Below are 90,678 nucleotides of genomic sequence, written 5' to 3'. Positions count from 1 at the left end.
CACGTGGATGAAGTGGATGTCGACGCCGTCGATCTCGGTCGTGAACTGCGGCAGCGCGTTGATCTTCTCCTCGAATCGGCGCCAGTCGTAGCGGGTGGCCCAGAAGCGGGCGAGCGCTTGCGCGGCCGCCAGTTGGACACCCTGCGTGCGGTCGGCGACGAGTTCCCGTGACGGCCAGCGCGTGGCCGCGATCCGCTCGCGCAGATCGTCGAGCTGCCGGCGAGGGACAGCGACCCGAAACGGATGGATCCCGTCCCGCGACGCGTACGCCGGGAGTTCTCCGAGCGCACTCGTCACCGCGACGCTGAGTCCGGCGGCGATTCCGCCTTGCAGCAGCTGCCGCCTCGTTGGTCCGGACATTGATCTCCCCCTCACTATCGCAGTTCTCGGAACGCGGCTCGGACCTCGGCTGCGAACAGCTCCGGCTCTTCCCAGGCGGCGAAGTGACCGCCCCGTGCGGCGACCCCGAAATAGCTGAGCGTGGGGTACGACAGTTCGGCCCAGCTGCGCGGAGTCCGCCAGATCTCGCCGGGGAACGTGCTGAAGCCGACCGGAACCCGCGGCGCCGGAAGTGGTGGACGGCCCGCGGTGGGAGCATCGGCTCCGTATGCCTCCCAATAGCTTCGGGAGGTGGACGCACCGGTGCCGGTCAGCCAGTAGGCGGTGATGTTGTCGAGAACGTGGTCGCGGGTGAGGTTGCCGGACGGCTTGCCGTCGACGAACGCGCCGGCGATCTTGTAGTAGGCGTCGGTGTCGTGGTCGATCATCCAGGCGGCGAGCGCGGACGGTGAGTCCAGCAGCGCGTACCCGATGGTCTGCGGCCGGGTGGCCATCTCGACGAAGTAGCCGTTGCCGGTGGTCTGGAACTCTTTGATCGCGGCGAGCGCTGCGCGTTCCTCGTCGGTGTCGTTCGGCAGCGACGAGGGGTCGTTGAGCGCGGGCACGAGCAGGTTGGTGTGGATGCCGGCCAGCCCCTGCGGGCCCAGTCGTCCCATCGCATCGGTGACGCCGGCCCCGACATCGCCGCCCTGAGCCACGTAGCGGTCGTAACCGAGCCGGCGCATCAGCTCCGCCCACGCTCGGGCGGTGCGCACGAGGTCCCATCCGACCTCGGCCGGCTCGGCCGAGAAGCCATACCCCGGCAGGGACGGCAGCACGAGGTGGAACGCATCCGCCGCGGCGCCGCCATGTGCGGTCGGGTCCGTCAGCGGGCCGACGGAGTCGAGCATCTCGATGACCGACCCCGGCCAGCCGTGGGTCATGATCAGCGGCAGCGCGTCCGGGTGCTTGGACCTGACGTGCACGAAGTGGATCTTCACGCCGTCGATCTCGGTCGTGAACTGCGGCAGCGCGTTGAGCCGGGACTCGACCCGCCGCAGGTCGTACTCGCCCTCCCAGTAACGGTGCAGGGCCCGCATCGTGGCCAGCTGCACCCCCTGCGAACGGTCGCCGACCAGTTCCCGGGTCGGCCAGCGGGTCGCCTCCAGACGACGGCGCAGCTGGTCCAGCGCCTCCCGGCGGAAGCGCACGGTGAACGGTCGGATCGCGTGGTCGGCGTGCTGCTCGAGCGTGGTCATGTCACGCCCTGCCTTTCATGAGGGAATTCGGACTCCCTTCAGCGTGGCGATGGCCACCTGCGGATCGCGCCCGTGAGAACCCCTGGTCTGCGCATCACCAGGGATCGGCCCAGGGTGTTCGCGGGCTCGAACGAGCCGGCCGTGCTGCCTACTCCCCGCCGGGCGGAACCGACTTCCTGACGTCCACGAGAATGTCGATCACGTCGCACGCCATGGCCACCAGGTCGTCCAGCTGCTCGGCGAGGTCCATGTCGGTGAAGGTGAAGCACGCCGTGCCGTCGACGACATCCACAGCCGGTGGCTGGTACGACTCCAGCTGGGCGAACACCTTCTTCGCGGTGTCTCCCGCCACGAGAGGCGCCAGGCTGCCCAGGACCCCGTACCGCTGGGCGCCCTGGACGGGGTTCAGCTGCAGGTCTCCCGGCAGTTCCGGCGCGTCCACGACCACCACCAGGCCCGGGACGACGGCCCACCTGACCGGAGCGCCCTGCCAGGTTCCCGCGGGCCTCGACGAGGCGAAGACGGCGACCCGCACCGCCCGCCCGTCCCGGGTTCCCGCCAGTGCCACATGCCGCGTCCGTCCGGAAGCTCCCGTCCGTCCCGCGGGCACGTCCTCATCGTCGGGGACCTGCCGCCACCGGGGCTCGCGCGCCTGGCGCCGGAGTACAGCGGTGGCGACCGAGAGGGAGCGGGCCTGGGCGTTCTCCTGCCCGACGTTGACGATCGACACCACGGCGATCGTGATCAACAGGAGAACCCCGATCACCACCAGGACCGGCACCAGACCCATGCGTCCTCCGAGGAGCGTTGTGCGGCACGACTCCCGGTCGCGGGAGCCCCTCATTGGACTACGTGGTCAACACCGTTTCACTCTTCTTCGGCCGGAGTCACCTTCTTGACGTAGAGCCGGCGGAGCACGGCCCGCGGGCGCCACAGCGGCGAACCTCTAATCCTGGCCTCAGGTTGATCCGGGACGATGAGCGGCAAAAGCATCGACGGGAGGGGGCGGGCCGGCGTGCGGATCATGATCGCGGATGACGAGGCGGCCATCCGTGAGTCGCTGGAGCGGGTGCTCCAGGTCGAGGGTTACGACACCAGCACCGTCGCCAACGGTCTCGCCGTGCTCGACGGGGTCGGCGTCGACGAGCCGGATCTGCTGATCCTCGACGTGATGATGCCCCGCCTCGGCGGGGTGGAGACCTGCCGGCGGTTGCGGGCAGCGGGCCGGGATCTGCCGGTGCTGATGCTCACCGCCCGGGACCAGGTCTCCGACCGGGTCGCGGGGCTGGACGCGGGCGCCGACGACTATCTGCCCAAGCCGTTCGCCACCGAGGAGTTGCTGGCCAGGGTCCGGGCCCTGCTGCGCCGCCGCGTGCAGGGCGACGACGAGTCGCAGATCCTGGCGTTCGCCGACGTCCGGGTCGATCCCGACAGGTTCGAGGCGTGGCGGGGCGGGCGGCCGCTCCGTCTGACCCGGACCGAGTTCTTCCTGCTGGAGGTCCTCGTGCGCAACGCGACCAGGGTGTTGACCCGAGGCGCGCTGTTCGAGGCGATCTGGGGCTACGACATGAGCGTCACCTCGAACAACCTCCAGGTGTACGTGAGCTACCTGCGCCGCAAGCTGGAGGCCGAGGGTGAGCCGCGATTGATCTACACGCTGCGCGGCCTGGGATACACGTTGCGCGAGACTCCTCCGTGAGCAGGCCCGCCGACCGGGAACCGCGCCGGCTGACCCGGTGGTGGCGCCGGCGGTCCCTGCGGACCAGGCTGACGGTGATCGCGGCGACGGCCATCGCGGTCAGCGTGTTCCTGGCCTTCCAGGTGGCCATCGAGCTGCTGGACTGGGAGCTGCGGCACACCACCGAGGATCAGCTGCGCGCCGACTCCCGCGTCCTGGCGACGAACGCGGAGCGCACCGGGCTGGCGCAGGTCCAGCTACCGCCGTATTCCGGATCCGGTCGGCTGGTGCGGGTCATCCTGCCCGACGGCTCGACCCGGACGCCGGTCGGCCAACCCGCGCTGCCCCCCGTCAGCGAGCACGCCGGGCGCGTGGCGCAGGGCGCGTCGGCCGACCTGTTGGAGTCGACCGACAGCGACGACGACTTCCTCATCTACACGCTGCGGGCGGGCGACGGCGCGGTCCAGGTGGCCGGCGTCGCCGACGAAAGCCAGACCGACCAGCTCGGGTTGGGCATGCTGCTGATCGGGCTGTTCTGCGTGGTCGGCGGCGCCCTTGTCGGGCGGGCCGTGGCACGGACCGGGCTGGCACCGATCGACCGGCTGGCCGCCGCCGCGGTCCGGGTCGCGCACACCCTGGATCTCGACGCCGACATCCCGGACGAGGGCGGTGGGGAGATCCGGCAACTGATCGGGTCGATCAACGACATGCTCGCCGCGCTCCGGGACTCCCGGCAGGCCCAGCGGCTGCTCGCCGAGGACGCCGCCCACGAGCTCAAGACCCCGCTCACCAGCCTGCGCCTCAACATCGAGCTGCTGATCCGGCTCGATCGGCGCGGCACCCTGGACAGCGGACTGCCTTCGGAGAGCCGGACGCGGCTGCTCAACGACCTCGGCGCCCAGGTGATCGAGTTGAGCACCCTTGCCGCCGAGCTGACCGACCTGGCGCGCGGTGACGTCAGCGACGAGAGCACCGAACTGATCGACCTCGCCGACGTGGTGGTGGCCGCCGCGACCCAGGCGGGTTCCCGGGCGCCCGACATCGAGATCGCACTCGACGTGACCTCCGTGTGGGTGAGCGGGCGTCCCGCCGCGCTCCAGCGGGCGGTGCTCAACCTCATCGACAACGCCGGCAAGTGGTCCCCCGCGGACCAGCCGGTCCAGGTCCGGCTCCGTACCGAAGGCGCGTCGGCGGTGCTCGAGGTCGACGACGCCGGGCCGGGCATCGACGCAGCCGACGTGCCGCGGGTGTTCGACCGGTTCTACCGGGCCGAGAGCGCACGGGCGTTGCCGGGATCCGGTCTGGGGCTGTCGATCGTGCAGCGGGTCGTCGACGCTCACGGCGGCCGGGCCACCGTCGCCCGCTCCCCACGCGGTGGCGCGCTGCTTCGAGTCGACCTTCCGGCCGCCTCGATCGCACGACTCACCGCCGGGGAGGACACCGCGGTGCGCTGATCCGGGACGGGCACGGGGCCCGTCCCGGATCTCGTCCGCGCTCACCGCTGCAGCGCGAGCTCCTCATCGTCGGTGCGCGACCGTTGACCGACCGGCAGCTCTTCCACCGGCTGGGAAAGCCGGCTCGGCCACCACATCCGCCGGCCGATCAGCAGGGTGAGGGCGGGCACCAGGACCGACCGCACCAGCAGCGCGTCGAGCAGCACGCCGAAGGCGACCAGGAACCCGACCTCGATCAGCATCACCAGCGGAAGCGAGACGAGGACACCGAACGTGGCAGCCAGGACCAGGCCCGCCGAGGTGATCACACCACCGGTGGCGGAGAGGGCTTTGAGCATGCCCTTCCGGGTGCCCAGACGCACTGCCTCCTCCCGTGCCCGGCTGGCCAGGAAGATGTTGTAGTCGACGCCGAGCGCCACCAGGAACAGGAACGCCAGCAACGGCACCGAGTAGTCGATGCCCTTGAACCCGAGGATCGTGTCGAAGACGAACACGCTGCCGCCGAAGGCCGCCGCGAACGACACGACCACGGTGGCCATCAGGACCAGCGGGGCCACGATCGCTCGCAGCAGCAGCCCGAGGACGATCAGGACGACGAGGAGCACCAACGGGATCACCAGCTTCTCGTCGCGGCTGGTGGTCTCCTCGGTGTCGAGGTGCTCCGCGCTCGGCCCGCCGACGATCGCCTCCGCCCCGCTCACCGCGTGCACGGCGGTGCGCACCCGCTTGATCGTGTCGTACTCCGCGACGGTGTCCGGCGCGTCCTTCGGGAACACCGAGATGTCGGCCCAGCCACCGCTGGTCTCACCCGGAACCGCCACCGCCACACCGGGAACGCCCTTGACGACGTCGAGCACCCGCTCCTGGTGCGCCGGCCGCGTGAAGATCGTCATCGGCTGGCCGCCGAGCTCCGGGAAGTGCTGGCGCAGAACGGTGAAGCCGGTGACCGACTCCGGCGCGGACACGAACTGGTCCTGCTCCCGCAGGGCGCCGGTGTTGCCCATCAGCCCGAGGGCGAGGACGCCCAGGACGCCGAGCGAGCCGAGCGTCGCCACCCACCGGCGGCGGCTGATGGCGGCGCCGAGCCGCACCCACAGCCCCGGCTTCTCCTCCACGGCCGTGCTGAACCGCGGGACGGCCGGCCAGAAGATCCGCCTGCCGAGCACCACCAACAGCGCCGGGAACAGCGTCAGCATGGCCACCAGCGCGCACAGGATGCCGGCCGCGCCGATCGGGCCCAGCCCGCTGGTGCTGTTGAGGTCCGCGACGAGCAGGCAGAGCAGGCCGGCGATCACAGTGGCGGCGGACGCGACGATGGCCGGCGCCGCGCCGCGCAGCGCGTGGATCATCGCGACCCGGACGTTTTCGTGGTGGTGCAAGGCTTCCCGATATCGGGCGATGAGCAGCAGCGCGTAGTCCGTGCCGACGCCGAACACGAGGATCGTCAGCAGCGCCGAGTTCTGGTCGTTGACCACGATGCCGAAGCCCTTGACGAGCAGGTAGACGGTCGCCATCGCGGTCAGTGCGGCCGCGCCCACGGCCACCAGCGGGATGAGCCACAACACCGGGCTGCGGTAGGTGATGATGAGCAGGAGCGTGACGACGACGATGGTGGTGAGGAGGACCTGCAGGTCGATGCCGTCGAAGACGGCCTCCATGTCGCCGTCGACCGCGGCCGGGCCGGTCACGTCGAGTTCCAGGCCGGTGGGGCGGTCCTTCGCGGCGTCGCGCAACGGGCCGACGATGGCCTCCGGAGCGCCGTAGGTCGTGCTCACGTCGAGGGTGAACATCATCGCCTTGCCGTCGGTGGAAGGTCTCGTCCGCGGGCCCTCGTCGTCCTCGCCGTCCGGTGTCACCACCTTGGCCGGGTACCGCTTGGCAAGGGCGTCGTACTGTCGCTCGACCGTCGCGCGGTCGGCGTCGGTGATGCCGCTGTCACGGTGGTACACGAAGACGAACGTGTTGTCGTTCCCGCCGGGGAGACTGTCCTCCAGCACGGCGACCTTGGTCGACTCGGCGCCGGCCGGCAGGGTGTCCGCGGCTTTGTCGGTGGTGACCGAACTCAGCTTTCCGCTCAACGGTCCCATGATCACCGTCAGCACCAACCACAAGCCGATCACCGACCACGGCACCCACCGGCCTGCCAGCCGACCGGCCGGTGTTTTCCCGTACGGCGCTGCGTTGACTGCCATTCACGAGCCTCCTGCACAAGTGGTACTTCGCCTGTCTGGCGCCGACTTCCTATCGAGCGAATCTGAGAGGACCGTTAATCCGGTGCTCAGGCCCGTCGACAGTCCTAAAAGGACTCAACGGCGTAGTACCGTCGTACCGCCCACCTCCCGAAGTGACGACCGCAGTACGACGAAACGGGGCGGATTTGGCCCTAGCGTTCAGGCCATGACGAAACCTGATAGTCCACTGTGGAGGTTTGGGGCGGCCACCGCGGCGCTGGCGACGGCATTCGCCGTCGTCGCCTGCGGGTCGAACGCCGGCAACGGTGCGGTGCCCATCCCGCCCGGCCCGCACAACGGGCACGCGGGCCAGCCGCCGGCTCCAACGCAGCCGCTGCGCGCCGGCGAGCGGTTCGTCGACCTGAAGATGGCCGAGGCCTACACGCCCGCGCCGCCGGAGGGTGGCGGCACGGACGAGTACCGGTGCCAGGTGATCGATCCGGGCCTGACCAAGGCGGCGTTCGTGACCGGAACTCAGGTCACGCCGGAGAACGTCGCCCTCGCGCACCACGCCATCGTGTACGCGGTGCCACCGGCCGGTGCTGCCGCGGTGCGCGAGCAGGACGCGAAGACCCCCGGCCTCGGCTGGCAGTGTTTCGGCGGGACCGGCGTGCCCGGCGCCGAAGTGGAAGAGGGGGAGGCGGCGTGGGTGGACACCTGGGCGCCCGGCGCCTCGGAGACGCTGTTCACCGAGGACGTCGGCTTCAAGCTGGAGCCGGGCAGCCTGATCGTCCTCCAGATGCACTACAACCTGCTCGCGAGCGACGGCAAGCCGGCCGGATCGGACCGCTCTGCGGTGCGGCTGCGGCTGACGGACGGCACGCCGCAGACCCGGGAGCTCGACACGTTCCCGCTCGACGCGCCGACCGACCTGCCCTGCGCCGCCGACGAGTCGGGTCCGCTCTGCGACCGGGCGGCCTCGATCGCGGACGTGACGAAGCGGTTCGGGCCGGAGGTCGGTGGCACCGCGGACGAGCAACTGGAGGAGTGCGGCCAGAGCGCGCCGAAGCCCGGTAACACCCAGACGTGCGACCAAGAGGTGCCGGCACCGATGACGCTGTTCGCCGGTTTCGGCCACATGCACCTGCTCGGGCGGTCCATCAAGGTCGAACTCAACCCCGGCAAGCCGAACGCCAAGGTCGTGCTGGACGTACCGCAGTTCGACTTCGACAACCAGCGGCTGGTGAAGCTCCCGGAGCCGGTGGAGATCGGTCCGGGGGACACGCTGCGGGTGACGTGCACGCACGACGCGGGGCTGCGCAAAAAGCTGCCGCAGCTGAGCAAGTTGCCGCCCCGCTACGTGGTGTGGGGCGACGGCACCAGCGACGAGATGTGCACGGGCATCATGACCGTCTCCCCCCGCAGGTCCTGACGTGAGGGTCGAACATGCGTGAACTCATTGAGGTATCTCGGTCCACGACGGTGTACTCGGCCACGACATGACCCGGCTGCGTCTGGATTCCCCGAGGCTGTCGCCGGTCTGGGTACTGCTGCCACTGCGTGCTTTTCTCGGTGGCACCTTCTCCTACGCCGGTCTCTCCAAGCTCCTCGACACGCACTACTTGGACGGCACCTCGCCACTCGGTGTCCACGCGCAGATGGTGAACGCCGCCGCGACCTCCCCGATCGGCCCGCTGGTCTCGCTGGCCGCGGACCACGCGACCGTCGCCGGGCTGGCGATCGCTTTCGGGGAGATCGCGGTCGGGCTCGCCACCCTGCTCGGGCTGTTCACCCGGCTCGCCGCACTCGGCGGCGTTCTCCTCTCGCTCAGCTTCTTCCTGACGGTGAGCTGGACGACTCAGCCGTACTACCTCGGGGCCGACATCGTGTTCGCCGTCGCCTGGACCCCGTTGCTGATCGCGGGCGACGCCGGGGTGTTGTCACTGAGCGCCCGGCTGCGTGCGAAGGTGCGACACAGGCTCGGCCTGCCGCCGCACCCCACGCCGGAGGAAGGCGGGACAGTGCAGGACGACGTCGAGCGACGAACCGTGCTGCGGGGCGGCATGATCGCGGCGGCGGCGACCGCTGCCGGAGTCACCGCGGGCAGCGCGCTGGCGCTCGCCCGGCGCCCTGCTCGCTCGCCGGCGGACTCGGCGAGCCACGGCCCGGTGATCGCTGCCGTCGACGACATCGCCGTCGGCTCGTCGAAGAGCTTCACCACGCCGGACGGGAAGCCCGCCCATCTCCTGCGCCCGGCGACGGACACCTTCCTGGCGTACGACGCCACCTGCCGTCATCAGGGCTGCCCGGTCTCCTACGTCGGCCCTGGATTCCGGTGCCCTTGCCACGGCGCCACCTACGACGAGAACGGACAGGTGACCGGAGGGCCCGCACCCGCACCGCTGATCAAAATCCCGGTCAAGGTCGTTGACGGCCAGGTCGTGCTCGCCTGATCTTCGGGGCTGCGGTAGCGGGTGCCGGGTGATCCGCGGCGCGAGCAGCGCGTCGCGGATCACCAGGTGGCGTGCATCCGGCGTCTTCGAGCAGGAAGCCGCTGGCACCGGCCTGAGGAAGCGTCGAACGCATGAGCTCACACCCGTGCGGCGTAGTGGCGGTCGGAGAGGCGGTGAACCGGCCGGGTGAGTCTCAGGTCGTAGGCGAGGATGACGGCCTGGATCCGGTCCCGTGCGCCGATCTTGGCGAGGACCCTCCCGACGTGGGTCTTCACCGTCGACTCCGACAGCGTGAACCGTTGCGCGATCTCGCCGTTGGTGAGGCCTTGGCCGATGGCGACGAGGATCTCGCGCTCGCGGCCGGTCAGGGAGTTCAGCCGTGGCTCCGCCCGCACGGGCCCGCAGAGGTCATCGTCGAGCTGACCGGCGAACGCGTCGAGCAGCCGCCGAGTCAGCGCCGGCGCGATCACCGCGTCCCCGGCGGCGACGGCCCGGATGCCGGCGAGCAGCTCCTCCGGGCGGGTGTCCTTGAGCAGGAAACCGCTGGCCCCGGCCCGCAGCACGGCGAGCGCGTACCGGTCCACGTCGAACGTCGTCAGCACCAAGATCCGCGAACGCCGACCGGCCGCGACGATGCGCCGGATGGCCTCGATCCCGTCGACGCCCGGCATGCGGATGTCCATCAGCACCACGTCGGGATGCAGCTCGGTGATCGACCGAACGGCCTCGGCACCGTTCTCGGCCTCGCCGACGATCTCGGTGTCGGGGGCGCTCTCCAAGAGCATGCGAACGCCGAAACGCTGCAACGGCTGGGCGTCCACCACGAGCACAGAGATCATGAACGGCTGCCTTTCGGAGTCACGTGGACGGTTCAGCCACCGTCCGGTGCGGGGCGCGCTGACCGTTCCGCCCGGCGATGCCTACTTCGTACCGAGCGGACCTGAGACGACCGTTAAAACGGCACTCAAGCCGGTTGGCCGTCCGAGCACACTCGGCCGCACCGGAACCCTCGGCACGCAACGTCTCCGGACCACCAGCACCCCCAACAACTCCAGCGCAAACAGGCGCCGTTGAGTGCCGTTCGACGACGTCACGCTCCTGGTACTGCTCCAGTTCTGCTCCAGCACGAACAGTGTGAGACTCGCCCGAAGTAGCACGAAACACCTGCAATGCAAGGGTTGCAGAGCTTCGACACCGGTCGGTGGACCCTGCGCGCGCCAGCGACGGACGTGGTTCTTGGATCATGGAACCGGGTCGGTCCTCGCAGACGTCAATCAGCCAGAAGACGGCCCTTACCAGCAACAACACGATGGGATGAATGTCAGCCAACGCGTCTTCGTCAAGTGGCGCATCGGGAGCCCTCTGCTTAACTCGAAGGGGTCGTCACTGCGGGCTGGAGGATTCGATGCGGCGTGTCGCCACCGGACTGCTCACCACGGCCGGTGCCGGTCTGATCGCCGCCGCGGTTGCCCTCGCCGCGCACCGCGTAGTTCCCGAAAACATCCGAGGCGCCCTGCAGGACTACAGCGGACTGATCACCGGAATGTCCGGCACCTTGTTCGCGCTCACTGCCAGCCTCATGATCGTGTCGGCCTGGACCACCATCGGCGAAGCCAAGCAGAACGTCGCCAAGGAAGCCAGGGCGGCGCTGGACTTGTACTGGTACGCACGCACTCTCCCAAAGCAGGCGCGCACCACCATCCAAACGCTGATGCGTGAATACCTGTCGTTGGTCATCGACGAGGAGTGGCGGCTGATGGCCACCGAGCGAAGGCTCAGCGAGGGCGTGTGGGGCCGGATCGTGTTGTGGCAGATCGAACTCGAGAACATCGAACCTGGCGGCTCCACCGGAGACGGCATCCGCTACGGCCACGCACTGAACCGCGCTGGTGCGCTCATCGACGCCCGCCGCGTCCGATCGGCGCAGGTCACCTCCTCCATCCCGAAGACCCTGTGGTCCGCGCTGGTCACCGCGGGCATGTTCGGCCTGGTCCTCCCGGTGTTCGTCGGCACGCCCCATTTGATCGTGCATGCGTTGCTCGCCGCCGTCGCGGTCATGATCTTCACCTTCGTACTGGTCTTGATAGCCCAGCTCGATCGCCCCTTCTCCGGCGCGGTCCGGGTGGAGCCGACGCACCTGGAGCGCGCGCTGGAAGACATGGAGGTGGTCGACGTCGCACCGATCGAGGCGATGCCGCCAGGCCAGCGCATCGGAGAGCGCTACGACCGATTCATGGACGCCGCGTGGGAGAGGTTCACCGCGAAGACCGGCACCCAGCGCCGATAGCTGGCGAGGTTTCCGCCGGATCCAGAACTTCAACGGTGCGAGGCAGACGCAGGCCAGGACCGGTGGGGATCCGGCCCTGGCCTGTCGGAGGGGCTTGTCGTCAGCTGCCCTTTGCCGTGTTCAGGATGTAGTTCGCGTACAGCGCGAGCGTCCAGAGGACGTACTGCTGGACACCGCCGTTCTCGTTGCGGGCCCACACGGTCAAGGGGTTCCTGTCGTCCCTGTGCTCCCTGCGCAGCAGGTTGAACCGTTGGCTGAGCGAGTCCCACTGGTTCGGGAGGTCGATGATCTGGTCAGGGAGCACGACGTCCCCGCCCGGCACCACCGCGGTGGCCATGTAGTCCGAGTAGGAGCGGAAGCGGGTCGCCTCCGAGACGAACTGCGCGAGCCGCATCACGGCCAGCGCCTGGTCCCTGGTGTTCTGGCCACGCTGCGCGCTGGATTCCTCGCGGCGGAATTCGTGAGCGTTGAGCAGTGCCCAGACCGAGTCGTTCAAGGCTCCGGGGTTGAAGTGCAGGTCCCTGCGTGCGACGCCCGCCGTGTTCTGAAGGCTGGGGTAGTCACCATGGAACGAGGGGGTGCGCTCACCGGCCGCCTCCCTCAAGGTCTGGTCCTGCCAGCGAGCGGTAGGTGCGCGTGTGTCGTCGACCCGGTTGTAGTAGTTGTCGCTCGACCACCAGCCGACGAGGTAGAGGTCGGCAGCGCGGATCTGGAGGCGGACGTAGTCGTTCGGGTTGCCGTCCCACGCATGGATGTCGACCTGGAAATAGCCCTGTGAGGCAGCGTCGGTGTGGTCGACCGGCGTGCTGGTGCCGGCCACGGACCGGTCCCTGCCCTGGTCCGCGAACGAGCGAATGTGGTTGATGAAGCCCCAGTAGTCGTCGCGCGCCTGCCTCGCGTCGCCACGCCCGATCCAGAAGGTGGGGTTGCCGTCGGCGGCCGACGCGCTCTGCACACCGATCGGGTTGACGAGTGTGGCGATCATGGCCAGCGCGACGGTGCCCAGTACCGACGCCCTGCCCGGTTTGGTGAACTTCGAGAGGAGACCCCGCCGCCGGCGTTCGCCGGTGCTGCTCTGAGTGGCCATTGTGCCCTTCTTCCTGGTTCCTGGCGTTGGCGACATCAGGATGCGGGCGGGAAACCGCTGGTACATGCGTCGTACTACCCATTCCCGAGAAGATGGGTAGAGCTCGCCGCAGATCGGATTCCGAAAAGCGATCACATTTCACTGAGAACGGACATGACGGCGCATGCGACAACCGTTCATGTGTAGTGCTACCCATTCTCGGAAAAATGGGCAGAGCACCAAGAGGTACACATTGCGCAATCTTTGCGCCTCTGTCAGCGTTCGTTTCGGCAGGAGGTGTACTCCTCATTCCTTCTCTTCTTCAAGGTGGTTTCAATGGTGCTTGCGAATTTCCGGGCGTCCCGCGAGGGACAAAGTTCCCAGAGCAGGAGGAGGCGTTGGTGGTCTCCGCTGGCAGCGCTGGCGCTGGTCCCGCTGGCGCTGTTCGCCATGCAAGGGTCGGCCTCGGCGCAGACCTGGTGCTTCGACCAGGGTGGCGGCCACCCGGACCTGAAGGGCGACACCACGTGGGCGGAGGGCACCACACAGGCCCCGAACACCTGGCAGGACTGGGTGTGGCGGGGCGACACGTTCCGGTGTCCCTGGAACTCTCCCGGTTGCCAGTACTCGTGGGGATACTCGAAGACGACGGGCTGGTCGTGGTCCTCGGGCCTCAGCGTGAGCATCCCGTACCTGGGCAGCCTCACTCCCAACTACGGGCGCAACGGCTCCACGTCGACCACGTTCACGTTCACCACCAACCTGAGGCCCGGGCAGTTCGCCCAGCCCATCCATGTGGTGGAGCGCCGTTGGAAGCAGGGCGACTTCGTCGGCGCGTTCCGTTCGAACGGTGACCACTGCGACAGCCGTCACCCCAACGCCGTCACGTACTGGTGGGACGGCAACTACCGGTGGGGCCACTGGGAGAACAACGAACACGTGAGCGACTACGGCACGTACAACATCTGGTCCTGACCGACCGGCCCGGTCCCGGCCACGGGGCCGGGCCGCACCCCAGTGAGGAATCGCCATGCGTCATCTCCGGTTCGCCGCCACGGCGACCTGCGCCGTCCTCTGTGGACTGCTGACCGCCTGTGCCGGCGGCAGTCCGGCCCCGGTCGCCGGACCTGCCATCGCCACCGTGCCCGCACCGGCCGTTTCTTCTTCGACGGAGCCGAGTTCGCCGCCCTCGATGAAAACCGCGCCGACGTCGTCGCTCTGCGAGGCCCTCGACCTCCCCGCTGCCCAGGCGGTGTCGGCATCGCTTCGGGCCGTGCCGCGCGCCGCCGCCAACCAGGGCACCGAGAACGATGCCTGCGGCTACGCCATGGCCGACGGGAGCGCGTTGCTGACGCTCGCTCCGGCAACGCGGCCCTATGACCAAGAACTGGCTCTCGCGCGGACGCTGGTCCGCGACCCGGCGTCGAGCGGCATGCGCGACGTGCGGGTGACGGAGGTCGCGGGCATCGGGCAGGCCGCGTTCAGCGAGAACGGCTTTGTGGTGCAACAGCAGCAGAACGTCGCCTACGTGGTGTGGCGATCGGGTTCGCGCTCGTGGGTGCTGACCCTCTCCGAAACCGCGCACACCGGCAACTCCGACCGGCTCGGCGCCGTCGCAAAGCAGATCGACCCGCGCCTGCCGCGGTGAGTCTTCACGCCGCCCGCTGCTGTTCCCACCACGCTGCGATCTGGGTGCGGCGGCGGAAACCGAGCTTGCTCATGATGTTCTCGACGTGCCGGTCGGCGGTTCTCGGCGACAGGCTGAGCGCCGCGGCGATCTGCCGGTTGGTCAGGCCACCGGCCAGCAGTCCGCACACCTCCCGCTCGCGCCGGGTCAGCGACTCCGCACGGCCGGCGGGGGCGGCTTTGTCCAGGCCCAGCGCGAAGTCGATGGCCTGGGCCGGGCTGTCGTGCCGTCCGCCCTCGGCCAGTGCCCGTTCGTATGCCTTGTGGCCCAGAGCCGCGGCGACCGTGTCGGCACAGCGCGCGTGGTCATCGCTCAACGGAGCGAAGCCGGTGGCCTGGAACAGAGCGTTCACGGCGCCCAGAAGCAGCGCCGACCGTTCGTGCGCGCCACGGGCAGCGGCGTCCCACGCGAGCAGGTCCAGCGCACCCGCGGTCACTATGTAGTCGTTGAAGTCCCGCAGGATCGCCAGTGCCTCGCGGGTCCGTGCCAGGGCCTGTTCCCGATCGCCGTTCATCCACAACGCACGGCCCAGTGCCCACGACGCGTAGGACTGGCACAGCCGTTCGCCGTGCGCCCGCGCGATGGCCACCGCACGGCGGCCGGTGTCGATCGCACGCGGGTCCGCCAGCCGGGCCTGGGTGATGGTCATCTGGAACAGCCAGAACACCTGTTCCGACGTGTCACCGACCGACGTGAGGAGGTCCAGCGCGTTCCGGTAGTGGGCGAGCGCTTCCCGCGGCCTGTCCACGAGCAGCGCCGCGAAACCGCGCAGGCCCTGAACACCGGCCTGGACGCCCAGCCGTTCGGCCTCGTCCAGGAGCGGCAGGGCCACCGTGAGGTCGGACTGCAACAGCGCCAGGTGAGCGGCGGTGCACAGCGCCCTCGCGCGCGCTGGCGTGGGTTCGGGTGCCGCGGCCAGCAAACGGTGCAGGTGCCGGCGGCCTTCGCCGAGGAAACCGTTGGCGAACCAGTGAAAGCGCAACGCCGCCGCCAGCGCGAGGGCGCCCTGCGGGCAGTGCGGTTGCTCCAGCGCGAGCCGCAGGTTGGCGTGCTCGGCGCGCAGCCGGGCCAGTGCCTCGGGCTGGCCGGGGCCGTACCACCGCAGCGCGAGACGTTCGGCGAGGCCCAGGAAGAACTCGCAGTGCCGCCGCAACACCCGCCGCAGTTCCCCGGATTCGGCGAGCCGGATCGCGCCGTACTCGCGCAGGACCTCCGGCAGCCGGTAGCGCGGCAGCCCGTCACGGTCGCAGGTGAACACGACCGACTGAGCGACCAGCCGGTCGAGCAGGTCGAGCACCTCGTGCGTGGCGATGCCCTCGCCCGCCCCGACCTCCTCGGCGGCGTCCAGACCGAACCCGCCGGGGAACACGCTCAACCGGTTCCACAGCAACCGTTCGGCGGCGGTGCACAGCTCGTAGCTCCACTCGACCGTCCCGATCAGGCTGTGCTGACGCGGCGTGGTCCCCCCGGTCAGCAGCGCGAACCGGTCCTCCAGCCGCTCCACCACCTGCTCCAGGGTGAGGCTGCGCAACCGCGCCGCCGCCAGCTCGACGGCCAGCGGCAACCCGTCCAGTTCCACGCACAACCGCACGGCCTGGGCCCGGTTCGCCTCGGTGACGCGAAAACCCGGCCGCACGGCCACGACCCGGTCCCGCAACAACTCGACCGCCTGGCTGTCCGCCGGCAGCGGCCCGAGGGTGTGGACGTGCTCGCCGACCACCCGCAGGATCCGCCGGCTGGTCGCCAGCACCCGCAGCCCGGGACACGCCGCCAGCAGCCGCGCCACCAGCTCGGCACTCGCCTCCGCCAGGTGCTCGCAGTTGTCCAGCACGACCAGTGCCCGGTGCCGGGCCAGGCGCCCGGTGAGCACGTCGAGCACGGGCTTGGTTCCCAGATCAGGCTGCCCGAGCGCTGCCGCTGCCGTCGCCGCCACCAGCCTCGGGTCCCACACGGAGGCCAGGTCGACCAGCCAGACACCATCCGGGAAGAAGTCGCTGGACAGCTCCGCCACGCGCAACGCAAGCCGCGACTTGCCCACCCCGCCCACGCCCGTGACGGTGACCAGCCGCACCGTGCGCACCAGCCGGCGCACCTCGGCCAGGTCGCGTTGCCTGCCGACGAAACTGGTCAGGGTGGCGGGCAGGTTCGTGCTGGTGGCGGGCGTGGTAGTCATGACCACCACGCTGCCTGAACCGGTCAAGTGGAACCAATGGGGAGTGGGGGGAATGGGTATACCCACTTAGTCAGCGGCGTCGACCGGGAGCATGGATCCTCTTCGAGGACGAGACCGGGCAGATCCTGCGTCCGCCGAAGACACGCACCTGGTCGCGCCGCGGACGCACACCGGGTGATCGCGGTGTCGGGCAAGGATCGGTACGGGTGTCGATCGCCCGCCTGCTCTGCTATCGGCGCAGCCACCGCGGGTACCTATACCACCGGGTGCTCGTCCACCGGGGCCGTAAGGGCGAGCGCCGCAGCTTCGCCGAGACCGACTACGCCGCCGCGACCACCGCCGTCCACCAGCTGTTGCGCGCCCCTGATTGTCGTGTGGGACAACCTGAACACGCGTATCAGCGCCGCGATGCGCGCGTTCGTCGTCGCGCACCAGGACTGGTTGACCGTGGTCCAGCTGCCGGCCTGCGCCCCGGAGCTGAACCCGGTCGAGGGTGTGTGGGCTACGCCGCCGACGAACACCTTCATCCCCACCAACCCATCGGCGGCGACACCGCCAGCCTGCTCATCATCATGGCCGCGTGGACCGGATGCCGCTGGGGCGAGCTCACCGGACTACAACGAGACAACGCCGACCTTGACCGCGGCGTCCTAATCATCGATCCACGCACCGGCGCCTTGCACGAGAGTGCGCACACGAGATGGCTCGGCTCACCCAAGGCCCCGTCATCCGCGCGCACCATCACGCTGCCACTTTCCTCATCACCATGCTGCGCAAGCATCTTGAGCGGCACGACAACGAGTTCGTGGGGCACGACGATCACCCAGTCCAGCGACCGCACGACGATCAAGCCGGAGAATCCTTCTCAAACTGAACATGATGGAGCGAAAATGGAGCACGGCAAGGAGTTGAACGTCACCGAACGGCTCGCAACGGCGCTGAACGGCACTCAACGGCTCCTGGTTTCCTGGTGGAATTGGGTTTCCGCAGGTCACAGTCCTTTATGGACCAAACTGGCAGTGTGAGAGTCAGGGGTTGGGTGATCGCCTGTTGATCGTGTTGCGGTGACCCCGTGGAGCACTTCTGGAGCAGGCCGGACCGCCGAAGATCGGAGTCGTCGCCGCCGGCACAACGTGATCGTTCCAACCGTCCAGGTGCGCAACGACTTCACATGCCGGCCCGGCTGGTGGCGGTTCGGAGTCCGCACGCATTTCCGTGAACACGATTCCGGTCAACTGGTCGCAGATCCGCAGTGCGCCGGTGCTGAAGTCTCCTTCACAAGCCGCGAGGTAGCGGCCGTCCGGCGACTGCTGGATGTCCACGCTCTCCGCACCTCCTGGAAGCTCATGAAGCAACTTCCGGTTGGCATTTCCCAAATTCGTACGTCGCCAGTCGCGATCCGCTCTCCGTTGTGACGGGCGGGCCGTCGAGACGGGAACCACGTGCGGCTGATCGGTGCCGGCGGCGAGTACGCGAGGTTGCTCGCCCTGCAACGTCCGCCGTGATCGACCAAGCCTGACTTGGCGCACCGTCACCGCGATCTCCTTTGTGCGGAAAGAGTTTGTCGGGTTGTCCCCGATCGCCAGTCCTACTCAGTCAGCTCACCGCGGATCGCGAGTTCGATCTCGGTCACGTCAGCGAGCGGTGCTCGCGACCGCAGGTTCTCAGCGACGGAATGCGCCCAACGGGTGACCTGGCAGGGGAAGAAGACCAGCACCACGGCAACCCTCTTGACGTACGTCTGACCTTTCCATAGCTTGGTGAAGCGCTTCGACAGTTCGACCTCCAAAAGGTTGAACGTCCGGGGGGACCGGCCGCTTTACCTGCACGAATTGCGACGTCTTCGTTGGCTCACCATCGAAGCGCTTCACCGGCGCATACGAACCTGGGGGGGTTCACAATTTCTGCCGACCTGTTGACCCTGTGTCTGGGTCTGACGCTCGAACGTCCCGCAGCGCCGCCGGAGGCGACGGCGCTGACGGACGGAGCGGCGAGCCTGACCTACGCCGAACTCCACGACCTCGTTCTCGAAGAGGCCGCCACGCTGTGCCGGAACGGCGTGGGGCCTGGTTCTCTCGTACCGCTGCACTTGACGGAGCGGCGCACCGTCCACACCATCGTGTCCCTGCTGGCGATCCTGGCCGCCGGCGCGGCGTTCACCCCGGTGCCGGCGGAAGCGGAGAGCGAGCCGACGATCCGCGCGATCATGGCGGATCGTGCCGCCTGGCCCGGTCACCTCTCGCCGCTTTCCACGCCGGCCTACATCCTGTCCACCTCCGGCAGCACCGGCCCGGCCAAGCACACCGTGGTCACCAGGGAAAGTCTGCGGACGGTCTTCGCCGGCCTGTACGCCCGGCTCCACGACCAGCTACCGCCACTGGCCACCTGGACGCAACTGCATCCGCTGACCTTCGGGTTCAGCATCTGCGAGGTGATCGGGAGCCTGACGTTCGGCGGGACGCTCGTCCTCGTCGAACGCGAGGAGCCGGTGACCTTCAAGGCGCTGTCCCGGCTGCTGTCCGAGGAGAGCGGCCGGCACGTGGTGTGTCTGACCCCGTCGGAACTGTCGGTCCTGGTGAGCGCGGAGGACGCGCGGCTTCCCTCGCATCTGCTCCTCAGTGGAGAACCGGCCCACCGGGCACCACTGCGCGACCTCTTCAGGCTGGCGCGGGGCGCGCCGCCAGTCGTGGTGAACACCTACGCCGCCACGGAGACCTCCGGGCAGGTCACCGCGGACCTCGTCACCGCCGAGCGGCTCGACGCGGTCCTCGCGGGCCATGTCGGTCGCCCGATCCCAGGCGTCGAGGTCGTGCTGCTCGGCCGGGACGACGAACCGATTCCCCCAGGTGACACCTTCACCGAGGGGGAGATCGAGGTGCGGGGCGCCTCGGTGTCGGCGGGGTATCTCGACGTCGCCGCGCACGGGGCGAAGTTCGCCGCCGACGACGCGCGACGGGCGTTCCGCACGGGAGACAGAGGGCGCTGGGCCGTCGACGGCGGGTTGGTGGTCACCGGGCGCAGCGAGCGCAGGGTGAAGCTCGCCGGACGCTGGACGGCCCTCGACGAGATCGAGCGGGCCCTCACCGAGGACGGACTCGTGGCCGAGGCGGTCGCGGCCGTCGAGGAGTATCCCGTCGACGGCAGCGCCTCGGCCGGACGCCTCCTGGTGGCCGTCGTCCCCACGGAGGCAGCGCGGGCCGAAACCGCGGTCCAGGTGCGGCGGCGGGTGCTGCGGCTGCTCGGCGGCCCGGTCACCCTCCGCACCGTCGTGCACGAGTCGATCTCCCGCACTGTCCACGGCAAGACCGACCTGGCCGCGCTGCGCCGGGCGCCGCGAGCGTCGGATCCTGGCACCGGGCTCACGGCCACGGTGATGGGCGTGTGGACGGAGTTGCTGGGAAGCGGGTTCTCCACCGACACGAATCTCTTCGAGAGCGGCGTGGACTCCCTCGGCGTGGTCGCCGCGGCGATCCGGCTCACTCGGGAGCTGGGGCGCGAGATCTCCCCGTCGTTCCTCTTCGACCATCCCCGAATCACCCTCCAGATCAAGGCTCTCTCCGATCAGCCCGCGCAGGCACGGTCACCAGTACGTCAGGCAATCCCGCGTGGCAGCGTCGCCGACCGGCGGCGCGCGGCTCGACGCCTGGACAGTGCCTCTGTGACGCCTGTCCCGACAGAAGGAGCACTGCCGTGAACGACCGTGACGTCGTGGTTCTCGGATACGCGTGCCGGGTTCCCGGCGCTTCAGACGTCTCCGCGCTGTGGAAACTCGTCGCGGAGGGCAGGGACGTGGTCACCCGTGCCGCGACCAACATCGGCGCCACTGCGGGCGGCCGCGTCCACGCCTACGGGCTGGTCGAGGGAACGGAGCAGTTCGACGAGGACTTCTTCGGCTACTCACCGAAGGACGCGGCCGAGATCGATCCCCAGCAGCGCCTCCTCCTGCTGTGCGCCGTGGAAACACTGGAGGCGGCCGGGCTGCGGCCCTCCGTGCTTGACTACGACATCGGGGTGTGGGCCGCTACCGGGCTCAGCTCGTATCTGCTGCAGACGTGGGACCCGGCTCTGAACGGCACCGAGAGCATGTCGGCCCTGATGGGCGGCGACCCGCACTACGCGGCGACCCGCATCGCCTACAAGCTGGGTCTGACGGGACCGGCGATCTCGATCGGTTCCGCCTGTTCCTCCTCGCTGCTGGCGATCCACTCCGCGGCACAGGCCATCAGGGCTGGGGAGTGCGATCTGGCCCTGGCCGGCGGCATGGACATCGAGCATCCGCAGCCCATGAGCTACCTCCACCAGGAGGGCGGCATCCTCGCCGCCGACGGCGTCTGCCGACCCTTCGACCGAGACGCCACCGGCACGGTGTTCGGTTCCGGCGGCGGATTGGTGTTGCTGGCCGATCGGAGCCTGGCTGAGCGCGAGGGCTGGCCGATCAGGGCGGTGCTGCTCGGGTCGGCCGCCAACAACGACGGTGCGGCCAAGGCGTCGTTCACCGCCCCGAAGTCCTCCCGCCAGGCCGATGTGATCCGGCAGGCGCTCGCCGCCGCAGGCGTGGAGCCGAGCGAGGTGACCTATGTGGAGTGCCATGGAACCGGCACCAGACTGGGCGACCGCAACGAGCTCGACGCCATGACCGCCGCCTACGGCCCCAGGTCCCGGATCGCGCTCGGATCGGTCAAGGCGAACGTCGGGCACCTGCGCGTGGGCGCCGGCGTGATGGGTTTCATCAAGGCGTGCGAGATGCTGCGGCACCAGACGCTGCCGCCGGTCGCCAATCTGGTCCAACAGTCCCGGTCGGTGGACGAGGCGGGCTTCGTCGTCCCGGTCGAGGCGGCCCCGATGCCTGACTCCGGCACCGCGGTCATCGGCGTCAGCTCGTTCGGTTTCGGCGGTACGAACGTCCACGCCGTTGTCGGCGGTGTCCCGGCCGCCGCGGGCACGCCCACGGACGGCCCGCATGCCGAAACCGCCGAGAACAGCGAAAGCACCGGCTACACCGACCACGTGGTGCTCCAGGTCTCCGCCGCCACCCCGGACTCCTGCCTCGCCACCTCCGTACGGCTGGCCGATCACCTCCGTGCCGAGCCACGGGTTCGGCTGGGCGCGGTGGCCGCGACCCTGCGCGGGGGCCGGGAGCCCAAGCCGTACCGGCTGGCCGTGGTCGCCCGGGATCGGGAAGCCGCGCTCTCGGGTCTGGAGGGTGACTCCGCCTTCGCCGTCGAGGGCTGGGCCGCCGCGGCCGTGACCCCTGTCGTCCTCGTTCCGGGACAGGGCTCGGATCTCGGCCCACTCGCCCGCGCCCTCTGGGAGTGGGAACCGGTGTTCACAGACGTGTTGCGCCGCCACTGGTCCCGGCTGGGTGAGCTGCGCCCCGGCACCCCGGATGTCGAGACGGCGCTCGCAGGCCCTGAGCGGCTGACCCGAGGGCAGCGCCATGCCTGGCACACCGCGGTCGCGCTGGCGGTCGTCGAGCAGTTGCGGCACCGGGGACTGCCGGACGGCCCCTGCGCCGGATACTCCCTCGGCGAGTACGCCGCGGCGGTCGCTGCCGGTGCCGTCGACGCCGACCATGCCCTGGCCCTGCTGATCGACCGGGGCGAGGAACTCGACCGCACCGCTCCGGCCGGCCGGATGCTGGTGGTCAACGCGGGCCCGGAGCAGGTCGCGGAAGTCCTTCCGGACCTTGCCCCGGCTGCCGTGCTCTCCGACGAGCGCACGGTGTTCGCGGTCGCCGACGACGCGGCCGACGAGCTGCGCGGCCGGCTCGCCGCAGCCGGCCTGGCCTGCCGTGCTGCCGACGTCGACCTTCCTTACCACTCGCCGCTGCTCGGTGAGTCCGCGGCCGCCTTCGCGACTTCGGCCCGGTCGGCCGCGCCACGGGAGGCGAGCAGCTGGATACCCACGCTCGGCTCCGGCGCAGACCTGTCCTCCTACTGGGATCGGCATCTCATCGGGTCGGTGGACCTCCGGGTGATCGCTCGCACGGTGGGCGACCTCGTGCGGGAGACCCGCCCCGCGCTCGTCGATCTGAGCCCCGACGGCTTCCTCGGACGCGCGGTTCTCGCCGGCGTGGCGGATGTCGTCACCGTCCACCCCTGCCGGTCCGCGGACGACCACCGCGGCGCTTATCTGCGCGCGCTAGCCGGGCTGTGGGTGGCCGGGATCGAGCTGGACCTGAGCCGGCCCGGCGAGGCCGCGGCCACGGTCGACCTCCCCTCGCGGGTGTGGGATCTTCGCCCCCATCTGAAACAACGCCGGGATGACAGCGAGCCGGCCGCGGTCCGCAAGGGCAAGCGTGTGGTGGTGCGGGAGCGCTCCCTCGACCGCTGGATGTACCACCCGAGCTGGCGGCTGCGCCGACGCTCACCGCGGCCGGAGGAGGTGGCGGGCCAGCGCTGGCTCGTGTTCGCGGGGCGCGACGGGTTCAGTGATCAGGTCGTCACCGACCTGCGCGCGCTCGGCGTCGAATGCGATGTGCTGCGTCCCTTCGACGACGTCGTCCCAGGCGACGAGGAATCCCTCAGGTCCGCTCTCGCCGGGCTTGACCTGCGCTCCCGGCCCGTGCAGCGGGTCGTGCACCTGTGGTGCGTGGACGCCCTGCCTGACTCCGGAGAGCTCGACGGCCGGCTAGCCGCGCTGGACACCGAACTGGCGCACGGCTTCTACACCCTGCTGTTCGGCTTCCAGGCCCTCACCTCCCACCAGGGCGCTGCTCCGGTGCGGCTCGACATCGTCGCCAACGGGGTGCATCCCCTCGACGGGACCGGTCAGGCCGTGTCACCGGAGCGCTCCCTGCTCGCCGGGCCTGCTCTGGTCATCCCGCAGGACTTTCCCTTCGTCACCGCCCGCTCGATCGACATCAGCGCCGCTCCCGACGTCGCTGAGACGGTGGCGGAACTGTGCGCCCCCGCCGGGGACCACGCGGTCGCGCTCGCCCCTGGTGGACGCTGGGTGCGCGCCTACGAACGCGACCACCTCCCAGAGGTCGGGGAGGGACGGTTGCCGCTGCGGCTGCGGGAGCGCGGCGTCTACCTGATCACCGGTGGGCTCGGCGGGATCGGTATGACCCTGGCTGACTACCTGGTCCGCACCTGCCGTGCCCGCCTGGTCCTCACCGGACTGGACGCGGTGCCGTCCACCGAGTCCGGTGTGGTGCCGCCGACCGGCGATCCGGCGCTCGCGGAACGAGCCGAGCGGATCCGCAAGCTGGAGGCACTCGGCGGCGAGGTGCTCACCATGCGCTGTGACGCGGCCGACCGAGACCAGACCGCTGCCCTGTTCGAGGAGATCGACCGCCGCTTCGGCGGACTCGACGGCGTCGTCCACGCCGCCGGCGTCTTCGAGATCCGGCGCGCCTTCCGCAGCCTGGCCGAGACCGGCCGGGAGGACTGCGAACGACGGCTGCGCCCCAAAGTGCAGGGCACCCTGATGCTGGCCGAGTTCCTGCGCGGCCGCCGACTGGACTTCGTCCTCATGCAGTCCTCGCTCTCCGCGCACCTCGGCGGCCTCGGCTTCTACGCATACACCGCGGGCAATGCCTACATGGACGCGTTCGCCGAACGGCACCGCGGCGAGGACATCCCGTGGATGACGGTCAACTGGGACGGCTGGATCTTCCGGGAACGCGACGACGACGCGCCCCACGAGTCGGTGGTCTCACCGTCCTTCGCCTCTCCCGACTTCGGTGTCGTCGCCGAGATCGCGATCCGGCCCAGCGAAGGCGCCGAGATCTACGCCCGGTTGATGAACCTGACCAAGCCCCATCAGGTTCTCGTCTCCACCGCCGACTTCGACGCCCGGATCGAGCAGTGGGTGCGTGGTGCCGAGACCGGTCCCTCGACCGAGCCGGTCCCCGGGCCTGCCGACACCGCCTGGGCCGACCCGGTCGCGGCGCAGGTGGCCCGAGCCTGGACCGACCTCCTCGGCGCCGCCGACCTGCGGCCGGACTCCAACTTCTTCGCGCTCGGTGGCGACTCACTGCTCGGCGTGTCACTCGCCCACCGGCTCAGCCAGGAGTTCGACACGGTTCTCAGCGCCATCACGCTGTTCGAGAACCCCACCATCACGCAGATGGCGAAAGAGATCACCTGGGCCACCGCGCACGGCCTGGACCACGAGGGGGAAGCATGACCGACCACGCCGTACGACCGGACACCGGAAGCGACGACCTCGGCCCGCTTCACCACCCGCCGGCCCGGTTCTCCGTCACCAAGCTCTTCGACGATCTGCCCTGCACCCACCGCTCCTGGGCGCACTACGGAAAGTGCGCGTTCCTGCACGGTTACGAGCGGAGCTTCGAGATCGAATTCGGGTGCGGCGAACTCGAACCGAAGACCGGCTTCGTCGTCGACTTCGGTGACCTGAAGGAGGTCCGGGCGCTGCTCCAGGAGCAGTTCGACCACACCACCTTGATCGCCGTCGACGATCCGCACCGGGAGTTGTTCGAGGAGCTCAGGCGCGCGGGGGTGATCGACCTCCGGATCATGGACCACACCGGCATGGAAGGAGCCGCCGAGTGGGTGCACGAGCGGGTCGACCGCCTGGTCCGTGAACGCACCTCCGGACGGGTGCGGGTGCTGCGCGTCGTCGCCCGCGAATCACGCAAGAACGCGGTGGTCTTCCGGGGACCGATGTGAGCGATCGGGGTGGCCGTTTCGACGACGAGGCCACGACCGGCGCACTGACCACGGCGGTCGTGCCGCTGCCGGGTGGAACCCCCTGGCTGTTGCTGCCCGGATGGCAGCAGTCGGGCGCGCACTGGACACCGGTCGCCCGGTGGCTGACGGCCTCGCGGATCACGCTCCTCGCCGCCGACCTGGCCGTTGCCGCGGCCGCCTGCGCCGCCCCGCGTGGTTCCCTGGCACGCACCGAGGAGCTGGTGGACCGGCTGCTCGCCGAACCGGTGAGTGCCAAGGCGGCGGTCGTGGTCGGTCACTCGGCCGGGGCTCCGCTGGCTGTGCTGATGGCCGCGGCCCTGCCGGGCGTTCGAGGCGTGGTCGTGGTCGAACCTGTTGCCTCCCACTTCGGCGTCACCGAGCCGCGCGTTCGTGTCCCTGGCCCGGCCGGTGTCACGAGTGGTCCGCGCAGCCTGCGCGACCAGTACCCCATGGCGGCTGAGACCACGCTGCGCAGCATTGACGCCGCTGCACGCAGGCTGCCGCACGGTGAACCAGGATCCCCTGGGCGGACACCGCCGGATGCCGATGCCGAACGGGCTGCGCGCGCGGGCCGAGCGCTGGCCACGACTCGTGTCCCCGTCCTGGTGCTGCGCGGTCAGGCCTCGGCACTGTTCACCGCCGAGGACGCCCGGACCCTCGCTGCCACGGCGCCCTCCGGGTCGTGCGTCACCCTCCCGGAGACCGGCCACTCACCCCACATCGACCAGCCACGGACCACCGCGGCGCAACTGACCGCCTTTGCCGACGAGTTGACCGACCGCTTCCCGACCCGTGCAGGAGCATCCCGTGAATGATCACAAGGACCTGGTGGCCGCCCGGTTGCTGAGCAGCCGGGACACGGAGGTGCGCACGACGGGCACGGTCGATCTGGCCCGTATCGAGGATGCCGTTCGCGACATCCTGGTGGCGGTGGGGGAAGACCCCGACCGACACGGGCTGAAGGAGACCCCGAAGCGGGTGGCCCATGCCTACGCGGAGCTCTTCGCCGGACTGCGCGTCGACCCGATCGACGCGCTCGGCACCACTTTCGAAGAGGGCCACCAAGAGCTGGTCATGGTGTGCGACATAGAGGTGCAGTCCTTCTGCGAGCACCATCTGCTGCCTTTCATCGGCAAGGCCCACATCGGCTATGTGCCGGGACTGAGCGGCTGTGTCGCCGGACTGTCCAAACTCGCCAGGCTGGTGGACATCTACGCCCGCCGGCCACAGGTCCAGGAGCGGCTGACCACGCAGATCGCGGACTGCCTGCACGCGGCCCTCGATGCCGCCGGGGTCATCGTGGTGATCGAGTGCGAGCACACCTGCATGACGATGCGCGGGATCCGCAAGGCGGGCGCGCGAACCATCACCTCGGCGGTCAGGGGCACGCTGCAAAGCGACCCCCGCACTCGGAACGAGGCCATGGAACTGCTTCGGCGCGGCGCGGCATGAGGATGAGTGCGGTGCGCATTCCAGGCCACGATTCGGCGGACCTGTCGGCCGCCACGACGCCCTGGGGGCTGATCGGCCGGGTGCTGCGCCCAGGTGCCGGACGCATGGTCGTGGCAGTCGTCGCCCTGGGCGTGGCGGCGGTCGTCCACATGGTGCTGCCCTGGTTCCTCGCCCGGATCGTCGACGACGGGCTGGTCGCCGGGAACCGGGGCGACCTGCTCGCCTGGTCGCTTGGCATGTTCGCGGTGTCCCTGATCAACCCTGTCGCCTACGTCATCGGCTACCGGCAGATGGCGCTGGCCGAGGCCGAGGCACAGCGACACACCGCCGACCGCCTGACCGAACGGCTCTGCGAGCGGGCGGGCCGCGACGGGCGGAGGGTCCCGGCCGGCGACATCGTCAACCTGGTCACGGGGGACAACCACGCCACCGCGTCGACGTACTCCACGGTCGGGCACGGTGCGATGAACCTGATCGCGTTCGTGCTCGGCACCGTCCTCGTCTGGCGCATCCACCCCTGGCTCGGTGTCACCATCGGCCTGGGCGTGCTGGCCACGACGCTGATCGCCGGGCCGTTGCTGGGGCTGCTGCAGCGACGGCAGCGGGACTACCGCGACGAGCTGGCCGGCCTCACCGGCCAGGCCGCCGACGTGACGGCCGGGCTGCGGGTCCTGCGCGGAATCGGTGGCGAGGAGCGGTTCCTCCAGCGCTACCGCCGGCAGTCGCGGCAGTTGCGGGATTCCGCCTATCGGGTCACCGACCCCAGCTCGTGGACACAGGCCCTGCAACAGGCGGTGCCGCTCGCCTACCTCGCCGCGGTCACCTGGCTCGGCGCCCGGCTGGCGCTGTCCGGTGCGATCAGCGTCGGAGAACTCAGCGCAGCCTTCGGCTACGCCACGGGACTGATCATGTACTCCGGCTCCCTCCTGGGCAACGCGCACGCCGTGGTCGCCGCACACGTCGGCGCAGGTCGGCTGGTGGCGGCGCTCGCATCGCCGGACGGCACCGCGCCGGGGAGCAGCGAAGCGGCCCCGTACGGCGATCTGCGCGACGACCGCACGGGGCTGGTGATCCCGGCGGGGAAGCTCACCGTCGTCGTGGCCGACCGGACCGCGCAGGCCGCCGCGGCACTGGAGCGGCTGGCCGGTTACGGCGCTCCGGACGCCGACGTCACCTGGAGCGGGCGGGCGCTCAGCGGGATGGAGCCGGAGGAGATGCGCCGGCAGGTGATGCTGGTCGCCGACGACGACTACCTGTTCGCCGGCGCGCTCCGTGACGTGCTCAACGCCCCCGACGACGAGACGGCCCTGGCGGCCCTCCACACCGCCTCCGCCGACGACGTCCTGGCTCAGCTCGGCGACGCCCTGCAGGGCACGGTCGCCGACCGCGGACGCAACCTCTCCGGCGGACAACGCCAACGGCTCGCCCTGGCCAGAGCGATCGCCGCCCGTCCCCCGGTCCTGCTTGCCGTGGAGCCCACCTCGGCCGTCGACGCCACCACGGAGTCACGGATCGCCGAGCGTCTCGCGGTGGCGCGGCGGCACCACACCACGGTCGTGGTCAGCTCGTCGCGGCTTTGGCTTGCCAGGGCTGATCACGTCGTGCGGATCACCAGCGGTGAGCACACCGGCGGTGATGGTCGCGCGGCCGCTCGGCCTGGCGGTCTCGTCGCCGCCCAGACGAGGAAGGTCGCACCGTGAGCACCACGGAGTCGTTCCGGTTGCCCGTCGCCGAACCGCGCGACGTCCGCCGTGCCGTCTACCGGCTGCTCGGCCACGAGAAGGGCACGGTCGCGGCGATCGGCCTGCTCTACCTGGCCGCCGCCGGGGCGGGCGCTGCCCTGCCCGTCATGCTCGGCGGCGTCGTCGACGGCATCCGGGACGACTGGGACGCCACCCGTGTGGACATCGTCTGCGCGGCGCTGTTCGGTTGTGTCGTCGCACAGATGATGCTGACCCGGCTCGGCCGGCGTCTCGGCCACCGCTTCGGAGCCCGCTCCTCCGCCCGCATCAGGGAGCAGGCCCTCGAACGGGTCCTGCGGCTGCCCCTGCGCACCGTCGAACGCGCGGGGACCGGCGATCTGTCCACGCGGACCACCGGGGACGTCGACACCGTCGCCGGTCTGCTGCGCTACACCGGGCCCGAGGTGCTCGCGGCCGTCATCGAGGTGCTGGTCGTCGTCACCGCGGCGTTCTTCGTCGACCCGTTGCTCGCGCTCATGCTGGCCGTCGTGCTGCCACCGCTGCTGCTGGCCTCGCGGGCGTACGTGCACCAGGCGCGGCCGGCTTTCCTCGCGGAACGCGCGGCGCAGGGCGACCTCACCGAGGCACTCGCCGCGTCGGCCGTCGGCGCACGCACCGTCGCCGCCCACGGGCTTCGGGACGTGCGCACGGCCATCGGACACCGGCTGGCGGACGTCCGGTTCCGGCAGCAACGGCGCATCATCCGGATGCAGAGCTGGTTCCTGCCCACCCTCGACCTTGCCTACACCCTGCCGGTGTCCTTGATCCTCTGCGCGGGAGGACTCATGGCGCTCGGCGGCGGGATCAGCGTGGGGGCCGTCGTCGCCTGCGCGATGCTCGCCTACCGGCTCTCCGGACCGCTGGACCGGATCATGTACTCGCTCACCGAGTTCCAGGAGGCCGCCGCCGCCCTCGCGCGAGTGGAGGGCATCGGCGCGGTCGAACCGGAGTCGCGCACAGCCCGGACCGAGGGCAGCGACGTGGCCCTGAGCCAGGTCACGTTCGGCTACGACGACGGGCCCGACATCCTGCACGGCCTCGACCTGTACGTCCGTCCCGGCGAACGGCTCGCCGTCGTCGGACCGTCCGGCGCCGGCAAGTCGACCGTGGCCTGGCTCATCGCGGGCGTCGAGCGCCCCAGGCGTGGAACCGCGTCGATCGGCGCCGTACCGAGCGCGGACATCGCTCTCGAGGACCTGCGCCGCACGGTCGTCCTGGTGACCCAGGAGCACCACGTGTTCGCCGCCAGCCTGCGCGACAACCTCGCGCTCGCCAGGGACGAAGCCGATGACGACGCCCTGCGCGACGTGCTCGACCGCGTGGGCGCCACCTGGTTCGAGGACCTCGCCGACGGCCTCGACACCGTGCTCGGCGAGAACGACCACCCCCTCACCCTCGCCCAGACCCAGCAACTCGCGCTGGCCAGAGTGCTCCTCGCCGACCCCGACGTGGTGATCCTCGACGAGGCGACAGTCGGGCTCGACGTGCGTTCCGCCGGTGAGGCGGAGGCCGCCCTGGCCGCGGCACTGGCCGGCCGGACCCTCATCACCATCACCCACCAGCTGCAGGCGGCCGAGGGCGCCGACCGCATCGCGGTGGTGGAGAAGGGCCGCGTCACCGAACTGGGCACCCACCGCGAACTCGTCGAGTCCCAGGGCACCTACGCGGAGCTGTGGGAGGCATGGAGCGGTGGCCGTGCCTGACGACGACAGGAGTGCGTGCATGGGCGTCATCCGTTCCGGTCCGTTGGGCTGGGCGCAGCACTGGTACTGGTTGCTGGACAGCGAACCGGTGCGGGGCGACGGGCCCTTGGACGCTTACGCCAAACGCATCGCCGTTCCCGCAAGGGTGACCGTCGACGAGATACGGCGTGCGTTGCGGACTCTGCTGGAGAGATACGAAGCGCTGCGCACCACCTACGACAGCGACGCCTCCGGGGCGCCCCGCCAGCTCGTGCACGCCGAGTGCGAACCGCAGCTGATCGTGGAGCCCTCGGACGGCACCGGGGACGACGCGTCGCTCGAGCGAGCGGTCCCCACGACCGGGGTGTTCGAGCGTTCCTCCTGTTTCGCCGTCGCCGGCGTGGCGGAGGAACGAGTGACGGACCTGCTCGTGGTGTTCCGGCAGATCTCCGTCGACGGGGTCGCCATCGAGAAGGTGCGCGAAGAACTGGAGCTGCTCCTGCGGGAGCCGGGCACGCCGCTGCCGGCGGTGGGGCCAGGGGTGCAGCCGCTGGACCACGCAGAGTGGGAGAACACGGAGGAGCAGCGTAAGGCGAACAGGCGGGCGCTCGCCTACTGGCAGCGGCAGACGAGGCGCGGCCCGCACATCTTGCCCCCCTTCTCCTGGCCCGCCCCCGATGGGTCCGTCACCTACCAGACGACGGTGGTCTCCCGGCGCGCCGCCGATCTGTGCGCCCGGATTGCGCAGGCCTGCCAGGTCACCGAGCCCACCGTCGTGCAGGCCGTGCTCGCGCTGCTCGTGTCCGGATGGACCGAGCACGACACGGCCGTGATGCTCTCCGTGTTCGCGAACCGGTGGAACGAGGTGGCCCGGGAGAGCGTGTGCCGACTGGCCGGGGGCGGCCGGATCGTCTTCGACCTGCCTCGCGACCTGACGGTCCGCAAGATCCTGCGCACCTGTCATCTCTCGTTGATGGACATGTACATGAACGCCCGGTACCACGTCGGGGAACTGGCGATGCACGAGTCCCTCGACGCCATGCGGCGGGGCGCCAAGGCCGGGTCCTGCGTCATCTTCGAGTATCACTACGCCAACCAGGAGCCGCTGTTCGCCGACAGGTCGGCCGAGCCGGAGTGCATCACGCAGACCAAGCTGGACTGGCGTGTCGCCGGCATGCTCGTGGACGCGTCCTCGTCGGAGCACGGGCTGGAGATCGCGGTCAGGGCACCCACGGAAGTGCTGCCGGAGAGCGCCGGGGTGCCGTGGATGGAGACCTTCCTCGGGCTGCTGGAACAGATCGCCGGAGATCCCGATGCCCAGGTGGGCGAACTGATGGCCGGTGTGCGGCTCGACGCCCCGTGGAAGCAGCGCGGCTGGGCGTCGATGGACGGCGCCTGGGTCCACCTCGACAAGATCGCGGCGCTGTTGACCGAACACCCCGGCATCGCCGGCGCCGAGGTGCGCACCGTCGACGGGGAGGACGCCACCGAGCTCGTCGCCACGGTCGTGGTGCGGAGCCCGGACCTGACCGAGCAGGACATCGCGGAGTACCTGCAGGACGTGGCCAACGACTATCCCTCGATCGCCCTACCGCACCGTTACGTCGTCGAACACACCGGAACCGGTGCGGCCCGGGCTCCCCGGGAGACTGCCGAAAGCGTGGCGGAGAAAGTGCTGAGGGAAGCCTTCGAGGCCGTCCATCCCGATGCCGGGGCCGAAGTTTCCCGGACGTACGCGGAGAATGGCGGCGAATTCCTGCGCATACCGGCCTTTCTGGTCGAAGTGCGGAAGCGTGGATATTCCGGGATCCGGTACGGCGACCTCCTCAGCATGGCTCCGTTGCGCCGGCTGGCGCTCAAGATGACGATGGTGTCAGCATGATCGTCTCCACCACAGCGTTCCTGAGAAGGAACAATGGCCACGCGATTCTTCCCGAGACGGTGCCGTGCTCGTTCGATGATCGGAGCCCAGGCGATTGCGCGGACGCGCTTGCCGCGACAGCCGACCTCGGATTCGCGGGACAGGCCCTGGCGGCGGCGGAACTCGCGGAGGAGCGAGTAGCGGCCGAACTCCTGCAGTCGGGGCCCAGGTACACCAGAGCCACCCTCCGTCTCGCACAGGCCGGGGCGTTCTGGCTGGGAGTCACGGGAGATGCGGGGAAGGCCGCCGATCGCCTTCAGGATCTGCTGGACAAAGGGTGTTCCGACACCCTTGACGACAACGAAGTGTTCGAACTCCGGAGCGACATCGCCTACTGGAGTGGTGAGTCCGGTGACACGAGGGGTGCACTGGAGTCGTTCGAGCGGCTGTCGGCCGAAGCGATCGCTTCGCCGGGCAGGGCGGGGCTGCACGCGCTGCTGTCCCGGAACAACGTGGCGTACTGGCGCGGAGTCAACGGCGAGGTCAAGCAGGCGGTGCACGACTACCACGAACTCGTGGCGGACTGCGAGCGCGTCCTCGGCGCCGACCGCCGGGAAACGCTGATGATGCGCAACAACCTCGCGTACTGGCGCGGGGAGTCCGGTGACGCGGGCGGTGCGCTGGAGTCGTTCGAGCAGTTGCTGACCGATGCGGTCGCGATGCTGGGCCGCGAGGACTTCCACACCTTGCAGGCCAGGAACAACGTGGCGTACTGGCGCGGGTTCAACGGCGACGTCCGAGGAGCACTGAGGCAGTGCCGGACCCTCCTGGAGGACTGTGAGCGCATCCTCGGCGATCAGGATTACCACACCTTGTCCACGCGGCTCCAACTCGGGCTGTGGAGCGGGGTCGCGGGAAGTCTCGATGACGCGATCGAGGTGCTGAGCGCGCTGCTGCCCGACGTGGAGGACGTGTTCGGCGCCGCCCACGAACTGGGCTTCTCCGTCCGCCACCAACTGAGCCGCTGGTACGGCGCCGGTGGCAACACCCAGGACGCCGTCTCGATCCTCACACCACTGGTGGCCGACCAGCGACGTGTTCTCGGCAACCGCGACTACCGGACCCTGGCGTCCGAAGGCCTCCTGGCCCGCTACGCCAAATAGGTCGTCCAACGTGCAAGTTCATCGGGATGCATTGCACGGCAACAGGAATCGAACCAGCAATCGCACGGTTTTCGGAGACCTGTGCCGCTCGAGACCTCATCGTCGTCGTGGGAGCAGTGAGCTTCTCCCTGCCTGCGAGCATGTTCGGGTGATCTGGTGATCGCTCGCCGCACCCGCGTGGCCGCTACCTCGCCGTACTCGAACTGAACGTTCCACAATGGACTGTTTCAGCGGTGCGCGGAACCCGTAGCCAATAGATCGATCACAAATACGCGGAACACACAAGGTGGTCGAAAATGGCTGACGAGGCATACTCTTGTCCGAAGGGAAACCGATGTTGAACCAGAGCTGGGCAGCAGTCATCTTCGATCTGGACGACACGCTACTCGTCTCGCGGACGATCAAGTGGGAACAGTACCGGACCACCGCGAACCGGTTCTACGGCTTCGAACTCGGAGACGACGAGCTCGCACTGCACTGGGGAAAGCCCTTCGACGAGATGATCAGGGAACTCTTCCGGCGTTCGGCTCCGGTCGAGGAACTGATCGCGGCGGTCGGATCGCTCGACATGCACTACCCCAAGACGCCATGTGCCGGCGCGGTCCACGTGGTTGAGCGCCTGCTACGCGACGGAGTTCTCGTCGGCGTGGTCACGTCCAGCAACACCGAACCTGCGATGCACGACCTCGCCCGGACCGGGTTCCCGGTCGATCACATGTTGTTCGTGCACGGCGCTGATGCGACCGCCGCGCACAAGCCTGACCCCGCGGTGTTCGACGAGTCCGTAGCGTTGCTTGCGGAACAAGGCGTGACACCTGACGACATCACCTATGTCGGAGATTCCCTGATCGATCTACATGCGGCGCGCGGTGCGGGTCTGCGGTTCGTCGGTGTCACGACGGGCGTCGTGGGCGACGCCGAATTCCGCGCCGCTCACGCCGACTCCGTACCGGCTCTGGCTCAGCTCACCAGCGGACGGCTGCGTTCAGCACCGCGCTGTTCTCGGCGAGCGGCCGCACCGTCATCAACTCCTCATGGGCGTAGTCCAGCCGGTGCACCTAAACCTGACCACCGGGCGTAGTCCAGCCGGTGCACCTCAACCTGACCACCGACGTGCGGCTGCCACGCATTGACATCGAGAGCCGGGTCTTCAGCTGTCGTGAACAGCAGGAGTCCCCGTCATAGCGCCCAGGAGTGAATCGGGCGGCCCGGCCGTTGTTCATCTGGAAGGTGTGCGCGAGCTCGCCGAGTCGCTTCTCACCGATCAGAGTCAGAAATGCCGCACACACCCGATGCCACCCACCCCTGCACATCACGGAAACGAAGTCGCCTAACGAAACCGGTGCCCCTCACACGACCGGCGGGATGGTCACACCGCAGAACCGAACGCTCGCAATGGAAACGTCCTGGTCGGCGGCGGCAACGGGCGACGCCCAGAGTGATCTTGCTGGAGGACCGTCCTCGCGATCTCCTCCATGTCGAGCAAATCGCGGGCATCGGCAACGATCACTGGCGATCGACTGCCAAACTCAAAGAACCCCTCTGACCTGCGTTAACCGCAAGATCAGAGGGGATCTACTTCAAGTGGACCTGACTACACAGCATGAGAACTCTGTTGTAGCAGCTCAGGGGCCTGAGATAGCCATCAGGGCCGTTAGCCCCCGTGGCACCTGCCGCTAGCTGGTGGTGGCCGGAGGACGTCGTCCTCCGGCCCATACAGCCGCCGTCCTACTGCCGATTGGCACCCGTGAGCCAACCGGGCCAGCACTTCCGAGTCTCAGGTTGTGCAGGCCGCTCACGCGGCCAGAGCTGCGTCCTGTAGGAGTCCATCCCCTCGACCCCTGCCCTTGCCTCGTTGTACCCCCGGCCAGCCAATCGGACCCGGTAGAGACCTGATGGCACTGTGCACTCAATGGGGGGCCGACCACCTGATCCCTCGAACTTCAGACTTCCGTCTGGCACGTCGAGATCCACATCAGCAACGTGGTCCCAATTCTGCTCATCGGCGGGCGGTTCGGCCTCCCATACCTCCACACTCATCGGCGCATGGAAGTTCCACTGAACCGCACTCAGGAAGTCGATCAGGCCTTCCGATACCCCGACGAATCGACCGGAGTCGTAGGCGTCATCGAGTGCCCGCAGAACGGCATTGTGCCCCTCGGGGTCATCAGCCCACGGCTCGACGGAGTAGACGTAGAGCTGGCCGTAGTTGATCTCAACCTCAAGGTTGGTGGTGGTAGTCGGCTCGGTCATCCGCAGACTTCGTCCTTCGAGAGTGCATCGTCTTCGCCCTGGTACGGACCTGGGGCAATAGCCTCAGGATGGATGATCACGACAAGGTAGCTGTCACCGTCCTTGATCCCAGCCGTAGCATAGCGAGCCCGGATAGTGCCGCCTTGACACCGGTTTTCACGGCCCGGCACTTCCTGTTCCTGCGCTCCCTTTCCGCCTTCACTCGTGCTCGCAAATGGGTACTCATCGCATTCCCCGCCGTACAGGCGAGGAAAACTCGGCAGGCACACAAACTTGCGGTTCTGAGGCTCTGCCGCCGAGTCCTTGGTCAGCACCCCCGGCTTGCCCGCCTTCCATGCCGTCGAGATGTTGCGGGTGATGTACTTCATCTTCCGCGCATCGAAGATCATGAACTTGAGGTCGTCACACGCCTGCTGCGACAAGCTCCGATCTGGCGTGCACTTGTGCACCTGCGACGCGGCCGACGCCGCCACCATGAACTGGGTGTCGCCCTCGCCCACGAGTTCGACGCCTCCGATGAGGTTCTTGAACCCGTCGCCGATCATCGTTCCTACCTCGGGCACCGCGACTGCCACCGCAGCTACGGCCACGACTACCAGAAGTGCGCGGCTCTTGACTGACACTGCTGCCCCCAACTCCCCCTGCGCCCGATCAAATCCACGTAGACGTCAGAGACTGACGCCAGCCCAACGCGCGAAGCCCGACAACGTGTCGGTTCGACGGTGCTCGTCCCTGACCAGCACACGCAATGTCTCGTGCACCATCGGGTGATAGCGGGTTTGGGTGGGCGCGACTTCCCTCGCCTTCGCGAGTGAGGCGAAGGCCTTCCGCCGATCGCCGTGGATGAGCAGTCCGCGGGCAAGGTCGATGTAGTGGTGCCCCACACGTTCCTTTGGCGCGTCGCCGGGCAGAACAATCCGCTCGGCACGCTTGATCGCCTCGGTTCCGTCGAGCAGTTCGACGGCCAGGCCGACCGACCAGATGCCCACGTTCGTTGGACCGAAGCAGAGGCGGTAGTCGTCGCGGTCCACGCCGAGGCGCCCCGCCGCTTCCTGTGCGTGGGCGAGGTGGTCATACGCGAGGTCGCGTTGTCCCGATCGCGCTGCGGCGAGGCCGGACTTCAAGTGCAGGTTGCCCCAGGTCGCGATGGTCGGCAGGTCGTTCCCACCGATCTGGTCTTCGATCCGGGATCGACTGCGTTCGAGCAGCCTGAGTGCCGAACTCCAGTCGGCCGCGCAGATCATTTCGCCCGCACGTTGGTAGTCGCCGATCAAGACCGCCAGTTCGTCACCTGAGCGTTCCGCGGCCCACTCGTACCGGTCGACCGCGAGCGAGGCGAGGTCGATGTATCCGAGCTTGTATGCGAACTGGGAGGCCGCGTTATATGCCTCGGCTAGCAGTCCGAATGCTCGTTCCTTCGCGGAGCCCTCAAGGGTGTACGTCGCTGCTCGAAGCTCCTGAAGCAAGCCAGGGATCTCCGCGCCGAGCTTGTCCAGGTTCACGGCGTGGCGGAGCTGCGACGCCTCGTCGACCGCTTGAGCCAGGTTGTCAAGGTCTCGGACATGCACGTCGTCATCTGGCCCAATGTTGTAGGCGGCGAGTTCACGTCGAATGACCGGGATGGCCCCATGCACTCGGTGTTCCTCGCGGTTGAGCCGGGGGTAAGGCAGTTCGAGGAGATCGGCAACGCCGACGTTCAGCGCGCGGGCGCATGCTGAGACGAACGCGGGCGAGGCTGGTGTGCTTCCCTGTTCGACCTTGCGAACCAGGCTGACCGAGAAGTTGGTGCGGCGGGCAAGTTCCTGCTGGCTCCAGCCGGCGAACTTGCGCCCGTCGGCTACGCGCTTGCCCACACCGGTCATGTCGTCGTTCACGGTGGACCTCCTAACTCCTGCCTCCCACGATGCCATCCGACCTCCCCATCACCCACCCTCCGTAAGGGCCTTGTCACTTCGTTGTCACTTCGCGCACGGGTTCGTCGACACGATCACTTCCAGTGACAGCCATCGCACGGTTGGCGAGGAAGGGAGACGATTGTGCAGGTCATGGGGGATATTCAGTCCCGCTCACGTCTCCGGAGCACGTCCCTGTCTTCCGTGTTTTCCGCGACCGCCCGTCCCCTCTCCTGCGCGGTGCCGGTCGCTCCTGGGTTGAGCGGGCCGCTTCCGACCGTTGGCACTCAAGCGGCCCGCTCCCCACTCTCTCCTGCACTCGGTCTGGCCGCGAGCCGGTACGCCACAGCTCACAGGTGGCCGGTCGAATGTGTCGCCGACGAGGTGGTCATGGAGTGCGGGAGCGTGGTTGACCTCCTGGCTATGCCGATGGGGCTCGCTGGCGAGGTCAACCACCTGTTGAAGCTGCACAACCTGTCGGCACCGGTGATGGAGGTGCGCGGCGACTCCGGTTCGACATGGGCGTTCTTCTGCTCGCCGCGCTACATGACACATGGCGAACAGACGCTGAAGACACTGGCACTTCATCGCGTCGAACACTTCGGATCGGGCGCTCGCGTCCCGCTTCCCCCAAGTCCCGCATGCAACGGGCATTCGCTCAGGTGGATCGAGGAGCCCTCAGAAGTCCCGTTGCCGCATTGGGCAGCCGTCGCATCCTGCGCGCTGCGCGCGATTCGGCGTTGACCCGTGGGTGCCGAACGGCTGGCCCCAAATCGACCCACCCGACTGCACCCCCGACAGCAGCCGGGTGTCACGGGCCAGGGCGTGCGCCTGCAACGACGCGGTGCACGTCCTGGCTCGACCAACAGCACGGAGATCACCGATGGAGACCGGAGACATAGTCGAGCGCATGCACACGAAGGGCGGCTTCAGGCGGCTGCCGCTCGTCAGCGAGGAGTCCGGACAGGTCGTCGGATGGCACCTCACGCGGTTCATGCGCGGCGGCTACCTGGACATCGTGCAGGTCTGGAATGACGGACGAGCGGTATGGAGTCGACTGCTCGACAGCTTGAGCGGACCGAGCCGTATCGCAGGGGCGACCGGCTCCCTTCCAGAAGTGATCGCAGTGCTCATGCCCGAGCGCGGACGGCACGCAACGCTCGATCCCTAGTGATCGAGCAAGTGCCACACCCAAAGACCTCCGGGGCTGCGGCAGCACACATCCATATGTGCGCTCACCCAAACCGCCGCACCTGATGAGGGGGAACGGCGGGACCAGACAGTTGTCCGGTCCCGCCGTTTCATTCTGTCCAGTTAGGTCAGTCAGTCACGCGCAGCCGTGCGCGAACCTGCCAGCCGTCCTCAGCCTTCGCGAACGTCGGCTCAAGACGATCGTGCCGTGGCTCGCCGAGCTCGTGCCACTCATCGACCAGCTCGGCGAGCATGTCGTAGGCCTCATCCGTTCCGGCGGAGAGAGCCGCGCCGTTCGGCAGCACCACCGCAATGCTGTTCTGCGTGCCCACACCGATGCCCCAGCCGATCGGACCGCCGAGGCTCGCCGGAGCGTCGGTGCGTGCGAGAACGAACGCGTTGAACGCCCACCTCGCCTCGGTGTCCACAGGCAGGAACCCGTCTCGCGGCGCGGCTCCGCGAACCTGGTCGAGCAGCCGGTCAGCGACGTCTTGCGGCTGCTCGTGTAGCACCTCCGCGCTGATCCACCACGGCGGACCGCCGTCGACCAGAAGGGACGCGTTCACGTAGCGGACGGGCAACCCGAGTTCGGTGATCACCTCGGGCGCCATCTCGATGAAGCTGCCGGGGTGGAACTCGCCGGCCTCGATCGTGTCGCCGACGACGCAGCGGATCAACGCGTTGGCCGATGCGACGTTCGCGAGCTTCACCGGTGACACGATCACCGCGCCGGCCGCGGCCTGCTCGATCCACGGTGCAGGAAGCACGTGGGGCGTCGTCCACGCCACGATCCGATCGAAAGGCGCGCCGGGCACCCAGCCCGCGAAGCCGTCGGCGGCGTGCACCTCGATGTTCGTGTTGTTAGCCCGCTTGTGGAGCTGGCGTGCGCGATCGACCAACCCCGCGTCGATGTCGATCGAGACGACGTGCCCGGACTCGCCGACGGCGTTGCTCAGCAACGCGCCGGAGTAACCCGAGCCGGTTCCGACCTCCAGCACCTGCGCGCCCGGCTTCAGGTCCAGCATGCCGAGCATGCTTTGAATCCGGTCATCGGCCGAACTCTGGGGAATAGTGCCCCCCTCGTCCGTTCGAACCCAGGTGTCGTAGTCGACGGCGGCGGCAGCCGCCGTGACGATGTCGCTCACGAGCTTCTCCGTTTCAGTTCTGTTAGAGGTGAGATTTCGAGCATCGTGCGGTAGTCCGCGGTGGAGTCGGCTTCGCCGATGGGCTGGCCGTCCAGATCGCAGATCCAGGCGTGGGAGGCGAATGGGGGTGTCCGTACTCCCATACGCCAGATGACACCTCGTCGCCGGAGTGACAGCAGTAGCAACGCGACAAGCGACCGTTCCAGGCAGGCCACACGAAACGGGATCAGCCTGCTCCCGGAGTCGATCCACCTGAGGACACGTTCAGCCTCGTTCACAGCAGCAGGGCGTTTTGCCCATGCGGAAAGCCACCGCGCCACTGCGGTCACGTACTTCAGCGGAAGGCAACGAAGGGCCAGCCCCACGATCAGTGCGCAACAGGCACCGGCCAACGTGCCTGCCAAAGCCGGTCGTTCAGGCGCACCGGTTGCCATAGGCGTGCTCATGGTTTGGTCCTGACGAGCTGGATCTGGGTTAGCTCTCCGACGAGGTGTTCGAGATCCGTCTTCACCTCGTCGGGGTCGACGCCGTAGAACGCGGCGACCGCTGCCACCGCGCGCTCGGTCTCGCCGTCGTGGTCCACGAGCGCTGACCACATCGCCGACGTCGTGGAGTTGCCGAGGTGCATCTTGCCGGTTCGTTCGGACATCACCGCGAAACTGCCGTCATCGAGGATGGTGCTCGATACGCCAGGCTCAACGAGTACGCGCAAGATGCCCCTCCTTCGGACGCGGTTGACTTGCCGGACGGCTGCGCTGCGCGCGCAGCCAAAGCTCCGTGCTGACAAGCTCGTCGAACGCACCGAGTGGAATCGAAAGCCCAGCAACGCCGGTGTCAATCGTCCATCGAACAGCTTCTTCGTCGACCAGCCCGCAGGCCGCGAGCTCAGAGTTAGTGAACAAGTCGTGCAGGAAGTCTGCGTTGCGTTTCAGACCCCGGTACGCCAAACCGGAGTAGTCCCCCTTGGTGGTGCGTTGTACCAAGGATGCCGGAACGAGGTCCGCCACCGCCTCAGCCAAGAGCGGTTTCGCCCGCTCGGGTGTTGTTCTGATCCAAGCCGCAGCCGACCAGCACGACCGGATCACCTCGTTGTCCAGGTAAGGCGCGTGGTGATTCACTCCCAGCCTGGCGGCTGTGTCGGCGTACAACCGTTGGCCGCGACCGAATCCGATCAGTGACAGCCAACTCGTGGAGTCACCGATGCCGAATCTGCCTGGCACAACTGGACCAACGGCAACGCCCGCGTACTCGTGCAGCTTCGACGCCACGAGCGCACGAGCTTCGGGAGTCAGCCAATCCACCGTCCTACTGGAGCCCAGCCACGTCACCAACGTGGCCCATCCCCTCGGTGTGGATTCACTGGTCACCAACTGAACTGCGAGTGTCCGAAGGGCATCCGAGTAGCTGGTACCCCGAAGCGCGAGCCCAGCCCTGACCAACGCATGCGAAGGCAGGTTGCGGAGCTTCGCCCAGCCGAGCGCGTGGCTCCACAACTGGCGAACAGACCGAGACGCAAGATCACCGAGATACGACGGAAGGGCCATCAGCACCGCGTCCCCGCCCTCGCCGCTCAGGTGCACGTCCGATTTCAGGCCCGCGATCCGTCGCAACCACCACGTTGTCCGTGCGGCGTTCGCCGCGAACGTCGTTGGCTCATCGGGCACCAGTACTGCGTCCAGATCCGAGTACGGCAACACACTGTCGGGAATGGACCATCGAAGATGACGCAGTCCAGGAACGGTCTCAGCGATACTCGTCGCCAACGCGGAGTCTTCGACGCCCGCGGCCTCCAGCGTGATGGCCGACAGTCCGGAAGGTGTCGCCCTGGCAGCGAGAACAGCCAGCGTTGACGAATCTAGACCACCGCTGAGGTCAGCAGTGGGACGCTCAGCCCCACTGACCCTGTCAGCGACCGCATGGCGGAGAGCCAAGGCCAAGCCAGCGCCAGCCGTATGCAGATCGGATAGCGGCTCGTCGAGGTTCACCAACGGCGAGGCCTCGACCTTCCCCGTCCGCGACGCGCGAAGAGCCCAACCTGGCCGGAGGGCATGAACCCCACGCCACGGAGACCCCGTCCACCACAAGTCGGAAGCCCTTGGCACCGTCAGGTATGCCGCGAGCCAGTCAGGAGCGACGACCTTCCCTGTTGATTCGGCGAGATGACTCGCATGCGATCCGAGCAGCAAGTCACCATCAAGGGTGTGCGTGTAGAACACCACACGCTGACCGGCGAGATCGCCGATCACGAACGCATCATCCGGTCCCACTGCGATCAACACGCAGCTACCACCCACACCTGACAGTGCATCAAGTTCGCCTCTGCCGACTCGGCGCGCCACACTCGCCAGTTCGGCATCAGTTGCGCCGCAGTAGCCGAGCACCATCAGCCGACAGTTCGGCGCATCGACCCTGCGAACCTGATCAGCAGGGCCAGACTGGCCGTGCGACAGCTGCAACCACGCAGCGTCCACAACGGACCAGTCTGGACCTTCCACTGCTGCGGTGCGGTGAAAGCTACGGTCGGCGGGACCCGCCAACCACCGCACGACGACGGTCGATCAGTAGTAGTACTTGTTCATGTCGGCGGTGTCGTCCGCGCCAGACCCGTTGGTCAAGGCGACAACCCCACCAGCCTCGGTGATCGAGGGCTTCTCGTACTTCTCGTTGCTAACAGACCCGCTCGGGGTCCAAGTACCGGCCGACATGGCCATTCCTTCCCCGTGCGCTCACCCACGACGGATCTTGGCGAAGCTCCCTCAGGAGCGCAACCCGCGAGCCCGCATGTAACCCGTTTGGGCCAGCAAGATCCACCCGGCGACGCCTGCGCGCTAGACCGCGCGCAACTACACGCCTCGCCGCACTCACATCATTCGCAACCGAACGCAATTAGATACATACGAATTCAATACAATCGACGTGATGCGTATCACGCACGCATCAGGGCAACCTGAATGCGATTACTTCCGCGGACGCAAGTATTCACGTTCGTCCATTCAGGACACAATGTCACTATTCGGTCCCGAATCAAGTAGATCATGCTCCTCACGTTGCGGTGTTGATCACTGTACCGACGGTGACCAGCGCGTTTCGCTTGACAGATCAACAAGCAGCGGGCATGTTGGAATGATCGTCAGCCGCCCAGGGGGTGGGCGGCGTGAGGGCCTGGGGGGCTCATGAGGAAGAGGCGTCGTCGTCGGCGCGGCTCACGAGCGGAGGAAGCGATGTTGTCGGTTTGGCTGGCGGAGATAATGTTCGCCGGATACCTGCGGGTATCCGGCGGATAAGTCCCGCTGACCGAATCCGCAATCGCTTTATGGCCGCTGGGGGCGGCCTCCGCAATGTCTACGAAGAACAGCACCACTGTGTCCGCTGCTGGCTCGGTCGCGCTGGACGACCTGGCCCAGACCGTCGAGCTGCTGCGGATCGTCGAAGAGTCGATCAAGAGTCAGAGCAAGGTCAAGGAAGAGCTGCGCTCCCAGTTGAAGGAGCGCCTGGGCGAGCTGGTGACGGGCACGATCAACGGGTTGGCCGTGGTCGAGTACACCAACGATTCGCGGGTGTTCACCTCGCCGAAGCTGGTTCAGGAGAGGTTCCCGGATGTCGCGCGCATGTGCGAGGACATCGTGCCGGTGCGCAAGTTCAAGTTGCTGCCTGCCGCGTGAGCACCCGGAGGAAGTCCGACCGGTCTCGGGGGATCGGTCGGGCTCGCTCTGGGGATGCCCCGGCCGTGCTGGGTGATCTCGCCGCTGAGATCGCCGAGCACCTGATCGGCCTGCCGCTGGACTACGGCACGACCATCGAGCAGATCGCCGCACTCCTGGCCGCCGAGCCACGCAACCGCGGAGCTGTGTGCGCGGTGACGGCCGTCATCGTCAACGACGCGTTGGCGGACCCGTTCCGTGAGACGACGTCGAACCGTTGGCGTGCGCGGATTCCGGCGTGGGTGGCGCCGCCGATGGTCGGTGTGACCGTGCGCCGCATGCTCTCGCTTGATGTCCTCGTGCGGACCGGCCGTTACGTGCGTTCGACCGACAGCAAGGGCAAGAACGGGGGGAAGTTGATGCCGATCTACGCGCTCAATCTCGCCGCGCCCGCGCTGATAGCGGCTCGCACCGCCGAGCAGTCCGCCGCCTGACCTTCTCTTCTTCGTTGCCGCGCACCGTCGCGCGGCTATCTCGTGCTGTCCGCACACAGTGATTCTTGTTATGGGGGAACGAAACCGTGGCACGCGACCACGCCCGCTTCTACCTGTCCATGTGGGATGACCCGGACTTCATCGCCCTGTCCGCGCTCGCCAAGCTCGTGTACGTCCAGTTGTGCATGCAGCGCAAGCTGTCCTACTCCGGTGAGCTCACCGTCTCGGTGAAGCGCTGGGCCAAGGCGCACCCGGACCAGGACACCGACAGCGTCCGGGCGGCGCTGGCCGAGCTGGACGCCGCCCGCTTCATCGTGGTGGACCACGACACGGACGAGCTGCTGATCCGGTCGTTCATCCGCTCGGACAAGCTGTTCAAGCAGCCCAACGTGTTGCGGGCCGCGCTGCGGTCCGCGTTCGAGATCGAGAGCCCGCTTCTTCGCCGTGCGCTGGCGTCCGAGCTGCGGCGGTTGCCGGTCGAGATCACCGGGCCGTCGCCGGCCGTCGCCGCGGACGAGCTGGAGGCGGGCGCGCGCGAGCTGCCCGCGTCGGTCATGGCCGCGATGACGCAACGGGGCTCGACCCGCACCGCGCCCACCCCAACCGCGCCCGCCACGAGCACGGGCGGGACGGTCGCCACCGGCTCGGCGCCCGCGCTCGACACGGCACCGCCGACCGTGACCGCACCTGCGGCGAACGGTTCGGAGAACCCTTCCGGGAACCCCTCGCCGAACCCTTCCGCGAACCCTTCGCCGCGAGGTCGGGGAGAAGGGAGTAGGGAGATGGAGACTGGAGAACTTCGTCTTTCGTTGGTTGAAACTCCAGTGGGTGTCCCCGCGCCTGCGCCTGCGCACACGAGCGCGGACACGCCCGCGCCCGCGCGTACACGCGAGGCCGCGCCGGACGCCGGGGAATCCGCCGATGCCGCCGCCCTCGCCGATCCGGATCGCGTACTCGAGGCGTCTTCGGTGCGGCAGCTGCGCCGCCAGGAAGCCGAGCGTCTGGTGACCCTGCACAGCCCACGCCAGCCCCGGCAGGTTCTCGACCGGCTGCGCGGCGAGGTGATCGGGCTGCTGCGCGACCAGGTCGAGCCCGCGGCCATCGCGGAGGGTCTGCGGCTGTGGGCGGGCAAGCGCCTGGCCGTCTCGATGCTGCCGGAGCTGGTCGGCGAGGTGATGCGCGCCCGCACCGTCAACGCCACGCCGCAGGATCGCCAGCGTGAGCGCGTGATGGCGGCGACCTGGGAGGCGATCCGGGCCGACGCGATCGCCGAGGACGACCGCAGCCCGATCGGCCTGGCGGTGCGCGACGAGCTGCCCGCCCACGCCGATGCCGCGACGCTGGACGCGATCCTGGAACGCGCGCTGCACGAGACCACCGGTCTCGGCACGCCCGACCCGGCCGAGCTGGGGGCGGCGGCGTGAGCGACCGCAACGCGCAGCAGCTCACCCGCAACGCCATGCGGGCGCTGCTGGCGCACTACCGGATCACGCCCGGCGACACCGCGCCCGAGGACGTGGTGACCGAGTGGCTGCGGGAGCTGCGCGGCCGGAGCGTCGGTGAGTGCCACGCCGCGTTGAGCTCGTTGCCGCTCAACCGGGTCCAGCACGTGACGGCGGGCGAGGTGGCCCGGCTGATCACGCTGGCGCGGTCTCGGCCGGCCGCCACGGGCACGCCGAGCTCAGCCCGGCCACCTCGACCGCGCGACCGGGCCGCCGACAAGGCGGCGGGCGCGCGCGGCATCGGCACGGTCTACGAGCTGATGGGCTGGACCGGCCACGAGAAGCACGCTCTCGCCCGCACGGTGCCGTGCCCGTTCTGCAGGGCCTCGGCCGGTGTCCCGTGCAGCCCGCTGACCCGCAACCGCCTGCGCCAGCGCGAGATCCGCGACCGCGAGACCCGGATGCACCCGTCCCGCCTGCGCGCCGCAGAGGAACGCAAGCGCGCCAACTCCACTTCGTCCGGCGCCGCCGCGTCCGGCACCACGCAAGGAGCTTCCGCATGACCGCCGCACGCCTGTACGCCGCTGACGAGGTTGTCCACACCGACACCGACATTGTCCCCAGGTTTGTCCCCAGCCGTGACGAGGCCGCGACCGCGCGCCTGGCCTGGGAGGTCGCTGTGGACCAGCTCGTCCGGCCCGGCCTGCACACCGTGCACCGCGCGAACGGCACCACCGAGACCGCCGAGGTGCTGACCCTGCTGCGCCAGGTCGAGGAAGCCGTATTGCCCGGCTCGGCGGTCACCGGCAAGCCGTCGCAGGGTTCCCGGCCTCCGGCGAGCCTGGGCGCGCTGTCGCTGCTGGCCTCGATCCGCCGCGAGGTCCGGCAGTGCTGCCGCACCCACGACCACCCGCAGTGGACCACGCTCACCGAGCAGGTGCGGGCCTGGGCCGAGCACGCCGAGCACTGGCAGCACGCCGCCCCGGACTACGTGGTCTGGGCCGCCGAGGAGTCCACGCGGTGGGTCGCGCAGGCCCGCCAGCTCCTCGACCCCGAACCGCGGCTTCCGCTGCGCGGGCGGGCCTGCCCGGTCTGCCGCGTCGACGTCGTACAGGTCTGGTCCGACGACGAAGGCGACTACGTCCGCCGCCCGGCACTGCGCATCGACGCCGACCAGGTGGAAGCCGTATGCGCCGCCTGCGGGCAGCGGTGGGGCCTGGACGTCTGGGCGCAGCTGAACACGATGCTGGACCAGCAGCTCACCCACGAAACCCTCGCCGTGACCGGGAACACACTCGGTGACGACGCCGAGTAGTTGACCTTCAGTCGTTTCAGTCGGCATAATGGTCAGCACTGGGACACGTGTGCCCAGAACCCCCCAACCCGATGCCCGTCGCACCTCCCCCCGGTGCGGCGGGCATCGTGGCGTTGCCGGATACCGCGTCAGTACGGCGGCTCCACCTCGCCCTTCTGCCGCTTCTTCGTCTGATCGCTCCTAACGAAGTGCTGCATGGCGATCGTGCCGACACGCGGCACGTGGACTTCGTAGGTCACCAGCCCGAGCCACAGCGTCGGCGCCATGCGCACCGCGAAAGGCACCTCGGCCACGGCCAGGCCGTCCAAGCTCATCCCGCGTGCCGACGCCGGCCAGATCGAGTCGGACGCGCCGAGAAGCGAGCGCCGCACCTCGCCCAGGTCGACCCAGGTCGGCTGTGGCTCGTCGTAGACGTGCAACAGCTTCTTCCTCGACCGCTCCACTTGCTCGAACATGCGTTCGATCGTGCGTCACCGACCTAACCGGACGCAACTCACGCGACCAACAGACCTTCCAGTCCCGAAGACGCTGGCGCCCGTCCCCGCCGCCGTCTTCGCCCGCGGGCGGCGGCGCACCGCTGCACGTCGTGACCGTTCCCCGTCACGCCGAGCGCGACGCCGCCGCCCGCCTCCCCTCACGCCTCGTCCCGCGGACCCATGCCGGCCGCCTCGTCGAGGGTCGCTCGTCGCCGAGCCGCCCGCCGACGCTAACCACGGCGCACCTATCCGGCCGCGCTCGACCCGATGGGAACCCGATTCTCAGCACGTGGTCCGAGTAAAGAATTTCCTTGGTGCACGTCCACCTATTTCCGCTGGTCAGAAATGTGCGCGACACACTCTCAAAAACAGTTTCTTGAATACGCTCCATTCGCTTGCCCGATTCCATGAATTGGGAGATCATGGTTTTGCAAGTGAGTCAGCCCCGGTGCTAGCACACCGGATCTGATCAGGAATGAGAGGAAAACCAGAGGTTATGAACCCTAGGAAGACTTTGGCCGTCCGGATATCTGCCAATCCGGATGAGAGGCTGTTTGGGGCAGGGTGCTTTGAGAGTGCCGATGTTCAGAACCTGCCGGATCTGTGCCAGATGATGTTGAACAACATCATGGCCATGTCCGAGGACAAGTTCAGCATCCGGTACTACCCCAACAACCATGTTTCGCTGGTTGTGGGCAATGCCTACCCGCTTGAGAAGGGCTGGGAGTTCTACACCCCCGGTACCGATGCCCCTGATGAGGATGGGTCGCTGGGCGGAATCTACGAGTCCGCCATCAATCAGTACAACTGGTTCTGCCCGTGGGACATGGAGAACCCCGCACTCCGCCGATTCACCCTGTGCGGAATCCGGTTCCTGGGCTTCCCTGACTCCAAGGACATGACCGGGGTGGGCAAGGTAGTCAGCCTGACCACCGACTGTGACTGCCAGCACCGGACCGTCCGGACCGCCCGCTAACAAGGGCAGAGGACCGGGGGTGAGCACTCACCCCCGGTCCGTGTCCGGGAAGGCCCACCATGTCCAACAAGGACGATACCGGCCGGAAATACGGGGCGTACTACGGCCGCACCCGGCTGATGAGTTTTGCCGAGCTGACCGAATGCATGTACCGAGTACTCACGCGGTCGGCCGATTCGGTCACCGTGCCGACCGGTACGGATTTCGCGCTCTGGCACAACGGCGAACAGAACATCGTGGTGAAGGTCATGAACCTGACCGACGATTTCCTGTTCATCGCACCGGGTTTGCACACGTGCGAGGCGGAAGAACTTCACAACTCGATTGAGGAGTTCTTCGAGAAGTTCAACTGGACCCATCCGGACGACGGATTGGATCGGCGGTTCTTCTGCACCGTGCATCTCCTGAGTGAAGCACAGCAACGCGCGCGCGATCACCAGCCGGGGCTGTTCTTGTCCGCAGCCAAGTCCTGACCGCCGCTTTGTCACCGAGGACGCCAGGCCGAAAAGAAAGGCCCTGGCGGCTGCTAGCACAGCCCCAGGGTGTGGTCTGGCGTCCTCGCGGAGCGAAAACCGAAACGGAAACTCCGAGAGGACGTCTGACGTGGGTGAGAGTACTCCACCGCTGGACGCGTTGTCTGCCGCCGAGGCGGGCGAACGCTACCTGTACGCGGTCAACCTGAGTGACCAGCAACTCACCGCCCTGCACCAGACCTTGAGCCTGGACACGCACGTGATGAACGTGCTGTGCCTGCTGTATCTGGATCTGGGAACCGCGATGGTGCGGGAGCGCACCGATCCGATGGCCGTCTACCAGTGCCGAGAGTACGGATGGGTGAGCGGGGACACCCGGCTCAAGCTCACCGCCGAGGGCCTGGCGGCGTGGTGGCAGTGGAAGAACGCCGTCACCCCTCACCGGCGCGACCCGCGCTTTCAGCAGTTGTGGCAGGACGTGACCGGATGGTGAACAAGCACACCGCCCCCGATGCCATCCCGGCCGTGCACCCGGACGCGCAGAGCGTTCCGGCGATGCGGGGCACCGACGAGCGCCCAGCGCTCGTGCAGGACGAGCGGCCCGTCGAACCCGGCCCCATCACCCGCGACTCCAAGACCTTCCTGAAGCTGGCCGAGGACACGCAGGTGCGCCGGGTCCTGTGGATGTTGGCCGTGGGCTTCACCTGGCCGTGGCTGCTGGAGGACGCCACGACACCGGCCGCCCGGAACCGGGCGATCAGGCGCGGGCTCGTGGCCCCGCCCGTGGGTGCGCGGGGAGCCGAGCTGGTCCCCTACCACCTCACCGACGCGGGCCGCGCCGAGCTTCTGGCGTGGGTACAGGACATCACCCCGCACCGGGGCGTGCGCGACGTGGACGTGCTGTGGATCGAGGTGACCGCGAGATAGGCCCGCCCGGCGGCGGCCGTCCTGGTCGCCGCCGGGCTTTCACCGATCACATCGTGTTGACGCACAAGGGGAAAGTCGTTGACGAACAAGATCGTGTACATCCGGATGAGCAGTGACCCCAGGCCGACGTGCCCGTGTGGCCTGTTCCACAGCCTCGAAGCACAGCAGACGTGGGCGGAGCGCGCGGCCGAGCTCACCGGGTACGGCGCGGGCGTGCGGGGAGCGACGGCCGAGCGCGCGACGATGCTGCGCGCACAGCTGGAACGTGACCGCCGGGCGGTGAACGTGTTGGGGCTCATCGCAAGCCTCGACGGTGACGCCGCGCTCGTGAGGCTGGCCACCACCGCCGAGGAGGTGATGGACCTGCTCACCCGCGACATGCTGAACTACTGCCGCGAACACAACCGATTCTCTGTGACGATGATCGGCTACGCCGTCGGCTGGACGTGGACCCTCACGGAATCCGAACTGGCGCGCATCGAACGAAACCTCAGGATGCGCGCGATCGTCCGCCAGGCGCTGACGCGGATTCAGGACAGGCGTGCGCACGACGACAATTGATCACGAGGGCTCGACGGTGCGCGGGTTGTCCGGCAGGATGGCACGCGTTCCTCTGTGAGCTGGTGAGACAACACGCATGAGGACACGGAAAGGCCTGCGAACCCCGTTCGCAGGCCTTTTCTTTTCCCGCGATCCGTCGCTGAAGATCGTAAAACAATGCGTTAACCCATTCGTCGTCACTTTGTCTGGGAACTCCCCGAATTGCTTGTGAGGGCCGGAAATGCCGCTATGTTTGTGGTGTCTCCCGCTCACACCGAACAGCACCACTGAATGAGTGCTGTCCGAGCAATCAGAGGAAATCCGAACAATGACCACACCGGTTGACCCTGCCCAGAAGACCCCTGCCGCCAAGCCTGCCACCAAGGCCGCTGCAAAGCCCGTAGCAGCCAAGCCTGCCGCTAAGGCCACCAAGGCTCCCGCCAAGGCCCCGGCAAAGACTCCGGCAGCCAAGGCCCCGGCTCAGGCTCCGGCCAAGCCAGCAGCCGCCAAGGCCCCGGCTGACAAGTCCAGCAGCACCAAGGCCGCACCCGCCAAGGGCACTCCCGCCAAGGCCGAGGCCAAGGCCAAGCCGGTTGCCGTGGTGGAGCCGATCAAGCCGGGGAAGGACGCCTGGGCGCGGCTCGCGACTCAGGTCAATGGCTCCCGCTCGGTGACCGAGCTGCTGAAGAAGGCCGAGTTGTCCGGCTGGAACGTGAAGGTGCAACCGGCGGTGACGCTGGCCGAGACGGACAACTGCACCGAGTGCGAGGCCCCGGCAGGCGAGAAGCACAAGAAGAACTGCCTGATGCTGGAGGACGTCCCCAACGACACCGGCCTGGTCGACCCGGAGCACACGGCCGTGCCGCTGGAGATGGACAACACGTGGGGGCTGGTCCGCCCGCACCCCGACGCCCCGCACCGCCGGAAGTTCATCAGCTCCACCAACTCGAACAAGGTGCCGGTTCCGATCGAGGTCCGGGGCGAGATGCTGACCTCGATCATGAAAGACACCAAGGCCAAGACCGGACCGGCCGGACCGTTGTGGAACGACAAGGCCGCGTTCGCCAGCATCCGGATTCCCGAACCGCTCATGGTGGGTGGCAAAGACCCGGTTGAGTTCCGGGTGGTCCTGCTCAACTCCCTGGTGACCGCCCGCAGTTCCAAGCTCATCATCAGCCCGGTCCGTGTGGCCACGCAGACCGTCCACCCGGTCGAGTTCCTGAAATGCCCCAACCACATCAACCTGAGCGCCACCGATGACGCGGACAAGCGGATCACCGAGACCAGTACCGGCCTGGACCTGCTCCACACCTACACGCAGTGGTTCACCGAATCCGCTGAGGCCCTGTACGCGCGGACACTGACGGCGGACGAGTTCAGCCAGTTCTGCAACACCTTGTTCCCGTACCCCGGTGACACCGGCACGCACGCCAAGCGCACCCGTCACCAGATGTGCATCAACCTCATGAGGATCATGTTTGAGGGCAAGGTGGACATCACCGAGAACATCGCGGGGACGGCGTGGGGAGCGCTGCAAGCCGCACTCACCGTGTGCCAGCAGTTCGACACCGAGACCGGTGAGACCGAGACCGACCGTGCGATGACCGCGTTGTTCACCGACAAGAACAACCCGAGCAAAACCGCCTGGCAGCTCGCCCGCCGGTTCGTGAAGGTGAGCTAGCCGCCCGGACCGCACAACCGAACACCGAACAGCCCCGGCATCCCCGATGCCGGGGCTGTCTCATGTCCGGGGGTGGCCATGCCGTCCCGTGCCGCCCGCCCGTGCACCCGTCCGGGGTGCCCGAACACCACCGCTACCGGTGGTCACTGCCAGCCGTGCCGTTCCCGTGGCCGCCGTGCGCACGGGACCAGCGCGCAGCGTGGCTACACCGCTGGCCACCGGTCCCGGTTCCGTCCCGCCGTGCTGGCCCGTGACCTGGTGTGCCGCTGTGACCGCCTGGACTGCCCTGCTCACACCGGCCGCCCGTGCCAGCAACCGGCCACCGTGGCCGATCACTGGCCGCTCACCCGCAGGGAGCTGGTAGCCGCTGGCCTGGACCCTGACCACCCTGCCCGTGGCCGTGGTCTGTGTGCCCCGTGCCATGCCAAGGCCACCGCCACCGATCCCCGGACCCGAGGAGGGTGGAACAGCCCGTGAGCCACGCCGCCGACGCCGCCCGCTCGGGCCGCACGCCACCCCCAGGGGAGGGACCCTTCCGCCGCGCAACGGGGCACAAGCCACTGAGGGCCGTTTGTCTGGGGTCAAGTTTTGCCGACGGCCGAACCCACGTCCGCGGAGCCGACCCGTGACCGCCGACGCCGGCCGCGACCCAGACGAATTGCTCGACGAGATCGAGCAGGCCGCCGACCAGGTGGCCGCGTGGACCGCACGCTGGGAATCCCTTGTACGCCAAGCCGTGCAACGTGGCATCGCGCAACGGCGGATCGCACCTCACGCGAACGTCGCGCAGTCCACGGTGTCCCGCCTGGCCGCCCGCGCGCACTCCCCCACCGACCGCCGTTCGTGATGCGCCACGCATCACACGATGCACACCGCATCACACGACCTGGAGGTGACCCGCTGCCCATCGAGATCGACGGCATCACGAGCTCCGAGCAGATCCGCGCCGAGCTCGCCGCCGAAGGAAAACCCGTTTTGCTCGGCTTCAGCCGGGGCAAGGACAGCATCGCCGCGTGGCTGGCGATGCGCGAAGCCGGGATCGAAGTCGTCCCCTACCACCTGTACCTGGTGCCGGGTCTGCGGTTCATCGAGGACAGCAGGAAGTTCTACGAGGACTTCTTCCAGACCCCGATCCTGAACCTGCCGCACCCGACGCTGTACCGGTGGCTCAACAGCCTGCTGTTCCAGCCGCCGGAGCGGGCGGCGGTGATCGAGGCCGCGCAGCTCCCGGAACCGACGTATGAGGAAGTCGCGGACATGATCCGGGAAGACCTGGGCCACGCGGGCGCCTGGAACGCCGACGGTGTGCGCGCCGCGGACTCGCCGAACCGGCGGATGGCGATGGTCACCCACGGCCCGAAGCGCGACAGCGTCCGCAAGGTCAGCATCGTGTGGGACTGGCGCATCGCTGACGTCCGCGACGCGCTCAAGCGCCACAACTGCCCGCTCCCAGAGGAATACACCTGGTTCGGCCGCAGCTTCGACGGCCTGGACTTCCGGTTCCTCGACCCGATCCGCCAGCACGCGCCCGACGACTACGAGCGGATCTTGCAGTGGTTCCCGCTCGCCGACCTGGAGGTGTTCCGCCGTAACCTCGCCGCCTGACCCCAACGCCGATCTCCTGGCACAGCTCAAGTCCACCGCCGTACTCGGCGGCCCCAGCTCGAACGCCGACCTGCTGGCGCAGCTCAACGCCGAACCCGAGCCCGATCCCCTGGCCGACGTCGAGTACTCCGGCGACCTCGCGGCCGACGCCGGCGCCGAGCTCGACGCGCTCGCGATCGGGTTCCGCGAACGCACCAAGCGCGAAGACGAGCGCTTCCGCCTCGCCACGGACTCCGAGTTCTGGTTCGCCTTCTGCTTCAAGTCGCGTGAGGAGAAAGACGCGTTTCTCGCCGCCGCGCGCCTGATGCACATCGGAGACAAGTACCTCGACGGCCGAGCCGCCGCCACCGTGCTCGGCGTCGACATGCCCACCACCGACACCGGAGAGGAGTGATTCCATGCGTCGTCGCCTCGGCCGCATGGTCGCGGGTGCGTTTCGACGCATCACGCGCCGCGCGTCCAGCCCGTCCCGAAGCCGTAGCTCGGGTTCTTAGCCCGCCGCGCAGGAGGGCGTCCCCATCGTGTGCCGCACAACGTCAGCGACATGTTGTGCGGCCACGTTTGGGTCCTCGTGTTCCCAGAGCGTCAAGAGCGTCCAGCCGACGCTTTCAAGAGCTTCTCTATTTCGAGCGTCTCGTATGACGTTCCGCTCGACTTTCGCTTGCCAATAGGCGCGATTGGTTGCTGGCTCTCGGTAGTGCTGTGGACACCTATGCCAGAAACAGCCATGAACCTCGACGGCAACTTTGGCCCGACGGAAGACAATATCGGGCTTGAAACGTACTTCCGGCAGAGGCTTCACGTGAAGTCGGTAGCGTAGACCCATCGCGTGAAGCGCTCGCCGAATAGCGACCTCCGGCTTGGTGTGACGACTCTTGTTTGCGCGCATGACTCTGCGCGCAGATTCAGAAGAAGCCCAAGCCTCATAACCCACGTTGACGCCGTCCTTACAGAACTTTCGCCACTTGCTCGGCGACTCTCTGAGCGAGAAGCGGCGGAACACAGTTGCCGAGCTGCGCCTGAACTGAGTTTCGCTTTCCGACCAGTTCAAAAGAGTCAGGGAAGGTGAACAGCCTCTTGACCTCTGGAACCCGAAGCCGCCGACCTTCCCAGTGGAACGGACCTACGTAAGGTCCAGGTTGGGCTTGAATCGTGGGAGACGGTTTGTTGGGATCGAGCTTCAACAAGAAGGACCAGTACTTCGAGCGCCACTCAAAGACCGGGTCTGGGTGGTCCTTTTCCTTCGTGTAGAACAGATAGTTCTGACCCGGAGGAATGTCTGGCAAGAGGTGTCCCCAACGCCCTCCGACCTCTTCGGTCGGTTCGGGGTCAGACACAACGCCCTTCAACGCTTCGCCAGCGGTGACGTGAGGCCTCTCAGCGTTGCCGGTCGCACGCCGCTCCCAGCTGCCGCCGTGAGTCGCCGTCGGCAGAACGGGCATCTTCTGCCCCTTCGGCACGCCGATGATGAACAGTCGTGGCCTAGCCTGAGGCACACCGAAGTCTGCTGCGTTGAGAACGCGCCAAGTGAGCTCATATCCTGCCTCATCGATTTCACGAAGCAGGCGATCAAACGCGGGCTTACTCGCCTTGTTGTTGTACGTCAGCGCGTAGACGTTCTCAAGAATGAAGGCCCTAGGTCGCGCTTCACGCAACACGCGAGTGTATGCCTGGAGGAGGCTCGCATCCGGGTCGAGCCCAGCCCTCTTCCATTCGAGCCAGAAGCCAGATTTCGAGAAGGGCGTGCAGGGCGGGCCACCGACGAGCAGGTCCGGCCGCTCACCTTCGCCAAGACCCGCAGCCGCGAGGATTTCTTCCGTCTCGACGTTGAGAATGTCGTTCTGCAAGACCGGAGACTTCAGGTGGATGAAGTTCTTCTCCATAGTCATCACAGCGTCGCGGTCGCGTTCCACTGCGGCACGAACTTCAAATCCAGCGTTTTCGACGCCGAGGTCCAACCCTCCAGCACCCGAAAATAGCGATATTCCTACTCCGCCAGTCATGTTGCCCATTATGCCAGAAGAATCCTTCTACACCAAGCCGACACGCCGCGAAGTTTTAGTCTTCCAAGGGCAACTGTGCTGTTTGACCCCTTAGTTGTTCGATCTCTTGCTGTTGCTTCTGAACGAGCCTGGCGAGCTGTTTCTGAACCTGCGCGCTGATCTTGAATGGGTAAGCCCGCCAGAACCTATAGAACTCGGCTGGCGTGGAAAATTCGCCTCGGCCGTCACGGAGCGCAGCAATTGACTCGACCGCGCCCAGATACTCTCGCGTAGTTGAGGAACGCTGCTTGCTTGCGATCTTCCAAGGCTGCTGGACGATGATCTCCATGTCCTGTACGCGAGCCTTGGAGTCGCTGTCGAGCGTGTAGATAATGATGATGTCGAGGTGGCTCCGATAGTCGTTGAAGGTCCTCATGGTTCCCGGCCAATGCAGGTCCGGCCACTTAAAGTAGGTGTTTCCGGTGTAGAGCGTGATGCGGCTCTGGGTCTTTGACTTATTGGTGTCGCCCCTGCGGGCAACCTTCACATCTACGGCGTGATAGCTGCCGCCGAAGGCCGGGCCAGAAATCTCAAGATCAGGGTAGCCACGCTCAGTGCCCCGCGTGTGCTCTGCACCTTCGGTTGCGTCGAGGCGGGTGAGCAGATAGTCGACGATGGAGACTTCGAGGATGTTGGCCAGCGCGGCTGGCTCCTTGGGGAGCGGCAGCAAGTGATCGTGCTCGTGCAGCAGGCCTTCCAGCTGGTCGGCTGAGCTGGCGGCGATCGGCCAACGAGCTGATGGGCTGGTCTTCCGGAAGATGCCGAGCACGTCGAACGTGTAGTGCTCCAGTTCCTCGCGAAGCCATTGCTCAAGATCACTATGGGCTGGCATGCGCCAAGCTTGGCAGACGGGCGATGTTGGTGTGCCTCGGACGTGCGAACTCACTTCTCGACGGCTCGTAGTCCTATGGGGGCGCCTATGGGAAAGCGTGGCCCGGCTGCCAAGCCCACTGCTCTGCGTGTCCTGCACGGTGACCGGGCCGACCGGATCAACGCCGACGAACCCGAGCCTCCCGAGGACGAAGTACGTTGCCCGGACTGGGCGTCCGACGACGCTCGCGCGATCTGGCAGCGCCTCGCCCCCGGTCTGGAGGATCGGGGTGTGCTGACCCCCTGGGATGTGGACGCGTTCCTGGTGCTGTGCGAAGCGTTGGCCCGCTACCGCTCCGCCACCCAGCTCGTGAACGGCTCGGCGTTGCTCGTGCAGGGCGGTTCGGGGTTGATGAAGAACCCGGCGTTGCAGGTGCAGGCTGAGGCCGAGCGCACCTTCTTGCAGTTCGCCGCCCGCTTCGGGCTCACGCCGTCGGATCGGCAGTCCATCAAGGTCGAGGTGGGCCGCGATGGCAACAAGGGCGGCGCGGAACGCCTCCTCTCCTAAGGCTCCCAGCAAGGCCACGAAGTCATCCCCGCGGCTTCCCGTGTGCGGCCGCGAGTTCGACGGATCTCGCTGCCGCAAGCGCGGCACCCACTTCTGCACTCCGCGCGCCGATCACGCCCAGGCGTTCGCCGAGGAAATCTGCGTCCACACGAAGGACCGGTGGGCGCGCAAGCCGTTCATCCTCGCGCCGTGGCAGCGGGACGACATCGTCCGGCCGTTGTTCGGAGAGGTCCGCTGGGACCCCGAATCCGGGTCCTACGTGCGCCGCTACCGCATCGCGTGGATCGAGATCGCCCGCAAAAACGGCAAGAGCGAACTCCTCGCGTTCATCGCGCTGTACATGCTGGTCGGCGACGGCGTGGAGTCCGCGGAGATCTACGGCTGTGCGCGCGACACCGAGCAGGCGCGGTTGGTGTTCAACGTCGCGGCGCGGATGGTCAAGCTCTCCCCGGTGCTGTCTCGCCGGTTGCGGGTGGTCGAGCACTCGGCGCGCATCGTCGACGAGCGCACGAACTCGGTCTACGTGGTCGTGCCCTCGGACGCGCTGGGCAACCTCGGCTCTAACCCCTCGGCCGTGATCTTCGACGAGGTATTGACCCAGCCGAACGGCGACTTCTGGCACGCGATGCGCACCGGCATGGGCACCCGGCTTGAGCCGCTGCTGATCGCAGCGACCACCGCGGGCAACGACCCGACCAGCTTCGCCAAGGCCGAGCATGACGAGTGCGTGAAAATCGCCGAGAACCCCGACCGTGCCCCGCACCGCTTCGTCTACTTGCGCAACCTCGACCCCGACGCGAACCCGTGGGACGAATCGAACTGGCACCTGGCCAACCCCGCGCTGGGTGACTTCCTCTCACTCGAGGCGCTGCGGGAAGAAGCGATCGAGGCCCGCAATGATCCGGCCAAAGAGAACGTCTTCCGCCAGTTCCGGTTGAACCAATGGGTGTCGCAGTCGTCGCGGTGGATGCCGATGCACGTCTACCTCCTGTGCACCGGCACCGACTCGACGCCACCGGCCCGGCTGCGGCAGCTGCACGCCGGCCGCCCCGCGTGGGGTGGCCTCGACCTCGCGTCCAAGATGGACCTCACCGCGTGGTGCCTGATCGTCCCGACCGGGATCGACGGCCACGCCTCAGCATTGTGGCGGTTCTGGCTGCCAGAGACAGCGGTCGCGCACCTGGACAAGCACACCGAGGGCAAGGTCTCCCAGTGGGTTGACCAGGGCTGGATCACGACCACGGACGGCGAGGTCATCGACTACGACGTCATCGAGAACGACATCACCGCAGACACCGGCCTGGTACGCGTCGCCGACATCTCCTACGACGAGTGGTCCGGCGAACCCGTCCGCCAGCGCCTCGAACGCCGCACCGGCGTCCCCATGTACCCAGTCGCCCAGACCTACAAAGGCATGACCCACGGTATGACCGAACTTATGGCCCTGACCAAGTCACGCGGCTGGTCGCACCACGGGAACCCCGTCGCCGAGTTCTGTTTTGACTCTGTGGAGGTTCGCCACCCACCTGGCGAACCCGACCTCATCCGGCCGGACAAGCCCGAACGTGGCAAGACAGGTAAGCGCATCGACGCTGTACCAACAGCTGCAATGGCGGTAGGCGGCTGGAAGCTGCGCGGCTCAAAGATCAAGAAGTCGTCCCGGATGGTGGTCCTCGGATAATCGCGTTCTTGCCGTGACTGCCGGAGCTAGAGTTGCTACGTGACCGGCAAGATCGTCTTTCCTGAGCCATCGGTTGACCGCGACGGACCTCTTGGCTGGGCCGAGCCTGGCGTGAACTTCTACCTGGAGTCCACCCGCCCCCAGGCTGTCGCCGCGCGCGCGTGGATCAATGCCGCATACCAACGGTTCCCCGACGACGAAAAGGGGACATTCGCAGGCCGCTTGCGCAGTGCCGACGAGACACAGCACTACACGGCCATGGACGAGTTGTTCGTGCACGATCAGCTAATAAGAGTTGGTCGCGTCGTTCACGAGGAAGACGGAAAAGGGCCGGATTTCCGTATCTACCGGGAGGACACCTACGTCGGCGCGGTCGAGGTTTGCTCCCTGTTCGAGAACAGGGAATGGTTCCAGGCACGGCAACGACACGCGAGAATTGCCGACGAGCTACAAAAACATATTCCGCTCGAACAGTGGTATATCACCTTCGACCTGGTCCGCCTCCACCAACAGCCGTCACTCAAACGAATCGCCACATGGGTAAAGCAGCAGATGGCCGCGCTTCCTTCCGTTTTGGAAGATCCGCGAATGACAACGTCGCCGGTCACGTACAAGACTGATGATGTCGAGCTTCGCTTCCGGTTCATACGCCGGGTCTCAAATTCGGCACCGAAACCAACCGACCGTGTCGTGATGAACGGCCAGATCAGCGGCGGGATGGTGGACTCGTACCTGAGATTGCGGTCTGCGCTGGAGAAGAAGGTGCAGAAGCGCTACGAAACGCGCAGCAAGCCGCTGGCGATCTTCGTTGGGACCAAAGATTGGGCGTGCAGTCTCGACCAGTTCGAGGACGCCCTAGTTGGAAACGAGCAGATCCTTATCTCCTCTGGCGAGGTCGGACGCGCCAACAACGGCTTCTTCGGACGCAACAAAGAGCGACCTTCTGGCAAGCATCAGGACATATCCTGCGTGTTCGCTGCACGTAACTGGCTGCCGTGGGAGCCCGAGAACTTCACGACTCTGAGGTTTGACAACCCGTTTGCAACTCATGATTTCCCCAACGACCTGTTGCCTGCGGACCACACGTTAGGTCTCGTCCGCAATGAGCAGGCCCGCTGGCTGGAATGGATGCCTTCGCGTCCCACAAGCTAATGACCGAATCTCTGGTGCTCATCTCGCAACGATGATGGCCCGCGCAGCAACCTAGGCCGCGCAACTGGTGGTGGTCGCTCTGATCAGCACCAAGTTCGAGCTGTCCCCCGAGCAGTGGGTAACCCACCTCGCGCGGCTGCACAACAGGCAGTTGCCGGAACTGGAGTTGCTAGACGCCTACTACGAGGGCGAACAGCCGCTGTCGTACATGCACCCGGAGTTGTTGCGGCGCTTGGACTCCCGGCTCCGCTCGGTTGTGATCAGCTGGCCGCAGCTGATCGTGGACAGCCTGGACGAACGCCTGGACGTCACCGGGTTCCGGCTCGGCGGCGAGGCTGCCGCCGATCGGGAGCTGTGGCACATCTGGCAGGCCAACCGGCTGGACCTGCATTCCGAGCAGGCGCACGTGGACGCCCTGGCGCTGGGCCGCTCCTACGCGATCGTGGGCAGCAACGAGAAGGACCGCTCGACCCCGCTGGTGACGGTCGAGTCCCCGCTGGAGGTCCACGTCGATCTGGACCCGCGTACCCGCGAGGTCCGGGCCGCGCTGAAACGGCAGTACGAGGAGGACGGCGACGGCTACACCGAGGCCTACGCCACGCTCTACCTGCCCAACGAAACCGTCTGGTACAGCAGCGACAACGGCGGCGGAACCTGGTCAGAGATCAACCGCGACGAGCACGGCATGGGCACCGTACCGGTCGTCCCGATCATCAACCGACCGCGCATCCGCCGACGCCGCACCGCCCCGCCCCGGCTCGGCCGGTCGGAGCTGATCAGTGTTCTCCCGCTGTCCGACGCGGCGTGCAAGATCGCCACGGACATGATGATCAGCGCCGAGTATCACGCGATGCCGCGCCGGTACGCGCTCGGCTTCGACAAGGACGATTTCGTTGACGCGCAAGGGCGACAGCTCACCCCGTGGGAGTCTGTGGCCGGTGTGCTGTGGGCGTCCCCCAAGTCTCCGAAGGAAGACGGCGTCAGCGTCGGTCAGTTCCCTGAGGCGAACCTGTCGAACTTCCACGACACGCTCAACACCCTGGCCCGCGTAGTCTCCGGCCTGTCCGGCCTGCCCCCGCACTACCTCGGCTACGCCACCGAGAACCCCGCGTCAGCGGACGGTATCCGCTCGTCGGAGTCGCGGCACATCAAGCGCGCGGAACGCCGACAGCGCACGTTCGGCGACAGCTGGGAACAGATCATGCGCATCGTGCTGATGGTGCGCGACGGCCGGGTTCCGGCCGAGGCGCTGCGGATGGAGTCACAGTGGGCCGACGCCGCGACGCCCACGTTCGCCGCGCAAGCGGACGCCGCCGTGAAGCTGTACTCGGCGGACCGGCTGTTGCCGCGCCGCTTCGCTCGCCGGTCGCTGGGCTACTCCGACACCGACATCCGGGACATGGAAGCCGAGGACGCCGAGGCGTACTCCCGCGTCGCGGGTGGCGACCAGGCAGCCGAGTTCGGCCCAAAGCCCATCCCCGAGCCACGTCAGCCGGAGCCCGCGGCCCCGTCGCTGCCGTCGCCGCGGCGGCCGGTCGGGCAGCTCGGCGGCCAGGTCCTCCCGCCGCCCGCCGTGCAGTTCATCGAACCGCCACCAGCACGCTGACCACCAGGTGGTGATGCCCGGTGACCGCGCCCATGACCGAGGTGGACACCAGGTTCTACACCGCACAGCAACGCATCGTCCGCACCGCCGCCAACGAAGCGCAGACCGCCTGGCGGCAGCTCGACGGCCCGTCGATCGACTCGGCCGCCGCTGCACTCCGCCTGCAGGTCGTCGCAACCATCGAGGAGGCCCAGGCCGAGACGGCTGCGCTGGCACCCCTGTACATCGCCGCCACGCTCGCCGCGCTCGGCGCGGTGTCCAACCCGGTCGGTGCGCTGGTGTCGGCGATGTTCTCCGGCCTGGCGGCCAACGGCCTGCCGCTGTCCGCCTTGGTGGACTTCGCGTTGCGCCGCTACCGGCTGGCTCTGCTCGCCGGCGTGCCTCCGTCCGAGGCGCACGCGCTCGGCCTGGCCAAGCTGCTGACCTACGTCACCACCGAGGCCGCCGACGCCGGCCGCCTCGCCCGCCACGCCGCCGCGATCGCAGAACCCGAGCTCGCCGGATACGAACGCGTCGTCACGCTGCCCGCGTGCGGGCGCTGCATCCTGCTCGCCGGACGGCTCTACAGCTTCACCACCGGGTTCCGGCGGCATCCGCGCTGTGACTGCGACATGCGCCCGGTGACCCACGAGCAGTGGCGCGACGACCGGCCCGGCAACACCCCGCGCGAGTTGTTCGAGTCCATGACCGAGGCCCAGCAGAACAAGGCCTTCGGCACGGGCGACGCCGAGGCGATCCGGGCAGGGGCCGACATCAGCAGGACCGTCAACGCCCGCCGCAAGAACGCTGTCTACGTCGCGGGCGGCCACGAATACACCCTCGACGCCACCACCGTGCGCGGTGTCGGCCGTCAGCTCGGCGACCTGGCCAAGCAAGGCGGCCGGTACAGCCGCTCCCGCACGCCGCGCCCGACCGCCGCACAGCTGGTCAACACCGCCCGCGACCGGGACGAGCTGATCCGCCAGCTCGGCCGGTTCGGCTACCTGCGCTGACCCGCGCACCCGTTCCCCTCCTCTCGCCCCGGAAAGGGGGTTTTCCTGCCCTTGTCCCACTCCACCAACCCGATCTCCAGCACCACCGACGCCCCGCCCGCGAACCCTGAGCAGGCCCCGGCCAGCCCACCCGCTCCACCGCCCGCCCCGCCGGTCACCGACCCCGCCGCCAACGCGTCCACACCGGACTACAAGACGCTCTACGAGCAGGCACAGACCAAGCTCACCAAGGCCGAGACCACAGCACGGGAGAACCGCGACAAGGCCAAGCGCCTGGACGAGATCGAGGCCTCCCAGCAGACCGAGACCGAACGCGCGAACGCCCGAGCCACAGCGGTGGAACAGCAGCTCGCCACCATGCGCCGCACCGCGCTGGACGCGGAGATCCGCGCCGCCGCGACCGGCTGGGCCGACCCGTCCGACGCGCCGCGCTACCTCGACGACCGGGACCGCTACCTCACCGACGACGGCACGGTCGACACAGCCGCCATCACGGCCGACCTCGCCGCGGTGCTCGTGCAGCGTCCGCACCTCGCCCGCGTCGACGGGCCGCGCCGCCCGGCGCCGGACCCCTCGCAGGGACAGCGCAACGGCCCGTCCGGTGTCGCCGAGCAGATCCGCGAAGCGGAAGCCCGCGGCGACTGGGCCACGGCCATCAGCTTGAAAAACCAGCGGCTTGCCGAGCAGGCACGCGAGCAGCGCTGACCGCTGCTTCTTTTGACACGTAGGGAGATTCATTGCCTGGTATCGCCGCAATCGCGAACACTTACAACAGTCCGAACTTCGTCGGCGAGTTGTTCTCGCTGACTCCCACCGACACTCCGTTTCTGTCCAGCATCGGCGGCCTGACCGGCGGCAAGCGGGCGAACGGGATCGTGCACACCTGGTCGGTGTACGACCTTCGCCCACCGGACCAGAACCGGCAGCGCCTCGAAGGCGCGGACGCACCGTCCGCAGAGACCCGCGTCCGAGGCCAGGATCGCAACGTCCTTGAGATCCACCAGGAAACCGTGGGCGTCTCCTACACCCGGCAGGCGTCTCAGCAGATGTTCGCGGGCACCGGCTCGGCGAACCCGAACGCCGCGAGCATCGGCGGCACGAACGCGGTCCTCAACGAGATGGACTGGCAGACCCGGCAGGCGTTGACGCAGATCGGCCGTGACGTCGAACTCGGGTTCATCGTTGGTAAGTTCCAGGAACCGTCCGACAACAGCACGGTGCGCAAGACGCGCGGCATCCTGGAAGCTACCCGCACCAACGTCATCACCAACGCCCAGCCCAAGGCGCTGACCGAAGCGATGATCCTCGACCTGTTGCAGAAGGTCTGGGAGAACGGCGGCATCCAGGTCAGCGAGACCGCCACGCTGATGTGTGCCGCGTGGCAGAAGCGTCAGCTCACCAACGAGTTCATCACGAAGAAGAACTACCAGGAGTCCACACGCAACGTCGGCGGTGTCTCCGTCTCCACGATCGAGACGGACTTCGGGCGGCTCAACGTCATGTTGAACCGCTACATGCCCGCCGACACCGTGCAGGTGGTCAGCCTCGACCAGTGCGCGCCCGTCCTGCTGGAGACCCCCGGCAAGGGCTTCCTGTTCTCCGAGCCGTTGGCACGCACGGGTTCCACGGACAAGGCACAGATCTACGGTGAAATCTCGCTGGAGTACGGGCCGGAGATCGCCCACGGCAAGGTCACCGGCCTGACCACCACCGCACCGGCCGGAGGTAGCGCGTGAGGTTCACCAGCAGCGTCTACAAGGAACTCGTCGTGCACGACCTCGGCGTCACCTTCATCGACGGCGAGGCCGAAGTGACCGACAAGGCCACGGCCGACGCCCTACGGGGTTTGCCAGCCGAACTCGGTGTGCGCGCGGTCGGCGGCCGACCGGCCAAGCCTGCACCGCAGGACTGAGGTGCGGTTCTCACCCTCCAGCAGGTGAGGGCTCAGGGGTGGTCGCCGCAATGACCTCCTCCACGGCGGCACCCATGATGTCGTCGTTACGGTCCGGTCGCAGCGACACCAACCCGCACCTGGTGAAGAACGCGCGCCGCGTGGCCTCTTCCACGTCGCCGGTCAGGTCGACGTCCAAGGCGAGGCACTGCGCTCCGCGACTGCGGATCTCCTCCGCCGCCGCGCGCATCAGCGCAGTTCCGACCCCGCTGCGTTTCGCAGCGGGCGAGACACCGATCTCGTGCACGAACGCACGGGGGTCGAACCGCCCGCTGAACGGGCCGTACTGCTCGTTGTACGCACCTCGCTGCACCGCGATCGTGACGACGCCAACGATCTCTCCTGCGGAGTTGCGGGCGATCGCCGCACCCGCTTCACCTGTCGGGTAGTACCGCGTCACGAAGCGGCGTTGCTCGGTCCGACTTCCTGCCCGGTTGAGCACCTGCCAGGCAGGCAGCTTGTCACGGCTCCAGGACTCCGGCGTGACCCACTCGATGGTGATCGCTGAGTTCATGGTGTGAGCTTTCATCGTCGTTGGACCGGTCAGCAAGCGGATCTGCCGTCGAGATTCGGGGTGGGCCTGTGTCCATTCCAATCCCGCTGGCCACGGTGGATGACGTTCAAGCCCGCACCGAGCAAGTTCTCACGCCGGCCGAGCGCGCCCGCGTCACGATCCTGTGCGCGGACGCCTCGGCGATGGCGCGCAGCCTCGTCCCGTCGATGACCGTCCCGGCACCTGCGACAGCGGTCGGGGTGGTGAGCGCCGCAGTGCTGCGTGCGCTCGCTACCCCGCCGGAAGGCCTCAAAGACGAGGCGATCGGCGGCCACTCCCGCACCCTCGCGCACGACGGCGGCGGTCTCTACTTCACCGATACCGAACTTGACCTCTTGCGCCCTGCCCCCAACGGCGGGGCGTTCTCCATTTGGACGTAGCCATTGCAGCTTCCCCACATCGTGACGTTCGTCGACCCGGTGGAGGTCGAAGACCAGTACGGCAACCCCAACCCCCAACTCCAGTACGGCCCCGACGCGCCACGGCGGGATGTCCGGGGCTACATGCAACCGCAGACCTCGGCCGAGCCGGTAGAGACCGGCCGTCAGGCCGAGGTCACCCGCTGGCGGCTATTCACCTACGCGGCGGTCGGCTCACGCGAACAGGTCGAGTGGCGCGGCCGGACGTTCCGCGTCGACGGAACGCCGGAGATCTGGGCACCCGCGTTCGGCCCGACCCGGTTCTGGGTCAAGCTCGTGGAAGTGGAGGGCTGACACCGTGAGGGCCTTCTTCGGTTTCCGCGTCGACAAAGAGAGCATGGGCGAGTTCCTGCGCACCTCCCCGGAACTGGCCGCGCACATCCAGGCCGCCGCCGAACAGATCGCCACAGGCGCCCGCTCGCAGGGCCACCGGGTCACCTCCGGCGAACTGCTGCCCATCGAGGTCCTGGAGGACCCCGGCCCGGATCGCGTCGGCTTCACCGTCGCGGTGAAGCACCCGGCAGGGATGGGCATGGAGGCCAAGCACGGCGTCCTGACCCGCGCGGCCGAAGCGGTCGGCCTGGACGTCCACGGCATCGACACCCACCACGACACATGACCGGCCCGCTTCCCGTCCCCGTCGACGTCGTGGAACTCGTGCTCGGGGTGCTGCGGCCGTTGCTGGCCGCATGCCCCGAACCGGTGCTCGCCGGGCTGAAGGTGTCCACCGAGACCGGCCACGGCCCCCAGGGTGGGCCGCCGTCGCTGCCGTGGCTGCGGCTCACCGAGGAGGGCCACACCTGGCGGTGGCCCGCCGTGCAACGCGTCGTGCTGCGGCTGACGTGCTGGCACCGCACCGACCACGACGCCAAAGCCGCGGTCGGCCTGGCGCTCGCGCTGCTGTGCACCCTGCGCGGCACGCGCGGCCTGCTCGACGCCGAGCCCATCGCAGGCCCGATCGCCGCCCCCGACCCACACACCCGCAAACCCCTCGCGACCGCCACGGTCGCCGTCCACGTCCGCACCCCTGCCCGACCTTGACCCCTTGTTCCCGTTACGGAGGCTCCGCCCCCGTAACTCGAGGCGCTTCACCACGCGCGGGGCCTCCCTCCCGTCCGGAGGCACCCGCTTGGCTCTTCGTCCCACACTCGTCCGTGTCCCCGGTACCGGGGAACTGTCCCTCGCCCCACCGGGCACACCCGAACCCACCGACTCGACCGCCGCGCTCCCGGCCGCCTGGACCGGCCTCGGCCTGTCCACCGAGGACGGTGTGACAATCCGGCGTGCCGTGGAGAAGTCCGGTACCACGCACTGGCAGCAGATCACCCCGGCCCGCTACATCTACACCTCCCAGGAACTCACGGTCGCCAGCGTGTTCCAGGAGTCCAAGGGCGCGGTGCTCGGCGTCTACTTCGGCGGAATGACCTTCGCCGAGACCGCCACCGGCTCGAAGAAGTACCGCGCCGAGATCAGCGCCGTCCCCAAGGGCGACGAACGCGCGCTGTGCGTGGACTGGACCGACCAGATCAGCGCCACCGAGATCTACCACCACCGGCTCTACGTGCCCCGCGTCGAGGTCTCCGAGACCGCCGACGCGCAGTGGACGCGCACCCAGGAAGCCCGGTGGGGCCTCACCTTCGCCGCGCTCTCGCCCGCCTCGGGCACGACGTTGGCCGTGTGGCTGACCGATGACCCCGCCGTCCTGCTGGCCACGCCCGGCGGCGGCTCGCTCGCCGCATCCGGCAAGTCCGACTGAAAACCGTTAGGAGACAACGACTGTGAGTCAGCGCCAGCGCCGTGAGGCGCACGGCAACACCCACTCCACCGGTAAGCCGGGCTCGGCCGTGATGTGGCGGGGAAAGCGGTTCGGACTACCCGCACCGCAGGACTACCCGCTCGACGCGATCGAGGCCGAGGAACAGGGCCGCACCCTGACCGCCCTGCGGCTCATCCTCGGCGAGGACCAGTACGCCACGTTCCGCGAACTCGCGAAGACCACCGGCGACGCGGACGACTTCTCCAAGGCGATCATGCGGGAGCTGGGGCGGGGAAACCCGTAGTCGTCGGCCGCCTGCTGGCCGACGACACCACCGCCGAAGCACTCGAAACCGACCTGCTGCGCTACGGGGTCGACCTGCTCGACCTCTACCGAGGCCGCCTGTCCTACCGCCGCGTGTGCGCGCTCGTCGCCAACCTCCCCGAAGACGCGGCCGTCTGGCGCACGGCTGGCCCCGACGCCGGCTGGACTCGTGCGGACATCGTCCTGGCCGCGCTGGAACGCCGCGTCACGCTGCTGTGGGCCACGGTCGCCACCGCCTTGGGTCACAAGGTCACCGACGCTGACGTGACCAGCCCGCTCGACCAGCTCACCGCCTCGTCTTCCGCCCCTGCTGCGGAAGGAGGTGACACCGGGCCAGAGACGAAGTCCATGCGCGAGATCGCGCTGTGGATGCGTGGGGCGTGATCGCCCCTGACCTTCGTCGGACACACCTACCTCAAGGTCCTGCCCACCCTCGTCGGCCTCGGCGCCGCCGTGAAGAAGGCGATCAACGAGGAGGAGCGCGGCGCCCCGGACATCAGCCTGGGCGCGCAGATCCAAACCGCGCTCGCCCGCGCCCAGCTCCGCCAGCTCGCCGCCGAGGGCGACCAGACCGCCATGCGCCTGCTCGCCCAGCTCGACGCCGCACCCGCCGAGCGTGAAGCCAACGCGCTGCGGGAACGCCAGAACCGCAAGGCAATCACGTTCAAGGCGGTGCTGGACAAGTCGTTCACGGCAAGCCTGCACGGCCTGATCGCGCTGGACAACGCCGTCACCGGCACCACCACCTCCGTCACCCGGCACACGGCGGCGGTCGGCGCGGCAACGCTGAAGTACGCGGCATTCGCCGGGGTGCTCGCCCAGGCCGTCAGTCTGACGGGCGGCCTGGGCGCTGCCGCCGCCACGGCCTCGGGTTCGCTGCTCACGCTCCCTGCGGTGGGCATCGCTGCGGCCGTGGCAGTGAACACGCTCAAGCTCGGCGTGGAGGGCCTGTCCGACGCGCTCAAGGCCGAGAGCGCGCAGGACTACGCCAAGGCGGTCAAGGACTTCCCGCCCGCGATGCGGGAGACCACCGACGCCGTCCGGGCGTTGCGGCCGCAACTCGACGGCCTCCAGCTCGACGTCCGAACCCGGTTGTTCGATGGGCTCGGGAAGGAAGTCGAGCAGCTCGGGGCCGCCTATCTGCCCGAGCTGCGGCGCGGCCTGGCCGACGTCGCCGGAGGCTTCAACCTCGCCGCCCGCGACGCCGCCGGGTTCGCGCGCGAGGGCCGCACGGTCGACGACGTCCGGCTGATCCTCGACCGCACCAGCGAATCCGTTCGTGCCCTGTCGGGCGGAACCGCGCCGCTGCTGCGCGTGATCCGTGATCTCGCGGCGGTCGGCTCGGACTTCTTGCCGGGCTTCGCGTCCGGTTTCGCCGACGCTGCAACACATCTGGCTGAGTTCGTCTCGCACGCCCGTGAGACAGGGCAGCTACGTGAGTGGATGGCCGCGGGCCTGGCCGCGCTGCGGGACTTCTTCACGGTCCTGGGCAACGTGGTCGGGATCGTGGTCACGGTCTTCTCGGCCGCGAACACCCACGGCGCAGGGCTGCTCCAGACTCTCTCCGCGCTGACCGGCTCGGTACTGGCGTTCCTCCGCTCGGCGGAGGGAAGCGTTGCGCTGCAACAGCTTTTCACAGGCCTGCACGCGGCCGGTTCCGGGCTGATCACCCTGCTCGGCGCGCTGGGCCGCGCCGTCGCATCCGAGGTCGTGCCCGAGCTGGGCGCACTCGGTTCCGTTGCGGGACAAGCCTTCACGCTGCTCGCGACCGGTGCCGAGCCTGCGGCGAAGATCCTCGCGGTGCTCGCACCGCTGGCGGGGGTCGCTGCCCAGGCGCTGGCCTCGGTGCTGGTGCCCGCGCTCGGCGCTGTCTCGGGGATCGTGACCGAGCTGGCCCCGGCCGTCTCGGAGCTGGTGAACGAGCTGGTGGGCGGCGCGCTCGCGGACGGGATCCGCGAGCTCACACCCGATCTGCTGGAGCTCGCGCGCGCGGCCAAGCCACTGATCGTCCAAATCGGAAAACTGCTGGTCCAGGCCTTACGGACGGCCGTGCCCGCCTTGTCCGCGCTGCTCGGCCCGCTCTCGTTGATCACGTCCGAGCTGGGCGGGGCGCTGGTTCAGGCGATCGAGGCAGCGTTGCCGCTGGTCACGATGCTGGCGACGATCTGGTCTGAGGTCCTGCTGGCCGCCTGGGAGCAGGCACGGCCCGTTCTGCCGGTCTTGGTCGAGTCGATCAAGCAGCTCGTGACCGCGCTGGACCTGTCGGCGGCCACGCCGTCGCTGATCGAGACCGGCACACTGCTGGGCAAGATCCTGGCCGACGCGCTGCGCAACCTCGTTCCGCTGATTCCGCCGCTGGCCGAGGCGTGGATTCGGTTCTGGTCTGAGGGCCTGCTGCCGATGACGCCGCTGTTGCTGCGCATCGTCGCCGAGCTGCTGCCCGAGCTGCTGCCGCTGCTCGCCGAACTCGTGCCGCTGATCACGCAGGCGCTCGGCATCATGACCGCCTGGAACGCCGGACTGCTCAAGTTCGCCGGTGTCTTCCTCGACTACGTGATTCCCGCGCTGAAGTTCTTCATCAACGACGGCGTGAAGCCCGCCTTTCACAACGCCGTGGAGATCATCTCCAGTGCGCTCGCGCTGATCCAAGGCGTGGTGAACACCGCGTTAGCGCTGATCCGTGGCGACTGGAGCGGCGCGTGGCGCGGCCTGCAAGAGATCGCGTCCGCCGGATGGCGGCTGCTCGTGTCCGGCGCAGAACTGGGCATCCGGTCGCTGCTGGGCTGGTTCGGCGGGCTGCCGGGTCAGATCCTCGGCAGCTTCGGCAACATCGGCTCGCTGCTGTTCGAGGCGGGTAAGAACCTGCTGCGCGGCTTCCTGCGCGGTATCGAGTCCATGATCGGTGTGGTTCGCTCGAAGCTGGCCGAACTGACGAACCTGTTGCCCTCGTGGAAGGGTCCGCCGGAGCGGGACGCGAAGTTGTTGCGCGCCAATGGTGTGCTCATCATGCGTTCGCTCGTGGACGGCTTCGAGGCCGAGGAACCGGCCGTGCGTCGCTACCTCACCGACCTGACCGACCGCATCCCTGCCGCGACGCTCGCCGTGGATACCGGTCCTGTTGCCGCGCAACGGCTCGCGGGCAAGGCGGCTGCCACGGCCCGCGTCGACCGCGGATCAGACGCGGACCTCGCCGCGCTGGTCGACGCGATCGAGCGCCTGGCCGCGCGGCCGGTCGTGGTGCAGGTCGGCGCAACCGAGATCGCCCGCGCCACCGCCGAAGGCGAACACGCCCTGTCCCGGAGGTGAGCGCCGTTGGGTTCGTTGTGGATCGGCCCGCTCGGCAAGGTAGGCGAAGTACGCCAGGCGGCAACGGAGTTCGACCGCTCCGTCCAGCTCGGAATCGAGGAGTTCGCGGCGCTGTCAGGCGGGATCACCACAACCCGCCTGGCCACGCCGCCCCGGCGGCTCACGCTGTCCTGGTCGGCGATGGCCGACACCGAAGCACAGTGGATCGAAGCATTGGCGCGCAACGTGTACGGCCCCGGCCCGCTCGTGGTGATCGACCCCGCCTCACGCAACCTGCTGGAAGGCGGGCAATCGCAGGGCTACGGCCCGCGCTCGGCGTATTCGCCATCCACGTGGGGAACGTTCACCGAGCGCGCCGACCACGTCATGACCCTCACCGACCCCCGCGAGGGAGACCAGCTCACCTACAGCCACAGGCACTGGTTCGGCTTCCCCGTCGTTCCTGGACTGCCCGTCCACATGGCCGCCGCGCTACCCGAAGCGCAATGCCAGCTGACCTTCTACACAGAGGACTTTGAGTTCCGCGGCTCATTCGGACCGGCCTCGCCGCTGACCGCCGTGCCTCCCGCCGGGGCCGAGATCGTGTTGCCCCGGCTCGTCTTCAAGGCGTGGACCGGAACCAAGCCGATCGGCCCGGCCCTGCTGCGCATGGGTGACCCACTCACGCCCGGCGAACTGGGCGCGCTCGGCGACGGCTGCCCCGCCATGACGGTCACCGGCTACACCGACAAGGCCCGGCCACCGCACCACGACCTCACGCTGTCTCTTGTGGAGGTGCGCCGTACTCCCAGCTAGCGGAAACCTCACCAATGCCCTGTTCGACGCCGAGCGCACCAACACCAGCCTGACCCGGCTCGCCGGCCGCGACCTCACCGACCAAACCACCTCGTGGACGCTGGATCGCTCCTACGACACCGACCTTCCCGCGCCGATGCGCGCGGTCAACGGCAGCGCCGCCGCCGAACTCCGGCTCACCCTCACCGGCAAGGACGACAAGACCGCCGCACAGCTCTACTCCCCATACGCCCCACACGACACGGGCGACGTAGCCCGGCCCGGCCAGTCCGTCACCCACGGCTGGGGCCTGGCGGGCGAGGTCCTGCCCGGCTTCCGCGGCCAGGTCCGCGACCGCGCCGCCGACAGCGGAACCGGCACCGTCGCCGTATCCGCGCTCGACGGGGCCGAGAAGCTGCGCGACGCCGCCCGCCTGCCCGCCGTCCTCTCCGCGAACAGCAGCCCGATCGCGTCCGGCACGTGGGTGGTGGACCACCTGTTGCGCGAGGGCGGCATTCACAGCGCGCCGCCACCGCGCGAGGCCTGCACGCTGTACGCCTCGATGCACGGCGGCGTGGTCCCGGACATCGGGTTCTACCGCGAACACACCCCGAACTCGCTGACCTACCGGCGCGACCGTGCACCGTGGGAGATGGCCGCCGTTCCCGGCTCGCAGCCGTTCACCGTCCGCTGGGACCCGCGCACCCGCACGACCGTGAGCGGACGCGGCCTGTTCACCGAGTTCTGGGTGGACCGCACCACCTTGCAGGCGTCCGGAAACCGCGTCGAGCTCAAGATGGTGTTCCAGGCGGACAACGAGATCAACGACATCTACTACTGGTTCGACTTCAACGAAGACCAGATGAACATCGGCGCGACCGGCACCGGCGGCACCGTCAAAGGCGACGCCGCAATGGGCATCCGGTTCGCGGGCATCTACCACATCGGCGTGCACTGGACCTGGAACGGCCGCACACCCTCCGCCCGCTACTTCATCGACAAAGGCAGCGGCTCCTACCGCGAGACCGACATGGGCGCGTTCCGCGAACTCGGCTGGTCGCAGCTCAACTACATCGAACTCACCAGTGCGTTGCCGATCGAGGCCGTGCAGGTCTCGTTGCGCGAGAACCCGATGACACGGCAGGAGTTCACGCAGACCTGGACCCGTGGCGCGGTGCTCGACCAGGTCACCTCGGAGCTTCGGGCGATCCCGCCGGTGCAGGGCTCTGCCTGGGACGTGATCACCAGCGTGGCCCAGGCCGAGCAGGCCACGGCCGAGTTCGACCCCTACGGGGTGTTCCGCTACCGCAACAACACCCGCTTCACGACACCCGGCCAGACCTTCCTCAAGGTGACCTCGGCGCGGGAGATCGCGTCCTTGCGGGTGTCGGAGGCGATCGACGCGATCCGCAACACCATCGACGTCCCGTATCAGACCTACACGCCCGGCACACCGTCCGAGCGGTTCACCGAAACCTTCGTGCCGTCCCTGCTCGGGTTCCAGACGCGCACGTTCACCTACGACTACGACGTGAGCGAGTACGACTCCCCGCCCCCGGTCGTCTACGCCAGCAACCAACCGACCACCGGCAGCCGGGTCCGGTTCGCTACCTCCACCGGCAGTGGCAGCGGCGCCGTGAACGGGTTCGTCGAGTCGACCACCGAACGCGACGGCGCGACCCTGCGCGTGACCTTCCGCAACCTCACCAGCTCGACGCTGTACCTCTCCACCTCCAGCGGGACGCCGTCGCTGGTGATCTGGTCTCCGCGTCTGGCATCGGGTAGCCCGACGAGGTTGTCCACCCGGCGCTACGACACCACCAGCCGCACCCGCTACGGCGCGCAGGTCTACCAAGTCCCCGCCACACCGTGGATTCAGAACGTCAACACCGCCGGACGCATCGCTAACTACCTGCTCTCCGTTGCCGCGCAACCACTTCCGGTCCTCGGAGACGTCGAGATCCTGCCCGATCCGCGGATCACGCTGGGCGACCTCGTGCGGGTCGTGGACGAGGTCGGCGCGGCCCTGGACACCTCGGCGTGGGTCATCGGCATCCGCACCAGCGGCGACGGCACCGGCCGCATCCGCCAATTCCTCACCCTACGTGCCACCACCAGCCCTGGCGTCCCCACCGACACCGGTCTGAACCCAGACCCCGCCGTCGACCCCGCCGCCCGCGATGCCCTGATCCGCGAGGGCATCCGCGTTCCCTGACCCTCGACCTGTTGAGGGGAGGTAGATGGACCCCTCCCTGCTGCCCCAGCTCGGCGTGGCCGGAGCGCTCGTGATCGTCGTGGGCTACCTGCTCACCGCCAACCACCGGCTCATGACCACCAACCGGTCAGACCGCGCCGAATACCTCAAAGCCCTGGCAGCCCGCGAAACCGCGCACGCAGCCGAGATCACCGCCCTGCGCGCCCGCCTCGTGGAAGTCGAAGACCGGCTCGGCGAGGTCGAAGACGAGCTCGACCGCGAACGCGAACGCCGCCGCCAGGCCGAGGACATCGCCGCCGCCGTGCGGCGCCACACCTAACCCACCCCCGAAACGAACGGCCGTCACCGCCCGGTGACGGCCGTTTTTTGTTGCCCACCAACAGGAAGAGATCACATGGCCTGGCGCGTAGCGCGCAGCTTGCTCACCCTCCGAGACCAGTTCAACGCCAAGTTCCCCGGCCGCAACAAGGCCAGCGACGGAACCATCGGCGACGAGAACCACGACGCCACCAGCGACCACTCCCCGTGGTACGGCGGCATCGTCACCGCCATCGACATCACCCACGACCCCGCCAGCGGCGTGGACATCGACCGCATCACCGACGAACTCCAGGCGTCTAAGGACGCCAGGATTAAGTATGTGATCGCCAACGGGCTGATCATGGACACCCGGCCGCAGTTCAACCCGTGGCAGTGGGTTCGCTACTCCGGCAGCAACCCGCACACCTCCCATTTCCACCTGTCGGTCGTGGCCTCCCCGCTGTGCGACGACCCGAGGCAGTGGGACCTGCCGATCCTCGGCGGTGCCAGCACTCCGCCACCGTCCCGGCCACCGACAAAGCCACGCTTCCCGCTGCCCGAAGGCCACTACTTCGGGTTGATCACCGGGCCGAACGAGTCCCACGGCGGCGCGCCCGAGTCGATGGGCGGCATCCCGAACGAGCAGTACTACGTCCGGCTCATCCAGCAGGTGTTGCAGCGCCTCGGCTTCGCCCCGAACTACCCCGGCTGGGCAGACGGCATCTACGAACAGGAAACCAAGGACTCCGTCGCCGCCTGGCAGCGCGCCCACCGCCCCAACCAGACGACCCGCTGGGGCGAGGTCTGGTGGGACGACTGGGCCGACCTCATCCGCCCATGACCCCGGAACCGGTGCCCGCCGAGCTCACCCCCGGCGGGCACTGGGTCATCTCCCTTGCCCTCGTGCTCTGGCTGCTGATCAAGGGCAGCCGGGCCGCCGTGCTGTGGCTCGAACGCCACGACGACACCCAACCCAACAAGGAGGACTATCTCTTGCTCGATCCCCGTCCCCGCCCGCTGCGCGCCGTCGCCACCTGGGTAGGCCTGATCACCGCGCTGGTCTCCTGGCTGGTTGGATCCGGCCTGCTCACCACCGGCCAGGCCGACGCCATCAACGGCACCGTCTCCGCGGTTCTCGCGCTGCTCGGCGCGTTCGGCGTGGCCCTCGCCGGCGAGCGTCGGGTGACTCCGACGTTCGACCCGCGCGACGACGCCGGCCGGGCGCTCGTCCCGCTCGACCTCGACTGACGATCCAGCACACCTAGCCAACGCCCACCAGCGCGAGGAGCCCCAGGCCTCGCGCTGGCCTGGGGGCTCCCGCGCCCGGCCCTCGCGGAGCCCACGAATGACGACAGCAGCCCAGGCCTGGACGGTCGACCACATCGAGACCGAGCCCCTGGACGACGCGCAGCGCGCGCACGCGGTAAATGAACTCGCCACCCTCATCAATTCCTGGAATGAATCCCAGCGTTCCACGTGAATTGCATCTCAACAATAGCCGACCAGTAATGCTATATTCCGAGACATGACCGAGAGCAATTCCGGAATTGGTAGAGCCATGCCAAAAACCGCGCTTTCTCGCGCGTGCGCGGTGAATACTTGGGGGAACATCATTGTCTAGGCGGACACGAGCGAAGAAGGTCGGCAACGCTGCGGCGGGGCTCGACCTGGACACCGTGCGGGTCGGCGTCTACATGCGGCGCAGCACCGACGACGAGAACCAGCCCTACTCGATCGAGGCCCAGGACACCCGGCTGGAGGCCTATGTCCAGTCGCAGCCCGGCTGGAAGATCGTCAAGAAGTTCAAGGACGACGCGTCCGGAAAGAACACCGACCGGCCCGACCTGCAAAAGGCGATGCAGTGGGCCAAAGCGAACATGATCGACGTGTTGCTCGTGTACCGGGTGGACCGGTTCTCCCGCAACCTGCGTGACACCGTCACGCTGCTGGACGAGCTGGAAAGCGTCGGCGTGGCGTTCCGCTCCGCCACCGAGCCGTTCGACACCTCCACCCCGGTCGGCCGCATGATGCTTCAGCTGCTCTCGATGTTCGCGCAGTTCGAGCGTGACCTGATCGTGGACCGCGTCACGGCGGGCATGGAGAAGAAGGCCGAGGCCGGGGAGTGGAAGGGCGGCTATACGCCACCCGGCTACGGCAAGGACCCGGCCACTCACAAGCTCGTGGTGGACGAGGCCGAGGCCGTCGTGATCCGGCTGATGTTCGACCTGTACACAAAGGACCGGATCGGGTCCCGCTCGATCGCCAACGAGCTCAACGAACGCGGGTACCGCACCCGAAGCGGCGGACTCTGGGCCTTCAAACGGGTTCTCACCATCCTGGAGAACCGCGTCTACCTCGGGGAGATCCACTACCGCGACGTCATCACCCTGGACGCGCACCCCGCCATCATCACGCCCGAGCAGTTCGCCGAAGCCGAACGCATCATGGACTCACGCGGCGACAGCCACTCGCGCCGCGCCACGAACAACTCCGACTACGTGGCCACCGGCCGTATCAACTGCCCCAAGTGCAAGCACGCGATGATCGGCACCAGCGCCACCGGCAAGACCAAGACCTACCGCTACTACACGTGCATGAAGCGCATGAAGTACGGCAAGGAGGCCTGCGACCAAGACCGCATCAACGCCGACGCGCTCGACAACGCCCTACTCGACTCCGTCGCCAGCTTCTACGGCAACCAGCTCGACCTCATCCGCGACGCCGTCAACGAAGCCCGCAAGGTCTACGAGTCCAGCCACGACAAGGTGACCGCCGAACTCAAGACCATCAAGACGAAGCTCACCACGGTCACGGCGAAGATCGACAAGTACCTGGATGCGTTCGAGGACGACCTGTTCGACGCCGATGACGAAGCCGCCAAGGAACGAGTACGCGGCTACCGCACCACACAGAAGCAACTCCGCGCACGCGAGGCCGAACTCCGGGAAGAGCTGGAGAACGAGCCCACCATGCCTGACGCTGCCACCCTCAAACAGGTCAACCACAACATCCGGACCATCATTAAGGCGGGCAACCCCAACCAACGCAAGGCCGTAGTAGAGACGTTCGTAGTCAAGGTCAAGCTGACCGGACCGGGCCGTATGGTCCCCGTCTTCCGAGTGCCGCAAACCCCCGCACCCGCCGATGCCGCGAACGCCGAAGGGGCGGAGCCCGGTATATCGGACTCCGCCCCTCAGGGTGTTCGTGTATGTAGTTCTTTGGTGGAGCTGAGGGGACTCGAACCCCTGACCCTCACACTGCCAGTGTGATGCGCTACCAGCTGCGCCACAGCCCCTTGAAGGTCCACGTTCCCGGCGGGTTTCCCCGTCGTTCTCGTGTGGCAATACCGTACATCAAGACGTCCACGAGATAAAAATCGGGGGTATCCAAACCGCATTCGGGCTGGTAGGACCGGGTGATGACCGCCGGAGCGCCGTTCGACCCGAAGATCGAGTGCATGGACCCCGAGGCACGTCGCGAGCTGCAGGAACAGCGCTTGCGGGACCTCGTCGACAGACTGCTCGGCACCGACAACTTCCAAGGGCGCAAGATCAGGGAAGCCGGCGTGACGCGCGGCACAGACGTCACGCTCGACGAGATCCACCTGCTGCCGACGATCAGCAAGCAGGACTTGTGGGACCACTACCCGTTCGGGCTGCGGATCGCGCCTGAGGAAGAGATCGTGTGTGTGCACGGGTCGTCGGGCACCGGGGGCCGGCCGACGCTCATTCCCTACACCGCCAACGACATCGAGATTTGGGCCGAGGTCATGGCCAGGGCTCTGAAAGGTGCTGGGGCCACCACGAAGTCGACCATCCACAACGCTTACGGCTACGGGCTTTTCACCGGCGGGCTCGGGGTGCATCACGGCGGGCTGAAACTCGGAGCCACGGTCATTCCCATGTCCGGTGGCATGACCGAGCGGCAGATCAGGCTCATCGAGGACCTGAAGCCGGACATCCTTTGCTGCACACCGTCCTACGCGCTCAGGCTCGCGGACGACCTCCAGAGAACGAGCATCGAGGTCGGCATCTTCGGCGCCGAGCCGTGGACCGAGGAGATGCGTCAGGAGATCCAGCAACGACTGAACATCAGAGCGCTCGACATCTACGGGCTGTCCGAAGTGATCGGTCCGGGCGTGGCGTGCGAATCCCTTGACTCCGAAGGACTTCTGAACATCGCCGAGGACCACTTCTACCCGGAGACCGATCAGGGCGAGCTCATCTTCACCACGCTCACCAAGACCGGAATGCCGCTGCTGAGGTACCGCACGGGCGACATAGCGAGCCTCCACGAGCCAGCAGGTCAGAGGACGCTGAAACGAATGAGCAAGCTCAAGGGGCGCAAGGACGACATGCTCATCATCCGCGGCGTCAACGTGTTCCCGACGGAGATCGAGGCAGTCGTTCTCGAGCACGCGAGCCCGCACTACCTGATCGTCGAGGACCGCCGCACGACCACGGCACAACTGCACGTGGTTGTCGAGTCCACACAGGACATAAAGGCCAAGCTCGGCCAGGACCTCAAGGAACGGCTGGGCATCACGTGCCAGGTCCTCGTGCTCGAACCGGGCAAGCTCCCGCGCACCGAGGTGGGCAAAGCACAACGCCTGGCCCGGTGGACTCAGGGCCAGGCGCCGATCGACGGACTTACTTAGTCAGGTCGGACAACCAGTTCTTGTTGTCGAGGTCGACGAGCTTGCCACCCGAGGCGACGCTGGGCGTGCCGCGGAAGCGGCCCGTCTCGGGGTCCTTCAGAACGGGGTCGTTGCTGGTCTGAGTCATCAGTTCGTCCAACGAGGACTTGTAGGTGTTGTTGCGCACGCAGGACTCGAACCCGGACGACGTGATGCCGAGGTCCTTGCCGAGCTGGATGAGCTGGTCCGCGGTGTAGCCCGCTTCGCCTTCCTCCGGCTGGAAGCTGAACAGCGCCCCGTGGAACTCGTTGAACTTGCCCTCGTCGGCCACGCACAGGCCCGCGTTGGCCGACAGCGAGGAGTAGCCCGCGGGCTTCGAGAGGCGGTCCAGCATCGGCAGGACGTGGTAGCGGATCTTGACCTTGCCGTCCTCGACGGCGGTCTTGATCTGGGTGCCGTAGGTCTTCTCGAACGTGCCGCAGATCGGGCACAGGAAGTCCTCGTACACGTCGACCGTGACGGTAGCGGTGTCCTTGCCGACCAGCACGGTGTTGCCGTCGCGCACGGCAGGCGCCGAGATGATGTGGTCGGGCGAGGTCTGCGGGATCGCTCCGGTCGCGGACGTGGACGGCTTCATCTGCTGGAAGACGACGTAGCCGATGACGGCCAGCGCGAGCACCGCCACCACGGCGATGCCGGCGATCACCTTGGTCCGGTCGGAACCAGAAGTCCGAGCCTGGGCCACCGCACGCGCGGCCTGCTTCTTCTTCCGCGCACTGCGCTCTGCTCCACCCACGGCAACGAGGGTAGCGACACAAACTAAAAGAAAGCTGAGTACGCAATCACGCTTCTGGGTGGCGTGGCTTACCGCCCACGCGTTCGCCGGTCGGGATTTCGGCGCTTTCGTCGAGGCAGCCGCACTCAGGCGCGACCGCAGCAGCCGTGTGCTCCTCCTCGTGTGTGGGCAGGGTCTCGGGCGCGACGACCCAGAACCCGACCGCGAGCAGCAGCGACAAACCGGTGATGGCGAACGAGGCTTCGAAGCCGAACGAGTCGGCCAGCAACCCGGCGCACATCGGACCGATGATCGCGCCCAGGTCGGTCACCATCTGGAACCCCGCCAGAACCGGACCGCCCTTGCCCTTGGCCCCGATCACGTCCGCGACCACCGCGTTCTGCGGCGGGTTCAGCAGGCCGGCACCCATGCCCGCGACCAGCGACAGGGCCATGAACGTCCACATGTCACCGGAGAAGCCCATCGCCACGGTCGCAAGACCGCTCACGATCAACCCGGCGACGGCGACCGGCTTGCGGCCGCGGGTGTCGGCGATCTTGCCGGACAGGAACAGCATCGACGCGTTGCCGGCCGCGAACACCGACATCGAGATGCCCGCCACGGCAGCGCTGTGGTGCAACGCCTCGATGACGAACACCGGCACCAACGAGATCCGCACGCCGAACACGGCCCAGCCGTTCGCGAACCCGGAAGCCAGCGCGGCCCGGTAAGTCGGGTGCTGCACGGCCTCGCGCACCGACATCGGCACGTCGGTGTTGGTCTTGTCGAGAGCAGCGAGAGTCGAACGGCGCAGGAAGAACCAGACCACGAACGCCGCGAGGCACAGCATCGCGCCGTACGACACGAACGGCACCCACAGCCCGAGCGGCACCAGGCCGGCTCCGACGATCGGCCCGCACACGTTGCCGACGAGGAACCCCGCCGCCCACAGCCCCGACGCACGGCCACGCATGGGCGCCGGTGTGATGCGAATCAAGAGGCCCAGCGCGGCCACGGTGAACATCGTCGAGCCCACACCGGCCAACGCACGCCATGAAAGCATCTCGGCATAGCTCGACGAGAAGCCCGACAACGCGGTGCCGAAGGCCACGATCAGGATGCCGACGATGTAGACGCGCGGCTCGCCGAACTTGTTGACCAACCGCCCGCTGACGGGCGCGAAGGCAAGCCGAACGAACGCAAAAGTGCTGATCAGAGCCGCAACCGCGGTGTGGCCGACGCCGAACGACAACGCGTACACCGGCAGCACGGGCGCCACGATCCCGAACCCGATGGCGATGATGAAGCTCGCCGCGACCAGAACCCAGACCTCGACCGGTAACCGCTCGCGCACAAAGCCTCCCTTAGCCCTGCTAAGGATATGTCACGCGGCAACTAAATAACTCAGTCGAGCAGCTCATCCACTCTGCGTACATATGCCGTCACCGGGTAGGCCGCGACGAACCCGCAAGCCTCGCCGAACCGCTCCCCCGGCCCCTCGTCCACCTGCGCAGCGATCAACCCAGCACCAGCAGAACGCAGAGCCGCAGCAGCAGTCACCACCAACGACCGCCCTACGCCCCGACGCCGCCGCGCCGGACGTACGACGCACTGCTCGACCAACCCCACACCGCGCTCGGCGAACCCCGACACGAATCCGCCGATCCGATCGCCGTCGTCCACCACCAGCAACAAACACCGCGGATCGTCCAATCGATGCCCGAGCCACCGGGCCAATCGCGCCCGGTTGCCGACCAACTCGTCTGACAGCAGCTCGACGATCCCCGGCAGATCCGCGTCGACAGCCCGCCTGACCTCCGCAGACACCGAAGCACGCCCACGATGGACCACGGTCAGGAGCTCCTCGACCGCGTACCAGCCGAAGTCGTCCGCGATCCCCTCGATCTCGTCCACGGTCGTCGGCGACGCGTAAACAACCGCCTCTGCCCGCCCCACGTCCGCGAAGGTCTGCTCGAGCTGCAGCAACGTCGACGCGACCTCGACCGACGACCCGTCCAGCGCGCAGCCGAAGTTCCCGGACGGCAGCGGGTTCTCGCGGTTGATCACCACCGCCGCACTCCCGACCCGGCCGACCTTGCCGTACCGCACCGCGCCGGACGCCAGCCGAGCCCCTTCGACGAGGATCGCCAGCGACCGCGACTGGTACGGGTCGAGCAGCTCCGGGTCGTCCGGATCGCGCAACGGGTCAACCATGACACCAACCCTGACACACTGAACGGCGTGCACCTGCCCGATCTCCCGGTGAAGTCCGTCCTACCGGAACTCCTCAAAGCCCTCGACGACCACGGGTCAGCCGTGCTCGTCGCCCCGCCGGGCACGGGCAAGACGACGCTCGTCCCGCTGGCCCTCGAAGGCAAGGTCGTCGTCGCCGAGCCGCGCAGGATCGCCGCGCGAGCCGCCGCCGCACGCATGGCGAGCCTCCTCGGCGAACCCGTGGGCCACACCGTCGGCTACTCGGTCCGAGGCGACCGCAAGACGAGCAGGCACACCCGCATCGAGGTCGTGACCAGCGGACTCCTGGTCCGCAGGCTCCAGCACGACCAGGAGCTGAAGGGCGTCGGCACGGTTCTGCTGGACGAGTGCCACGAACGTCACCTCGACGCCGATCTGCTCCTCACCCTCCTGCTCGACGCCAAAGCAGGCCTGCGCCCGGACCTCAGGCTCCTGGCGACGTCCGCGACCGTTGCCGCACAACGACTCTCCGACCTGCTCAACGCCCCGGTCCTGCACACCGAGTCGCGCATGTACCCGACGGAGATCACCTACGTCCCGCCCAACCGCAACGAGCACATCGAGACCACCGTGGCGCGAGCCATCAACAAAGCTCTGTCCGAAGTGGACGGCGACGTGCTCGCGTTCCTGCCAGGCGTGCGAGAGATCAACCGAACCGCGAGCCTGCTCAACGCGGAAACGGTCATCCTGCACGGCCAGCTCAAGTCCCAGGTCCAGGACGCGGCCCTCAAACCCGGCAAGAACCAACGAGTCGTGCTCGCCACTAGCATCGCCGAGTCGAGCCTCACCGTCCCGGGCGTGCGAGCAGTCGTGGACGCGGGTCTGGCGCGCGTCCCCAGGGTCGACCACCGCAGAGGCCTGGCCGGACTCACCACGATCCGGGTGTCCCAAGCCGTGGCGGAGCAACGCGCCGGACGAGCAGGCCGAGAAGCCCCTGGCCGCGTCTACCGCTGCTGGCCGGAACACGAGCACTCGACGCTCCCCCGCTACCCGGAACCGGAGATCAAGACCGCGGACCTGACCAGGCTCGCCCTCGAACTCGCGGTCTGGGGCACCCCGGACGGCGCAGGCCTCAACTGGTGGGACGCCCCACCGGAAGGCGCCCTCAAAGCCGCCCAGGAAACCCTCGACGCCATCGGTGCGCTGGACCCGGACCGACGCGACAAGATCGCCGGCGTCGGCCTTCACCCACGACTCGGCCGCGCCCTCATCGACGGCAGCGAACTGGCCGGCAACCGCACGGCAGCCGAAGTGGTGGCACTGCTGGACGACAGCTCCCACCCCAGCACGGACGACCTGGCGACAGCGCTGAAGAACCCGGGCAAGTGGCGTCAGGAAGCCAAGAAACTCGAAAAGCTCGGCACCAACCCGCATGGCAACGGCGACCCGGCCCTCGTAGTCGCCCTCGCCTACCCGGAACGCCTCGCGAAACGCAGGTCCAAGAACAGCAACGTCTACCTGATGGCCAACGGCACGGCCGTCGAGCACACGAACTCGCACAACAAGTGGCTGGCGGTCGCGATCGCCGACCGCGAGCCGGGCAGCAAGCACGGCCGCATCCGCCTCGCCGCCCCCGCCGACGAAGAGCTCGCCGTCACCGCCGCCGCAGCCCTCGTCCACACGGAGGACGACATCCGCTGGAACGGCGACGTCATCGCGAACAGCGTCCGCAAGCTCGGCGCGATCACCCTCGACGAACGCCCGCTGAACGACCTCGCCAAGTCCCAGCAGGCACTTCGCCTCGGCCTCGAACAAGAAGGCCTGGGCCTGCTCAAGTGGACCGACCCCGCCAAACGCCTGCGCGAACGCATGGCGTTCCTGCACCGCACCCGCGACTGGCCGAGCGTCGACGACGAGAACCTGATCCGCGCGATCGACCTCGGCAAGGCCAAGAAGCGCAGTGACCTGGCCAAGATCGACACCGTGACCCTGCTGCGAAACCTGCTGCCGTGGCCGGAAGCAGCGGAGTTCGACCAGCTCGCCCCGGAACGCATCGGCCAGGGCAAGGTCGACTACACCGGCGACGAGCCGGCCCTCCACGTCCGCATCCAGGACGCCATGAAGTGGGCCGACACGCCGAAGATCGCGGGAGTTCCGGTGGTCGTGCACCTGCTCTCCCCAGCAGGCCGTCCGACTGCCGTGACCAGCGATCTGAGGTCCTTCTGGCGCAACGGCTACCTGCGGGTGCGCAGTGAGCTGAAGGGCAGGTATCCGAAGCACCACTGGCCCGAACGGCCCTACAGTAAGGGCACATGAGGGGTTTTCAGGTATCTCGCCGGCGCTTCCTGGGGATGACGGCGCTGGCCATGACGGCGACGGGCACCGCCAAGGCCGACACGAACCACGAAGCCGTCGTCATCGGCACCGGCTACGGAGCAGCGGTCGCGGCGTTGCGACTGGGTCAACGAGGCATCAGGACCACGATGCTGGAGATGGGCCAGCTCTGGGACGAGCCAGGACCGGACGGCAAGATCTTCTGCCCGATGCTCAACCCGGACCGCCGCGCGATGTGGTTCAAGGACCGCACCGAAGCCCCGCTGGAAACCCTGCTCGGCCTGCCGATCGTGAACCGCCCGATCGAGCGCTACGCGGGCGTCCTCGACAAGGTCCACTTCGCGGAGATGGCCGTCTACCTCGGCCGCGGCGTCGGCGGCGGGAGCCTGGTCAACGGCGGCATGGCCGTCACCCCGAAGCGCGAGTACTTCGAGGAGGTCCTGCCGGACGTCGACGCCGACGAGATGTACGGCAAGTTCTTCCCGCTGGCCAACAAGACGCTGCGGGTCAACACGATCCGCCCGGCGTTCCTGGAGTCCACGAGCTGGTACCAGTACGCCCGCACCGCCCGCCGCCAGGCCGCGAACGCCGGGTTCGGCACGCAGGTCATCCCGAACGTCTACGACTTCGCCCACATGGAGGGCGAAGCCCGTGGCACCAAACCGAAGTCCGCGCTGGCCGGTGAGGTCATCTACGGCAACAACCACGGCAAGATGAGCCTGGACAAGACCTATCTCGCGGACGCTCTCGCCACCGGCAACGTCACGATCAAGACGCTGCACCACGTGAAGCGCATCCAGCAGCATCAAGACGGCTACCTGCTCACCGTGGAGCAGCGCGACCCGTTCGGAAAACTCCTGAACACCAAGAAGATCAGCTGCCGCCACCTGTTCCTCGGCGCGGGCAGCCTCGGCACCACCGAGCTCCTCCTGCGCGCCAGGGACAACGGCGACCTGCCGAACCTGAGCGACGAGATCGGCCGTGGCTGGGGCCCGAACGGCAACGTGATGACCGCCCGCACGATGATCGGCGGCTTCCAGCAGTCCGGCATGCCCGTCCTCGCGATCGACGCCTGGCAGGACCACGAGGTGTTCGCCGAGATCGCCCCGGTTCCGGCCGGCGTCGAGACGCTCGCCTCGCTCTACCTCGCGATCACGAAGAACCCGGAGCGCGGCACGTTCCACTACGACCGCGGGACCGACGGCATCACGCTGGACTGGCGCCGCGAGCAGATGAAACCGTCGATCCGCGCGGTCAGGGGCGTGTTCGACGAGATGAACCGAACAAACCTCAGTACATATCGCCCGGACCTCTTCGGAATCGGGAAAGTTTTCTCGGACGACTTCACCTATCACCCGCTGGGCGGATGTCTGCTGGGCCGCGCCACGGACGAATACGGCCGGGTCAGGGGCCACAAGAACCTCTACGTCACCGATGGTTCGCTGATCGGGGGCTCGATCGGTGCCAACCCGTTCGTGTCGATCACAGCGCTCGCGGAACGGAACTTGAGTCGAATCACCGCAACTGATTTGAACCATTAGGAATCGAACAACGTTAATCTCAGCTATGGCGCACATCGCGATCTTCCTCATGCCCGAGCGCGGACACGTCCTCCCTGCGCTCGGGATGATCGCCGAGCTCGTGCGCCGCGGCCACCGCGTGAGCTGCCCGGTCCCCGCCCAGTTCGCCGGCGTCGTCACCGAGTGCGGCGCGACTGCGATTCCATGCGGGACAACGCTTCCCGACGACCTGCCGGAGTCGCTCTACGAAGCCGCGCAGCTCGCACTCGCCGAGGCCGAGTCGGCGTTGCCCCAGCTGGAGGACGTGTTCCGGCGCGACCGGCCGGACATCGTGCTGTGGGACATCGCGGCCTGGGCCGGCGGTGTCATCGCACGCCGCCTGGAGGTGCCGAACCTGTTGCTCGAGAGCCTGCTGACCAGCAACGCGCACTGGTCGCTCGGCGCCGCCGTGGTGCCCGCCAGGGGGTTCGACCTCAACGCCATCAGGTTCTTCACGAAGGTCCAGGAGTTCGTCGGCTGCTCACTGCCGGAGTTCGTCGCGGGTGCACGCCGCCGGATCGCCTTGTTCCCCAGGGAGTTCCAGCCCGAGGGCGACACGTTCGACGAGCGGTTCTCCTTCGCCGGCCCGTGCCTGACCGAGCGGAACTTCCAGGGCACGTGGACGCCGCCGGGCGACACACCCGTCGTGCTCTCGACGATCGACGCGCAGATCTGCGCGGACGCGGCGCGCGGAATGCCCTGGCACCTCGTCACAAAGGGCAAGATCGAGGACCCCGCACCGAACGTCGAGACGCACGACGACGTCCCGCAGCTCGCGGTGCTGGAGCACGCGAGCGTGTTCATCACGCACGGCGGCCTGGCCGGCGTCACGGAGGCGTTGCACCACGGTGTTCCGATGATCGTCGTGCCGCGCATGACCGACCAGCGGCTGAACGGCCAGCGCGTCGAGGAGCTCGGGCTCGGCGTGCTGCTCGACAGCGTGACCGAGGAGGGCGTGCGCTCGTTGGTGGGTCAGCTCGCGTCCGATTCCGCGATCTCCGCGCGGGTGAAGGACATGCAGCGGATGATTCACCGGGCGGGTGGCAGCGCGTTCGCCGCAGACGTGGTCGAGGAGGAACTGGCTCAGTGAGGCAGACACGGTGAAACGGATCTGGGACGACGCGGTTCGCACGCTCGGTGGCGCACCCGACGCGGGTGACCTGATGGAGCGCTACGCCGAGCCGCATCGGACGTACCACAACACCTTCCACGTGATGTCCGTCGTCCGCGACTCGTCCGAGCTGGCCGACGTGTTCGCGTTCACGGCCGAGGAACGCGCGATCCTCGCGTTGGCCGCCTGCGCGCACGACGTGATCTACGACAGCCAGCCCGGTGACGACGAACGCGCGTCCGCCGCCTGGGCACGAGAACGCCTGGCAGGGCTGGAAGAAGCCCACATCGCTCGCGTGGAGTCGTTGGTGCTGGCCACGATCACGCACTCGTCCGACGACCCGCTCGCGCACGTGCTGCTCGACGCCGACCTGGCGATTCTCGGTTCGGAAGCGGAGCACTACGACCGCTACAGCCAGGCCGTGCGGCAGGAGTACGCGCAGTACGACGACTCGCAGTGGCGTGCGGGACGGGCGAAAGTGCTGAAGACCCTGCTCGACCGCGAGGACCTGTTCGTGACCGAACCCGCGCGGCAGCTGTGGGACGCCGCCGCGCGGATCAACCTGGCCCGTGAGCTTCAGGCGCTGTAGAGCACGTTCGTCGCGGTCGTGAAGCGCTTGAGCGTCTCCGGGATCGGCTCGATGCCGATGCCCGGCCCGGTCGGCACGTGCATGAAGCCGTCCTTCAGCTCGAACGGCTCGGTGACGTCCTCCGCGAAGTAGCGGCGTGACGCGGAAACGTCGCCCGGCAGCACGAACCCGGGCAACGCGGCCAGCGCGAGGTTCGGTCCGCGCCCGATGCCGGTCTCCAGCATTCCGCCGCACCACACCGGAATCCCGTGCGCCACCGCGACGTCGTGGATCCTGCGCGCTTCCAGATAACCGCCGACCCGCGCGGGCTTGATGTTGATGACCCGGCAGGCGTCCAACGCGATCGCCGTCGCCGCGTCCTTCGCCGACGTGATCGACTCGTCGAGGCAGATCGGCGTGCGGATGCGTTGAGCGAGCAGTGCGTGGCCGCGGATGTCGTCCTCTTCGAGTGGCTGTTCCACCAGCAGCAGGTCGAACTCGTCGAGCCGCCGCAGGTGTTCGGCGTCGGCAAGCGTGTACGCGGTGTTGGCGTCGACCTGCAGCAGGACGTCGCCGAACCGTTCCCGCACGGCCCGCACCGGTTCGACGTCCCAGCCGGGCTCGATCTTGAGCTTGATCCGCGCGTAGCCCTCGGCAAGGTAGCCCTCGACGTCCGCCAGGAGCTCGGGGATCGAGTTCTTGATGCCGACCGAGACCCCGGCGGGAACTTTGGCGGCCGTGGCGCCCAAGAACGTGCCGATCGACATCCCGTACGACCGCAGCTCGGCGTCCAGGATCGCGGTCTCCAGCGTCGCCTTGGCGAGCTGGTGGCCCTTGATCGCATGAGTTCTCGCCTGAACCTCGGCAGCCGTGACCTCGGGCGTCACCCGCGGCACGAGATGCTGGTCCAGCACCAGTTCCGCCGCACCGACGAACTCCGAGCAGTACAGCGGTTCCGGGTCGGCCGCGAACTCCGACCAGCCCTCGGCGGCGTCCGTCACGACTCGCAGCAGGAACGTGTCCTTCGTCGTCATCGTCCCGAACGACGTGCGGAACGGCGACACCAGCGGAATCGCGACGTGCAACAGCTCAACCCGCTCGATCTTCATCGGCGCTCCAACTCGTACCAACCCTCGCGGGACATCGACGTCGCCACATAGCCGCGCGAGAAGGCGTCGACGAACACGCCGCGAACCGCCTGACGCCACTCGCGCGCCAACGCCGCGGATTCCTTGCGCACCTGCACGATGTCGCGTGGCACCCGGCACCAGATCCGTTCGCCGTCCGTGCGTGCCAACGGTTCCCCGTCCGGCGCCGTCGCCGTGACCTCACCCGAAGGCTCCGACTCGTGCGGCTCACGAGCACCGGTGAGATCCCATTGCACGGTCAGACGGTCGCTCTCGTCGCCGTCGTTCACGCCGTCGCGCATCGGCCCGTAGAAGTCCACTGTGTACTCGGTGACGACCGCCCCGAGCTTGACCAGGTTGAACCGGGCGTTGCGCGACACCAGCGGGTCGTACGTCCAACGCATCGACTTCGCGCCGAGGCCTGCCGCCCAGTCCTTCTGCGCCAGCTTCAACGAGTGCCCGACGCCGGACCGCGCCGCCGCGATCATCGAGTACACCGACCCGTCCGGGCAGAAGAGTCCGGTCGTGGCGCCGACGAGCGAGTCGCCCTCGAACGCCCCGATCGTCGCGCCGCCCGCGTGCCGGATGCAGTGCAGCGTCTCCGTGGACAGCACGTCCTCGGTCGTCTCCCAGACCTCGGCGTAGTACGCGGCGACGCGGGCGATGCCGGGAACGTCACTGATCACTTGGAACCGCAAGACGTGCCTTCCTGACGCTGTAACCGAAGTAGATGACGAACCCGATCACCATCCAGACGATGAACGCGATCCACGACGGGAGCCCGAGGCTGAACATCATGTAGACGCAGAACGCCAGCCCCACCAACGGTGTGACCGGCGAGAACGGCACCCGGAAGCTCCGCTGGCGGTCCGGTTCGGTGCGGCGCAGGATGATCACCGCGATGTTGACCAGGCCGAACGCGAAGAGCGTGCCGATGCTGGTCACGTCGGCCAGTGAGCCCAGCGACACGAACGCGGCGAGCACCGCGATGAACGAACCGACGACCAGCGTGTTCACGACAGGCACGCCGTTGCGGCTCAGCCTCGCGAAGATCGACGGGACCAGCCCGTCGCGGGACATCGCGTACAGGATGCGCGTCTGTCCGTAGAGGACGGTGAGGACCACGGAGGCCGTTGCCACCACCGCACCGATCGACAGGAGGATCGGCCAGATCGCGCCGCTCACGTTCTCGGTCAGCACCCGGCTGAGCGCGGCCTCCGAGCCCTCGAACGACTGCCACGGCATCGCACCGACCGCGGCCAGCGCGACGGCGCAGTACAGGGCCGTGATGATGACCAGCGACAGGATGATCGCGCGCGGCAGGTCTCGCTGCGGGTTCTTGGCCTCCTCGCCGGCGGTCGACGCGGCGTCGAACCCGATGTAGGAGAAGAACAACGTGGCCGCACCGGCGCTCATCCCTGCCAGCCCCAACGGGAACAGCGGCTGCAGGTTGCCCGCCTTGAACGCGGTGAACGCGACCGCGCAGAACATCAGCAGCGAGCCGACCTTGATCCACACCAGGATCGTGTTCGTGCGCGCACTGCCCTTGGAACCGCCGAGCAGCACCAGCATCGAGAGCGCCACGACCAGCACGGCCGGGATGTTGATGATGCCGCCCGCACTCGGCGGCTGGCTCAGGACGTCCGGAATCCGCAGCCCTGTCACCAGGTGCAGCAGCTCGTTGATGTACTGCCCCCACCCGACCGCGACCGCCGCGACCGACACCCCGTACTCCAGCACGAGGCACCAGCCGCAGACCCACGCGACGATCTCGCCCAGCGTGGCGTAGGTGTAGGAGTACGAGGAACCGGATGCGGGGATGAGCCCGGCCAGCTCGGCGTACGACAGCGCGGAGAACAACGCGGTGATGCCGGCGAGGACGAACGACACCACGATCCCGGGACCGGCTTTCGGCACCGCCTGCCCCAGCACGACGAAGATGCCGGTGCCGAGCGTGGCACCGATGCTGATCATCGTGAGGTGACCGACACCCATGGTGCGCTTGAGTTCGCTGCCAGGGTGAGTCAGCTGGTCGATCGGCTTGCGCCGCAACACCCGCGCCCCGATGCGCTGTTCGTTGCTCATCCGGACAACCTAACCCGTGACTCAGTTAGTGGCGGCCACCAACCGGGCGGAACGTGCGGCGGTATGTGTCCGGTGGCACACCGACCGTTCGGTGGAAGTGCCTGCGCAACGTCGTGGCCGTGCCCATTCCCGACGACTCGGCGATCTGGTCGACGCTGTCGTCGGTCATCTCCAACAACTCCTGGGCGCGCCGGATCCGTTGCGCGTGCAGCCACTGGAGTGGCGTGGTTCCTGTCACCGCCTTGAAAAGTCTCGCGAGGTGGCGCGAGCTCATGTTCGCCTGACGCGCGAGGTCCTCGACCGTCAACGGCTGGTCGAGGCGCTTGCTCGCCCAGCCGAACAGTTCTGTCAGCGGGTGACCTTCCTCGGACGGCACCGGTGCGAGCACGAACTGCGCCTGCCCGCCGTCGCGATGCGGTGACACGACCAAGCGCCGTGCCGCCGTGTTGGCCGTCGCGGTGCCGTGGTCGCTGCGGATCAGGTGCAGGCTCAGGTCTATCGCCGCCGCCTTGCCCGCACTCGTGAGCACCTGGCCGTTGTCGACGTACAGCACGTCCGGGTCGACTTGGACTCGTGGATACCGCTCGGCCAGCACGTCGGTGTGCGCCCAGTGCGTGGTCGCCTTGAGGCCGTCGAGCAGTCCGGCTTCCGCGAGCACGAACGCGCCCGTGCACAGCGACACGA

90 protein-coding genes, 1 tRNA gene and 1 pseudogene are annotated in these 90,678 nt (G+C 67.9%); 62 read left to right on the top strand and 30 right to left on the bottom strand.

Going from position 1 to position 90,678, the window contains the following annotated elements:
- From UK23_RS10815 to UK23_RS10805, 3 genes are all read right to left on the bottom strand, one after another.
- Positions 1-360 (bottom strand): epoxide hydrolase N-terminal domain-containing protein (locus UK23_RS10815; protein ID WP_045311281.1); only part of this gene is annotated, 360 nt, incomplete at its 3' end.
- Positions 361-374: 14 nt separating this feature from the next.
- Positions 375-1,577 (bottom strand): epoxide hydrolase family protein, encoded by a 1,203-nt coding sequence (locus tag UK23_RS10810; RefSeq protein WP_052684548.1) that lies wholly within the window; start codon positions 1,575-1,577, stop codon positions 375-377.
- 148 nt (positions 1,578-1,725) lie between these two features.
- Positions 1,726-2,367, bottom strand: coding sequence for a hypothetical protein (locus UK23_RS10805; RefSeq protein WP_045311280.1), 642 nt, complete (start codon positions 2,365-2,367; stop codon positions 1,726-1,728).
- Between the two features lie 225 nt (positions 2,368-2,592).
- On the opposite strand from UK23_RS10805, the gene UK23_RS10800 reads away from it, so the two are divergent.
- Positions 2,593-3,276: a response regulator transcription factor gene (locus tag UK23_RS10800; protein ID WP_045311279.1), complete on the top strand. Its 684-nt coding sequence runs from the start codon at positions 2,593-2,595 to the stop codon at positions 3,274-3,276.
- A complete protein-coding gene (locus UK23_RS10795; RefSeq protein ID WP_045311278.1) occupies positions 3,273-4,709 on the top strand; it encodes a HAMP domain-containing sensor histidine kinase in 1,437 nt (478 codons plus the stop codon). Before UK23_RS10800 ends, UK23_RS10795 begins: the two co-directional genes overlap by 4 nt.
- A gap of 41 nt (positions 4,710-4,750) precedes the next feature.
- Here UK23_RS10795 and UK23_RS10790 read toward each other — a convergent pair whose 3' ends face one another.
- Positions 4,751-6,901, bottom strand: coding sequence for an MMPL family transporter (locus tag UK23_RS10790; RefSeq protein WP_045311277.1), 2,151 nt, complete (start codon positions 6,899-6,901; stop codon positions 4,751-4,753).
- Positions 6,902-7,106: 205 nt separating this feature from the next.
- Here UK23_RS10790 and UK23_RS10785 point away from each other — a divergent pair, with 205 nt between their 5' ends.
- Together UK23_RS10785 and UK23_RS48500 are read left to right on the top strand one after the other, a co-directional pair.
- The gene (locus UK23_RS10785) at positions 7,107-8,312 is read left to right on the top strand and encodes a monooxygenase (RefSeq protein ID WP_045311276.1); all 1,206 of its coding nucleotides are present in this window, start codon (positions 7,107-7,109) and stop codon (positions 8,310-8,312) included.
- Positions 8,313-8,379: 67 nt separating this feature from the next.
- Positions 8,380-9,333 (top strand): Rieske 2Fe-2S domain-containing protein, encoded by a 954-nt coding sequence (locus tag UK23_RS48500; protein ID WP_052684547.1) that lies wholly within the window; start codon positions 8,380-8,382, stop codon positions 9,331-9,333.
- Positions 9,334-9,470: 137 nt separating this feature from the next.
- Here UK23_RS48500 and UK23_RS10775 read toward each other — a convergent pair whose 3' ends face one another.
- The gene (locus UK23_RS10775) at positions 9,471-10,172 is read right to left on the bottom strand and encodes a response regulator (RefSeq protein ID WP_045311275.1); all 702 of its coding nucleotides are present in this window, start codon (positions 10,170-10,172) and stop codon (positions 9,471-9,473) included.
- 479 nt (positions 10,173-10,651) lie between these two features.
- Between UK23_RS10775 and UK23_RS10770 the strand changes: the two genes are divergently transcribed.
- Positions 10,652-11,620 carry a DUF4239 domain-containing protein gene (locus tag UK23_RS10770; RefSeq protein WP_082114557.1) on the top strand — a complete coding sequence of 323 codons (969 nt, stop codon included), beginning with the start codon at positions 10,652-10,654 and terminating at the stop codon, positions 11,618-11,620.
- Positions 11,621-11,720: 100 nt separating this feature from the next.
- Here UK23_RS10770 and UK23_RS10765 read toward each other — a convergent pair whose 3' ends face one another.
- Positions 11,721-12,707, bottom strand: a complete 987-nt coding sequence (locus UK23_RS10765) for a ribosome-inactivating family protein (RefSeq protein ID WP_045311273.1) — start codon at positions 12,705-12,707, stop codon at positions 11,721-11,723.
- Positions 12,708-13,022: 315 nt separating this feature from the next.
- Between UK23_RS10765 and UK23_RS10760 the strand changes: the two genes are divergently transcribed.
- Both UK23_RS10760 and UK23_RS10755 read left to right on the top strand, forming a co-directional pair.
- The gene (locus tag UK23_RS10760) at positions 13,023-13,661 is read left to right on the top strand and encodes a hypothetical protein (protein WP_045311272.1); all 639 of its coding nucleotides are present in this window, start codon (positions 13,023-13,025) and stop codon (positions 13,659-13,661) included.
- A 55-nt stretch (positions 13,662-13,716) separates the two neighbouring features.
- Positions 13,717-14,334 (top strand): hypothetical protein, encoded by a 618-nt coding sequence (locus UK23_RS10755; RefSeq protein ID WP_045311271.1) that lies wholly within the window; start codon positions 13,717-13,719, stop codon positions 14,332-14,334.
- Positions 14,335-14,338: 4 nt separating this feature from the next.
- Here UK23_RS10755 and UK23_RS10750 read toward each other — a convergent pair whose 3' ends face one another.
- The gene (locus tag UK23_RS10750; RefSeq protein ID WP_045311300.1) at positions 14,339-16,546 is read right to left on the bottom strand and encodes an ATP-binding protein; all 2,208 of its coding nucleotides are present in this window, start codon (positions 16,544-16,546) and stop codon (positions 14,339-14,341) included.
- 36 nt (positions 16,547-16,582) lie between these two features.
- Between UK23_RS10750 and UK23_RS52605 the strand changes: the two genes are divergently transcribed.
- Both UK23_RS52605 and UK23_RS51400 read left to right on the top strand, forming a co-directional pair.
- Positions 16,583-17,200, top strand: coding sequence for a transposase (locus tag UK23_RS52605; RefSeq protein ID WP_231114454.1), 618 nt, complete (start codon positions 16,583-16,585; stop codon positions 17,198-17,200).
- A 128-nt stretch (positions 17,201-17,328) separates the two neighbouring features.
- Complete coding sequence (locus UK23_RS51400) at positions 17,329-17,571, top strand: hypothetical protein (protein WP_156213015.1); 243 nt, start codon at positions 17,329-17,331, stop codon at positions 17,569-17,571.
- Between the two features lie 563 nt (positions 17,572-18,134).
- Here UK23_RS51400 and UK23_RS10730 read toward each other — a convergent pair.
- Entirely contained in the window at positions 18,135-18,335 is a 201-nt protein-coding gene (locus UK23_RS10730; RefSeq protein ID WP_045311267.1) for a hypothetical protein, read from the bottom strand.
- Positions 18,336-18,461: 126 nt separating this feature from the next.
- On the opposite strand from UK23_RS10730, the gene UK23_RS10725 reads away from it, so the two are divergent.
- The 10 genes from UK23_RS10725 to UK23_RS10680 all read left to right on the top strand — a co-directional run bounded on the left by UK23_RS10725 (position 18,462) and on the right by UK23_RS10680 (position 34,187).
- Entirely contained in the window at positions 18,462-20,240 is a 1,779-nt protein-coding gene (locus UK23_RS10725) for a non-ribosomal peptide synthetase (RefSeq protein WP_045311266.1), read from the top strand.
- On the top strand, positions 20,237-24,679 hold the full coding sequence (locus tag UK23_RS10720) for a type I polyketide synthase (protein WP_045311265.1): 4,443 nt from the start codon (positions 20,237-20,239) through the stop codon (positions 24,677-24,679). Before UK23_RS10725 ends, UK23_RS10720 begins: the two co-directional genes overlap by 4 nt.
- Positions 24,676-25,185, top strand: coding sequence for a 6-pyruvoyl trahydropterin synthase family protein (locus UK23_RS10715; RefSeq protein WP_052684545.1), 510 nt, complete (start codon positions 24,676-24,678; stop codon positions 25,183-25,185). Before UK23_RS10720 ends, UK23_RS10715 begins: the two co-directional genes overlap by 4 nt.
- On the top strand, positions 25,182-26,021 hold the full coding sequence (locus tag UK23_RS10710) for an alpha/beta fold hydrolase (RefSeq protein ID WP_045311264.1): 840 nt from the start codon (positions 25,182-25,184) through the stop codon (positions 26,019-26,021). Before UK23_RS10715 ends, UK23_RS10710 begins: the two co-directional genes overlap by 4 nt.
- A gap of 25 nt (positions 26,022-26,046) precedes the next feature.
- Positions 26,047-26,658: a GTP cyclohydrolase I FolE gene (gene folE, locus UK23_RS10705; RefSeq protein WP_196777687.1), complete on the top strand. Its 612-nt coding sequence runs from the start codon at positions 26,047-26,049 to the stop codon at positions 26,656-26,658.
- 11 nt (positions 26,659-26,669) lie between these two features.
- A complete protein-coding gene (locus tag UK23_RS10700) occupies positions 26,670-28,358 on the top strand; it encodes an ABC transporter transmembrane domain-containing protein (RefSeq protein ID WP_196777686.1) in 1,689 nt (562 codons plus the stop codon).
- Positions 28,355-30,103, top strand: a complete 1,749-nt coding sequence (locus UK23_RS10695) for an ABC transporter ATP-binding protein (RefSeq protein ID WP_045311263.1) — start codon at positions 28,355-28,357, stop codon at positions 30,101-30,103. The genes UK23_RS10700 and UK23_RS10695 overlap by 4 nt, the downstream gene beginning before the upstream one ends.
- A gap of 19 nt (positions 30,104-30,122) precedes the next feature.
- Entirely contained in the window at positions 30,123-31,964 is a 1,842-nt protein-coding gene (locus tag UK23_RS10690) for a condensation domain-containing protein (RefSeq protein ID WP_156213014.1), read from the top strand.
- 344 nt (positions 31,965-32,308) lie between these two features.
- Positions 32,309-33,106 carry a hypothetical protein gene (locus UK23_RS48495; RefSeq protein ID WP_156213013.1) on the top strand — a complete coding sequence of 266 codons (798 nt, stop codon included), beginning with the start codon at positions 32,309-32,311 and terminating at the stop codon, positions 33,104-33,106.
- A 334-nt stretch (positions 33,107-33,440) separates the two neighbouring features.
- Complete coding sequence (locus UK23_RS10680) at positions 33,441-34,187, top strand: HAD family hydrolase (protein ID WP_052684542.1); 747 nt, start codon at positions 33,441-33,443, stop codon at positions 34,185-34,187.
- A 647-nt stretch (positions 34,188-34,834) separates the two neighbouring features.
- On the opposite strand, the gene UK23_RS10675 is transcribed toward UK23_RS10680, so the two are convergent.
- From UK23_RS10675 to UK23_RS10665, 3 genes are all read right to left on the bottom strand, one after another.
- Positions 34,835-35,359 carry a hypothetical protein gene (locus UK23_RS10675; protein WP_045311261.1) on the bottom strand — a complete coding sequence of 175 codons (525 nt, stop codon included), beginning with the start codon at positions 35,357-35,359 and terminating at the stop codon, positions 34,835-34,837.
- Positions 35,356-35,904 carry a NucA/NucB deoxyribonuclease domain-containing protein gene (locus UK23_RS10670; RefSeq protein WP_045311260.1) on the bottom strand — a complete coding sequence of 183 codons (549 nt, stop codon included), beginning with the start codon at positions 35,902-35,904 and terminating at the stop codon, positions 35,356-35,358. The genes UK23_RS10675 and UK23_RS10670 overlap by 4 nt, the downstream gene beginning before the upstream one ends.
- Before the next feature lie 123 nt (positions 35,905-36,027).
- On the bottom strand, positions 36,028-37,233 hold the full coding sequence (locus UK23_RS10665; protein WP_231114453.1) for a helix-turn-helix domain-containing protein: 1,206 nt from the start codon (positions 37,231-37,233) through the stop codon (positions 36,028-36,030).
- A gap of 423 nt (positions 37,234-37,656) precedes the next feature.
- On the opposite strand from UK23_RS10665, the gene UK23_RS51395 reads away from it, so the two are divergent.
- Together UK23_RS51395 and UK23_RS10660 are read left to right on the top strand one after the other, a co-directional pair.
- Positions 37,657-37,995: a hypothetical protein gene (locus tag UK23_RS51395; RefSeq protein WP_156213012.1), complete on the top strand. Its 339-nt coding sequence runs from the start codon at positions 37,657-37,659 to the stop codon at positions 37,993-37,995.
- Between the two features lie 139 nt (positions 37,996-38,134).
- The gene (locus UK23_RS10660; RefSeq protein WP_045311258.1) at positions 38,135-38,422 is read left to right on the top strand and encodes a hypothetical protein; all 288 of its coding nucleotides are present in this window, start codon (positions 38,135-38,137) and stop codon (positions 38,420-38,422) included.
- Between the two features lie 148 nt (positions 38,423-38,570).
- On the opposite strand, the gene UK23_RS48490 is transcribed toward UK23_RS10660, so the two are convergent.
- From UK23_RS48490 to UK23_RS51390, 5 genes are all read right to left on the bottom strand, one after another.
- Positions 38,571-39,587 carry a protein-L-isoaspartate O-methyltransferase family protein gene (locus UK23_RS48490; protein WP_052684541.1) on the bottom strand — a complete coding sequence of 339 codons (1,017 nt, stop codon included), beginning with the start codon at positions 39,585-39,587 and terminating at the stop codon, positions 38,571-38,573.
- Positions 39,584-40,021 carry a lasso peptide biosynthesis B2 protein gene (locus UK23_RS54965; protein WP_419503874.1) on the bottom strand — a complete coding sequence of 146 codons (438 nt, stop codon included), beginning with the start codon at positions 40,019-40,021 and terminating at the stop codon, positions 39,584-39,586. Before UK23_RS54965 ends, UK23_RS48490 begins: the two co-directional genes overlap by 4 nt.
- Positions 40,022-40,029: 8 nt before the next feature.
- On the bottom strand, positions 40,030-40,236 hold the full coding sequence (locus UK23_RS10650; RefSeq protein ID WP_045311257.1) for a PqqD family protein: 207 nt from the start codon (positions 40,234-40,236) through the stop codon (positions 40,030-40,032).
- A 46-nt stretch (positions 40,237-40,282) separates the two neighbouring features.
- Positions 40,283-42,058, bottom strand: coding sequence for an albusnodin/ikarugamycin family macrolactam cyclase (locus tag UK23_RS50110; protein WP_082114551.1), 1,776 nt, complete (start codon positions 42,056-42,058; stop codon positions 40,283-40,285).
- Between the two features lie 87 nt (positions 42,059-42,145).
- Complete coding sequence (locus UK23_RS51390) at positions 42,146-42,292, bottom strand: lasso RiPP family leader peptide-containing protein (RefSeq protein WP_156213010.1); 147 nt, start codon at positions 42,290-42,292, stop codon at positions 42,146-42,148.
- A 633-nt stretch (positions 42,293-42,925) separates the two neighbouring features.
- Here UK23_RS51390 and UK23_RS10640 point away from each other — a divergent pair.
- The 5 genes from UK23_RS10640 (at position 42,926) to UK23_RS10620 (ending at position 46,479) form a co-directional block, all read left to right on the top strand.
- A complete protein-coding gene (locus UK23_RS10640; protein ID WP_156213009.1) occupies positions 42,926-43,249 on the top strand; it encodes a hypothetical protein in 324 nt (107 codons plus the stop codon).
- Between the two features lie 65 nt (positions 43,250-43,314).
- Positions 43,315-43,722 carry a hypothetical protein gene (locus UK23_RS10635; protein WP_045311254.1) on the top strand — a complete coding sequence of 136 codons (408 nt, stop codon included), beginning with the start codon at positions 43,315-43,317 and terminating at the stop codon, positions 43,720-43,722.
- An 86-nt stretch (positions 43,723-43,808) separates the two neighbouring features.
- The gene (locus UK23_RS48485) at positions 43,809-45,146 is read left to right on the top strand and encodes a hypothetical protein (protein WP_052684540.1); all 1,338 of its coding nucleotides are present in this window, start codon (positions 43,809-43,811) and stop codon (positions 45,144-45,146) included.
- Positions 45,143-45,727: a hypothetical protein gene (locus UK23_RS10625; RefSeq protein ID WP_045311253.1), complete on the top strand. Its 585-nt coding sequence runs from the start codon at positions 45,143-45,145 to the stop codon at positions 45,725-45,727. The genes UK23_RS48485 and UK23_RS10625 overlap by 4 nt, the downstream gene beginning before the upstream one ends.
- Positions 45,724-46,479, top strand: a complete 756-nt coding sequence (locus tag UK23_RS10620; RefSeq protein WP_045311252.1) for a DUF7341 domain-containing protein — start codon at positions 45,724-45,726, stop codon at positions 46,477-46,479. The genes UK23_RS10625 and UK23_RS10620 overlap by 4 nt, the downstream gene beginning before the upstream one ends.
- A 128-nt stretch (positions 46,480-46,607) precedes the next feature.
- On the opposite strand, the gene UK23_RS10615 is transcribed toward UK23_RS10620, so the two are convergent.
- Positions 46,608-46,934: a hypothetical protein gene (locus UK23_RS10615; protein ID WP_045311251.1), complete on the bottom strand. Its 327-nt coding sequence runs from the start codon at positions 46,932-46,934 to the stop codon at positions 46,608-46,610.
- 517 nt (positions 46,935-47,451) lie between these two features.
- Between UK23_RS10615 and UK23_RS10610 the strand changes: the two genes are divergently transcribed.
- The 8 genes from UK23_RS10610 to UK23_RS10575 all read left to right on the top strand — a co-directional run bounded on the left by UK23_RS10610 (position 47,452) and on the right by UK23_RS10575 (position 53,157).
- On the top strand, positions 47,452-47,931 hold the full coding sequence (locus UK23_RS10610; protein ID WP_045311250.1) for a hypothetical protein: 480 nt from the start codon (positions 47,452-47,454) through the stop codon (positions 47,929-47,931).
- A gap of 59 nt (positions 47,932-47,990) precedes the next feature.
- Complete coding sequence (locus tag UK23_RS10605) at positions 47,991-48,404, top strand: hypothetical protein (RefSeq protein WP_045311249.1); 414 nt, start codon at positions 47,991-47,993, stop codon at positions 48,402-48,404.
- 130 nt (positions 48,405-48,534) lie between these two features.
- Positions 48,535-48,897 carry a hypothetical protein gene (locus UK23_RS10600; protein WP_045311248.1) on the top strand — a complete coding sequence of 121 codons (363 nt, stop codon included), beginning with the start codon at positions 48,535-48,537 and terminating at the stop codon, positions 48,895-48,897.
- Positions 48,891-49,331, top strand: a complete 441-nt coding sequence (locus UK23_RS10595) for a hypothetical protein (RefSeq protein WP_045311247.1) — start codon at positions 48,891-48,893, stop codon at positions 49,329-49,331. The genes UK23_RS10600 and UK23_RS10595 overlap by 7 nt, the downstream gene beginning before the upstream one ends.
- A 78-nt stretch (positions 49,332-49,409) precedes the next feature.
- Positions 49,410-49,892: a hypothetical protein gene (locus UK23_RS10590; protein WP_045311246.1), complete on the top strand. Its 483-nt coding sequence runs from the start codon at positions 49,410-49,412 to the stop codon at positions 49,890-49,892.
- Positions 49,893-50,199: 307 nt separating this feature from the next.
- Entirely contained in the window at positions 50,200-51,552 is a 1,353-nt protein-coding gene (locus UK23_RS10585) for a DUF932 domain-containing protein (protein WP_045311245.1), read from the top strand.
- Between the two features lie 625 nt (positions 51,553-52,177).
- Entirely contained in the window at positions 52,178-52,399 is a 222-nt protein-coding gene (locus tag UK23_RS10580; protein ID WP_045311244.1) for a hypothetical protein, read from the top strand.
- Positions 52,399-53,157 carry a hypothetical protein gene (locus tag UK23_RS10575; protein ID WP_196777688.1) on the top strand — a complete coding sequence of 253 codons (759 nt, stop codon included), beginning with the start codon at positions 52,399-52,401 and terminating at the stop codon, positions 53,155-53,157. The genes UK23_RS10580 and UK23_RS10575 overlap by 1 nt, the downstream gene beginning before the upstream one ends.
- Positions 53,158-53,647: 490 nt before the next feature.
- On the opposite strand, the gene UK23_RS50100 is transcribed toward UK23_RS10575, so the two are convergent.
- The 3 genes from UK23_RS50100 to UK23_RS10555 are packed head-to-tail and all read right to left on the bottom strand — an operon-like array spanning position 53,648 to position 56,031.
- Positions 53,648-54,091, bottom strand: a complete 444-nt coding sequence (locus tag UK23_RS50100) for a very short patch repair endonuclease (RefSeq protein WP_269112262.1) — start codon at positions 54,089-54,091, stop codon at positions 53,648-53,650.
- Between the two features lie 13 nt (positions 54,092-54,104).
- Positions 54,105-55,160 carry a DNA cytosine methyltransferase gene (locus UK23_RS10560; RefSeq protein ID WP_196777685.1) on the bottom strand — a complete coding sequence of 352 codons (1,056 nt, stop codon included), beginning with the start codon at positions 55,158-55,160 and terminating at the stop codon, positions 54,105-54,107.
- A 55-nt stretch (positions 55,161-55,215) separates the two neighbouring features.
- Positions 55,216-56,031 carry a type II restriction endonuclease gene (locus tag UK23_RS10555; RefSeq protein WP_045311241.1) on the bottom strand — a complete coding sequence of 272 codons (816 nt, stop codon included), beginning with the start codon at positions 56,029-56,031 and terminating at the stop codon, positions 55,216-55,218.
- An 87-nt stretch (positions 56,032-56,118) separates the two neighbouring features.
- On the opposite strand from UK23_RS10555, the gene UK23_RS10550 reads away from it, so the two are divergent.
- The 8 genes from UK23_RS10550 (at position 56,119) to UK23_RS10515 (ending at position 63,920) form a co-directional block, all read left to right on the top strand.
- A complete protein-coding gene (locus UK23_RS10550; protein ID WP_045311240.1) occupies positions 56,119-56,577 on the top strand; it encodes a phage terminase small subunit P27 family in 459 nt (152 codons plus the stop codon).
- Positions 56,540-58,258 carry a terminase large subunit gene (locus tag UK23_RS10545; RefSeq protein WP_231114452.1) on the top strand — a complete coding sequence of 573 codons (1,719 nt, stop codon included), beginning with the start codon at positions 56,540-56,542 and terminating at the stop codon, positions 58,256-58,258. Before UK23_RS10550 ends, UK23_RS10545 begins: the two co-directional genes overlap by 38 nt.
- 39 nt (positions 58,259-58,297) lie before the next feature.
- On the top strand, positions 58,298-59,410 hold the full coding sequence (locus UK23_RS10540) for a hypothetical protein (protein ID WP_156213008.1): 1,113 nt from the start codon (positions 58,298-58,300) through the stop codon (positions 59,408-59,410).
- Positions 59,411-59,480: 70 nt separating this feature from the next.
- Positions 59,481-61,016, top strand: a complete 1,536-nt coding sequence (locus tag UK23_RS10535) for a phage portal protein (RefSeq protein WP_231114451.1) — start codon at positions 59,481-59,483, stop codon at positions 61,014-61,016.
- A 20-nt stretch (positions 61,017-61,036) separates the two neighbouring features.
- Entirely contained in the window at positions 61,037-62,008 is a 972-nt protein-coding gene (locus UK23_RS48480) for a hypothetical protein (protein ID WP_156213007.1), read from the top strand.
- Between the two features lie 51 nt (positions 62,009-62,059).
- Positions 62,060-62,713: a hypothetical protein gene (locus UK23_RS48475; RefSeq protein ID WP_052684538.1), complete on the top strand. Its 654-nt coding sequence runs from the start codon at positions 62,060-62,062 to the stop codon at positions 62,711-62,713.
- A gap of 32 nt (positions 62,714-62,745) precedes the next feature.
- Entirely contained in the window at positions 62,746-63,744 is a 999-nt protein-coding gene (locus tag UK23_RS10520; RefSeq protein WP_045311237.1) for an SU10 major capsid protein, read from the top strand.
- Complete coding sequence (locus UK23_RS10515) at positions 63,741-63,920, top strand: hypothetical protein (protein ID WP_045311236.1); 180 nt, start codon at positions 63,741-63,743, stop codon at positions 63,918-63,920. The genes UK23_RS10520 and UK23_RS10515 overlap by 4 nt, the downstream gene beginning before the upstream one ends.
- Before the next feature lie 10 nt (positions 63,921-63,930).
- Here UK23_RS10515 and UK23_RS10510 read toward each other — a convergent pair whose 3' ends face one another.
- Positions 63,931-64,473 carry a GNAT family N-acetyltransferase gene (locus tag UK23_RS10510; protein ID WP_045311235.1) on the bottom strand — a complete coding sequence of 181 codons (543 nt, stop codon included), beginning with the start codon at positions 64,471-64,473 and terminating at the stop codon, positions 63,931-63,933.
- A gap of 68 nt (positions 64,474-64,541) precedes the next feature.
- Between UK23_RS10510 and UK23_RS10505 the strand changes: the two genes are divergently transcribed.
- The 15 genes and pseudogenes from UK23_RS10505 to UK23_RS54960 form a co-directional block, all read left to right on the top strand.
- On the top strand, positions 64,542-64,892 hold the full coding sequence (locus tag UK23_RS10505) for a hypothetical protein (protein WP_045311234.1): 351 nt from the start codon (positions 64,542-64,544) through the stop codon (positions 64,890-64,892).
- A 21-nt stretch (positions 64,893-64,913) separates the two neighbouring features.
- Complete coding sequence (locus tag UK23_RS10500; protein WP_045311233.1) at positions 64,914-65,225, top strand: hypothetical protein; 312 nt, start codon at positions 64,914-64,916, stop codon at positions 65,223-65,225.
- A gap of 4 nt (positions 65,226-65,229) precedes the next feature.
- Positions 65,230-65,550: a hypothetical protein gene (locus UK23_RS10495; RefSeq protein ID WP_052684537.1), complete on the top strand. Its 321-nt coding sequence runs from the start codon at positions 65,230-65,232 to the stop codon at positions 65,548-65,550.
- The gene (locus tag UK23_RS10490; protein WP_045311232.1) at positions 65,547-65,972 is read left to right on the top strand and encodes a hypothetical protein; all 426 of its coding nucleotides are present in this window, start codon (positions 65,547-65,549) and stop codon (positions 65,970-65,972) included. The genes UK23_RS10495 and UK23_RS10490 overlap by 4 nt, the downstream gene beginning before the upstream one ends.
- 88 nt (positions 65,973-66,060) lie before the next feature.
- On the top strand, positions 66,061-66,687 hold the full coding sequence (locus UK23_RS10485) for a hypothetical protein (protein ID WP_045311231.1): 627 nt from the start codon (positions 66,061-66,063) through the stop codon (positions 66,685-66,687).
- 22 nt (positions 66,688-66,709) lie between these two features.
- Entirely contained in the window at positions 66,710-66,991 is a 282-nt protein-coding gene (locus tag UK23_RS10480) for a hypothetical protein (protein ID WP_045311230.1), read from the top strand.
- A 113-nt stretch (positions 66,992-67,104) separates the two neighbouring features.
- Complete coding sequence (locus tag UK23_RS10475; protein ID WP_063778057.1) at positions 67,105-67,395, top strand: hypothetical protein; 291 nt, start codon at positions 67,105-67,107, stop codon at positions 67,393-67,395.
- A gap of 69 nt (positions 67,396-67,464) precedes the next feature.
- Positions 67,465-70,317, top strand: coding sequence for a phage tail protein (locus tag UK23_RS48470; RefSeq protein ID WP_052684536.1), 2,853 nt, complete (start codon positions 67,465-67,467; stop codon positions 70,315-70,317).
- A 6-nt stretch (positions 70,318-70,323) separates the two neighbouring features.
- Positions 70,324-71,112: a hypothetical protein gene (locus UK23_RS10465; RefSeq protein WP_045311229.1), complete on the top strand. Its 789-nt coding sequence runs from the start codon at positions 70,324-70,326 to the stop codon at positions 71,110-71,112.
- Positions 71,084-73,306 carry a hypothetical protein gene (locus UK23_RS10460; protein ID WP_045311228.1) on the top strand — a complete coding sequence of 741 codons (2,223 nt, stop codon included), beginning with the start codon at positions 71,084-71,086 and terminating at the stop codon, positions 73,304-73,306. The genes UK23_RS10465 and UK23_RS10460 overlap by 29 nt, the downstream gene beginning before the upstream one ends.
- A 25-nt stretch (positions 73,307-73,331) precedes the next feature.
- Positions 73,332-73,625, top strand: a complete 294-nt coding sequence (locus UK23_RS10455) for a hypothetical protein (RefSeq protein ID WP_045311227.1) — start codon at positions 73,332-73,334, stop codon at positions 73,623-73,625.
- A 75-nt stretch (positions 73,626-73,700) separates the two neighbouring features.
- Entirely contained in the window at positions 73,701-74,447 is a 747-nt protein-coding gene (locus tag UK23_RS48465) for a peptidoglycan-binding domain-containing protein (protein WP_052684535.1), read from the top strand.
- A complete protein-coding gene (locus tag UK23_RS53650; protein WP_231114450.1) occupies positions 74,444-74,854 on the top strand; it encodes a hypothetical protein in 411 nt (136 codons plus the stop codon). The genes UK23_RS48465 and UK23_RS53650 overlap by 4 nt, the downstream gene beginning before the upstream one ends.
- A 97-nt stretch (positions 74,855-74,951) precedes the next feature.
- Positions 74,952-75,086: a hypothetical protein gene (locus UK23_RS54550; protein ID WP_269112261.1), complete on the top strand. Its 135-nt coding sequence runs from the start codon at positions 74,952-74,954 to the stop codon at positions 75,084-75,086.
- A gap of 214 nt (positions 75,087-75,300) precedes the next feature.
- Positions 75,301-76,227, top strand: a pseudogene (locus tag UK23_RS54960) (recombinase family protein); the annotation flags it as partial.
- 45 nt (positions 76,228-76,272) lie between these two features.
- Here UK23_RS54960 and UK23_RS53640 read toward each other — a convergent pair.
- Both UK23_RS53640 and UK23_RS10430 read right to left on the bottom strand, forming a co-directional pair.
- Positions 76,273-76,611: a hypothetical protein gene (locus UK23_RS53640; protein ID WP_045311225.1), complete on the bottom strand. Its 339-nt coding sequence runs from the start codon at positions 76,609-76,611 to the stop codon at positions 76,273-76,275.
- A 214-nt stretch (positions 76,612-76,825) separates the two neighbouring features.
- Positions 76,826-76,901 (bottom strand) — tRNA-Ala (locus UK23_RS10430).
- Positions 76,902-77,024: 123 nt separating this feature from the next.
- On the opposite strand from UK23_RS10430, the gene UK23_RS10425 reads away from it, so the two are divergent.
- Positions 77,025-78,263 (top strand): phenylacetate--CoA ligase family protein, encoded by a 1,239-nt coding sequence (locus tag UK23_RS10425; RefSeq protein WP_045311224.1) that lies wholly within the window; start codon positions 77,025-77,027, stop codon positions 78,261-78,263.
- Here UK23_RS10425 and UK23_RS10420 read toward each other — a convergent pair.
- Genes UK23_RS10420 through UK23_RS10410 form a run of 3 tightly spaced genes read right to left on the bottom strand, consistent with a single transcriptional unit; the run spans position 78,256 to position 81,231 of the window.
- Positions 78,256-79,038, bottom strand: coding sequence for a DsbA family protein (locus UK23_RS10420; protein WP_045311223.1), 783 nt, complete (start codon positions 79,036-79,038; stop codon positions 78,256-78,258). The genes UK23_RS10425 and UK23_RS10420 overlap by 8 nt on opposite strands.
- 46 nt (positions 79,039-79,084) lie before the next feature.
- The gene (locus tag UK23_RS10415) at positions 79,085-80,371 is read right to left on the bottom strand and encodes an MFS transporter (protein ID WP_045311222.1); all 1,287 of its coding nucleotides are present in this window, start codon (positions 80,369-80,371) and stop codon (positions 79,085-79,087) included.
- A 50-nt stretch (positions 80,372-80,421) separates the two neighbouring features.
- Positions 80,422-81,231 (bottom strand): GNAT family N-acetyltransferase, encoded by an 810-nt coding sequence (locus tag UK23_RS10410; protein WP_045311221.1) that lies wholly within the window; start codon positions 81,229-81,231, stop codon positions 80,422-80,424.
- Between the two features lie 27 nt (positions 81,232-81,258).
- On the opposite strand from UK23_RS10410, the gene hrpB reads away from it, so the two are divergent.
- Genes hrpB through UK23_RS10390 form a run of 4 tightly spaced genes read left to right on the top strand, consistent with a single transcriptional unit; the run spans position 81,259 to position 86,803 of the window.
- Positions 81,259-83,526, top strand: coding sequence for an ATP-dependent helicase HrpB (gene hrpB / locus UK23_RS10405; RefSeq protein ID WP_045311220.1), 2,268 nt, complete (start codon positions 81,259-81,261; stop codon positions 83,524-83,526).
- The gene (locus tag UK23_RS10400; protein ID WP_045311219.1) at positions 83,523-85,085 is read left to right on the top strand and encodes a GMC oxidoreductase; all 1,563 of its coding nucleotides are present in this window, start codon (positions 83,523-83,525) and stop codon (positions 85,083-85,085) included. Before hrpB ends, UK23_RS10400 begins: the two co-directional genes overlap by 4 nt.
- Before the next feature lie 25 nt (positions 85,086-85,110).
- Positions 85,111-86,193: a macrolide family glycosyltransferase gene (locus UK23_RS10395; RefSeq protein WP_045311218.1), complete on the top strand. Its 1,083-nt coding sequence runs from the start codon at positions 85,111-85,113 to the stop codon at positions 86,191-86,193.
- Between the two features lie 10 nt (positions 86,194-86,203).
- The gene (locus tag UK23_RS10390) at positions 86,204-86,803 is read left to right on the top strand and encodes a hypothetical protein (RefSeq protein ID WP_045311217.1); all 600 of its coding nucleotides are present in this window, start codon (positions 86,204-86,206) and stop codon (positions 86,801-86,803) included.
- On the opposite strand, the gene menC is transcribed toward UK23_RS10390, so the two are convergent.
- The 4 genes from menC to UK23_RS10370 all read right to left on the bottom strand — a co-directional run.
- The gene (gene menC / locus UK23_RS10385) at positions 86,791-87,891 is read right to left on the bottom strand and encodes an o-succinylbenzoate synthase (protein ID WP_045311216.1); all 1,101 of its coding nucleotides are present in this window, start codon (positions 87,889-87,891) and stop codon (positions 86,791-86,793) included. The two genes, UK23_RS10390 and menC, sit on opposite strands and share 13 nt — an antisense overlap.
- The gene (locus UK23_RS10380; RefSeq protein WP_156213006.1) at positions 87,888-88,595 is read right to left on the bottom strand and encodes a chorismate synthase; all 708 of its coding nucleotides are present in this window, start codon (positions 88,593-88,595) and stop codon (positions 87,888-87,890) included. The genes menC and UK23_RS10380 overlap by 4 nt, the downstream gene beginning before the upstream one ends.
- Positions 88,585-89,994 carry an amino acid permease gene (locus UK23_RS10375; protein WP_045311215.1) on the bottom strand — a complete coding sequence of 470 codons (1,410 nt, stop codon included), beginning with the start codon at positions 89,992-89,994 and terminating at the stop codon, positions 88,585-88,587. Before UK23_RS10375 ends, UK23_RS10380 begins: the two co-directional genes overlap by 11 nt.
- 25 nt (positions 89,995-90,019) lie before the next feature.
- The coding region (locus UK23_RS10370) for a helix-turn-helix domain-containing protein (RefSeq protein WP_045311214.1) at positions 90,020-90,678 on the bottom strand (659 nt) is incomplete at its 5' end.

Source organism: Lentzea aerocolonigenes, assembly GCF_000955955.1.
In the GTDB taxonomy this organism is placed as follows: domain Bacteria; phylum Actinomycetota; class Actinomycetes; order Mycobacteriales; family Pseudonocardiaceae; genus Lentzea; species Lentzea aerocolonigenes_A.
This window is presented reverse-complemented; position numbering and strand designations above follow the sequence as displayed.

What these genes read in the sequence shown, in the direction of transcription:
- UK23_RS10810 (WP_052684548.1), bottom strand. Translation starts at nt 1,577, where the DNA reads ATGACCACGCTCGAGCAGCACGCCGACCACGCGATCCGACCGTTCACC.
- UK23_RS10805 (WP_045311280.1), bottom strand. Translation starts at nt 2,367, where the DNA reads ATGGGTCTGGTGCCGGTCCTGGTGGTGATCGGGGTTCTCCTGTTGATC.
- UK23_RS10790 (WP_045311277.1), bottom strand. Translation starts at nt 6,901, where the DNA reads ATGGCAGTCAACGCAGCGCCGTACGGGAAAACACCGGCCGGTCGGCTG.
- UK23_RS10785 (WP_045311276.1), top strand. Translation starts at nt 7,107, where the DNA reads ATGACGAAACCTGATAGTCCACTGTGGAGGTTTGGGGCGGCCACCGCG.
- UK23_RS48500 (WP_052684547.1), top strand. Translation starts at nt 8,380, where the DNA reads ATGACCCGGCTGCGTCTGGATTCCCCGAGGCTGTCGCCGGTCTGGGTA.
- UK23_RS10775 (WP_045311275.1), bottom strand. Translation starts at nt 10,172, where the DNA reads ATGATCTCTGTGCTCGTGGTGGACGCCCAGCCGTTGCAGCGTTTCGGC.
- UK23_RS10770 (WP_082114557.1), top strand. Translation starts at nt 10,652, where the DNA reads ATGTCAGCCAACGCGTCTTCGTCAAGTGGCGCATCGGGAGCCCTCTGC.
- UK23_RS10765 (WP_045311273.1), bottom strand. Translation starts at nt 12,707, where the DNA reads ATGGCCACTCAGAGCAGCACCGGCGAACGCCGGCGGCGGGGTCTCCTC.
- UK23_RS10760 (WP_045311272.1), top strand. Translation starts at nt 13,023, where the DNA reads ATGGTGCTTGCGAATTTCCGGGCGTCCCGCGAGGGACAAAGTTCCCAG.
- UK23_RS10755 (WP_045311271.1), top strand. Translation starts at nt 13,717, where the DNA reads ATGCGTCATCTCCGGTTCGCCGCCACGGCGACCTGCGCCGTCCTCTGT.
- UK23_RS10750 (WP_045311300.1), bottom strand. Translation starts at nt 16,546, where the DNA reads ATGACTACCACGCCCGCCACCAGCACGAACCTGCCCGCCACCCTGACC.
- UK23_RS52605 (WP_231114454.1), top strand. Translation starts at nt 16,583, where the DNA reads ATGGGGAGTGGGGGGAATGGGTATACCCACTTAGTCAGCGGCGTCGAC.
- UK23_RS10715 (WP_052684545.1), top strand. Translation starts at nt 24,676, where the DNA reads ATGACCGACCACGCCGTACGACCGGACACCGGAAGCGACGACCTCGGC.
- UK23_RS10690 (WP_156213014.1), top strand. Translation starts at nt 30,123, where the DNA reads ATGGGCGTCATCCGTTCCGGTCCGTTGGGCTGGGCGCAGCACTGGTAC.
- UK23_RS10680 (WP_052684542.1), top strand. Translation starts at nt 33,441, where the DNA reads ATGTTGAACCAGAGCTGGGCAGCAGTCATCTTCGATCTGGACGACACG.
- UK23_RS10675 (WP_045311261.1), bottom strand. Translation starts at nt 35,359, where the DNA reads ATGACCGAGCCGACTACCACCACCAACCTTGAGGTTGAGATCAACTAC.
- UK23_RS10670 (WP_045311260.1), bottom strand. Translation starts at nt 35,904, where the DNA reads ATGATCGGCGACGGGTTCAAGAACCTCATCGGAGGCGTCGAACTCGTG.
- UK23_RS10660 (WP_045311258.1), top strand. Translation starts at nt 38,135, where the DNA reads ATGGAGACCGGAGACATAGTCGAGCGCATGCACACGAAGGGCGGCTTC.
- UK23_RS54965 (WP_419503874.1), bottom strand. Translation starts at nt 40,021, where the DNA reads ATGGCAACCGGTGCGCCTGAACGACCGGCTTTGGCAGGCACGTTGGCC.
- UK23_RS10650 (WP_045311257.1), bottom strand. Translation starts at nt 40,236, where the DNA reads ATGTCCGAACGAACCGGCAAGATGCACCTCGGCAACTCCACGACGTCG.
- UK23_RS51390 (WP_156213010.1), bottom strand. Translation starts at nt 42,292, where the DNA reads ATGTCGGCCGGTACTTGGACCCCGAGCGGGTCTGTTAGCAACGAGAAG.
- UK23_RS10640 (WP_156213009.1), top strand. Translation starts at nt 42,926, where the DNA reads ATGTCTACGAAGAACAGCACCACTGTGTCCGCTGCTGGCTCGGTCGCG.
- UK23_RS10620 (WP_045311252.1), top strand. Translation starts at nt 45,724, where the DNA reads ATGACCGCCGCACGCCTGTACGCCGCTGACGAGGTTGTCCACACCGAC.
- UK23_RS10615 (WP_045311251.1), bottom strand. Translation starts at nt 46,934, where the DNA reads ATGTTCGAGCAAGTGGAGCGGTCGAGGAAGAAGCTGTTGCACGTCTAC.
- UK23_RS10610 (WP_045311250.1), top strand. Translation starts at nt 47,452, where the DNA reads ATGAACCCTAGGAAGACTTTGGCCGTCCGGATATCTGCCAATCCGGAT.
- UK23_RS10605 (WP_045311249.1), top strand. Translation starts at nt 47,991, where the DNA reads ATGTCCAACAAGGACGATACCGGCCGGAAATACGGGGCGTACTACGGC.
- UK23_RS10595 (WP_045311247.1), top strand. Translation starts at nt 48,891, where the DNA reads ATGGTGAACAAGCACACCGCCCCCGATGCCATCCCGGCCGTGCACCCG.
- UK23_RS10585 (WP_045311245.1), top strand. Translation starts at nt 50,200, where the DNA reads ATGACCACACCGGTTGACCCTGCCCAGAAGACCCCTGCCGCCAAGCCT.
- UK23_RS10575 (WP_196777688.1), top strand. Translation starts at nt 52,399, where the DNA reads ATGCGCCACGCATCACACGATGCACACCGCATCACACGACCTGGAGGT.
- UK23_RS10560 (WP_196777685.1), bottom strand. Translation starts at nt 55,160, where the DNA reads ATGACTGGCGGAGTAGGAATATCGCTATTTTCGGGTGCTGGAGGGTTG.
- UK23_RS10555 (WP_045311241.1), bottom strand. Translation starts at nt 56,031, where the DNA reads ATGCCAGCCCATAGTGATCTTGAGCAATGGCTTCGCGAGGAACTGGAG.
- UK23_RS10550 (WP_045311240.1), top strand. Translation starts at nt 56,119, where the DNA reads ATGGGAAAGCGTGGCCCGGCTGCCAAGCCCACTGCTCTGCGTGTCCTG.
- UK23_RS10545 (WP_231114452.1), top strand. Translation starts at nt 56,540, where the DNA reads ATGGCAACAAGGGCGGCGCGGAACGCCTCCTCTCCTAAGGCTCCCAGC.
- UK23_RS10510 (WP_045311235.1), bottom strand. Translation starts at nt 64,473, where the DNA reads ATGAACTCAGCGATCACCATCGAGTGGGTCACGCCGGAGTCCTGGAGC.
- UK23_RS10490 (WP_045311232.1), top strand. Translation starts at nt 65,547, where the DNA reads ATGACCGGCCCGCTTCCCGTCCCCGTCGACGTCGTGGAACTCGTGCTC.
- UK23_RS10455 (WP_045311227.1), top strand. Translation starts at nt 73,332, where the DNA reads ATGGACCCCTCCCTGCTGCCCCAGCTCGGCGTGGCCGGAGCGCTCGTG.
- UK23_RS48465 (WP_052684535.1), top strand. Translation starts at nt 73,701, where the DNA reads ATGGCCTGGCGCGTAGCGCGCAGCTTGCTCACCCTCCGAGACCAGTTC.
- UK23_RS53650 (WP_231114450.1), top strand. Translation starts at nt 74,444, where the DNA reads ATGACCCCGGAACCGGTGCCCGCCGAGCTCACCCCCGGCGGGCACTGG.
- UK23_RS54550 (WP_269112261.1), top strand. Translation starts at nt 74,952, where the DNA reads ATGACGACAGCAGCCCAGGCCTGGACGGTCGACCACATCGAGACCGAG.
- UK23_RS10425 (WP_045311224.1), top strand. Translation starts at nt 77,025, where the DNA reads ATGACCGCCGGAGCGCCGTTCGACCCGAAGATCGAGTGCATGGACCCC.
- UK23_RS10410 (WP_045311221.1), bottom strand. Translation starts at nt 81,231, where the DNA reads ATGGTTGACCCGTTGCGCGATCCGGACGACCCGGAGCTGCTCGACCCG.
- UK23_RS10400 (WP_045311219.1), top strand. Translation starts at nt 83,523, where the DNA reads ATGAGGGGTTTTCAGGTATCTCGCCGGCGCTTCCTGGGGATGACGGCG.
- UK23_RS10395 (WP_045311218.1), top strand. Translation starts at nt 85,111, where the DNA reads ATGGCGCACATCGCGATCTTCCTCATGCCCGAGCGCGGACACGTCCTC.
- menC (WP_045311216.1), bottom strand. Translation starts at nt 87,891, where the DNA reads ATGAAGATCGAGCGGGTTGAGCTGTTGCACGTCGCGATTCCGCTGGTG.
- UK23_RS10375 (WP_045311215.1), bottom strand. Translation starts at nt 89,994, where the DNA reads ATGAGCAACGAACAGCGCATCGGGGCGCGGGTGTTGCGGCGCAAGCCG.